A 115,343-nucleotide genomic window follows, 5' to 3' on the forward strand; every position below is an offset into this window, starting at 1 on the left:
CGGCAAAGACCACCAAGCTCAGCACGGTGAGACTTCGAAGGGCCCGGTCGACAAACACCCCGACCACACCGATGCCCACGAAGGCGAAAAGTCCGAACACGAACAAGACGATTCCCAACCGATCGCCGAAACCGATGCGATCCAGAAACGCCGCCAGATACGTGTACACGATGTTGTGCGCGAGGATCCACAAGAACGCGACAAACAGAATCGGTCGTACGCCAGGCAGGACCAAGACTTTCCGCACCGGCAGCTGCCGATCCGCTTGTTGCCCGGGAAAGTCCGGCATCACCGTGAGTATCCACGCGACCAGAAGTAGCGCAGCAACCGACATCACGGCGAAGACGACGCGCCAATCGGCCAGGGTCCCGAGCCACGCCCCCATCGGAACGCCGATTGCCAACGCGATCGGCTGTCCGACGGAGGCAACCGCAACGGCCCGCCCCTGCAGGTGAGGGGGCGACATCCTGCGTGCGTACCCGGCAAGCAACCCCCACACCACACCTGCCGCCATACCGGCCAGAAACCGAACACCCAAGGTGAGAACAAGATTCGACGAAAGCGCTGTCACCAGATTGAAGACACCGAACCCCAGAATCGCCGACACCAGGACAGCACGCCGTCGCAATCCTCGGGTCAATGCGATCAGTGGTACCGCCCCGACGACGGAACCCAATGCGTATGCGGTGACCAATTGCCCTGCGCCGGAGACCGATACGGACAACCCTGACCCGATCTGCACCAGTAGTCCGGCCGGCATGGTTTCGGTTGTGATCGCTATGAAGCCTGCCATTGCGAGTGCCGACAACCCGGCCAGCGGTAGTGTCCGGACGGAATCGGTCTCCGCCAGTGCCGAAGTCGCCGTCCCGTCCGAGTTCGAGCTCACCTCGTCGGTGTTTCGGGACTGCCTTCACCCGACTGGCCGGAACGGACCAGTTCTGCAATAGACGCCCAGTCCATCTCGCCCTGACCGTTCGCCAGAGCCTGAGCGAGCACGCCTCGAAGTACGCCACCGAACGGCAAATCCAGATCGACGCTGTCGGCGGCGTCGAGCGCAAGCCTCAAATCCTTGAGGCCCAGAGCTGTGGTGAATCCTGCAGGCTCGTACTGACGCGTCGCGACGAGGTTTCCGTAGCTGGAGTAGACCGGCCCCGGGAAGATCGTCGAGGTCAGCAGTTCTACGAGTTGGCTTCCGTCCACACCTGACCTCTCCCCCAATGTGATTGCCTCGCCCAAGGATTGAATCGCGGCGAGGATGAGGTAATTGCCGATGATCTTGACGATGTTGGCCTGCTCCGGACGCTCACCTTGTGGCCACGTGCGAGCACCGATGACGTCGAGGAAGGGTTGCACTCGCTCGAGGAGGGAACTGTCGCCGGCGGCGATGATGTTCAACTGGCCAGCCTGAGCAACAGAAACGCGTCCGAACACCGGCGCCGCGATGTACCCGATGCCGTACTCGGCGTGCAGTGCGGCGGCGCGCTTGGCAAGGTCGACGCTGACGGTGGCCATGTTGACGTGCACGGTTCCACTCGGAACGGATGCGAGGACGGCGGGATCCAGAATGGCCGAAAACACGGCCGAATCATCTGCCAACATCGACAGCACAACACCGGACTGGAATGCCTCGGCAACGGTTTTCGCGCCGATCGCCCCTTCCTCGACCAGTTCGGCTACCGCTTCAGGGCTGCGATTCCACACCGTCACGTCGAAGCCTGCGCCCAGTAGATTTCGAGCGATGGGACGACCCATCGCGCCCAAGCCGACCACGGAAACAGAAGTCATGGATTTCCCTCTCGAAAGTGCTGAACCATCTAAGATGGTTCAAGACTCTCACACGGGTACAGTTGCTGTCGAACCGGTTGAGATGGTTCGCCACGAAGGAGGATGAAAGTGAACGAAGCAGGAGCTGATCAATCCGCTCGGGACGTGTTTCGACTCGACAACGACACGCTCGCCTTCCGCTTCACCGCCACCCTCACCAATCGGAACGGCTCGAGGTTCGAACGACTCACGAGCCCGCAGCGACTCGAATTATGGTTACGCGCCAACGATCTGATGGACGCCCCCGCAACCGCGACAGAAGACGACCTCCGCGGCGCGCAGGATTTACGTGAGGCCATTCATCGCATCGGAACCGCCGTATGCGAGGACCGCCGCGTCTCACGCGCCGATGTCGGGATCGTCAACACCGCATCCGAGCTCGGTGATGCCCACCTCGTCCTCGAGAGTGGCCGGGCCCTCTGGAAATCAGCCGGAGACAATCCGATCCGCGACGCTTTGTCGATAGTGGCTGCCGACGCGATCGCGGTGCTCGGTGGACCCGACCACGACCGCGTCAAAGCCTGCCAGGGCGAAGGGTGCACCGGCCTCTACGTCGACACCAGTCGCGGCAACAACCGACGCTGGTGCTCGATGAACATCTGCGGAAACAAAGCCAAGAAATCCGCGATGACCGCTCGCGCCGACTAGCTCATGTCACCTTCACCACGACTCCATTTCGCCGCCACTCGGTTCCACAGCTTCTCGATCGGCGTCGACAGCAGGAGAAGAAGCAGCGGGAAGTACGACGTCACCGGAACGAGCACACTGACGAGCAGCGCCACCACCATGATCAGGAAAGTGACGATTTCAGCGGTGAAATGCGGCTTCGCATTCTCTTCGCTCAACGAAGGGTTGCGAACCAGACCCCACGCGACCACCGCCAGGCACGCAGCACTGGCTGCCATTGTCCCGATGTAGAGAGCCCTGGTTCCGAGATCCTGCGACGGCGCTGCAACGAGCGCAGTCGGAAATGGCAAGAACACGATGGTCATCACCCACAACCCCAGCCCGCGCACAACCACCTTGTCTCCGTCGACCACAAAACGAAGCAGCCGATGCTGCGACCACCAGAGACGGAAGATCACCAGAAAGCTCAGGGCGAACGAATAGAACTGCGCAGCGTGATCGCGCAGGAGTTCCGACGTGGTGCCGTGGTGGTCACTGGTGAGTTCGACCAGCGGCAGGACGAGCAGCGTGATCGCAATGGCGACAATCGCGTCGATGAAAGTGACGTAGCGCTCGAAGTAGCGGGTGCGTTCCGCAATCTCAGCCATTGCGGAAGCATAAGCCTCACAACAGGAAACAGACCGGCGACGCCACTTTCCGGAAGCAGGTATCCGGAAACATACAATTAACGAATCAAATTCGTTAGATCTCTTGACCGTGGCGGAGCTCATCCCCATACTTAACGAATCACATTCATTAAGTGACTCACATCACGACACCAGGGGTCGGTTCAGCCACCCCCTTCAGGACATGGGGTTGCCCTAGTGCCGATCAACGCTTCGACGAATACGCAGTCCGACCGGGTTCCACTCACCGCCAACCGCGGTATTGCCGTCTTCAGTATCGGCGTCATGGGGTTCATTACCGCGAACCTCATCCCCCTGATGATCGTGGCAATGGTCGAGGACCTCGGTGTCACCGAATCCGCTGCCGGTGCCGTTCTGACAGCATCGCTGCTGGTCTGCGCCGTCACCTGCCTCGCCACCACCCGAATCGCCTCGGGCCGGCATCGCCATCTCCTCGGCCGCGTCAGCCTGATCGCGATGGCAGCCGCATTCGGCGTTGCGGCCATCGCACCGTCCACGACGATCGCATGCGCCGCGATCATCGTCGGCGGTATCGGCGCTGGTGGATCCGCATCCGTTGGTGGAGCGGCACTGGCCGCGCTCACGAACCCGGACCGGGCGTCAAGCATCAGCGGCCTCGTGAACCGTGTCGTCGTCACAGCCGTCCTCGCTCTCATACCCATCCTCGGCACACACATGACCAACGCATTCGGCATCGTCGCAGTCCTGGCACTGGCTACCGCAGCAACGGTCACCTGGTTGCCGTCGTCCCCGGTGAAAGAGTCGCCGGAGACGGCGAAGTCCGCCAATACGACCACAGCTCTCCCCGCCGGAGTAAGCGCGAAACGACTCACTTTTGCCGGAACCGCATTTCTCGCGATGCTTGCAGTCTGGGCGATCAGCGAGGACTCGTTGTGGGCAGTACTCGGCATCATGGGTTCCGAGCACGCCGGGCTCTCGGATCAACAAATGAGTCTCGCACTGAGCGCATCAACGGCGGGTGGTGTGCTCGCGGCTGTTACCTTGACCGCGTTGGGTTCTCGGGTCAGTCGGACAGTATCGATCTCCGTGCTACTGATACTCGGGGCAATTCTGAAGCTGTCTGCCGGCCTCACCACCGATCCCACGATCTACCTGGTGCTGGTCATCGCTTGGAACACGGTCTACGCGGCCACGTTCATCGTCCTGGTTGCCATCTCGGCCGCGCTCGACGCGGCCGGCCGATGGTCGGCGCCACTACTGGGCACCTACCTCATCGGCTCCGCGTTCGCGCCGCTGTTCGGAACTTCGGTGACGGCCGGCCTCGGGTATCCGACCTTCGGAGTCATCATCTCGGGGATCAGCTTCGTTTTACTGGTCCCGTTCGCCTTGGTTTCCCGACTCTCCGCACGTACCGAAGGTGCGTATCGTCACCACAGCGCCGCCATCACTACTACCGTCATCGCGTAAGGATCACGTAGAAGTCATGAATGACAGCATCACTCACTACCGCAACGGAAAGATCTTCACGGCTGCCGACGACGGATGGGCCGAGTCGATAGTCGTCGAGGACCACAAGCTCAGATTCGTGGGCGAAACCGTCTATGCCGATATCCTGGCTCCAGACGCCGAGGTGATCGACCTCGAAGGTGCCGTCGTGCTGCCCGGTTTCGTCGACGCCCATACACATTTGGTGATGATGGGATTCGCGCTGCAGAAGTTGGATCTGCGTGATGCCACCGATCTCGCCGACATTCAGTCCAGCATCAAGCAATTCGCGGAATCGAACCCGGACGCACCACGACTGCTGGGTCGCAGTTGGTTGTTCTCCGCGCTGGATGGAGGGCACCCGACGCGAGAGATGATCGACGCCGTCGTACCCGATCGCCCGGTGTACCTCGACGCCAACGACGTACATTCGGTCTGGGTGAACACTGCAGCACTGCGAGAACTCGGCATCGACGCGGACACTCCCGATCCGATCGGCGGTCGTATCGGCCGGGATCCGGACACCGGAGAAGCCACCGGAATGCTGTACGAGACCGCCATGATGCTCTACGTCTGGCCGAAACTGGCGGAGCTCGCATCCGACGAAGACCGGGACGCCGCCCTCGCTCTCGCGTTCCGCCACTATCTCGAGGACGGCGTGACCGGTGCGGTCGACATGGCTCTCGGCGCGGACGAATTAGCCTCGCTGGAAAGAGCATTGGACGCAGGAGACGGAATACTGCCGCTGCGCGTCGCGGCTCACTGGCTGATGACCCGCGAGGACAATGAGGCCGACAACGTCCGACAAGTTCACGACGCGATCGAACTCCACGAGCGCGTCCAAGGTCCGTGGCTCCGTATCGCCGGAATCAAGATCATCATCGACGGCGTGATCGACAGCTGCACTGCCGCAATGAAAGAACCGTACTCGGACGGCACCAACGCCGAGCCCATCTGGGATCTCGAATCCTTGATCCCCGTCGTGACAGCCGCCGACGCCGCAGGCCTGCAGATCGCGATGCACGCGATCGGCGACGAGGCGTCGGAGATCGGTTTGACGGCACTCGAGTACGCGATCGCCGCCAACGGAGACATTCCCCGCAGGCACCGAATGGAACACTTGGAGTCCATCACCCGGGGCAACGTCGAAAGGCTTGCCCGCCTGGGAATCATCGCCTCGATGCAACCGGTTCACGCTGACCCTGCAATCCAGGAGAACTGGCAGGCGATGCTCGGCGACTACCGGGTCAATCGCGCGTACCCCTGGCCTGAATTCACCGAAGCCGGAGCGGTTCTGGCCTTGGGTTCGGACGCTCCGACCGCTCCCCACCCGCCGCTGCCGAACATGTTCACAGCCACCACCCGTCGATCCGCAATCGATCCGTCGCTGGCACCCAATCTGCCGAAGTACGCTCTACCTCTCGCGGATGCGCTGGCTCACGCAACTCGCGACGCTGCCTACTCGTGCCGGTGGGAAGATGTGACCGGCCAGCTGGTTCGGGGTAAAGCAGCCGATTTTGTCGTACTGAAACAAGATCCGTTCACCGAAGGGGTCGATTCTCTCCTGACCACAGAGATTGCGATGACCGTCGTTGCTGGATCCGTGCGATACGACGCGGCCGGGGCCAAGAGCACCGAAGCACGGAACACCGAGTCCGATAGCTGATCGTTACCGGTTGTTCGATAACGCACGCATGCGGCCGGGCGACAGAACGAAGGAGGGACTTGAACACGTGAACCCATACACTCTGGAGGACGCATGCGCAGGAAAGCTCCGATTTCGGCCGCCGTCGCAGCCGCTGCACTGGTGACGGCCACTGCCCTGACGGTCGCCGGTTGTGGGTCGACCGAAGGAACACCTGAAGCGGCGGCGAGTTCCACGGCAGCCAGTTCAACGGCGTCGGCGACATCGACGGCAAACGAAACCGAGACGACGGTAGCGAGCTCTCCCCCGCCACAATCGAACACCCGCACAAATGCATCCACGACGGCGACTACGACAGCAATCCCCGCTTCGGGTCCCTGTCTCGACGTCGGCTCCTCGCTCGTCACCGACGCCATCGGCACGCTGGGCACCGACATCAACGGGGGCAATTGGATACCGAGATCCGCGAGCGAAGAACAGATCGGGAATTGTCCTGACCTGCTCTGGGTTTCGGTGGACGGCGACGGCGTCGGCGATGCGACTTACCAGTCACACGTCCTGTTCTTCCACGACGGAACATACCTGGGCACGGCTACCAGTGAGCCGTACTCGTACACACACGTCATCGACAGCAACAAGGATTCGGTATCCGTCCAATACCGTTGGCTGCTGGACGACGATGCATTCTGCTGTCCCCAAGGCGGACCGAACATAGTGAACTTCACGTGGAACGGCAGCGCCGTGGTTGCCGACGGCCAGTTCCCGCCCTCCTGAACCTGTCTGGGTCCGAGAAGGCCCTGAATGCAACTGTGCCCCAGCGACGACGGTCACTGGGGCACAGTCTTGTTCGATCTACTCGCCGGCGCTCCTACTCACCGACACCGAGTTCGCGCAGGCGAGTCTTGTACAGCTCGATGTTGCCGAGCTTGATGTCTTCGTAACCGCGAACCACGTCCGGCAGTGCCGCGATCTCGACGGCGCGATCGTATCCGTCGGTTGCGAGCGTACGAGAGAGGTCAGCGATCATGGCCTCGTACTCGGCGAGCAGTTCACGCTCGACCTTGCGGACGTGCATGTAGCCGAAGGGGTCGAGCTTGGTACCGCGAAGCTTCTTACCCTTGGCCAGAACCTTCAGTGCAACATGCGACTTGGGTCCGAGACCGATCTTCTTCTTGCGGCCCATCACTCGAAGGATCGGCGGGTGGAGCTTGTAGGTCAGGTTCTCCCCGGCCGGCACCTGAGACTTGACGTCCTCGATGAATGCGGGGTCGACCAGCATACGGGCAACTTCGTACTCGTCCTTGTACGCGGTGAACTTGAACAGGCCGCGGGCAACAGCCTCGCTGAAATCGGTCCGCTCGGTTGCGGCACGTTCGGCGGTCCAGACTGCCTGAACCTGATCGATGTAACGCTGGGCGATCTTGACGGACTGGAACTCGATGAGCTGCGCTGCACGCAGTTCCACCAGTCGCAGGGTTTCACCGGTGAAGGTGGTTCCGGCGAACATGTGAGCCGGTGCGACAACGGGTTCGCGGACGGACTTGGCCGGCGTGGTGACGGCCGAGAACGCTGCGGTGTCGGCAATTGCTGCACGACCCCAACGGAATGCCGCGATGTTCGCGTCCACGGCAACGCCGTTGATGCCGATCGCTTCTTCGATGGCCTCTGCCGGCAGACGAAGTCCGCCGCTCTGGTAGGCCGCACCGATCAGCAGGAAGTTGGCTGCTGCGGTGTTACCGAACAACTCCTGCGCCGCGGCGAGTGCGTCGAACGAACGCAGGGTGCGCGACACCTTGTCGAGACGGGCGAGGAGTGACGTCTCCTCGGGGTAGCGAACAGCCTTGTCGTAGACCATGTCTCCGGTCGGCGTCTGCGACGTCGAGGCGATGGAGACCGTCTTCTCGGCGTTGCCGTAGTCGAGGTTCTTGTTGTCCGTCGCGGTCAGCAGGTCGAAGGCGACGATGCAATCCGCGCTGCCCGGAGTGAGGCGGTTGGACGGCTCGAGCGCGCTGGAGCTGAAACGCAGGTGCGAGACAACCGGTCCGGCCTTCTGGCTCAGTCCGATCTGGTCAAGGCTCTCCACCTCGAGGCCAGCGCGCAGTGCAGCCGTTGCGAGCACCTGGTTGACGGTCACGATGCCGGTGCCGCCGATGCCCGCGAGGAAAACGTTCTGCGTGCTGGTGAGCGGTCCGAAATCGGGGTCTGCGACGACGGGCGGGACGGGACGTGCGGCCTTGGGAGCCTTCTTGCCCGGTACCAATTCGACGGTCACGAACGACGGGCAATCGCCGTCCATGCAGGTGTAATCGGTGTTGCAGGACGTCTGGTCGATCTTCGTCTTGCGGCCGTACTCGGTGTCCACGGGCTGGACCGAGAGGCAGTTCGACTTCACACCGCAGTCACCGCAGCCTTCGCACACTGCCTCGTTGATGACGACGCGAGTGTTGCGAGTGGGCAGCGTGCCACGCTTGCGCTGGCGACGAGCGTCGGCCGCACAGTGCTGGTCGTAGATCAACACTGTGACGCCCTTGATCTCGCGAAGCTCCTTCTGGGCCTCGTCGAGGCGATCGCGGTGCCAGAGCTTGGTGCCCTTGGCCAGAGCGCGCTTGTTGTGACGCGAAGGCTCGTCGGCGCAGATGATGATCTGCTTGACGCCCTCGGTGGTCAGCTTGTGGCTGAGCTGAGCAACGGAGAGGGCACCTTCCGCGTCCTGTGCACCGGTCATCGCCACTACTTCGTTGTAGAGCAACTTGTAGGTGATGTTCACGCCTGCGGCGATGCATGCCTGGACAGCCAACTGACCGGAGTGGAAGAAGGTGCCGTCGCCGATGTTCTGGAACAGGTGAGGCACGTCGGTGAACGGTGCCTGCCCGATCCACTGGCTGCCCTCGCCGCCCATCTGCGTCAGGCCGGTGACAGCGCTGTCCTCACGGCCGGACATGGTGACGAGTGTGTGGCAACCGATTCCGCCGCCGCCGATGGAACCCTCGGGGATAGCGGTGGAACGGTTGTGGGGGCACCCGCTGCAGAAGTACGCGGTTCGCTTGGCGGAGAGCACGTTCAGCGACAGCGGGGCCGGGAGGGTGCGCTTGAGTTCGACGTGCGGCTTCAGTACGCGGCGCAACGGGGCGAGCAGCCGGCCTGCGGTCAGTTCACCACTGGCAGGCATGAGCAGACGGCCCTGGCCGTCACGCTTGCCGATGATGCGAGGGGCATCGTCGGTGCCGTACAGGACTTCCCGGATCTGAGCTTCGATGAACGCGGTCTTGTCCTCGACCACGACGATCTGCTCGAGGCCTTCGGCGAACTCCTTGATCTTCTCGCCCACGACGGGGTAGCACATTCCGATGCGAAGGAGACGGATCCCGGCGCGGTGCAGCGCGGCATCATCGACGCCGAGGTCTGCCAGAGCTTGTCGGACGGAGTCGAAAGTTGTACCGGTGGCGGCGATACCGATCTTCGCACCGGAGGGGTTGACCTCGATCACATCGAGGTTGTTGGCAGTTCCGTACGCGTGCACAAGATCCCATCGCGGGCCGTACAGATCGGCCTCGGCGATGACACTGTCCGGCGGCGCGGCCATCTGACGCTGCTTGTAGACGAAGGGCTTGCCCTCGAACTGCACTTCCGGAACCACGATGTCGAAGTCCGCGATGCTGCCGTCGATCGTCCAGGCACCGTCTGCGACGTCGGCGACGATCTTCAGCGCTACGACGCAACCGGAGACACGCGAGAGAGCAACGGCGTGCATACCCATCGTGATGATCTCTTCGGCATTGCGTGGGAAGAGAACCGGCACGCCCATCGCGGCAAGCGAGCGCTCGCTGACGGCCGGAACCGTGGAGGACTTCGACGCGGGGTCGTCGCCCACCAGGAGGACGACGCCGCCCTTGGGGTTCACGCCGTACATGTTGGCGTGGCGAATGGTGTCGGTAGCGCGGTCGACGCCGGGGCCCTTGCCGTACCAGACGCCGGTCACGCCGTCGTGGGTCGCGGTTCCGGCAGGGAGATCCGTCTGGCTTCCCCATACCGCCGTGGCGGCGAGCTCCTCGTTGAAGCCAGGGATGAAGGTGATGTCGTGCTCGGCGAGAACCTTGGGCATGCCGTGAAGCATCTTGTCGACGCCACCGAGGGGGCTGCCCTGGTAACCGGAGACGAAGGTGGCAATACGCTTACCTGCCCGAATGTCGCGAACGTGCTGCTCGACGAAGCCGCGTGCAATTGCCTGAACACCGGTCAGCAACACCGGTCCCGATCCCGACCGGTACCGATCATCGAGGTCATAGGGCTTGGCCTGGGCTACGCCCGACACCAGTTCAGTCATCGTGGACCACCGTTCCGTCTGCAGTGCATTTCAACTACCGTGCATTTTCAACAACCGCGTAACTCGATCTGTTCAGATGATCGTGGTCGAGGTATGTGAAAGCGTCAACAGAGGCTTGTTCAACTATTCAAATTGACAATTTGTGAGCCAAATCACGTGACCTAGGTCATCGAATCAATCAGTTGGAGACCCGTTCGTGGCGATACGGCGAAACGGACATAAAACGTTCCCGACAATGCACACCGAGAACTTTCTGGACATTGACGCAACGTCAACTTGCATGCTGAATGAGCACAACCGATCCGAGAGTAGGAACTCCACGTGAGCGAATGGTCCATCCAAGAACTCGCCAAATCCGCAGGTACCACCAGCAGAACGCTGCGTCACTACGGCGATTTGGGACTCCTGGAACCGAGTCGCATCGGCGCCAACGGCTACCGCTTCTACGACGAAGACGCCCTGGTGCGACTGCAACGCATCCTTCTACTTCGGGAACTCGGACTCGGATTGCCGGCCATCGCCGAAGTCCTCACCGGCGAACGCGATACGGCCGCCGCACTGCGTACGCACCTCGAACTCCTCGAGCAAGAGCGCACGCGGATCTCGAGACAGATCGAATCGGTCAACAGGACCTTGAACAAGACGAAGAATGGTGAATCACTCATGCCGGAAGATGTTTTCGACGGGTTCGACCACACCCGATACAAGGACGAGGTCATCGAGCGTTGGGGCAAGGACGCCTACACCAGCGGCGACAACTGGTGGCGGTCGATGTCGGAGCAGGACCGTAAAGCTCATCTGCAATTTCAAGCCGACATCGCAGCGGCATTCGGAAAAGCACTGACAGCGGGGCTGTCCGCGGAAAGCGACGACGTCCAGACGATTACCCGAAGACAGTTCGAGTGGATAAAGATCGGTTGGCAGGGAAGGACTCCCAGCGCCGACGCCTTCACCGGACTCGGCCAGATGTACGTCGACGATCCCCGCTTCACTGCAAACTACGACAAGTACGGAGAAGGCACCGCTTCGCTGGTCCGTGACGCGATGAAGGTCTACGCCGAGCGCAATCTGCACTGACGCCGATCAGTCCTGCCCACTGCCGAGGAGGTTGTGTCGGTGCGCTGCCGCGACAGCCTCTTCCCGGGAATGCGCACCGAGTTTGCGATACAAGGCTCGGAGGTGACTCTTCAGCGTGTTGTTGGATACGAACAACCGCCGCGCGATCTCACCGATCGGAATGCCGAGACCCAGTTCCACGAGAACGTCTATCTCCCGTTTCGTCAATTGGACCCGAACGATGGCCGCCGGATATATCTGCGCCGCTTCGGATTCGAGAAAGGTCGCGACGGCACTGCTCGAGCCCTCGGCCCCATCTTCGAGTTGCCTGATCAGATCACGCGGTATCGTCGCCAGGGCCGACAGGACACCGGAGGTTTCGAGCAGTCCGCGAGCTTCCTCCCATGTACTCGCGGCAGCGGGGATCCTGCCCAGTTCACACAGAGCAGCGCATTCGATCAGCAGGGATTCGAGCCGAAACCTCGTGAGATACTGCCCGCTCCAATCGATTTCGCGGCACAATTCCAATGCCTGGGACGGCGACCCGGTCAGGAGATGCGTCCGCGCCACGGAGACCGTGACAACTGCAAACGTATGTGGCGCAGCGACTGATTCTTCCAGCGCCTTGGTACCCTCCCCGGACGCCAACAGAAGATCGATACGTGCCGCGGTGAGAAGCGCGTCACCGAGCGATCGTTCACACGGATTCACGTGCCCGTGCGTTGCCACTGCGCGCTGGAGGGAAATCAGCCCCGAGAACGGGTCCGATTGCAGCAGTGCAAATCTGGTGTAAGTGTAGGCCGCGAACGCCCACAGGTCGCCCGGCGGTGTGACCTCGGCGAGTGCGTCCATCGCGGCAGCTCCGGCGTGCAGGTCCACGCTGTCGCACGCCACCAGTGCCCGCGCGATCGCTCCCCCCATGTGCGAGGGCGGTCCCAACCATCCCGAAACGTCCGGGTGTGTGCTTTCCAGGTGCAGCCAGTCCGTCGCGTGCGCGACGTCCCCGATCAGCGCGGAGTTGAGCGCGGCATTGCCTGCGGCGTGACGCAGGACGAACTCCGGACCATGTTGCACCGCACCTTGATAGGCGAGTCGCAATTCCACCGCGGCATCACCGAGGTCACCGGTCAATTGATGCGAGACCCCCCAGATCAGCCGCAGGGCGGGCAGTTGAGACCCCAACGCGCCCAACGACTCGTCGCCGAGTCCGTACACGACGTGCGCCAATTTGCGCGTGATCTCGGTAGAGCGTTGGTACTTACCGGATGTTCTCAGCACCACCGATTGGACAGTTCCGACGTTCAACAAGCTGTGCGCATGCGGACTACCACCTATCGCACGCAATTCCGCCGGTTCCGTCGGTAATGAATCGCCGTTGATCAACTGCGGCCGCAGACGTGATTCGAGCAGGTCACGACCCACCAGAATCGAAGGGTTCGAACTGAGTACGTCATCGGGTATGGATTGCAACGCAGTCCGGACCAATCCGGTGTGATCGACCAGAAGATCAGCCCAGTGGCGCTCGAGTATGTCGAGCACCCTGGTCCACTTGCGTCCGTCCAAGGCGTAGTGAACGGCACCGGCTATATCCGAAGTCCCGAGAGCGTGATCGACGAGTACCTGGAAGGGATCTTCGAATCCATCCCCTTGTTCGGCCCGTATCTGTATGAATGCCAGTCGAACTGACGGCGCGAAGTACCAGGACGGTTCTCCCTCGAAACCATTCCGGAAGATCAGACCGAAAGACTCGAGCAAGTCCAGTTTGCCCTCCACGTCAAGATCGTCGGACAAGACACGAGCGATCTCTGGTGTCACCGTGCGGGCAGCGGCGATCGTAGTCGCGAAGTCGAACAACTCGAGCGACTTGCCCGACCGAGGAGCGGTCCGACTGACGTACGCGTGGATCGCCTGGTCCACTCGCTGCTGAACGCGTTCGCGTCCACGGCTCGGTTCACTCAGCCCCGCAACCGCACTCAGAGCAACCTTCATCAGCACGGGAACGCCGGCGACGCGTTCACAGATCGAATGGACGATGCCCGAGGGAAGGTGAATCCCTGCCTCCGCGAACAGAACGGTGGACTCGTCGAGCGTGTATCTGAGGTCGTTCGCGCACAGGTACTCGTCCACGCGGACGTCTTCGAGCAAGTCCGTCGCAGACCGATCCTGCAGCGTGACGATTACTTTCAATCCGGGAAGCCGCACGATCAGATCCACGATTCGGCGTCCCACCTCGTCACCCTCAACCAGGTCGATGCGGTTGAACACCAACACGAATGGTGCGGGCGACGAGTCGAGGAGTGATTCGATCGCGCCCACTGGATCCTCGCGCATTCGTGGCGGGGCCTCGAGTGATTCCAGCGAATCCTGAATTACTGCGAGCGCGGTGTTCCAGTACTCGAGGGGGGTCATCCGATGCGATGGCGCCGGCACCCAGACTACCGGTCTGCTCGGCACCTGCCCGAGAGTCGTGAGCCACAACGCGGCGAGTTCCGTCTTGCCGAACCCAAGTGGCGAATCGATGACAGTCAATCCCGCCGAGCGTTCCATCAATCCGAGGAGGCGGGGACGAATCGCCGTGGCTCCACGCCCGGCAAGCCGCCTTTGCAGCGTGCCCCTTCCTCGAGGATTTCGCTTTGCTCGAGATAGCTGCGATCGATTCGAAGTGGACGTCATGATGGCCGACAAACGAGCAGTCGATCCCCGCCGAACTCGAGATTTCGTTCGAGCATCGAACTCCCAACCTGTCCACCCATAACGAACAACATAGACAGCTTCGCCGCGACACGCGAGCACTGGCCGTCTCACAAATACGCCCGATTTGTCTCATTATGTGGGCTCGGTCACTATTGACGTCTATTTGCGGGAGAGTGACTGCGACCTGCGGGATCTGACATATCATGCCCGCGTGTCGATGAATTCCGCCCGCATCCGCGTGTCGACCCGATCGGTCGATCCTGCGGACGCCGACGACTTCTGGCGCAGTGTCACACGTCCGTTCTTCGTCACCGACCGAATTGACCCTGACACATCTCTCGAAGGCTCGATCACAGCGCTTTCCATCGGAACCTCGTTGATCGGTCAAACTACCTTCAACGCACAGAAGTACACCCGAAACAATCGGCTGATCGCCGAGAGCGGACTCGACGATGAATACATGGTCCAGGTCGTCCTCGACGGGCAGTTGAGCGGCAACGCCGACGGAGTCGATTTCGTCGCACGTCCAGGCGATGTCACATTCTTCGACCTCGGGCGTACCTGGACCGCCGACGCGGAGGCGGAATCGACAGGGCGCACCATCACGCTCCTCGCACCGCGTTCCCTCGTCGAGGCCGAGTCGAAGGGTCGTTCTCTACACGGGACGGTACTGCGCGGAGTTCCTGCCGTCGTGCTCGCTCAGTGCATGCAATCGGTCGTACTCGCGCTACCGCATCTCGATCCCGATGCTGCGGCCGGCTACGAGGACGTCGTCGCTTCCCTCCTTCGTGTCAGTTTGGGTATCGCCGAACCTGATCTGTCGCCGCGGCCCGATCACTCTCTCCGCGATCGTGCGTACGCCCACATCGCCGAGCATCTCTCGGAGACCTGGCTCGGCCCGACGAGCATGTGCGCAGCATTGTCCGTCTCCCGGGCACAGCTCTATCGCGCATTCGCATCCGACGGCGGAATAGCTCTTGTCATTCGGCGGAAGCGTCTCGAACTCGTCTACCGCGAATTGACCAGAACCGAGATGCCGAACGAAACGATCGAAGCGTTGGCCCTGCGATGCGGCTTCACCTCGAAATCCCAGTTGGCGCGAGCGTTCAAGGACTTTTACGGGATGACCCCGAGCCAAGCCCGAACCGACGGCAGACGCACGATCGGGGACCCGTCGATCGCACGCCTGCGCCGCCGACTCGTGTTCTTCAGCCCATGAATCCGAGATACTCCACAGCCTCGCGAGCGTGCCTGTGTTCTAGTTGATCCATGAGCTGGGTCGACAAGGAACTGAGTCTGGCTGCGCTCACAGGTGCGCTCACAGGTGCGGTCACAGGTGTCGCCGTGATGATCCCGATAGTCGGCGATGGAGCCTGGTCCTGGATAGGACTGTTCATACCCGCCTTCATCGGAGCGCTGGCAGGGCTGATTGTCGGCTCGAGCGCTGTTGCAGGTGGGCGCTGCGCCCTGAGAACAAGCCACACATGGCCGGCGCGCACAGTCTGCTGCTGGAAGCATCGGTTCGCTGCGTGCTCTGCCTTGGCGGTGACATTGCTGGTAATCGGAGTGTTCATGTCGGCTGTCGTCGCTACTGGTGACCCGGTGCGAGATGCCGGAGGACTCCCGACCTCCTTGATCGTACTGGCGGTCATCGCCGCAGTTACGTACGTGTTCTCCTACCTGCTCGCCCCCGCCCAGGCCTCCCAGACCTCGTAAGAACCTCTGCTTCATCACGATTCGTCCTCCGAATCGCGGTGGAGATCAATAATTCCACGACGGGCAACGAGCTCAGATCACTTCAGCTGGAAATGAACCGGAGAACAAACTGCTCGATGCCTTCCGATATGACCTTGGTCAGCGCGGTGAAGTCGTTCGACCAGCGTTGAATATCCAAGCTGCTCATCACTTTCCTCCGTTCTTCGTCCCGCTGCCCGTGACCGCACAACGTATGCGGGACGTTGGGGCGCACTGGAACTATCTGCGAGAACGCGGTTTCCGTTACCAATTGACCGGTCGAACAGCACAGCTTTTCGCTACCGCATCAGACGGTCACTTCTTCGACCGGTTTCTCCTCGTGGCTCGCCGCGCCGAAGACGGCCACGGCGACGGCACCCGCGATTGCCCCGACGAAGCCGACGACGGCAAGCCATTCCAGGCCAGGTCTCGACGCGTCGCCGAGCACCACGACGCCGACGATTCCCGGAACCACCGTCTCGCCGACAACCAGAGCCGCTGTCGCTCCGTTGACGGATCCCAGTTGCAGCGCCACCGTGTGCAGATAGAAACCGCCCAGGCCCGAAACGAGGATCGCCCAGCCGGCCGGATCGCGGAGCATCGTACCGATTTCGAACGGATCGATTCCGTAGACCACGCGTACGGCAATGGCCAGACAGCCGAACAGCACACCCGAGATCAACCCGGCGACAACTGCTGCGCGTGAGCCCAACCATCGGATCAAACCGATGCCGATCAGCAAGATCAACGCCGAGCCCACGAGGACACCCCAATGGACGACGTCGTTGGAACTCCCACCGCCCGCGTGACCTGACGACAATCCGAGCAGCAGGAGCGATCCGATCACCGCAGCGATCGCGAACCAGTCGCGACGATGCAACTGGATGCCGAGGACCACGGTCCCCAGCACTGCCGTGATGACGAGATTGGCACTGACCACTGTCTGCGACAAGAACAGTGGAATGAGCCGCGCGGAGATGGCACTTCCGGCGAATCCGACCGCATCGAGCACGGTCCCCAGGATGAACGACGCCGTCAGCGCGGCCGCGAACGTCGAACGCAAGGTCGGGCCACCCGACGCCGTCACGTGTCCGGCCTCGCCACGCTGCTCGGCGGCAGCTGCCGACTTGCGCGCGCCGTAGGCTTGCAGCACGGATGCAACGCCGTACCCGACGCATGCCACGATCGCGGCAATCAGTCCGATCAGCATCGAAATTCCACACGAAGTTCCTGGGCAATGGTCATAGAGATAGACCCTGCCCTATTTCCCCAGGCCTGACATCACCCTCAGGTATTCGAACAAGTGCTACCCGAGAAGTACACCGACCGACCCTGACCGGTACCTGGGGACACCCCGACCCCTAGTGGAATTGCTTGAGAGCCCTGATCTTGTTCATGACGTCGAGCGCCGCCACCTTGTACGCCTCGGACAGTGTCGGATAGTTGAAGACGGCGTCGACAAGGTATTCGACGGTCCCGCCGCACCCCATCACCGCTTGGCCGATATGCACGAGATCCGTTGCACCCGAGCCGAAGATATGAACACCGAGCAGTTTCAGGTCATCCGTCGACACCAAGATCTTGAGCATCCCGTAGGTGTCGCCTGCGATCTGCCCGCGCGCGAGTTCGCGGTATCGGGAAACGCCAACCTCGTACGGCACCGATTCCTTGGTCAAATCGACCTCGGTGGCGCCCACATACGACACCTCGGGAATCGAGTAGATGCCGATCGGCTGCAGATCCATCAGCTTCGCGCCTGGTTCGTCGAAGGCATGATAGGCCGCGAGTCGACCTTGATCCATCGACGTCGCCGCCAACGCCGGGAATCCGATGACGTCACCGACGGCGTAGATGTGTTCGACCTTGGTGCGGAAATTGTCGTCGACGTAGATACGGCCACGTTCGTCGGCTTCGAGCCCGGCGTTCTCCAGCGCGAGTGGCGCCGTGAGGCCTTGCCGTCCAGCCGAGTACATCACGGTCTCGGCTGGAATCTGCTTGCCGCTGCGCAGCGTCGTGAGCGTTCCGTTCGCTCCGACGTCGACGGCCGTCACTTCTTCACCGAATCGGAAAGTGACCGCCAGATCGCGTAGATGGAATCGAAGCGATTCGATGACCTCGGGGTCGCAGAAGTCCAGCATCGACGTCCTCTTCTCGACGACGGTGACCTTGGTGCCGAGTGCCGCGAACATCGATGCGTACTCGATACCGATCACTCCCGCGCCCACGACGACCATGGTGGTCGGGATGGAGGTCAGATCGAGGATTCCGTCGGAGTCGAGCACCCGGTGACTGTCGAAGGACACCCCCGCCGGGCGAGCAGGCAACGTTCCGGTCGCGATCACGACGAACTTCGCCGTGATCGTCATCTTGTCTCCGCGCGAGGAGTCCTCGACGAGGATGGTGTGCTCGTCGACGAACGAGCCGACCCCTATCAACAATTCGACGCGGTTGCGCAGAAGCTGAGATCGAACGACTTCGATTTCTTTGGTGATGACATGCTGGGTTCGCGCCAGCAGGTCGGCCGGAGTGATGTTCTCCTTGACGCGGTAACTCGCGCCGTACAGTTCGCGTTGGTTCATCCCGGTGAGGTAGAGAACCGCCTCACGCAACGTCTTCGACGGAATGGTGCCGGTGTTGACGCACACTCCCCCGAGCATGTTGCCCTTCTCGACCATCGCTACCCGTTTACCCAGCTTGGCCGCCGCGATGGCAGCCTTCTGCCCACCCGGGCCGGAGCCGATCACAACCAGGTCGTATTCCATCGGATCAGTCATCGCTTAGAAATACCGTCTGCATACGACCGGCAGATGCCGAGCATGTCAATACTCGGTGAACAATCCGCGCGCCGAAACGACACGACGGCAGTACACGAACCCTGTTGCAATTAAAAGAGATACAGCCGAATCCATACGAAACTTGCTACACATAAACATATTCCGACGTTCGCATGCGCACATGTTTCGTCGCCGGCGGAATTCACAACGGTCTGTTGAAATTTGTTTCACCACAGAGTGATTGATCGATCAACTGACAGGTGACCAGGGCCGTAAACCGGATGTCCAGTATTCGAATTGTCCGAAAAAACGAGCGGAATGTTCCTCGTCACATCCCGCACCGAAGCAGTTGCGCGGAGCCTCGGGCCGCGTTCTACTTGCCTTGACTAATCATCTGTCACTCTCGGTTACAAACATCCGCCCCGTTCACGATCCCCACCTTTCGCCATCTCGAGAGATCAGGTTTCCCAATGGAATTCACGGAACTTGCCGACTATCCCCTACCTCCAGGGACCGTCACCGAGTGGACTCCCGCCGCGGTGAATCCGCCCGATCTGTGGCCTGTCGACCAGCGTCCCGCCAGCTACATACACGAGGCACACTTGAAACATGCCGAGCAGGCGAAACGGCAGGTGCACCATCAGACCGACGTGTGCACTCCGTCGTGGCTGGGTACCTCGTTTCGCATCCACGACCGACTCGACCGAAGGATCTGGGCGGCCGCTCTCGATCACTGGATCGATCGCCACGAAGTGCTCCGAACACACGTCGCCGTGGAGGGCGAAACGATAGTCCGACGCACCGCGGGGTCTGGAGACGTCCGGATTCTGGGCACCGAGGTCGGACACCTTGCGTCCTCGATGTCTGTCTTCACGCATCTGCAGCAACTGCTCGACCGATCGACCGATCCACTTGTCTGGCCTGCGTATCAGTTCGCGACGATCGAAGGCCCCAACCACTTCACCGTGGTTTTTGCCGCTGATCATGCTCTGCTGGACGGATATTCGGTGGCGTTGACCGCGCACGAACTGCAGACGATCTACCGATCGTTGAGCGAGGGAAGCCCTCCCTCGCCGCCGGAGACCGGAAGCTACATCGACTTCGGCACCAAGGAACGAGATCTCGTGGGACACGCGGACCGCTCTCACCCGGCAGTGCAGACGTGGCGCGAGTTCTACGCGCAAGGCGAGGCTCCGTACTTTCCAGCGCTACCCGAACCGGTCACCGGACGCCGAGTCCCTCAGCAGAGCCTGTCCGCCTGGCTTCTGAGCGCCCGGGGAGCCGAACGCCTGGCAGAAGCGAGCAAGCGCAGCAACCAAGGATTCCTGGCCGCGATACTCGCGTGCGCGGCCAAGGTGACCGGCGATCTCACCGGTGCAGACGAATTCCGCGTCGTCGTGCCGCAACACACCCGTTCGGAGCTTCGATGGGCCGCGTCGCTGGGATGGTTCATCGGTGTTGTGCCGGTGAGGATTCCGATAGCCCCCGCCGCAACCGTGAGCGATCTGGCCAAGGTTGCCGGCACGGAGATACGGCGCGTCCGCCCCGCCGCGGCACTGCCGTATTCGAAAGTGTGCGAGCTGATCGACTCCCCGCAGCACCTGCCGTTCGTGCTCTCGTACATGGACGTTCGTCACGTTCCTGGTGCCGAGCAATGGACGAGCTGGCAGACCAGGGGCCTTCGTAGTCGAGATCATTCGGGAACCGACGTCTACATCTGGCTCACGCGGACTCCCGAAGGGCTGAATCTGGCCATACGCCACCCGGGCAACGCGCGCACGAGCCGCCACATCCATCAGTTCGCGGGACTCCTACGCCGCGAAATGGAGGACTTTGCCTTCTCGACCGACACTTTCGCACCTCCGACCAACACCGCCGTACCGATCAATACCGCTGTACCGATCGAGGAGAACTCTCATGGAAATGACACCCATCGATCTCTGGGCACCGAAAGCCGGGACGCTCACCGAGTTCAGGCCTACTGAACAATCCCTGGCGGCGGCATCCGGGGCACCACGGAGCGACCAACCGCTCTCGTTCCTACAGGAAGGACACATTCGTACCGCCGATCACAAGCGCGCACAAGGCGTCGACTGGTCACCGTGGATCGGATTCACGTTCACTCTGCCCGGTGATCTCGATCGGGAGGCACTGCGTCGGGCGGTCCAGGCGTTTGTCCTGCGGCACAACACACTGCACAGTTGGTTCGAGGTGAGATCATCCGAAGATCCCGACGGTAGCGGGGTCATCGACCGTCACGTGGTGGATGCGTCGACGATCGAACTCACGCCGCACAGCGTCGGTTCTCTGAACACGACAGATGCGGTTCGCGAGCATGTGAGCCGAAGTTTCGCCGGCGATACCAGCCCATTGCAATGGCCCTCGTTCATCAGTGGCGTCGTCGAGCACGGCGCCGGCTTCACCGTCTACTACGGCGTCGATCACTCGCACACCGACGGCCTGTCGTTGATGCTGGGCGTCGAAGAACTTCGTGCGCTGTACATCGCCGAAAGCGCCGGCATCGAGGCTCAACTTCCCTCTCCCGGCAGCTACGTCGAGTACAGCGGCGAGGAACGGACATCCGCGGGGAACCTCGACCTGGCCGCAGCGCCTGTGCAGCAGTGGATTTCGATTCTCGCCGCCAACGCCGGCCAACTCCCGACGTTCCCCCTCGATCTCGGTGTCGCGCGGGGTGAACAGGCCCGGTCGACCCGCACACACATCGACGTTCTCGACAGCGACGAGTCAGCCGCGTTCGCAGCGCTGTGCAAGTCCAATGGCGTCGGCTTCTCCACGGGGATCTTCGCAGCCCTCGCCCTCACCGAGATCGAAGTTGCGGATCGAGCGAACTACTTCGCGCTCAACGCAGTCGGCACTCGCTCCGATCCGAGATACCTCTATTCCCAAGGCTGGTTCATCAATCTCGTCCCGGTCTCGTTCACGCTGAGCGGTGTCACGAACTTTACCGATGCACTCCCCCTTGCCCACGCTGCTCGCGCTGCGGTGAAGGGACTCGCGGACGTGTCCATTCACTCGGTGATCGCCCAGGTGTCGAAGTTGACCGGATCCGACATCGGTGGAACCTCGGTCCCGCCGATGGTGTCGTACATCGACATGCGCCTGATTCCAGGTGCCGAGCACCATGACGAACTCGAGGCGCGGGCACTGGGTGGGCCAGGAACGACGGGTGATCTGTCGATGTGGATCAACCGGAAGGAAGACCGTACGTACGTGATGGTCAGTTTTCCGGACACCGAGCAGGCGCACACATCGGTGAATCGGTACCTACGACACCTTCGCAACGTCCTGAGAACGGTCGCTGATACCGGCGACTACCGTGTCGTGCGTCAGGCGGATGCACGTCAGGAAGTGGAGACCGCCTGATGCACATCACGTTTCTCGACAGGTTCGAGGCACGGCCGGGCCGCATTCTGCAGTGGACGCCGAGCGAAATCTCCACCGGAACGACGTATCCGGTTCCCCCGACCTCCAATCAGCAGCTGCATCTTGCCGGCAGCCGCGGCGATACGACTTGGCTCGCTGCTACTTTCGACGTTCCCGGCCCCATCGACACGGACGCACTCAAGGCCAGCTTCGAGGAATGGACGTCCCGTCACGACGCCCTGTCGTGCTCGTTCTCCCAGGCCGAAGAATCGGGTGAATCCTCGGCACTGTTCGTCGACGTCGCCGACGTCGGGGATCTGCGCCTGCGTGAGGAAACAGTGGCTGACGCGAGAACACCGGAGCAGGTGCGAGAACTCTTGGGCGAGCGCTTGGATCGATGGTGCAATCCTTTCGCGTTTCCCGCGTACTTTCTCGGTGCCATCACCCGCGAGGACCAGTCGACAGTGGTCTGCGGGTTCGACCATGCCATCTGCGACGGCTGGTCCATGAGCATCGCAATTACCGAGATCAGCACTCTGTATCGCGAATACACGCGGGCGGACCGTGATCCGATCGCGTCTGATCTCCTTCCGGAGCCCGGGAGTTTCCTCAACTACTGCTTCCGGGAATCGGCAACCGCGGATCCAGAGCCCGGCGACCACCGGATTGCGGGTTGGCGGTCCTTCCTCCGAGCATGCGGGGGTGACACTCCCCATTTTCCCGTAGATCTGGGACTGCCCGCCGGGGCGATGTCGCCCCAGGGCACAGACACCCGAATGCTCCTCGACGCCGACGAAGCAGAGCTGTTCGACCAGAACTGCGCCGATCATCGGCACTCGTCGTTCGGTGCAATTCTTGCGTCGATCGGTTTGGCCACAACACAATTGACCGGCAAGAGAGACACGCACCTACTGTTCCCTGTTCACACGCGTCGGGAACCGCGACACAACCACACCTTCGGATGGCTGGTAGCCAATGCGCCCATCACCGTGACGAGCATGGACAATCTTCACAGCACTGCCCGGGCAGTCAATCTCGCTTTCCACGAGTCACTTTCACTGTCGTCCGTGTCGTCGAGGCAGGTGTTGCGGAGCTTGGGGCCCGAGGTTTCGCCCACTCGCAGAGACATCTTCTCGGTGTCCTACGCCGACTACCGAACCATGCCCGGTGGATCTCGCCCCCGTAAATCAAAGTCCAGCGAATCACAGCCTGCGCCGATCAATCCGCAGCAACTCAGTCGCGTCTCGAACGCCGACGACGTTCAGTTCTGGTTCTCACGAACTCACGACGGATTGGCAGTGCGGACCAGGTTTCCTGCGCCCGCTGCCCGGACAGTGCACACCTTCCTCTCGCATGTCTCCGAGATCCTGTCGACGCCGTAGACGAACGGCCGCCTATCCGTAGATCTATTTGACACTTCTTTGTTGTGCACAACTTAACTGTGCGCTACAGTTGTTCTCGTGACCAACCCACTCGCTCTCGAACGCCAGGTCTGCTTCGCCCTCTATTCGGCGTCGCGGGCCACGACGGCCGCGTACCGGGCGATGCTCGACGACCTGGGAATCACGTATCCCCAGTACCTCGTCCTGTTGACACTCTGGGAACGAGACGGCCGCGGGGTGCGTGAGATCTGTGAGGCACTCGATCTCGATACCGGAACTCTCTCGCCGCTGCTCAAGAGGCTCGAGGGTCTGGGATTCATCGAGCGCCGACGCCTCACCACGGACGAGCGTCGCGTCGAGATTCACCTGACCGAGGCGGGTTCCACCTTGCGTAGCAAGGCCGAGGACATCCCGGCCAAGCTCGCAGGCGCCACTGGTCTGAGTAACGACGAACTCACCGAACTTCGAGACGTTCTCACTCGTCTCGGCGAGTCGCTCCAAGCATCCAATGCCCACTCCGACGGAAAGAAGAAGTCATGAACATCGTCTACACCGCAGAAGCACTTGCCACCGGCGAAGGCCGCAACGGTCACGCTCGCACCTCGGACGGACGCCTCGATCTCGGCCTCGCCATTCCCAAGGAAATGGGTGGCAGCGGCGAAGGCACCAACCCCGAGCAGCTCTTTGCCGCCGGATACGCAGCATGCTTCCACTCCGCTCTGCAGATGGTCGCCCGTGCCGAGAAGGCCAACGTGGCTGATTCCGCAGTCGGCGCGCGGGTCGGCATCGGCCCCAACGGTGCAGGAGGCTTCGGACTCGCTGTGACGCTGGAGGTTTCACTCCCCCATCTACCCCATGATCAGGCCGTCGAGCTGACGGAGAAGGCACACCAGGTGTGCCCGTACTCCAATGCAACTCGCGGCAACATCGAGGTCACCCTCGAAGTAAGTAAGGACGACGAATGAGCACTACCACTGTCAGCCGGGAAATCCGTCTCGCTTCACGCCCGAACGGTTGGCCCACGTCGGAGAACTTCGCCACCGCCGAAGTAGAACTCCCCGAACTCGAAGACGGCCAGATCCTGGTCCGCAACATCGCCATCTCCGTCGACCCGTACATGCGCGGCCGAATGAACGACGTGAAGTCCTACCTTCCGCCGTTCCAGGTCGGTGCGCCGCTCGACGGTGGTGCCGTCGGCGAGGTCGTCGAATCCAAGTCGGCTGATCGCGCCGTGGGCGACGTTGTCGTCCACGGCCTCGGATGGCGTGAATACGCCATCCTCGACGGATCCGCAGTGACTCCGGCCGACACGTCCATCGCGCCGGCGACGGCCTACCTGGGTGCCCTCGGCATGACTGGCCTCACCGCGTATGCCGGCCTCACCGCGGTTGCGGAGTTCAAGGAAGGCGATACCGTATTCGTCTCCGGCGCAGCAGGTGCCGTCGGATCGCTCGTCGGTCAGATCGCCAAGTTGCTCGGAGCGAAGCGAGTAATCGGTAGCGCCGGTTCACCGGCGAAGGTTGCCCGACTTCTCGAACTCGGATTCGATGCGGCATTCGACTATCACGACGGCCCGATCACCGAACTACTCGCCGCTGCCGCCCCTGACGGCATCGACGTGTACTTCGACAACGTCGGTGGCGAGCATCTCGAAGCCGCAATCGATGCCATGAACCAGGGTGGCCGGATTGCCCTGTGCGGAGCCATCGCTCAGTACAACACCACCGAGAAGCCCACCGCTCCCCACAACCTGGCACTGGTGATCGGCAAGCAGCTCACACTGCGCGGATTCCTCGTGGGCGGCTACCGTCACCTCGGTGGCGAATTCCGCACCCACATGGCAGGGTGGCTCGCCGACAACAAGATTCAGTGGGACGAGACCATCGTCGAAGGCCTGGAGAATGCACCGCAAGCGTTCATCGACCTGATGCGCGGCGCGAACACCGGCAAGATGGTTGTCACGCTGTAACCCGAACAACATCTAGCTCGAACGGATATGAAAGTGGCCGCGAACTTCTCGAAGTTCGCGGCCACCTTCATATCTGAATCAAATCCCGAACGAGACTCCGGTCAACTTCTCCGACAGTGTCCACAAACCCGAGGCTGTCTTCGTATCGTGTGACTTCTTGTTCGACCCCACGACCTTCGGATACCCTCGCTGCTCGAACGGACCGTCCGGTCCGATGTAACTGCCGCCAAAGGCATCCGGCGCGGTTGCCGCCCACAGTTCGGGAAGGGCGCCCATCTCCGCGGACTGCGCGAAGATCGAATTGCCGATTCCCATCAGCTTGTCCTGGATCGACTCGGTGTGCCCCTGCAGGTTCGTCGACGCGTATCCCGGATGCGAAGCGAGCGCTTTGAGCGAAGATCCCGACGCCGCGAACCTGCGTTGAAGTTCGTACGTGAACAACAGATTGGCAAGCTTGGACTGCCCGTAGGCCAACCATCGGTTGTACTTCCGACGCTCGAAATTGAGATCGTCCAGATCGACAGTTCCGAGCTGATGCAGGGCACTGGACATCGTCACGACACGATCGGTGAGCTTGTCCTTCAGCAATCCGGTCAATGCGAAGTGTCCGAGATGGTTTGTGCCGATCTGCATTTCGAATCCGTCGACCGTCCGGCGGAACGGAACCGCCATCACGCCGGCGTTGTTCACCAGGACGTCGACCTTCTCCGTTGCGTCGGCGAAGGCTCGTACCGACGACAGATCCGAGAGGTCCAATTTGCGGACAACCGCGTTGGGCCCGATCTCGGCGGCTACGGCGTCGGCCTTCGTGGTGTCACGACAGGCGAGGACGACGTCGGCCCCGGCTTTGCCCAGCGCTCGTGCGACTACCTCACCCAGTCCGCTGTTCGCCCCCGTGACGACAAATGTGCGGCCGGTCTGATCGACTACGTCTTCTGCGGTCCATTTGGTCATGCTTTCCAGCGTACGTGCCTTACTCGCCGGTAGGGAGGGGTCGCCTTCCGTCATCGCCTGCGCTTGGCGCGGATGGGCTTGGCGCCCGGCAGCGGCGGTGCAGCCACTCTGGGCGACGGGGGCGCGGTCATTCCGGGAGTCGGCGACGATTCGGCTTCCTTCTGCTCCGCAGCGATGCGTCCGTACACAAAATGCTGTTGTCCCAGCGTCCAGCAGTTGTTACTCACGAAATACAGCAGGATCGCCACGGGCGCGAACGCACCGAAAGCGATCACCCCCACCGGAAACACCCACAATGCGAGCTTGTTCATGATCGCTGTTTGAGGGTTGACGGTTCCGGTGTCCACTTGGCGCGCGATGGATGCCCGCGATGTGAAATGTGTAGCGACGGCGGCGAATATCATCAGCGGTACCGCTACCAGAATGATGGAGATACGGCTTACGTCGCCGAATGCTTCCAGTTGTGCTGCCGGGCTCGAAATCATGGCGGACAACGGTGCGCCGAACAGTTTGGCGTCGAGAAAAGACTGCACGTCCGAGGCACTGAAGAAGTAGTTGGCCGTGTTCGCGTTGTCCGCCACCGACATCGGTTCGGTCGGGCTCAGAAACGGGACGTGCGATGCCGCTCCGGTCCGATTGAACGATCGCAGGACGTGATAGAGACCAATGAACACCGGTGCCTGAACCAGCATCGGCAGACAGCCGAGCAACGGACTGTAGTTATGTTCTTTCTGCAGCTTGGCCATCTCTACAGTGAGTTTCTGCCGGTCACCCGAATACTTCTTCTGCAACGCCTTGATCTGAGGTTGCAGCTTCTGCATCACCAGTTGAGTGCGGACCTGCTTGACGAAGGGTTTGAACAGCAGGGCTTTGAGCGTGAAGACGAGAAATACGACCGACAACGCCCACACGACGCCGTTGTCGGGTGATCCGGAGACCAGTGAGAAGACCTTGTGCCAGAACCAGAGGATTCCGGACACGGGGTAGTAGACAAAATCGAGCATGACGAATGAACCTCACCGAAAGGCACGCTCAGAGAGATGAGAGCGCGGGAATGGTCGTGGACGCAAGACGTCTGACCGACCTACGACGAGTTCACACCCGCCGACTGCCGATCTACAGACCGATTCCCGGAGCTCGAGGTTGCGGACGACCGGGCGCGTCCGGGCTGCTCTGCCTGCGGAAAGCACCACGCAGGCAGCGTTCGTCATCAGACGGGCCAGTGGTCGAAACCGCGCACAGTTGCAGAAGTTCGTACTTCGAGGAAGTTGCGAGCGCAGCGACCACGAAGACGGCAATCGCAGTTCCCAGCACCGCGGCGCTACCCGAGGAACCAAGCGGAGGCACTGCGAGAAGAGCGATGAACGGCAGCAGAAGCAGCAACAGTGACCGTGTCACCGTTCCTGTGCTCCGCTGTTGCATGACTGCGAGAGTACAGAACGTCCGCCGAATCCAGCCAGACGCTTGCCTCACGTACTTGTTCGCGCAGCCATTTGTGCGCAGGATCGTGGTCCATCCGACCGTGCCACTGTTGAGCGTTCGGCGCTCCCGCTGCGAATCGCCTGACCGGAGCCGGGGGACGCCGGCCGCCGTGCCCTCCTTGATTCGGATCACGAAAGTCCGTCGAAGTTCTCGCGATCGATCAACAGGCCTTGCACCCACAATGCCGCTCGAAACAGGTATGCACCCCGTCCAACTGACCGATGCGAACACGTCGAGGCGCAACCAGGCTGAGTGTCGCAAGCCGAAGCCCGATCACACCCAGCTGGACACCTGCTTCGGGACGCATCGACGCAAAGGCAACACGAGAAATGTCGCACCACCGATTCACCGACCCCCGCACGAGGAAGCATGCACTCGGAAGAGCGCTTGTCGTCGGCGTTCTTTCCCTGACAACCCTTGCCGTGAGTATCGACACCGCGAACGCTCAGGCCCCCGTGCTTCGGGACTGGAACATCGCCGCAGTTTCCGTCGACACGAATCCGGCGAAGGTGTCAGCTTTCGCTTCCTCGGATACAGGCCGCGTATTGGCAGCCGCAGAGTCCAAGATCGGCGCTCCGTACGTCTGGGGCGCGACCGGGCCGGACTCGTTCGACTGCTCCGGTCTCGTTCAATGGGCCTATGCACAAGCGGGCGTTTCGATTCCGCGAACCAGCTACGACCAGGCGGTTGGCGGCACTCCAGTTTCCCGGGACGATCTACAGCCGGGTGACGTGGTCCTGTACTACGGCGGGGAGCATGTGGGGATCTACACCGGAGGCGGTGAGATCGTTCACGCCCCGACGTCCGGGGAGTCGGTCGAACGCGCACCCGTGGACTCGATGCCGTACTACCTCGCCCGACGTTACTGACATGAATCCCGCAAGCTCGATGAAACAGCGTGTATCGCGGCGATATTCGAATCGCTCGTCGCGAGCCGAACGATTGACACTCCCCCATTGCGCGGAATGTGATGTCATCCTCTCGCCCGCGAGCGCGGTCTGCGCCAGGTGCCGTGGGGCGCGGTTGGACGTGACGCGGTGTTGCGGAGACGGCACTGTCGTGTCCTGGCGAACGGTTCACGGCGACCCCTCGACCGTTCTCGCCATCGTGGAATTGGACGAGGGGCCGTGGCTGTACACTTTCCTCACCGAATCCCCTCGCGCGGATGCGCCTGGACCGCTACGAGTGTCGTTTCAGGGGCGTGAAGAAGGTAAGCGCTACCCGGTGTTCTGCTTGTGCGGCGACGACCGTGGTGAACTGCTATCGGACGTCAACTCCGGCCTGCTGAGCCATTGACCTCACGCGAGTCACGCTCCTGCGCGGTCGAGACGTACCACGCTGCGATCTGCGCTCTGGAACTGAATCCCAGTTTTGTCAGTACGTGTTCCACGTGTCCCTGAGCGGTGCGCAGCGAGATTACCAAGTGCTCCGCAATCGCGCGATTGGTCAACCCTTGGGCAACCAGTTCCGCAACTTGCTGCTCACGAGGAGTGAGGTGAGGCCCTTCAGCCGACGACGCAGTCGTGACACTGGAGCGCTTGTCGAGCGCATATGCGACAGCTTCACCCTCGGACATCGCAAACCCGCTGCGAAACGACTTGTCGAAAGCATCGTCACCCATGGCTTTGCGAGCAGTCTCTGCAGCAGTGTCGTGATGAGCTGACAAACCCGGCAGGCCCGCCAGCCGTCCCCCGACCTTCTGCCAATACATGGCTGCCGCGCCGAGCAGAACCGCTGCATGCTTCCAATCACGTTGCGCTGCAGCAATCCACGCCAACGGCTCGATACACCACGCCGAGTTCATCGGGGCATCGAGAATTCTCAGACTTCGAGTCAAATAGTCACTTGCGGCATCCAATTCACCTCGGAGCCAGCTCACGAGCCCGAGAGTTCCCAGCGCAAATGCCTGGAACATCATCTCGTCGGCGGGCACGGTGATCGCGAGAATCTCTTCGTTGCACTCCACAGAGCGATCAAGAGCGCCGGACAGGAAGTACGCGACTCCCAAGGTGTCCAGGCCGATCACAACATGCAGCAGATTCTTGTCGAGTCGAAACAGCGTCAACGCGGATTCCAGCTTGGCTGTAGCGGTATCGAAGTTACCTCTGAAGGTATCGACGTATCCGTCTCCCCACGTCGCCAAGCCGCGCGAGCGCACATCCGCCAAGTCGTTTGCCAGGCGCCAACTCTCGTCGACCAACTCTTCTGCCCGTTCGAGTTCCCCCTGCATCGCGTGATTCACGGCGTCGATGGCCAAGACATCCACTCGGAACGGATCCAGCTCTCGATCCTCTGCATTCAAGGCTCGATCCGTCCAGTAACGCGCCTGCACAAGTAATCCACCTGCAAGCCAGAATCTGTACAACGCACCGACCATTCGCGTTGCAGATCGCGCCTCTCCGGCAGTGGAAATCGAGTACTCCAACGCATCGTTGACGTTGCGCTGTTCACGACCGAGCCTTGCGATCCAGGCAGCTTGCCGGCCACTGATCCACTCGGCTTCCGCATGAACGACCAGTGCCTCGAACCAATCACGATGGCTTCGACGCAGAGCGGAATACTCACCGGCGGACTCCAACTTTTCATGTCCGTACTCCCGGAGTAGGTCGAGGAGGTGGTACCGAACATCCCCGTCGGTTTCCTCACGAATCAGGATGGACTTCTCGACCAACGCGGTGACGAGATCGAGCACTTCGGTCGAATTCATGTCCTGCCCACACACGCCCTCAGCGGCATCGAGATCGAACCCACCCGAGAACACCGACAACCTCCCCCACAACTGCTGTTCGGTTGGCGAGCAGAGGTCGTAACTCCAATCGATCGACAATCGCAGCGTCTGTTGACGACTCGGAACGTCGCGTCCACCCGTTGTAAGAAGTCGGTATCGATCCGAGAGCCTGTTCATGATCTGCTCAGCAGACATACCACGCAGGCGAGCTGCCGCCAGTTCGATCGGAAGTGGGAGTCCATCCAAGTCGTGACAGATATGCGCAACGGCGCGCTTGTTCTCCTCGGTGAGGGTGAAACCAGGTACGACGGAAGCCGCACGCTCGGTGAACAACGACACCGATTCGTACTGGGCAATTCCCTCGAATTCGGGCGGCTGTTGCTGCGGTGTGGTGAGTGAGGGAACGCGCATCGTCACCTCACCGCCCAGGCCCAGCGATTCGCGGCTCGTCGCCAGGATCTTGACGCCGGCACATCGCCGTAGGATCGCGCCTACGAACACAGCGACGGTATCGACCAGATGTTCACAGTTGTCGAGCACCAACAGCAGACTCCGATCGGCGCAGTAGTCGATCAATGCCTGCAGCGGGTCCGCCGACGAGACCGACCGGACACCAAGGGTCACGGCAACATGATCTTCGAGGAGATCCGAATCTGTCTGCTCCCCCAGTTCCACCAACCAGGCACCGTCTCGAAACACCCTTTGCAACGCGCCCGCAAGTCGGATCGCGAGCCGTGTCTTGCCCACGCCACCGATCCCGGTGAGTGTCAACAAACGGGACGTCTCGAACAATCTCCTGGCGTCGGCCAACTCACGCCGACGACCGACGAAACTCGTCAGCTCCAAGGGCAGGTTGCCGACAACTCGCTGGTCGGCTTCTGAGCGCACAGCGGATGCCATCGACCGACTCGCTTTCTGCCATACCACTACACAACAACGCTACCCCCACGATCGGCCTCCCGAGCAGCACTCACGCGAGCATGTGATCGGAGCCCACTTGTTCTCCCCCGAGTGCGAGATGCACGACGGCCACACCGGTGTCACGCAGACGAAACAACGTATTCCTACTCTGGCAGACAGACGAAGGGAGAGCGACATGCCGCCGCGCCGTAGATCGGTACTGCCGACGCAACTGGTAATCGATGCTCCCGGAAGTCCCCAACAAACGATCCTCGACGAACTGCGGCGAGTGATTCTGTCGGGTTCGGCGCCTCCGGGTACCCCGATTCCTCTCGGCGACGTGGCTGATGTGTTCGGTGTCAGTCGAATACCTGTGCGGGAATCACTGAAAACACTGGTCGGAGAGTCCTTGGTCGACCATCGACATCAATTCGGCTACACCGTTGCTCAGCTGACGCCGGCAGAACTGCGAGAGATGTACATCGTCCGCGAAACTCTCGAATCAGCTGCATTGGCCGTCGCCGTCGAGCAGGCAACCGAAGAGGATCACGAACACGCCGTCGAGGTGAACTCCCGTTTGGAGATCGCGTTGCGCTACGACGACTCTCAGTCCTATCACTGTGAGAGCCGAAACTTTCATCTCGCACTGACCCGACCGTCGCAGATGCTTCGACTGCTGCACATGTTCGAAGCTGCCTGGAACATCACCGAACCTGTACAGCCGATGGTCCATGTTGCCGGCGTCGATCGCCAGGTTCTGCACTCCGATCACACCGCGATGCTGGACGCATTCCTGCGTCGGGACGCATCCGCACTTCTGAGCGCTTCCGAAATCCATCATCGCCGACTCGATACCGTGATCGCGACGCTACCGACAGACACCGGTCTATTGGCCGAAAAAGATATACCGATCGCGCAATAGTCGTGCAACACAGCATCGATACCTTTCTCTCAACACAGTTTTCATCACTGACGCTGAGAGCTCGTGGCACCGTCCGCTGATTTCCTGCACTGACGCACAGGAGCTGTCATGACCGACATTCTTCCGTCTCGAACGACCACTACCCCCACTCCCCCAAAGGAAAGCGGATCGGGTGACCTTGTCGAAGCCGCGGGTCACCCTGTCGGAAGCGGCCTGATCAAGCCGGGCTACGACCCTCGTTTGACCAACGAGGACTTGGCGCCGCTTCGCAAGCAGACCTGGTCGTCGTACAACATCTTCGCCTTCTGGATGTCCGACGTACACAGCGTCGGCGGATATGTCACTGCCGGTAGTCTTTTCGCACTGGGATTGGCCAGCTGGCAAGTACTCGTCGCCCTGCTGGTCGGTATCACGATCGTCTACTTCTTCTGCAATCTCGTCGCCAAGCCCAGCCAAGTTACCGGCGTGCCGTATCCGGTGATCTGCCGCAGCGTGTTCGGCGTCCTCGGCGCGAACATCCCGGCAATCATTCGTGGCCTGATTGCCGTGGCTTGGTATGGAATTCAAACCTTCCTCGCCTCAGCAGCCCTCGATGTCGTACTGATCAAACTCTTTCCGTCACTCGCGCCCTATGCCGTCGTCGAAGACTACGGATTCGCCGGACTCTCCGCACTGGGCTGGGGAAGTTTCATGCTCCTGTGGGTACTTCAGGCCTGTGTCTTCTGGCGAGGCATGGAATCGATCCGCCGCTTCATCGACTTCTGCGGGCCGGCTGTGTATGTCGTGATGTTCATGCTGTGCGGCTACCTGATCTACAAGGCAGGCTGGAGCGCCATCGATCTCACGCTCGGCGACGTCAAGTACTCGGGTTTCGACGCCGTGCCGGTCATGCTCGGTGCGATCGCTCTGGTTGTCTCGTACTTCTCCGGACCGATGCTCAATTTCGGCGACTTCTCCCGCTACGGAAAGTCGTTCGCTGCCGTCAAGAAGGGCAACTTCCTCGGTTTGCCGTTGAACTTCCTCGTATTCTCGGTGTTGGTCGTCGTCACTGCATCGTTGACGCTGCCGGTGTACGGCGAACTGATCACCGATCCCGTTGCGACCGTTGCACGAATCGACAGCACCTTCGCCATCGTTCTCGGCGCACTCACCTTCACCATCGCCACGATCGGCATCAACATCGTGGCCAACTTCATTTCCCCGGCCTTCGACTTCTCCAACGTGAGTCCGCAGAAGATCAGCTGGCGCGCCGGCGGAATGATCGCAGCGATCGGCTCGATCCTCATCACGCCGTGGAACTTGTACAACAATCCGGACGTCATTCACTACACACTCGAAACCCTCGGAGCCTTCATCGGTCCGCTGTTCGGAATTCTGATTGCCGACTACTACCTCGTGCGCAAGCAGAAGGTCATCGTCGACGAACTGTTCAGCATGTCGCCGACCGGAACCTACTGGTACAGCAAGGGATACAACCCTGCTGCAGTGATCGCCACCGTGGTGGGAGCCGTCGTCGCGATGGTCCCGGTCCTGGGCAAGGACCTCACCGGGATGTACACCGCAGCGCAGTACAGCTGGTTCATCGGTTGTGGGCTCGGATTCACCGTCTATTACCTACTCGCCGCGCGCTCTTCCTCAGCTGTCCGGAATGCTTCCTCTCCCGACACTGTGACGGTCGACTGATCGTCATGAGAATCAAGGTGATCAACCCCAACACCACGTGGGCGATGACCGCCAAGATCGAGGAATGTGCCCGGACCGTCGCAGGCTCGGGCACATTCGTCGAGGCTGTCAGCCCTGCCATGGGTCCCGCGTCGATCGAAAGCCACTACGACGAAGCTCTCAGCGTCCCCGGAATCCTGACCGAGATCGCCGCCGGAGAAAAGAACGAAGTCGACGGCTACGTCATCGCTTGCTTCGGTGACCCAGGTCTTGATGCAGCCCGAGAGTTGGCCAAGGGCCCCGTCGTAGCTGTTGCCGAAGCGGCCATGAACTACGCAAGTTTCCTGGGTCGCGGATTCAGCATCGTGACCACTCTCGGTCGAACCCGCGGCCGCGCAGCCGATCTGGTGGACCGGTACGGCATGCAGGCTCGGTGCCGGGGTATCCACTCCTGCGAGATTCCGGTTCTGGAACTCGATCGTGATCCCGACGCGCGAAAGGTGATCTTGGAAGCCTGTTTCGACGCATTGGAGCAAGACGACTCGGACGTCCTCGTGCTGGGTTGCGCCGGCATGGCGGACCTGTGCCAGGACTTGTCCGACGAACTGGGTGTCCCGGTAGTCGACGGCGTTGCCGCTGGGGTCACGATGGTTCAGTCGTTGGTCACCCTCGGGCTGTCGACCAGTTCGCGCGGCGAGTTCGCACGCCCACTTCCCAAGAACTACACCGGTACACTGACACCGTTCTCGCTGTGAGCGTGCCTGAGCGAGAGTCGAACACCTGTCACCAGCAGCGCCAGGATCGCGAACAATACTCCAGCCCAGACTAATTGGCGGGTTTCGAAATGCGCGAGAAACAGTCCACCGACCGCAGTGCCGAGCGTGATCCCCAGGTTGGAGAACGAGATGAAAAGGCTGTTGCCGAATTCAGGCGCGTCGACTGCGTCTCGCCCCATCCAGCTCTGCGAAACCACCAGTCCACCGGAATGCACTACACCCCAAACCAACACGGCTACAACCATCGCGCCGAAGTACGGGCCCGCCAGATAGAGCATCACGTAGACGACGATGTACAGCAAGGGAAAAGCCACAACCGTGCGCACCACCCCCTTGGCGAGCAGAGCCCCGAAGACGAAGTTGCCGAAGATCATCACGACACCGAAAGCCAATAGCATCGCGCTGATCCACGATCCGCTCATGCCGGTCACCTCGCCGAGGTATTCGGCAAAGTATCCGTACACCGAGAACATGGCTGCGAAGACGAAGGTGACGGAAAGAATGGTCAACCACACGCGCGGCCGGCGAAGTATCCCGACTTGTGCACCGTACGACAGGCGTTGTGTCACAGGAGCCGAGGGCAGAAGTACGACAATCCCGAAAAACGCGAGAACGTTGACCACGGCGCCGAACACGAATGCTGTCGACACCGAAAAGTTCTCGGCCAAATAGGACGTCAAGGGCACGCCGAACGCGAATCCGACTGTGACGCCTGCAAATACCTTGGTCACCGCGGCGGTCGCCTGTTCCGGCGATACCAGACGAACCGCACTTGCAAGCGCGACAGCGAAGAAGACCGGATGAACCACGGCGGGGATGATCCGAAATGCAAACATCACCTCGAAACTCGATGTGGTCGCATACACCACATTGGAGACCGCAAAGACTGCAATCGCTACCAACAGAACGGTTCTCCTGTTGATTCCCGAGGTGATCAGCGTTGTGAACGGACCGGTCACCGCCACGACGAGTGCAAACACACCGACCAACCATCCGGCAGTCGACGCGGTGATACCGAACTTTTCGCTGATCTGAGGCAGAACCCCGATAATGCCCATCTCCGTAGTGATGATTCCGAATACACCCAACGCCAGAACCGGTATCAACAATTTCGACTTCACGACACACTCCTCACTACTACGTCACACAAGACAGTTACATATCTAGATATGTAGATATATTTGGTTGAACAAACCGGCCGACGAGGGCAATTCGGCCGCTACAGCTTTTCGCGAACGAATTCCCTGAACTCGCCGATCACGGATTCGTTTCGTCGGTAATACGTCCACTTCCCGATGCGCTCGGACTCGAGCAGACCCACATCTTTCATGCCCTGCAGGTACCCCGAGATCACCGACTGGGCAAGTCCCGATCGCCCCTGGATGTCACCCACACAGACTCCGATGTGAAACCCGAGATCCTGCTGCGTATACGAGTCCTCGTCGAAATACTTCGCCGGGTGCGCGAGCCACTCCATGATCTGCAGGCGAGTCGGGTTGGACAGCGCCTTGAAGATCGCCAAAGCATCCATGGACCACACCCCTCTGCACGACAACCGGAACGCATCTACTTTTATGGATATGTTTGGCGAAGTCAAGCCCGATCCGGACCGAAAGCCGTCTGCATCACATCGAAGCATTCGAAGTGAGCTGCGACACTTACGTTTCGACGACCTGCGGAAATCTCAGCGCCGACTTTCTATCTGTGACGACTTGTTTATAGTTATCGCCAACAACGAATTGCCGGAAGTTTTCGGTTCACCTCAGAACGTCCGTGGGTGAACACAATTCGCTCAACACCAGCCGTACCCGGCTTGTCATTCGGGAGTCGAACCATGAACACACCGCATCAGTTCAGGGTCGTCACCTCATGGTGATGTCGAAGCTCGCCAAATGGCAGCTGGTCGCCCTCGTCGTGGTTGCACTCCTGGGCTTGATCTATGTCGGAGCGAAATACGTACGGCTGGACAATCTTCTGGGATTCGGCCAATACACGGTCAAAACCGAACTGGCGACGTCCGGTGGCATCTTCACCAACGCCGAAGTGACCTATCGCGGTGTACCCGTCGGACGCGTCGGTGACATGTCGCTCACGTCCGACGGAATCGAAGTCGACCTGTTGATCGACAGCAGTGCTCCTCAGATTCCCGCATCCACGCGGGCCGTGGTGGCCAATCGCTCAGCCATCGGCGAGCAGTACGTCGACCTTCAGCCCGATACCGACCAGGGCCCGTTCCTCGAAGACGGCTCGGTGATCGCCGTGGGCGACACAACCACGCCGATCCCGATCGAGAATGTCTTGACCAGCGCCAACGGTCTGGTGCACTCCGTTCCGGTCGACGCACTCCACACCGTCGCGAAAGAACTCGGCGCGGCATTCAACGGCAAGGGCGAAGATCTGCAGGTACTTGCCGACTCGCTGTCGGGGATCTCCCAGTCGGGCCTCGACACCCTTCCCCAGACCCTCGGACTGATCCGCGACAGCCAGACGGTGCTCACGACCCAGTCCGATCAATCGTCGGCGATCAAGCAGTTCAGCACCGACCTCGACGCACTGACGGCGCAATTGCGCACCAGCGACCCCGACATCCGACGCGTGATCGACAACGGCATACCGGCCAGCGAACAAGTCGGCTCTCTCGTCACCGAAGCCGGCCCCGCGCTCACGACCAACCTCTCCAACCTCTCCGCCGTTGCAGCGGCAGCCGCACCGACACTGCCCTCGCTGCAGCCCTTCCTGCTCTTCCTGCCTGCGCTCGCCGGGGCGGCGCCCACCGTTGCACCGGGAGACGGCACAGTACATCTGGGCTTGGTACTCGAGACCAACAACCCGCTCTCGTGCACCGTCGGTTACGAAGGGACCATGGCGATCCTCGACGAGATGAAGCGCAAGGACCCGAACTTCGACGACACGACGCAGAACTTCCCGTTGAACACTGCCGCCAACTGCCAGGCACCTCAGGGCAGCGAAACGGGAGTTCGTAGCGCCAACCGCATCGCGTTCGCCGACCCGAACACCTCGCAACCGTGGGACGGCAAGCCCAAGGTGGACCCGGACAAGCTCAACCTGAACCCGATTGCCACTCAACTCGCACCGATGCTCGGCGCCACCCCGAAGTAGCCGTAAACAACTGGCACCGTCGACCCTCCGCGACGATGATGATGTGATGTCGGAAGGAACGCCTGAAGGCGAGTCACAGAGCATGTCACGAGGTTTCGACGAACTTGTCGCCGAAGCGGAATCCGCCTCCGTCGACGGGTGGGATTTCTCGTGGCTCGACGGACGCGCCACGGAGCAGCGTCCGTCGTGGGGGTACCAGAGGCTGATGGGTGAACGTCTCGGCCGCGCCGGCGCCGCATTGGACATCCAGACCGGCGGCGGCGAAGTCCTCGCCGCTGCACCGTCACTCCCGCCGGTGATGGCAGCAACCGAATCCTGGCCACCGAACATCGCCAAGGCCACCGCCCTTCTGCGTCCCCGAGGTGTGGTGGTGGTCGCCGATCCGGACGAGCCGCCGCTACCGTTCGCCGATTCGGCTTTCGACCTGGTGACCAGCCGACACCCAGCGACGGTGTGGTGGACCGAAATCGCGCGGGTACTCGAACCGGGAGGAACGTACTTCGCTCAACATGTGGGTCACGCCAGCGTGTTCGAACTGGTCGAGTACTTTCTCGGTCCTCAGCCGCAGGCTCGTCGCGGACGGCACCACGAGGACGAAACTGCCGACGCGATTGAGGCCGGGCTCACCGTCGTCGACCTTCGTTTCGAGCGTCTGCGCATGGAATTCTTCGACATCGGCGCCGTTGTCTACTTCTTACGCAAGGTGATCTGGATGGTTCCGGGATTCACCGTCGCGCAGTATCGGGACCGGCTCCGCGAACTCGATCAGCAGATCCGTCGCGACGGATCTTTTGTCGCGCACTCGAGTCGATTCCTGATCGAGGCACGCAAGAGCTGAGCGCACCGCGACGGGCCGCACATCCCGAACGTGATCGATGCTGCTAGTCGGACTCGTCGGCGTCGCTCCGCGAGCCGATCGCAGCGGCAAGATAGTCGCCGAGTTCACGCTGAAGGTTCGCGTCGAGTGCCCGGGCCAGTGCCGAATGTACCGACGCCACACCGAGTTCACGCATCGTCTGGAGCATCTCGGCTGTTCCGGCAACCTCGTCGCCCTCCGGGAGCCAACCGACCCCGTGCTGATCGACGATGCGATCCTTCGCCGCCTGAATCAGGTCTTTGGCGATCCCGTCCACAGCGTTGTGAAGCTTTTCGTGCACATCGACCAGTTGATCGAGAGTGAAACCGTAGTCGAGGAGACTCGAAAATCCGCTGAGCAAAGCAGGATCGGTGAAAACGCAGTTCTCTCCTTCGATCTGTACCAGTCCGAGATCTACGAGACGATCCAGTTGACCATCTGCATCTCCCCCGAGAAACTCGCGTACGACGGCCATCTCGATACTCACGGTGTCGCTGCGGGACCATGGTTCGGTGACCGCGTGCTGCAGACCCAGCACCTCTGTCAGGTCTTTCCCGCTTTCCCACCCGGTGATGAAGTCGTCGATATGCGCAGTGGTGAAACCTCGTTGAAGAAGCGTGTCGATCAGCTTGAGGCGTTCGAGGTGCGCGTCGCCGTAGATGCCTACCCGCCCACGTTTCTCCGGCGGAGGAAGCAATCCACGTTCCTGATATGCCCGTACATTCCGCGAGGTGGTGCCCGCAGCGCGCGCTAGATCGTCGATGCGGTACTCGGTCACCGCCTCGTCTCCTCTGCCGCGTCGGTCGTCACGATTCCAACTTAGTGGCAACACCAGGCCGATCAGAACCCGGGATCAGGTCTGCGCGGTGTCTTTCTCGCGCACCGTGCTCGTGTAGTCCCGAAGATCCACCGATTTCAATTGGTTCACGTACTGGGTCGCGAAACCGGGAAACATAGTGGCATTGAATCCTTCGTCGGTGAGATACCAACTCGAACATCCCGAGTTCCACGTGGTCTTCGACAGCCGACGCTGCAACTCGACGTTGTACGCATCTTCGACATCTTGACGAACATCGAGTGCCTTGAGGTCGCGCTCGAGAACGATCTTGATCGCTTGGGCGAGATAGTCGAGTTGCGCTTCCATGTACACAAGGGCGGAGCTGTGCCCCGGACCCGAGTTGGGTCCGAAGGTGAAATACAGGTTGGGATAACCGGATACCGCAATGCTCTTGTACGCACGCGCCCCGGATTTCCACTCCTGAGCGAGCACACGTCCGTCCCGGCCGATGATGGGGACCGGTGTTCCGGTCTTGCAAACGTCGAAGCCGGTGGCGAAGACGATGCAGTCGAATTGATGCTCGATCCCTTCGACCGTGCGAATGCCATGTGGCGCCAATCTCGCGATCGGCCAGGTCACGAGTGTGCAATTGTCTTGCTGGAGAGCCGGGTAATACTCGCTGGTCATCAGCAACCGCTTGCACCCTGCCCGAAAGTCGGGAGTGAGTTGTCGCCGCAACCACGGGTCCTTCACCTGCATGCGCAGATGAAGACGCCCGACTGTTTCCACCACCCTCGTCAACGGGGATTCCCACACCACCCCGAGAGCTACCGATTCGTGTCCCCAGTACCAAGCCCGACGCGCCAGAGTCTGGACGACCGGATGACGACGGTACAGATCCTTCGTGCGAGATCGGGTGCGTAGGTTTGCTCTCGGCAATGCCCATCCCGGTGTTCGTTGGAAAACCTTCACTGATCGTGCAGTTTTCACGAGTTCCGGGACGATCTGGACGCCACTGGCTCCGGTTCCGATCACTGCGACCCGCTTGTCGGTGAAGTCGTAGTCATGGTCCCAGCGAGCACTGTGAATCTTGTGTCCTTCGTAGCTCTCCAAACCCGGAACAGCGGGAAAGCTGACGTTCGCCAGCGGACCGGACGCCATGACGACGGTCCGGGCAATGACCGCTTCACGGCCCTCGAGCGCGATCGCCCAGACACCTGTCTGCTCGTCCCATTCGACGCCCGTGACGTTGCACCGAAACCGAATCTTCGGCTCGAGGCCGAACTCTTTCACCATCGTTCGGATGTAGCCGAGGATCTCCGCGCTGGCCGAGTAGGTGTGCGACCAGTCCGGGTTCGGGGCGAAACTGTACGAGTACAGACGGGACGGAATGTCGCACGCAGCTCCCGGATACGTGTTGTCGCGCCACGTCCCGCCGACCTCCGTGCCGCGTTCGAGAACGACGAAGTCCTCGATACCGTTCTGCTTCAACCGAATCGCCGCTCCGATTCCTGCGAAACCTCCACCGATGATCGCCACTGACAGCGGCTCGGCAGTACTCATGCGAGTGGCTCGTACGTAAGTTCCTTGGCCCAGGTCGGCTCGGAATTGAGCCTGCTGCCGGAAAGTCGGCCAGTGACCTTGACCATCCGATCGGCAAGCAGATGGTAGGGATGGTTGCGATTGATGACTATGTTGCCGTGCCACTTCACCACCCGATACATCGGGACGCGGAGCGCGGCCGGACTCCGTTCGCCTACGTTCCTGAATCGCTTCATCGCGGTGTAGAGCCGTTCCTCGTTCACCCCCATGTCGACGATGTTGTCGCGCATCTTGTTCAGCAGCGGGATGTAGCGAAGTGTCCCGATGATCAACGCCGGATTCATCCAGGCGCCGACGGTTTCGACAACGAGCTTGCGCGTCGTCGAGTGCCCGAGCATCTCGATCACCGCAAAATCGACCGCCAGATGCCTGGACTCGTCTGCATTGATCTTCTTGAACACAGCCTGACAGACCGGATCCTCGATCTCGTCCATGATGAACTTGACCAGGGCTCCGTCGAGCGCCACCTCGAGCATCGGTATGACGGTCCCGAGAATCGAGAGCGACAAACCGTCGGAATGCTTGTCCAGCCAGTCGATGACGAGCTTGACGTTGATGTTGGGCTCGGGCATCTCGTCGCCGTCCAGCATTCCCCAACGACGCATCAGCGCGAGTTCGGCGTTGGCGTGCTTCTGTTCCTCGGCGTGGAAATGCCGATAGATGTCTCGGAGAGTTTCAGTCGGCGCCTTGAGAGCCATCGCAGCGAAGCCACGGGCACCGACGTTCTCGATCCACATCAGGTCCGACATGAACGGTTTCAGCTTCGCATGAAGCTCTGGACTGATCGTCTCGGCGCCCGGAGCATCCCAGTCGATGTCCACCAGAGCCCATTGGCGGTCCTTGATCTTGTGCAGCATGCCGTCGAAATCGAAGGACATGTCACGCTCCTTTCGTGCTCGGCGAGTTCGTCTCCGGCGCCGCCGAAGTTCCAGATGAACCCGACTTCTGTTTCGGTGCAAAGCGATTGAGAACTCCACAGCCCCAGGTGTATGCAACGGGTAGATACCGTTTGAGTCGCCAGATCACCTTCGCATCGAACTGCGGCACCACGTAGAGTCGACCCTTGTCGTAGGCGTCGAGAGTGGTGACGGCGATGCGCTCCGGCGAAAAGCCGGTTCGCCGCATCAACGCTTGCGCCAATTGTGTTGCTTCCGCGGTGATTCGGCCGTCGAGAGCAACATTTGTCTTGACGAAGGTCGGACACAGCACCGTCACCCGCACTCCCGTACCGGCAAGTTCAGCGGACAAGGTCTCCGAGAGCGACATCACGGCGGCTTTACCGACGTTGTAGGGCGCCATCAGTGGCGCAGCCGCAAACCCAGCAGCCGAGGCCACGTTGATGAGTCCCCCGGCCCCGCTCGCACGCAGTTGTGGAGCGAATATCTCACAGCCGTGCACGACACCCCACAGATTGATCCCGAGTGCCCACTCCCAATCGTCGAAACCGATCTGGCCCACAGGTTTTCCACCGATACCGACCCCGGCGTTGTTGATCACCAGCGAAAGCGGACCCGCAAGTTCGAGTTCCGCGAACAACGCCAGGTCCTGAACCTGCTCACGAATTGTCACATCGCATTTGACGGCGTGCGCGGTACCACCGATCTCATCGATGAGTGCCACTGTTTCCTTGGCCCGTTCCAGCGAGATATCCGCGCAGATCACCTCACCGCCTCTGCGCGCCAACTCCAACGAAAAGGCACGGCCGATTCCGCTGCCGGCGCCGGTCACCACTGCGCGGGCATTGTGGGACACCTTCGATCCGCGGTTCTTGGTCGGTTTCTTGGTCGGCACCGGTCGGCTCACCTTGAAGACGCTTCGACTGCTGTGTGTTTCTCCATCTCCAAAGAGTCATCCACAACCGTGCCAGTTGTCAATGGCCTAGAATTCGATGGCGGAATACGCGGCAGTCGAACCAGTACCCGGACTGCTCGAATGAAGTCTTTTGTCGACCGACCGTGATCTAAACGGGGTGCGCGGTCTTCCAGTGCTCGGCGATGTCGATGCGCCGCGCGATCCAGACCTTCTCGTGTGACTGCACGTGGTCCAGAAATCGCTCGAGAGCGGCCGCACGGGCAGGGCGGCCGACTATGCGGCAGTGCAACCCGATCGAGAGCATCTTGGGCGATCCGGCCGTCCCCTCCGCATACAGCACGTCGAAGGCATCGCGTAGGTGCGCAAAGAACTGATCACCGCTGGGAAATCCTGCGGGAGAGGCGAAACGCATGTCGTTGGTGTCAAGGGTGTACGGAACGACCAGGTGCTTCACCGATTCTGCGCCACGCGGAACGTCGACCCAGTACGGCAGATCGTCGGCGTACGAATCGGAGTCGTAGACGAAGCCGCCGTGCTCGACCACCAATTCGCGGGTGTTCGGTGAATCGCGCCCGGTGTACCAACCGAGGGGCGCCGAACCCGTCAGATCTCGCAGAATCTGCACGGCCTCGGCCATGTCTGCGCGTTCGCGCTCGATGTCCACGGATTGGTAAGACTTCCAACGTAATCCGTGGCACGCGATCTCGTGGCCCAACTCCTGAAAAGCACTGACTGCTTCGGGGTTCCGCTGCATCGCCCGCGCCACCGCAAAGACTGTGAGAGGCAGGTTTCGCCGCTCGAAGGTTCGCAGTACACGCCACAACCCGGCCCGGGAGCCGTACTCGTACAGCGATTCCATGCTCATGTGTCGATTCGGAAATGCCTCTGCCGGAGTCATTTCCGACAGAAATGTTTCCGAAGCCGCGTCCCCGTCCAGGACGTTGTTCTCGGCTCCCTCTTCGTAGTTGAGCACGAACTGAACCGCTATCCGCGCGTCGCCGGGCCAGTGCGGATGCGGCGGATGAGGGCCGTACCCCACCATGTCCCGGGGATAGTCGTCGCTCGGATAGTCGCTCATGCCAACAACTTTACCGTCAGCGCCCGGAGATCACAGCGCGAGCAGCGTCGGTGAGTACGCCGAAGACTCTCAGCCGCGCCAGGCCACCGTCCGGGAAGATGTCCAGACGAACATCGGTGACCTGGACTTCGGAATCGATCGGAAAGCGATGGCGCGTATCCGGACGCAGCGTCGTGCGCGGCAACAGTTCGATCCACTCCCCCTCCGACGTCCGCCCGGTCAGAGCGCCCTCACCTGGACTGTTTCCGAGGAAGTACGAGGTGTCGATCTCGACGAAACTCAGCACGCCTTCACCCGCGAGTTGTACTTGCACCCAGTCGTTTCCGTTGTCGCGGCGCCTGGCGGTCTCCCACCCGTCACCCATCGAAGCAGCGCGTCCGGGAAACAGGATGTTCTGCGGTGAGCTGTAGAACATGTTGGAGCAATCGGTCACGCGGCCACCGTTTTCGAGTGCTGCGAGGTCCAACGGCCCGGCATCGAGGAAACGCGGGTCCGGCCGCGCTTCGCCGTGAACACGGAATCTCGCCACGCCGCCGTCCGGGTAAATGGTCAGCTTGACGTGCGTCCACCGCTCCTCCGACGCCACCGAGAACGGATTCTCCGAGTCACCGTGCACGGTCGAGCGCTCGACGATGGTTGTCCACTCACCGGATACGGCCAGGTCGGCGGGATCCGGATACCCCTCGACCGAGATTGCTTCCACCGAGATCTCGGGCGGGTAATTGCCCTTGAACCACGCGGTGTCGACCACGACGCCTCGCACCACTCCGGGAACACCGAGTCGGACGATCGCCTCGTCATGGCCTGCCACCCGGCGGCGACGCGTCTCCCAACCGTCGTACACCTGCCCCTTGTGACCGAACGTCGCCGGCTGGTACCCGGCCTTGCCTGGGCGGATCAGGGCCTCACGCTCGGCAAACGCCTCGTCGTTCGCCCAGATGACGGCTCCGCCGAGGGTGCGCAGTGCCAGATCGGGCAGCAAGGTGAATTCGGTGGTGCTCATCGGTCAGTGTTCTCCTGTGATCGGTGTGGTGCGTCCTACGAGGTGACGGAGTGCGTTGGTGTCGGCGCTCGGGGCGAGTCGGAGAACTTCGGATTCCGGATAAGCCCCCGCGTCGAGCCCGCGCAGTACCACCGCTGCGAGCGCCTGGGCAGTTGCAGGTTCGTCCATCACGTCGCCACCTTGGCGCCCCAGGTACGACTGGATGCGCGGGGCAGCGGCGCCGAGCGCGTTGCGATAGAAGCCGAACGTGGCGAGCCAGCGGGTGACCAGATGCCCGGGGTGCATGTCCCACCCCTGGTAGTAACCGCGTTCCAGGGACCGCGTGACGAGGCGATGGTGCCGAGTGATCGCGTCGCGGATCGCCGTGGCGCTCCCGACGGGCGCGACCTGAGTCGACCCGTCGCACACCCAGACGCCGGTCTGCGCGGCAGCAGCCAACATGACAGCCTTTGCGTGGTCTGCCACCGGATGTTCGAGCGACTGATGACGCGATGCAATTCCGCAAGCTGCACTGTAATCGTAAGTACCGTAATGCAAACCGGTCAGACGACCGGCACCACGATGGATGGCCTGAGCAACTGCCACCGTTCCGTCGGCCGCGATGACCGCCTGCGGGCTCTCGATCTGCAACTCGAACCGAAGCGAACCGAGCTCGAGTCCGTGCGCCTTCTCCAGCTCTTCGCAGAGCAACACCGTCGCCGTGACCTGCTCCACCGCGCGCAGTTTGGGAACGGTGAAGACAAATCCGTCCGGCACTCCGCCGGCCGCGTCGAGCACAAGCTCGAGCGTCCTGATCGAGCGCCGACGCTCACCGGCCGGCAACCCCTTGAACCTGATTCCACTCCAGTTCGGCCCGGCAGGATCAGCGCTGAGCGCGGCAAGCGTCTGTCCGGCCGACGTCGCTGCATCGTCTTCTTCTTCGTCGCTGCGGCGTCCGTACCCGTCCTCGAAATCGATCCGAAAGTCTTGGACCGGCTTGCGGCCGAGTTGAACTCGCACATCAGCGAGCGCATTCTCCGTGTCGAGATCGGCGAACACATGAGCATGGGAATCGAGAAGCGCGATCGCCTGCTCACCCCAGAGTCGAGGGGTGTCGACGGTTGCATCCGCGGCACTGACGTAAATCGTGTGCACGGGTTGGATCTCGTCACGGTTTCCCGGGTACTGCGCCGCGAGCCGCTCGTCCACCGGATCCAGAAGTCCGTCCAGACGATCGTGGACGGCGGCGGAGAGTCGGGATTCTGTCATCGGACGATCTTCTCAGAACGTCCGCGAGCCCGCAGGTTCTCACGCCGCCGATCCAATCCGAGTCAGCGGCCCCCGACGAACGGAACGTTGACGAAGCTCGGCCGGTCTGCAGCCAACTCGATGTGCTGCGGTTTGAGTTGGCTGTCGGCGAGCATCGGGCCGAGCGCCAGGTATCGCGGCACGCTGGCAGCGTAGACGTCGACGCGGAGCCGGTGCCCCGGTTGCAGCACTGCGTCCGTCGGGAGCATGTTGATGTCGACGGTGGTGACCTCACCGGGAACCACCGGCTGACGCGTGTCGATCGTCAGATAGTGGTGCGGTTCACTGTAGTCACCGTTGGCCGAGCGAGTGCTCTTCGAATCGTCGACTGCCCGCAGCGACGCAGTCAGAGCGCCGTTCGTGATCGGTGTCGATGTTCCGTCCGGTGCTACGTCGTTGACCGTCGCTGCCCAGAATCCGTCCGTCGCGTCCAGGACGGTCTCGAGGTGGACGTTGATCGGGCCCGAGAGTGAGGTCGGCTCCGTCACTGCCTCACCGGTGAACGTCAGGCCCTCCGCTTCCTGGAATCGGGAATCCTTGGAACACGTCGCACCGAGCACCACGGAGATCCCGGCAGTTCCCTGAGTTCCGTCACCGGAGCAGAAGCCTCGCAGTCCTGGTGCGACTGTCAATCGCGCTGCGGCACTGGGCGGGTCATTCGTCAGCGAACCGTCATACGATGCGTGGGCGGCAGTACCGCTGGGCGCAGAGTTCAGATACATACGTTCGTAGCTCGCACCGGCTCGCGGGAACTGATCGTCCGTGATCCATCCGCCGCCTTGCTGGAACATCGTCACCGGACCGTAACGATCGATTCCGTTGTCGATGCCCTTGAGCCACTTGTCGAACCACGCACGTTCGAGCACGTCGAGGCGCGGCGGCGCACCGTCCTTGCCGAATCCTCCACCGGGAGTGACGTGATAGCCGTTCCCCATGATCAACTGCTTCTGCCCGGGCGGCAGATCGATTCCGTTGTAGATCCGCGGCTCACTGTTGGCGAAGATGTCGTGCCAACCGCCGTAGACCATCGTCGGAACGGCGATGTTGCCGACGTCAGCGGCTCGGTCCTGATAGAACTGCCCGTCTTGCGCGACTTGCAGAGTCGACGGCGACACGTCCTCGATTCTCTGAGCCGTCATCGCTTGCACCAGTTCGGGAATCAGCGTTCCCGGATCCTCGAGGCGGCTCGCCAACCACAGGGGATCGAAGTTTCCTTGCAGGATGTCCTGAACGTTCGGGATGAGTTTGAGCCCGTTGACCGCGGTCAACCACAACGGCATGAACCCGACTCCGAGGCCGCCACCGGTTCCGACGATGTCGCGCAGCAGATCGTTGCCAGGTTCGACCGGGAAGATCGCCTTCAGTGCAGGTGGATTGTTGCTCGCCGCCTGCACCGAGTTGATCGCGGAGTACGAGATGCCCGCCATCCCTACTTTCCCGTCGGACCACCCCTGCTTGCTCATCCAGTCGATGACCTCGACCGAATCCTGTTGCTCGCGCTTACCGAGCACGTCCCAATTACCTTGGGAGAAGCCGGTTCCACGTGCGTCGACCACTACCTGCGTGTATCCGTTCTGGACCAGATCACGGTTGACGCCGAGAACCCTGGCGCCTCCGCCGGCGATGACGCCCGTCAACTCCGACACGCCGTCGAACGGCGCCGCGAGGTCGAGCGAGTTCGCAACGTCCATCAGCGTCTCACCGACCTGCGGGATCGACAGAGCTGAATCCACCAGTGTGTCCAGCAGTTTCGTGTACGGCGTGATGTTGAGGACCGATGGCGTCTTCGATTCCACGGCCCGCCCGGATGCATCCGCCGGTCGGTACACATTCGCTTGCAGAACTGTGCCGTCACTCATCGTGATGGGCACGTCCCACTCGATCGAGACCCCCGGATACTGCGGCGTCGCCTCCGTTTCCGCGAGCCAGGCCTGTCCGTCCGACCCTCCCGTCGGATCCGCAGAAGCGACGGCGCTCGGCACCGCCAATCCCACGACGCACAGCCCCACCGCAATCGTTGTCGACCTTCGACGTAGAAGTCGTGTCCTCACGAAAACTCCAATTTTCTGTTGTGATGACCCAGCCCTGCCCCCACGACAGTGACCGGTGTCACGAACTTACCGGATAGTAACTTCCGTCCCATATGTCGTCAATAGGTCTGAATGCCGACCGGACGGCTAGCTTTGAAGATGTGTCACGATCACCGCTTCCCGTCCGCGACGGCCTGAACCCGAGTCGCATCCGTCAGCCAGACGACGGCATGTGGACGACGACGCTCGACTACCTGCTCGAACGGTTCCCCCAGGACGCCGTCCGATTGCGCGAGAAGGTCGCAGCCGGGGAGGTCGTCGACGAGAAGGGTGTCGGAATCACCGAGACGAGCGCTTTTGCTCCCCGGCGGTTCGTCTACCTGTACCGCGACGCTCCGGTCGAAGCGCGGGTGCCGTTCGAGATCGACATCCTCTACCGGGACGAAAACATCCTGGTCGTGGACAAGCCGCACTTTCTCGCGAGCACGCCCCGCGGGCGATACATCGCCGAATCGGCCTTGGTGCGGTTGCGTCGGGATCTCGATCTGCCGGAGTTGAGTCCAGCGCATCGCCTCGACCGCGTCACGGCAGGACTGCTGCTGTTCACCGTGCATCAGGCGGCCCGGCGCGGCTATCAGACCATGTTCGCCGACCGCCGCGTCACCAAGGAATACGAGGCCATCGCGCGTCACGACGCGCAGGTGAGCACTCCCGTGGTCGTGCGCAGTCGCATCGTGAAAGAACGCGGCGTGCTCAAGGCCGCGGAGATCGAGGGCGAACCCAACAGCGAGTCGCGGATCGAACTGATCGAAACGCGAGACGGCTTCGCGCGGTACCGGTTGACTCCCCATACCGGCAAGACCCATCAACTTCGGCTGCACATGACCTCGCTCGGGCTCCCGATCCACGGCGACAACTTCTATCCCGACTTCTACGACGTTGCCGCAGAAGATTATTCGAACCCGCTGCGCCTGCTGTCGAAGGTTCTCGAGTTCGAGGATCCGAAGACCGGCCGGCTGCAACGGTTCGAAAGTCGGCGGACCCTGTCCTGGCCGGACGAATCAGGCCGTGGCGACTCGCCGTAGGGACCCCGGACCCTTCCACTGCGCCTCCGATACCGGGAGGATGGAAGCGCAGACCGCACCGCAAGAGGAGACCAGATGAGCAAGACCGCCGTCGTACCCGAAGCCGTACGGGAGATCGAGCGCAAGTACGAGGCGCCGGCCGAGCAGGAAGTTCCCGCCTTGGGCGGACTTCCCGGTGTTGTCGGCGAACCGGTCCACGACTCGATACAGCTCTCTGCCACCTACTTCGACACCGCGGACTACCGGTTGCTGGCCGAGAAGATCACGCTGCGCAAGCGTGAGGGTGGCGACGACGCGGGGTGGCACATGAAACTTCCCGCAGGCCAGGACACTCGAACCGAAATCCAACTTCCCCCGGACGAGAGCACCGATGTGCCCTCGCCGCTGTCGAGTCTGATCCGGGCGATCATTCGCGGTCACGATCTGGTGCCGGTCGCCCTGATCATCACCGATCGGGAGCGCACCAGGCTCAACGGCGAAAACGGTGTGCTGCTTGCCGAAGTGGTCTCCGACACCGTCATCGCCTGCAAGGCAGACGGTTCCGGAGAGTCCACGTGGCAGGAAGTCGAGGTCGAACAAGGCGCAGGCGGGCAAGAGCTGGCCGATGCAATCGAGTCGGTTCTACTGGACGCCGGGCTGGAGCGCTCTGCGAGTCCGTCCAAACTCAAACGAGCACTGGGCACGTCGGTCACACCGTACGCCGGTCACGAGGTCACCTCGGGCAAGGCGTCGAATCCGCGGATCTTGTTGCGTAATTACCTCATCGAACAATTGCGCGCACTGGTCGCCGCGGATCTCGGCACGCGTCGGGCCGACGACGAAGCCGTTCACGACTTCCGGGTTGCGGCACGTCGCATCCGCAGCGCTCTGCAGTCGTACGCCGGCCACTCCCCCAAGACCGACGATCTCATCACGGATCTGCGGTGGATCGGTGGAAAGTTCGGTGACGCCCGCGACGTCGAGGTCCAGTGGGAGCGTCTTGTGGAACGCCTCGGCGAAATCGACGAGATGCCCGAGCGAGAAGCTGTGCGAGCTCGAATCGACGAGTTCTTCTCTGCACGTGGTGAAACCGCCCAGGAAACAGCCCTCGAGGCGCTCGATTCCGAGCGATACACCACGCTGCTCGATCGCCTCGACGAGTACGTCGGCGACCTCGAATTCGACACCGCCACCCACCGCGTCGGAAAGAAGGCATCGGCACGAGAGTTGGCCCATACCCTGCGGCACCTGGCACACAAGGTCGGTAAGCGGGTCGATCACGTCTTCGATGCCGATAGCCGCACCGAGCGTGACGAGCGAATGCACCGCGCCCGCAAGGGAGCCAAGCGGATGAAGTACGCGATCGAGGTCATGGAACCCGTGTCGAAGAGCCGAGCGAAGCGTGCACTGAAGCATTTCAGCCACTTCCAGGATGTTCTCGGCGAGCACCAGGATTCCGTTGTCGCCCAACATCATCTACTTGCAATGGCAGCCGAGCAGGAGCATACCTCGCTCACCAGTTTCGGATTGGGCATGGCCTACCGACGAGAACTGGAAATAGCCGACGGGCAATCGACCCTGCTACGCAAGACGTGGAAGGAAGCCGTGAAGTCAGCATCGTCACTCTGGTGACGTCGCTGTAACCAGTCGACCGATCTCGATCATTTCAGAGGGAGTAGACATGAACACACTTGCAGGACACCAGGATGTCGTCGCCGGTATCGACGGATCCGAGGCCTCGACGGCGGCGGCCCGGTGGGCGGCCTCCGTCGCGAACGCGGTGAACTCACGACTGATTCTGGCGCACGCCCTGCCGCAAGAGGGCCCGATCTACAGTCCCGCTGCAGTGATGTTGCAGTCACAGTTCCTCAGCCAGATCCGCGAAGACGGCGAAGCGATCGTCGATGCCGCCGCCGCGGTGATTTCGGCCGAATTCCCCGAACTGACCATCGAATCCGAGATCGCGCCAGGGCCGGCGTCGACGCATATCCTCGAATCCTCGGGTACCGCACGCCTGATCGTGATGGGGTCGACCGGATCGGGTGCACTGCGCTCACGGCTGCTCGGATCGACCGCACTGAAGGTGGCCAATCATGCAACCTGTCCGGTCACCGTGTGGCGTGGTTCGGCGGAGAATCCCGGTCCGGATCAGCGTCCCGTCATCGTCGGAGTCGACGGAAGCGCGTTGAGCAAGAAGGCCGTCGAGTACGCGTTTCGTTATGCCGATCAGTTCGACGCGCCGCTCATCGCGGTCCACACCTGGCAGGGCTCGTCCACCTTCCGCGAAGGCGGAGCGGGAATCCTGATCGACTGGGAGGCTGTCGAGCAGGAGGAATCGGCGCTACTGGCGGAAAATCTAGCCGGTATGGCCGACCAGTACCCGGACGTGCCGGTCACCCGCATCAGTGAACCCGGTGCCGCTGCTCCCGTCATGCTCAAATACGCCGACGACGCACAGTTGATAGTTGTCGGAAGTCACGGCCGCAGTGCGATGGCGGGCGCCGTGATGGGCTCCACCAGCCAGAATCTGCTGCACCATGCGCCAGGGCCGGTCATGATCTGTCGCGCCTGAATTGCTGTGCGCCTTTATTAACCCCCCGCGGTTAATAAAGGCGCACAGCAGGGGTCAGGCGAGACCCGTGCCCACCAACTGACCTACTCCGTACGTCACGGCCATCGCCAGCGCGCCGCCGATCACCACGCGTAGCACCGCTCTGGTCTTGCGAGCTCCGCCGAGCGTCGCGCTGATCGTCCCGGTCAGCGCAAGTGCGATCAGCACCGCGAAAAATGCGATAGGGACGCGGATGCCTGTCGGCGGCACCAGAATTGCGACCAACGGGATCGCCGCGCCGATCGTGAACGAGATTGCCGACGAAATCGCTGCATGCCACGGATTGGTGAGATCGTCTGGATCGATACCCAATTCGACTTCTACGTGCGCCGCGAAGGCGTCGTGCTCGGTCAATTCTTCGGCGACGCGGCGGGCCGTCTCCGGACTCAATCCCTTGTTCTCGTAGATCTCGGTCAGTTCCTGAAGTTCAGCCTCCGGGGTCTCGAGGAGTTCCTTCTTCTCCTTCTGCAGGAGTGCGCGTTCGGTATCCCGCTGAGCGCTGACCGAGACGTACTCGCCCAACGCCATGGACACAGCGCCGGCAACCAGTCCAGCAAAACCGGCTGTGAAGATTGCTGAGCGCTCGGTTGTGGCTGCCGCAACACCGACCACGAGGCCTGCGGTCGAGACGATTCCGTCGTTTGCACCCAGAACACCTGCACGCAGCCAGTTCAGGCGATTGTTCAAACTCGGTGCGTGAGGTTCCGATTCCCCACCGGGCGCCCCGTCGGTCAACTGCACACTGTCTCCGGACATGGCAACAGATTAGGACGATCAGTCCGGTTGCGATAGCAATCTGAGCCTGTCCTTCGCGCACTGATATATTCCGATTGGCACCCCAACCAAGCATTTGTTAGGTTTGGAATCGGCAGACATCTGGAGGCATTGTGAGCGCAGTACGCACCGCTTTTGTCAGCGGCGGAACCGGTGGAATCGGGTCGGCGATCGCCCTGACCCTTGCCGAACGCGGACACGACGTCGCCTTCACCTACCGAAACAACAAGGGCGCTGCCGAGCAACTGAGCGAGCAGATTCGAGCGCATGGCGTGCGCGCCCACTCGTACTCTCTCGACTTGACCGACGAGTTGTCGATCAGCGCCGCCGTCAACGATGCGGTCGATGATCTGGGCACATTGACGACGCTGGTCCACGCTGCGGGACCGCACGTCCCGATGACGCACCTCTCACGTGTGACGCCGGCGTTCTTCACCGAACAACTGAACCAGGAGGCCGCGGCGTTCTTCACCCTCGTCCACACCGCCCTGCCTGCGCTGCGTGCATCCTCGGGTTCGGTGGTGGCGGTGACAACCGCGGCAACGGATCGCTTTCCCGTGCGCGACGGACTCTCCGCTGGCACCAAAGGGGCTGTCGAACAACTTGTTCGCGGATTCGCCGCAGAGGAGGGACGCTACGGCGTCCGGTTCAACGCTGTAGGACCAGGCATGTTGACGGACGGAATGGCGGAGCGCCTGATCAGCTCCGCCGAACTCGACCAAGGCGCGCTCGACGTGACGATCAGCCGAATCCCGTTGAAGCGCTTCGGATCAGCTGCCGACATCGCCGAAGCAGTATGTTTCCTCGCAAGCGACGCGGCCGGATTCATCAGCGGTCAGAAGCTCAACGTCGACGGTGGCTACACCGTCTGAGCGCTATCCGCCCAACTTGCGAAAGACCAGTCGCACGGCAAGTTCCAGGTGCGCCATCACCTCGTCCGTCGTCATCCGGCCCGCAACCCACGAGACGAGACTCGACATCCAGACGTCGTCGATCACCTTCACCGCGTCCAACTGCTGCTGCGAGACTTCCTCGACACCGATCGCCTTCGCGAACATCTCGGTCACGACCCCACCGAGCGCGTTGAGTTCCGGGGTCGCCGACGCGTCCGCGAACATGTACGCCCGAACCAACGCTTCGTAACGGAGGTGATCGGTCTCGAGGACCTCCGTATTCTTGCGCAGCACAAACAGAATCCGGTCCGACGGAGTCTCGCCCGGGATTACAAAGTCTTGGAATCTGTCACGCAAACCCTCGAACATCCACAACAATGCGACGACAAGCATGTGGTTCTTGGACGGGAAATACCGGTAAACAGTGCCGATCGCGACGCCGGCGCGATCGGCCACCGATCGCATCTGCACCGCGTCGTAGCCGCCTTCGGAGGCGGATTCCATTGCGGCGTCGACAATCCGGCGAAAACGCGCTCGCTGCGACGGCGTCGTACGACGTCCGGTCACCGAGCTACGTTCGACCACCGACTGGTCTGCCTTGTCGCCACCTGCCATGTCCACAACCCTTTTTAGACGTCGTTTTGCCGACTCCCAATGTAGCCGCCCAACGCAATTGTCGGGTGCATGACTGCCCGCTTCCGAACTGCCCGCCAGTGGAACTGGCCCAGATCAGGAAGCGCGCCGCGGCCGATCGGATCGGCCGCGTCTACGTGGATCTTCCGACCAGTCGCGAGAGGGTGCGCGTCGGCCCGGAGCTGGAGCCCGGCGTCTGTCGGGTTGTGGTGCCCGTCGTTCCGGTCGGCGTTGCCCAGTTGGAGCAGGCTGGGCGCGGCGAGCTGGCGGCCTCCGTCGATCGGTCTGTGGCTTCTTGGCAATGCCGAACCGAGGCTTGCCGAAGACCAGCGGTATCCAACCGCGACCGCTGCTCTCGGCCGAGGCGACAGCCTCGGGCTCACGGAAGGCTGCGTGCGCGATGAGCCCGAACATCAGCAGGGTGGTGATCATCGACGTTCCGCCCGCCGAGATGAGCGGTAGTTGCAGACCGGTCACCGGAATCAGGCCGACGACGTAGGCGATGTTGATGAACGCCTGCACGACGATCAACGTCGTTGCTGTCGCCGTCATGACCTTGAGGAACGGATCGGTCGACCGCTTCGCGATTCGCAGTCCGACGATCAGAACCGCGGCGAAGAGAGCAACGACGATCAGCGCACCGACCAGACCCAACTCTTCACCGATCACGGCAAAAATGAAGTCGTTGTGCGCCTGCGGGAGGTAACTCCATTTGGCGTCGGACTGCCCCAGACCGCGACCGAAGATGCCGCCGTTCGCCAATGCGTACTTGGCCTGAGTGCTCTGGAAGTTCAAACCCTGCGGGTCGAGATCAGGATTGAGGAAAGCCTTGATGCGATCCGAGCGGTAACCAGCAGTAAGCCCGAGCACGAGAAATGCGACTGCGGAACCGAGCGTGAGGCTGATGAATGTCTTCATCCGGAACAGCCCGAACCACAGCACCGACATGAAGATGATGCCGATGGTGATGGTGGTTCCGAGGTCCTTCTCCAACACCACCAGAACCAGAACCAGCAGCGTCGTACCGCCGATCACCGGCAGCGCACGGTTGACATCCATCCGCGCGTTGATGAACGACGCAACCGTCGCCGCGGACCAGATCGCCAGAGCAAGTTTGGCCAGCTCCGACGGCTGGAAGGAAATGCCCGCGATCACGAACCAGCTGCGAGCACCCATCTGTTCCGAGCCGATACCTGGAATCAGCACCAGGACAAGCAGAACAAGACACAGGATCAGCAGCCATGGTGAGGCTCTACGCATCGTTTCGGTCGGCAACCGCACGACCGCCACGAACATCACCAAACCGATCGCTGCGAACATGCACTGCGGCCAGAAGCGGGCGTAGGACGTCCCGGACAGAACATAGGATTCGACGCCCGAAGACGACAGCACCATCAGCAGTCCGAACGCGACGATCAGCACGACCAGACCGACGATCATATGGAAATCGAACAGTGGCCGATTCGTCCACATCGCCGTTCGAGCGCGGAAGGGTGTCGATGTGCGGTCACGTTTGTCCGACGCTCCACGGGGTGAGTTAACTGGCTCTCCACTCCCGCGACCGTTGGGCTTGTCTTCACTGCGACCGGTCACCACACAAGTATCGTCCCACGACTCCTAACCCATGGGTAACACAAGTCCCATGAGTCACACGGGCTCGGCCTCCCGAGGTCCATGTAGACCCACGAAATACCAGGTCACGTCCTTCGCCGGCGTCGGTCTGCCACCGCCCCCGCCAACGAGAGCGTCAACATGACCACGCAGACGGCAAGCGCGATCCCGAACGCACGTCCATATCCGTCGGGCGAGCATCCGAGCACACCGAGATACAACCCCGATACCGCGGCCAGCGAGATGGTCGCGGACAGGCGCTGCGACAGCTGAAGGAAACCCGCCGCAACTCCGTTCGCACCCGCCGGTGCATATTCGAGAGTCAGCACCCGATTGGGCGCGTCGACCAAGCCGCTGGCAACTCCCGACAACACCGCCAGGACTACCAGCACCGGGATCAGATGTTCCCGCGGAATCAGATTGACCGCTGCGATGTACCCGAGGATGACAAGGATCTCGCCGACTATGGCAAAAACCACTGCACTTCGGCCGAACCTGGCAACCAGCCGCCATCCGAAAGCCGAAGTCAGGGCCATCGCGAGTGAGCTACCGGTCATGATCAACGCCGCACTCAGCGGGACGAAGCCCAAACCTTCGATCAGATAGAGGCTGAGCACCGCGTTGACGGCGAGGATGGATCCGAACCAGAAGAGTGCAACCGTTGTACCGAGCCGAAATCCCCGAGAGGCGATCAATGACGGAAGCAGTACCGGCGTCCCACCGCGTGCGGCGTACCGACGTTCCCAGAACCAGAAGGCAACGGCAGCGCCGAACGCACCGATCAGGAAAGCCGCGGCGACAGTAACACTGGTCCGGGTCACGATGGGCCACAACAGGAGCCCGGTCGTAGTCGCCAGCAGACACAGCCCAACCGGATCGATCGACGCGCCCGATCGGGTGGTTCGATCACGGCGCAGAAAGCGAAACGCCAGAATCAGTGTGATCAGAGCAAACGGCACGTTGAGAACGAGAAGCAACCGCCATCCGAAGTCGGCGTCGGAATACTTCAGCAGTACGCCACCGAGGATCGGTCCGGAAACGCCGGCCAGACCACCCGCGGTGCTGTACGCGCCCAACGCCTTCGCCCGAGCCTTTCCGGACACCCGGTCGGTGATGATGCCGAGCACCTGCGAACTGATTGTGCCTGCGCCGATCCCTTGCCCCAGCCGGGCCAACACGATCATCGACGGATCCGACGCACACGCTCCGAGGATTCCCATCACCGCGAAAATGCTCAGGCCCGCCAAGAACAAGCGTCGACGCCCGACGACGTCACCGAGTCGGCCCGCCGGCACCAGGGCCAAGCCGAAAGTCAGCGAATAGCTCGCAAGGATCCACTGCACCTCCGAGGTCGACGCGCCCAGCGACGCCCGGATCGACGGAACCCCGATTCCGAGCACCGCCGAATCGAGAAGAGTGGTGAAGCCCGCGGCTACGCAGACGATGATCTCCCAGCGGACGGCCGAATCGAGCTTGGTGGATTCGGCCGCCGCTGTGACCGTGTGGGACAGGACCCGTTACCCCGCAGCTTCAGACGTGGCCCGACGCGTGAGCGGCGGTCGCAACCCCAAGTGCTCTCGCAGCGTCGACGTGGAGTACTCGGTGCGGTACGCCCCACGCTCCTGCAGTTCCGGGATCAACCAGTCGACGATCTCGTCGAGCCCGGTCGGCACCAGGTACGGCGAGATGTTGAAGCCGTCCGAAGCTCCGTTGCGCACCCAATGGACCAACTGATCTGCGACCTGCCCCGGAGTGCCCGCAAAACCCGAACGCTGCGAGGTCTCGATAGCGACCTGACGTAGGGACAGATTCTTTGCCTCGGCAAGAGCACGCCATTCACGTGCGATCGCAATGGGGTCGTTGCCGTCCCGCGCGGAACCGCGCGTCTCCGAAACCGGGCGGGCAACCGGATCTTCCTCGGGGAGTGGACCGTCGGGGTCTCGATCGGAAAGGTCCTTACCCCACACCAGTCCGACGAGAGAGAGGGCAGTCTGACCGGTGAACTGGCCTTCGAGGACCCACCGTGCCTTCTCCTCGACTTCGGACTCGTTCTCCGCCAACACGATCTGCGTGCTGGGCAAGATCTTGACGTCGTCCTCCGGTCGCCCGGCTTTACGCAACCGAGCCCGAATGTCGTCGGCGAAGTCGAGCGCGCCGTCGAAATGAGTCCCGTGTCGCGAGAAGATGACGTCGGCATGCGTCGCCGCGAAATCGCGTCCACTCGGGGAATCACCCGCTTGGAAGATGACCGGATGCCCCTGGCGGCTTCGGGGAAGCGTCGGCGTCACGGAGATGTCGAACTGTGAAGTCTGCCTGCGCACGTCGCCGACGGCACCCGGAGTAGACCAGTTCTCGGACGTGCGAGAATCCGAGATCGCGTCGTCGGCCCACGAATCCCACAGTGCCCGCGCGGTTTCGATGAACTGCCCGGCACGCTCGTAGCGCAGGGAGTGGTCGAGGAAACCACCGCGACGGAAGTTCTCTCCCGTCCACGCGTTGTCGGTGGTCACCGCATTCCAGCCGGCCCGTCCGTCGGAAAGTAGGTCGAGGCCGGAGAGTCGACGCGCAAGGTCGGCCGGTTCGTTGTACGTGGTGTTCTGTGTCGCGACCAACCCGATCTTGTCGGTGATACCGGCGAGGGCGGCCAACTGCGCAATGGCGTCGGGGCGGCCGGCGATATCCAGATCGAGAATCTTGCCGTTCTGTTCCCGAAGGCGAAGGCCTTCACCGAGGAAGAAGGCGTCGAACAGACCTCGCTCGGCGGTGAGTACCAAGCGCCGAAACGTCTCGAAGTCGATCTGGGATCCGCTCGCGGAATCGGACCAGATGGTGGTGTGGTTGACCCCTTGGAAGAAGACGCCGAAGTGAACGTGAGCGTCGGGTCGAGGTACGGCGGAGCGTGATGCAGTCATGGCCGAAATATCCTTAGCGCGAAGTCAAGTCAGGAGGAGTGGGCGAATCGATTTGAGGGCCGCTGCAGACCGAGGTTGCCCCTCAGGGTCGATCCCGGAACCGGGCGTCGCGTCAACCCGGCCTTGGACAGCGTCGGAAGCACGAATTTGGCCAGCACCGGAAGGTCCTCGTCGATCACGAGAGCATGGAAATGAACACCGTCGAGGTGTCCGGCCAATTCCTTCAGAACCACGGCCGCTTCCCCCGGATCTGCAGCCAGGAGCAGTCGGCCGGTGACGACGGCATTCCCGTACGAGTTCAGCTCGGTCCTCCGCTGCGCCGCAGACAGATTCGGCGTATCGAATGCCACATCGACCTCGGCGACCACCAATGACGCGCCCTCATCGCGCGCCTTGGCAGCCGACTGTGCAATGGTCTCCACCGAATCACCCGAAACGAGAACAACATCCGGCTGGCGTGGATCGATTTCGCCGTAGCGGCCGAACACCACCAACTGGCCTTGAGGCGGCCGCGGAACGATTGCCGGCCCCTTCACCGAGAACGTGTCGCCCTCGAAATTGACGTAATGCAGACGATCACGTTCGAGGAAACGCCCACTGAGATAGTCACGAACGACGGCGTCGTCCTCCCACGAGTCCCAGAGATCGGTCACAACGGTGACCGAATCCCGCTGCTCTTGCTGACGCGCCGACTCCGTTGTTACCAGAGCCCTCCCCCACGCCCTCGCCGCGGCATCGTCTTCGACCGGAACAGCAAGCCAGCCGCCACGCCCACGCGAGGAGTAGTCCAACGTCGCCAATTGCGAGGACGTATGAAACGGTTCGGCGTACGTGGTCCCGACGACGGGGACCAGCCCGATCGTGCTGGTTGTCGCCGCCACGTACGACGCCCTCGAGACGGCATCGATGCGGCCGACCACGTCACCACTCGGGGGGAGGATGGAATCGTCGAACGTCGCGAACGTGAAGCCGGCATTCTCGGCAGCCGCGACGCGATCGCGCACGGCTTTGCCCGTGAGCAGCTGGTCCGGGCGGTGTGAGCTTCGGCGCCAGGCAGCGGGGTGAGTGCCCTCGCCGTCCAGTTCGATACCCACGGCAAATACAGTCATGTGTCCTCCATCGGTCCTGGCGGTAGCACCCACACTGCGGTTAGGTAGCGGGTTGCTGCGGCATCATCGAGCCAGGTCTCTCAGCCACTCTGGATGGTGGATGCAATCTATGCGGGCCACGCTGGGCAAGTCAAATCACGCTTGTCGAATCATATTGACCTACAACATATTTCAATACAATCATCCTGATCGAAAGGGTTGCGCAACGCTAGCCGACGTAGACACGAAAGAGCCCCGCCCGACTCGCGTCGGACGGAGCTCTCGGTGTGCGCTGGAACGCTACTTCGCGCCCATCCATGCCTGATCGAACAGCATGATGCCGGTTGCAGTCGGAACCACACCGTGCACGTTCTTCTGCCAAGCCCAGAACGACGTGAGCCCGCCGATCGGCGCCGACGGAACCGTCTCGTTCCACAGCGTCTGAATTTTGCCGATGATCGCAAGAGTCGACGAATTGTCCTTGGCCTGTTGTAGATCTGCGATCAGCTGATCCATCGCCGGGTTCGCATATCCAGCAGTATTCGCCATCGAGGTGCTGTTGGTCGTGGAGAACAATCCGAGATCGAGAATCGACTCGTACATTCCGATGCCCGCGTGCGCGAGGTCGAAATCGTGCTTGACGTAGACTTTCTGCACGATGTCGCCGGCGTTGTTGGCCAAGATCAAGTTCACCTCGAACCCGACGGCCTGCAACAGTGACTGCACGGCGAGGCCGATCGCGTGGTCCTTCGGCTCACTGAGAACGACGTAGTCGAGGCTGCCGTCGTACCCGTCTGCCTTCGCCTGATTCAGAAGTTCCTTCGACTTTTCGGGGTCGTAGGCAATACCCGGTGTGTCTACATGCCATTGAGACGTCGGACCGAACAACTCCGAGCCCGGCAGTCCCTCACCGTTTTCCACTCGCTGATCGATCAACGTGGTGTCTAGCGCGTAGCCGATAGCCTGACGGACGCGAACATCCGAGCCCGGTCGGCCCTCACGGTTGTTGATAATCTCGGCACTACCGGCATTGAGCACGTCGATGTAGCCGGGGTAGCCAGCGGACTTGGCGGAATTGATCGCCGACGTGAGGCCGCGAATGTAGGCGACATCGAGCTGACCGCTGTTCAATGATTCGAGATTCGCCTGCGGACCGTTGAGCGCAACCATCCGCAACTTGTCCAGCTTGGGGGCGCCGCCGTAGTAGGACGGGTTGGCCTTGAAGATACGCTCGACGCTCGGTGTGAAGACATCTTCGGTGAAGGGTCCGGCTCCGACGGCGGTGAACTTGTCGCCCTGCTGCGAACTCGGGGCGACGATCATCCCGTGCCCGAGAGCGAGCATCGACGGAAAACGCATCCACGGCGTCTTCAGCTTGAATTCCACTGTCGTCGGACCGCTTGCCTGCGCCGATTCCACCGAAGCCAGCCACAGTTCGGCGCCATTGCCCTTGCCCGCGTTGTACCGATCGATGCTCGCGATCACGGCGTTGGCGTCGAGGGTGGTGCCGTCACTGAACTTCACACCGTCGCGAAGTTTCAGCGTCCAGGTGGCTCCGTCGTCAGCTGTCTCGAGCGATTGAGCCAACTTGGGCTCGAACTCGCCGCTCGCAGTGTTGTAACTCATCAGGACGTCGTACACAGCAGCGAAGGCCTCACCGCCGGAACCGCCGCGCGCGGCCGTCTTCGTCGGGTCGAGTGAGGGAACGAGCACCTGTACGCCGTACGTCATGGTCCCGCCGGCCACCGCAGTTCCCGGATCGGGCTGCTCGTTGACCATGCCGGTCACGACGTCCGCCGACGCGGTCGTCGTATCGGTCCCGCTGTCGTCACCGTTGCTCGCGCAGCCCACCAACAGAACCCCGGTGCCGAACAATGCGACGGCGACGCGGCTGACTTTCCCGATGCGCCAAGATCTCGAGTGCGACACGGAGATTCCACCTCACTTTCAGTAGACGCAGCCACGGATCGGCCGCAATCGGCTAATAGTGATGTCCTCTGTGGAGTGACGCCCAGCACGTTCCCGGTGACCGGAAACATTCACGGAGACAAAGGATGCGCATAACTGAGATGATCGGGCCGAGTGGTTGACTGCGACTGACATCCGAACACGAAAAAGCTCCAACCTTATGTTCGAAGAACATGAGATTGGAGCTTGTCGATAAGAATTATGGTGGCCAGGGCCGGGATCGAACCGGCGACCTTCCGCTTTTCAGGCGGACGCTCGTACCAACTGAGCTACCTGGCCGGACGGCACCCGAACCGAATGCCTATCGCATTGCTTTGTTCTCAACCGATTGATTGAGAACAAAGCTTTGCGACCCTGACGGGACTCGAACCCGCGACCTCCGCCGTGACAGGGCGGCGCGCTAACCAACTGCGCCACAGGGCCTTGCTTTTTCCTTGCTGTGAAACCGTACTACATCTTCGAGCCGCTCCCAAACCACTGTCCTGGCCTGGCATTTGTGCATCTCAAAGCGTGTCGTGCGGGTCAAACCATACTGCATCGTTTCGCTTTCGCAAAACGTACCCCCTACGGGATTCGAACCCGCGCTACCGCCTTGAAAGGGCGGCGTCCTAGGCCGCTAGACGAAGGGGGCCCGCCGGATCTCTCCGAACTAGTACCCCAACGGCGTTCCGTTGGGAGCTTGGATAGCTTATGGCACGGCATTCGGAAATCACAAATCGCCTGTTCACGGGCAGAAAAGTGCACTATTCAGTGTCAGGGAACTCGACTTGGGGCCACCCGTCACGATGGAACGTCTCCAACCACTGCGGCGTAGCCATGGCTTCGAGGACTACTTCGAGAGACTCCTCGAACCACTCGCCCAGATCTCCACTGGAGGCAATCAGGTCTGCCATGTACCGCTGACCGGCAAGGCTCGCTGCCAGTACACGCGTGAATTTGTCCGGGTCGGCGTCCTCTCGGAGCAAACCGTCGTCCTTGGCACGCAATGCCAACTCATAGGCGGTCTTTCCCCAGACCTGCCCACCACCGGACTGCACATCCTTGTAGAACTCGGGCTCGATGATCAGCCGGAATTCCGCCTGCACGATTACCTCGGCACGGAAGACCTCGGCAATGTCGAGCACGAGACCGTGCAAAGCGACGAATGGATCGAGGTCTGTTCTCTTGGCCCAACGATCAGTAATTCCAGTGAAGGTTTCGATAGCCGAGGTCAGAACCGCTCGCGCCAACTCTTCCTTGGACTGGAAATGGAAATACATGGCGCCTTTGGTGGCGCGGGAGCCCTCGAGGATCGTGTTCACCGACGCAGCTGCATAGCCGCGCTTGGCGAATTCGACTGCAGCCGCTTCGACCAGGGCGGCGCGGGTACGCCGCGCACGCTCTTGTTGACGTGCCATTTACGGTGTTGTGCCTCTCGCAGAGTTGGTACGCAGAGCCGCCGTGATCGGCGCCTGTCATCCCCCGAAACTTCACAATATCCCCTCCAACACACCCTACGTAAGGACTAGAGCCATACCCGCCAAAAGTACTAGACGCAATCGGCTGTTCAGGGGACAAGAACCGACTTTATGCCCAAAAGACACCAAGTGGTATGGTTTTGGCCGCTCGGGTGCGCCGCAGGGGGTGCGCATCCGAGCTTTTTCGTGCCCGAGATTCTGATAATTCGACCTCGCAGACGGAACTGCTTCGCCGACCGATGGACAGCAGTCCCAAGGTTTTAAACAACTAGTGCAATTGTTTATTCCCCCTTTTCCGTCGAAACCGTACTGGCAGCATCGAAACAACACAGTTAGACTGTCTAAATGAATGTTGGAGAGGGTCGCAGCAAGGCTCGAGACGAGATCGACGTACTTTGGGACGATCTGGGTGCCTTCGTCCGACGTCTACGCACCAAACGCAACGACCACAAGCTCACGCCGAGCCAGATCCAGGCCCTCGGCCACCTCGACCGACAAGGTCCGTCGACCGCCAAAGAATTGGCAAAATTCGAGCGCGTCACGCCGCAATCAATCGCAAAGACCGTGGCCGCGCTCGAAGAGCAGGGCATGGTGACGCGAAGGGCGGATCCATCGGACGGCCGCGCGGTCTTGGTCACGATGACCGAACTCGGCACATCGACCCTTCACGAAGACCGAACGAAACGAACAGAGTGGCTGGCCGAGGTCATCGACGCCGAGTGCACCGAAGCCGAGCGTGACTTGCTTCTGATCGCCGGCCGAATCCTGCGAAGACTCGGCCAGGGCGAGTCCCCAGCATCGACATCGATATGAGAGGAGTCACTGATGAACTCGTGACCACCGTCGTCGAAACGCCGACCCCCCAAACTCCCGTTCCACTGAAACTGAGTCTTGCTCTCGGCTCCGGAACCGTTCTTCAAGCGCTGAACTCGTCGATGATTGCGGTGGCAATCGTCCCGATCGCCACATACTTCGGTTCCAGTTCAGGCACAGCGTGGGTCATCTCGGCCCTCTACATCGCGACTGCGGTCACGGCGCCGGCGGCTGGTCGACTCGGATCGATCCTCGGCGCCAAACGCGTCTACCTCGCCGGATTGGGCCTGATCGCTGCCGGATCGATCCTCGGCTCGCTCGCCCCGTCGCTGGGCTGGCTGATCGCCGCACGAATCCTGCTCGGAATCGGCACGGCGACACAGTATCCGAACGCGATGACCGTCATCCGCGAATACGCTGACCGCCACCGGACTCAAACCCGTTCAGCTATAGCAACACTCACCATTTGCGCTCAATCGGTCGTCGCGCTGGGGCCCACTCTCGGCGGGTTGTTGGTCGGCACACTCGGTTGGCAATCGATCATGTGGGTGAACCTCCCGCTTGTCGTCGTCACTGCCGTATGGGTCTTCTTCGCCGCCCCGAGCGACTCCGCCCTGCCCGACCGGGCCGGCGCCGCTGCGTTGTTCAAATCTCTCGACCCACTCGGCATCACCCTGTTTCTCGCTCTGACGACATCGACGATGCTCTTTCTCCTCTCTCTCGCCGAGCACGCGAAGTGGTACCTCGTCCCGTCGACGGCCCTCTTCGCGTTCCTGTTCGTCTGGTGGGAACGTCGAACGGCCTCGGCGTTCATCGACGTCCGCGCCGTCGTCCGAAACCGCGCACTGAGCATGACTCTCGGCCGGACCCTGCTGACTTACACAGCGTTCTACTGCATCTTCTTCGGACTCCCCCAGTGGCTACAGGTAGCCCGCGGAATGTCACCGATCAGCGCCGGGCTCTTCATGCTGCCCGTCGCTGCGGTCGGGATCTTCGCGACCATGTCCGCATCCAGGGTGTACGGGAAATTCGGCGCACGGATCACCCTGCTGATCGGCACCGCGGCCTTGGCCGTCGGCGGCGTTCTGATCGCCTTTGTCGAATCGAGCTCGACTCCCCTAGTGGCACTCCTGCTGATTGCGGCGATCCTGGGCATTCCCAACGGCTTCAACAACATGGGAAACCAGAACCTGATCAACTCGGTGACCACCTCCGCCGACGTCGGGACCGCGATCGGCCTTTACCGAACAATCCAGTACATCGGCGCCAACCTTGCGGCCGTCGTCATCGAGCTGACCATGCGCGGAACCATCGACGACGCGGGTCTGCATCGCACTGGCGGGACCATCGCCGTCATCGGAATCGCCCTTCTGGTGGGGGTGGTGTTTTCACGGACTCTGCGGTCCCGTTAGACTCTGCGCCGCGCCCCTATAGCTCAGTTGGTAGAGCTACGGACTTTTAATCCGCAGGTCGTAGGTTCGAGTCCTACTGGGGGCACAAACACAGACCCGGCGCCTCATTCAGAGGCGCCGGGTCTTGTGCATTCGTGCCACATCGATTCGTGCCACATGAATGCAACAGCAGGTCATCGAAGCAGGAACTCGAGGGTCACGCGCTCGAATGCCTCCTTGGCTTCGATCATCACCCAGTGCCCGCAGTTCGGAAATACATGCAGTTCAGCGTTCGGAATCAGTCGCATCGGAATCATCGGCATGTCCGGTGGACACTGCCGATCATCGAGCCCCCATGTCAGCAAGGTCGGGCATTGCACCTTGTGCATCATCGACCAGTACGGCGGCACATCCGAGTTGGACATCATCTGCTGCTGAGCGGCAAAGGCTTTGGATCCGTACATCGCGGTCAATGCCTGGTGCGAGGCCGGATCGTTGGCCGTTTGCCATCGTTCCTCGATCCGCTCCTCGGTGATCACGGATCTGTCGTAAACCATGCACTCGAGCCAGCGAACCAACTTCTCACGGCTGGGAGCGTCGGCGAATTCCTGGAGGAGACGCGTACCTTCGCTCGGGTTCTGACTGAAGATGTTCGGGCCCACGCCTCCGATGGTGACCAATCTGCGGACGCGGTCAGGGAACCTCATCGCGACGTTGACCCCGACAACTCCGCCCATCGAATTGCCGATCATCGCAGCGGATTCGATTCCCAGCGCATCCATGAATCGAACCACCGCCGAGGTTGCCGTGAGAACTGGATGACCGTCGACGGCATCGCTCACGCCGAACCCCGGGAACTCCAGGAGGTAGCAGTGGAAGTGCTTTGCGAACACCTCGAGGTTCCCCCGATAGTTCCGCCAACCACTCACACCGATCCCTGAGCCGTGCAACAGGATCAACGGCGGACCATCGCCCGCCTCGTGATAGCGCAAAGTCCCCTTGTCAGTAGCGACTTCGCGTTTGGTCCCCTCATAGGTCACGTCCATCACGCAAGATTAGAACGTGTTACAGATCCAGGACGGCTGATTGCGGAACTTCGCAACCACCGTCAGAAGCATCCCCCGCTGCCTCGACGCCCACTGCGATTCGTGGACTTCTGCTCGCTCGGTTTCGACTTCCCCGTCCCGGCCTTCACACACCGGTTGGGGCGCCGCACCTGCTCGAAGTGCCCGGCGCTCACCACATGACCGGCCACGCTGACCTTGACCGGCGCGTCCGCGCGGGCGGTTCCGACTTGCGCCGATCCCAACGTCAGGGCGCAAGCAGCCACAACGACCAGCGCTACCTTCTTCGAGATCTTCATATGCACGGCCACTTCGACACGGGTCCACTCCAGATGCTGAACGGGTGCGCGCACCGAAGGAACACGCTCGGCGTCGACGATATTCAGTCAGGGTGGCCGGCCGCGATCCTTTTGCTCACCAGCATCTGAACAGTCGACGACAAAAGTTTTGGCGGCACGTCAACATCCCGAGGGCGTCAACGAGCCGACGCCCAACGTACGCACCGTTACTGAGAAATCCGTAAATCCGGGCAACCACACAGCGACGGGCGTGGACGTTCGCGTTTGGACTCGCTAAGCCACAATCAAACGCCGAACCGCCTCGACTGCCGCCTCCCGACGTCGAGGGATGGAACGAGACGACTTGAGCGCGAGCATCCGGGCGATATCCGTGATCAGCAGGATCAACTCCGTGGGATTCCACGCGGGGTCGATGTGCCCCTCGAGCTGCCCCTTGCGGATTTCCGCAACTTTAGGCCGGAAGGTCTTGCTTCGTATGTCGTCCTCGCTCATGACGTCCGGCGCTTCGAGATCCGCCCATTGCTGCAATCGGGCGTTCTCGGGATGGGCAACGTAGTTGTCGAAGAGGCGACCTGCATAGCCCGGCAAGTCGTCACCTCGAAGTGCTGTCTCCGCTGTTGTTTCGGACGTCCACTGTTCGGTCACGGCAGCGAACAACTCTTCCTTGCTTGCGAAGTACGCATAGAGACGGTCTTTGCTGGCACGCGCTTGCGCGGCGATCCGATTGATCCGCGCGCCGGCCAGCCCGTACGTGGCAAATTCGTCCTTTGCGGCCGCCAGAATGCGGTCCCTCGTAGCTTCCCCTGCTGAGCGCATGTTCACAGCCTAGAACGAATCGACCGTTGCCGAACCATCCGGTTCGGCGTAGCGTGCAGAGTTGACGAACAATTTGGTTCGCGAACAAGTCGTGCCACTTACCGTCAACTCGAGGAGAGACATGAATCTCGACGAAGCCCGAACTGCTTTCGCCCGGCTCCGTGCTGCGGAAAGTGGTGTATCACCAGCAGAACTCGACGAAGTGTGGGCCGCGCTGGAAACCGTCGCCGCCGAAGAAATCCTCGGCGAGTGGAAGGGTGACGACTTCGCCACCGGTCACCGTCTTCACGAAAAGCTGTTCGCGAGCCGTTGGTACGGCAAGACCTTCAACTCGGTCGAGGACGCCAAGCCGTTGATCTGCCGAGACGAAGACGGCAACCTCTACTCCGACGTCAAGAGCGGCAATGGCGAGGCAAGTCTGTGGAACATCGAGTTTCGTGGCGAAGTCACGGCGACGATGGTCTACGACGGCGCGCCGATCTTCGACCACTTCAAGAAGGTCGACGATTCGACGCTCATGGGCATCATGAACGGAAAATCGGCGTTGGTTCTCGACGGCGGACAGCACTACTACTTCCTGCTCGAGCGAGCGTGATTCGCGCCGAACAGAATTCGACGTCCGCCATGCAGATGACAGCGGCGCTCTCACACGGCCCGCACTCCCCCTTCACACTCGACACCGTCGAGATCGACGAACCCCGCGCAGACGAGATCCTGGTTCGCATCGTCGCGACCGGCCTGTGCCACACAGATCTGTTCACGAAGTCGGTGCTACCGGAACGACTCGGCCCCTGCGTGTTCGGGCACGAAGGGGCGGGGGTGGTCGAGGCCGTCGGCTCGGCGATCGACAAGGTCGTGCCCGGCGATCACGTGTTGTTGAGCTACCGCAGTTGCGGTGTGTGCAGGCAGTGTCTCAGCGGCCATCGGGCGTACTGCGAAAGCTCACACGGGCTCAACAGCTCTGGCGCACGCACCGACGGCTCGACGCCGGTCCGGCGAAGCGGAACTCCGATACGGTCCGCCTTCTTCGGCCAGTCCAGCTTCGCGGAATACGTCATCGCCACTGCCGACAACACCGTCGTCGTCGATCCTGCAGTGGACCTGACCGTCGCGGCTCCCCTCGGCTGCGGATTTCAAACCGGCGCGGGTGCCGTGCTGAATCTACTTCGCCCCGAGCCCGACTCGACGTTTGTCGTCTTCGGAGCCGGCAGCGTCGGACTCGCAGCGCTACTGGCAGCGAGGGCTGCCGGCGTTTCCACCCTGGTCGCCGTGGACCCCGTTGCGCAGCGGCGCGCACTCGCCGAGGAATTCGGCGCCGTCACTGTCGATCCGACCACCGAGGACGCGGTCGAAGCAGTACGCGCCGCCACCGACGGAGGTTCGACACATTCCCTCGACACCACCGGAATCGGCTCCGTGATCAATCAAGCCGTCACATCACTTCGAGCACGGGGAACACTGGCGGTAGTCGGACTCGGAGCGTCCACGGTCGAGATGAACATGGCCGACATCATGCTGAGCGGAAAGACAATTCGAGGATGCATCGAAGGAGAGTCGGAAGTCTCGACGTTCATCCCCGAACTCGTCGAACTCTTCACTGGTGGCCGGTTTCCGATCGACCGCTTGGTGACGCGCTACGCCTTCTCCGACATCAACAAAGCCGTCGAAGATCAAGCGTCGGGGCGCGTCATCAAACCCGTTCTCGTGTGGTGAGGGGCGAAATGTCTCATTCGTCGACCCGACGGAATTCGCCCTAGACTGCGCTCCTGCACTAGACGTCGGAGCAAGGTGGGGACGATGACAGAACACACCAGTACAGGCGCGGGCCACGGCCGGGCCGTAATGCCGATCATCCGGATGCGCGCACGCAGCCGCGACGAGAACCATCGAGCATCGACACCACTCGAACTGTTCTTCGACCTGTGTTTCGTGGTTGCAGCCGCACAGGCCGGAGTTCAACTGGTGCATGCTGTCGCCGAGGGCCACTACGCCGACGGCATCGCCGGCTATATGTTCGTCTTCTTCGCGCTGTGGTGGGCGTGGGTGAACTTCACCTGGTTCGCGTCTGCCTACGACACGGACGACGTCCCCTACCGGGTCGCGACCTTCGTACAGATTTGTGGCGTGCTCGTCTTCGCCGCCGGAATCCCCGACGCATTCGACGGAACCGACCGTACGACGGCCATCGTCGGCTACCTCATCATGCGAATTGCGCTCACCTGCCAATGGCTTCGAGCCGCCAGCGGTGAATCCGGTGCAGCGCGAACCACTGCTCTGCAATATGCCGCCGGGCTCGTGATCGTCCAGGCCGGCTGGATCGTGCTGCTTCTGATGCCGGCGTCGGCGTGGATTCCGGGCTTCTTCGTTCTCATGATCGCCGAACTCGCGGTGCCGGCGATCGCCGAACGCAACCACCAGACGCCGTGGCACCCGCATCACATCGCCGAACGCTACGGCCTCTTCACCATCATCATGCTCGGCGAAACCATCGCTGCCGCGACCATCGCGGTCCAATCCGGCATCCGGGATTTCGACGCCGCCGATCTACTGATTCCGATTGCCGTCGGCGGAGTTCTGACCGTGTTCTCCGCGTTGTGGATCTACTTCGCCGTCCCGATCCACGAGTACCTCGCAGACCAAGGCAATCGCGCCGTCCTGTTGTGGGGATACGGGCACTACTTCGTATTCGGATCCGCTGCGGCCATCGGCGCCGGCATCGAAGTAGCCGTCGAGGAAGCAGTTGGCGAAGCGCACATTTCGACGTTCGCAGCATCTGCCGCGGTCACGATTCCGGCCGCGATGTTCCTGATCTTCGTGTGGCTCATGCATTCACGCCACTTCAAGCGCGACAGGATCGAGCAGGCCGTTCTACCGGTGAGTGCAATCCTGGTTCTCGCCTGCACATTTGCCGGACACTGGGCTGTCCCGCTCGCCGGACTGGTGGCGGCGGGAACCGTCGGAGTCGGTGTCGGCCTGAGTACTCGGTCGAAGAGCTGACTCAGATTTCCGGAGCCGGAGCCTCGCCCTTACTCTGCGGCTCGTGTTGCTTGAGCTCACCGCGCATCTTGTCGAGATCCTTTCCACGCTTTTTGTACATGTAGCCGAGCGCGACAAGTCCAAGGAACAACGCAACGCCCAGGACGGCACCGACAACGGATGCTCCGCGGAATCCGGGGCCGTCGACGTCGAGGATCCGCTCGCCCGCATGCGCAGCGTTGTTGTTGCCGAGAACAACTGTCAGAGAGAGCAGATTCGGCAGCGCGAAGATCACACCCAACGCGAGAGCCGTGATCTGCATGATTCGAGCATGCTTGCGCTTGCGCACCTGCCAGACCGCCCGGAAGAAGATGAGCGGGACCAGGGTGCACACGAGACCGAACAGCAGCCCCCACGCGATTCCGGCGCTGAAACTGCCGTTCGCCAACGACGCAATGCGCTGCGCCCACCAACGCGGTAGGAAGGCGGCAAGGATGAAGTAAGCGATGACCAGGACCACCGCCATCACTGCGATCCCGATGGCCTTCTTCGCCCACGGCGGCATGCCCGGTTTTGCGGTGGCCGGTGAAGTTTCCGGTGTCGTCATGACAATTCCTCGTCTAGTCGGCGTCTGTACTGACGAATCTATCCGTTACGGGCGTTCCTCATCCGCATCGAGAACGATCCGGGCAAGCCGCTTCGGCGCAACGAGGGTGAACGAGGTGTAGATCCACTCCTCCAGTTGCGACCATTTCTCCTCGGAAACGTCGGTGCCGATGTCGAGTGCAACCCACCCGTGTCGACCGAGTCCATAGCCCGCAGCACTTGCGCCTGGTTCGGTGGCCACCACCGCTTCGGCTTCCTCCTTGCTCAGCTTGACGGTCAAGGAGGTGGCTTCGAGGTTGCAGAACACGAAGTTCTTGCCGCGGACCCGGAACGTCGGGTGGCCGTCCCACGCTTCGATGTCGACGCGCTCCGCTTCCGGCAGCGACAGCGAGATCTCTTCGAGTCGACGCATGTTGTCGGGCATGGAGACGATTCTGCACGCTCGATACCGAGCTTGACACCCGCGACACAGCTAGGCTCGGCGACGACCGCGTCACCGAACTCCGAACACAGGGAGACTGGCATGCGCACGTTAGTTCATCTCGTTCTGCTCATTTGTGGAATCGCCGTTGCCGTCGGCTCGTTCATGTACGTACTGGCCGGGGTCAAACCCGACAACGTTCGCCTCGAGGACCTGCGGGACGGCTTTCCGGCAGGGTGGGCAATCGAGCAACTCGGCGATCAGTCCGTGACCTTCTACCGGTCGATGGCGATACTTCTGCTCGCCGCCGCCGTATTGATTCTGATCGCCGCATTGTTCGGTTCTCGCATCGCAGCATGGATCGGAATTATCGTGGGATTGGGGACTCTTGGCACGTTCTACTACCGCGTGAACGATCAGTTCGACAATGTCATCAGGGAAAACTACTCCACGATCCTGACAAATCAGACAGGATTCATTCTGACGGCCGGCGGACTGATTCTCGCTCTCCTAGCGTGCCTGGTCCCCCGCGAGAAGACCCGAGCCTGACCGCTCGGCAACCGGAGGGTTACCGTCGACGCCGACATTCACTAGTGTCTGCAACAGCCGGGTACTGACGAGTAGTACCCCAGAAGAGGTAGGGCATCAATGGCATCGCTTGACGACCTTCTATCCCAGATCCCCATCGACCAGATCGCGCAGCAACTCGGCGTGGACCAGGCAACTGCCGAATCGGCGGTCAAGACTGCACTTCCGACCCTCGTCGGTGGCCTCGGCGCCAACGCTCAGGATCCCGCCGGCGCAGCCTCACTCGAAAGTGCGCTGCAGTCGCACGCCGACACCAGCCTTCTCGACGACGGCGTCGACATCAGCAAAGTCGACACCGCTGACGGTCAGAAGATCGTCTCGAACATCTTCGGCGGCAACACCGATCAGGTCGCCAGCGCACTGGGCGGTGTCGGTGGCGGCGGTGGAAACGATCTGGTGAAGCAGTTGCTGCCGATCCTCGCTCCCATCGTCCTGGCTTACCTCGCCAAGCAGTTCACCGGTGGCGGAGCCGGCGCGCAGACCCAGGCCTCCGGTGGCGGCGGACTCGGGGACCTCCTCGGCGGAATTCTCGGCGGCGGCGGCAATTCCGGCGGCGGCATCGGCGGAGCACTCGGCGGTATCTTGGGCGGATCCGGGGGCGGCGGCCTCGGAGACCTGCTCGGCGGCCTCCTCGGCGGCGGCAAGAAGTAATACGCTCGACAGATTCGCACTGCGGCGATCCCGTTCGGGATCGCCGCAGTGCTCGGTTCAGTCAACCGTCGAAGATCGAAACATCCTCAGTGACAAGGCAAACGCAACCAACAGCAGCGCGCCCACAAAAGCACTGACCCCGACCCAACCGCCACCCGCGTATGCAAGACCCGCGAGGGCGCCCGCCACGGACGAACCCGCGTAGTAGGCAAACAGATACAACGCCGACGCCTCGGCCCGGTGATCGGTAGCGATCAGCCCCACCCAACCGCTGGCCACCGAATGTGCGGCGAAGAATCCTCCGGTGAAGAGCAGCATCCCCACGAGCGTCAACGCCAGATTGTCCGGAACGGTCAGTGCCAGGCCGATACCGATGACGACAACCGACCCGAGCAGCACGCTGCGCCTACCCAGTCGGTCAGAGGCCCCGCCGGCTACCGCCGAGGTGAAAGTTCCGGCAAGGTAGAAAAGGAACACCAGGCCCACAAGCGCTTCAGGAAGGCCGAAAGGTGCTGCCGTGAGCCGAAACCCGAGGAAGTTGTAAATCGACACGAAGCCGCCCATCAGGATGAATCCCAAAGCGAAGAGTGTTCGCAGCGACGGGTTCGCAAGGTGGCGTCGTAGATTCGACGCGATCGTGCGCACCGATATCGGTTGCGGGCGAAAGAACTTCGACGCGGGAAGCCGCCGGATCATGTTGAGCGCGAACAATGCCGACAACGCGGACGCAGTCAACAGCGCCCAACGCCACGTACTGAAATCGACGACGGCCGACGGCACGAGCCGTCCGATCAGCCCACCGATCGTCGTGCCGGCGACGTACCTTCCCATCGCTGCACCGAGGTCCTTCCGATCGACCTCCTCGGCCAGATAGGCCATCGCCACCGCCGGGACACCGGCCAGAGCCAATCCTTGTGCTGCGCGTCCGACCAGCAGAACCTCGATCGTCGGACTCAGCGGCAGAAGTAAACCGATCACACAGGACGCCAACGCCGACGCGATCATCACCCGCGTGCGACCGAACCGCTCGGAGAGCGCACTGGCCGGAATGATTGCCAACGCCAACATGCCCGTCGTCGTCGAGACGGACAGCGCAGACACCGCAGGCGAGACGTGGAAGTCTTCGGCGAACGCAGGCAGCAACGCCTGTGCCGCGTACATCGAGATGAACGTCGACAGCCCGGCCGCGAACAACGCAACGGTCACGGTTCGATATCCCGATGTTCCGCGGCGAAGCGGCATCACTTCGGATTCGATCACATTCTCGACAGTCACCACGTACCTCCAGGCATCACTTACCTCCGGCAAGAATCCTCCCGCCCAGACTCGGCAAAAGAAAATGCATAAACTTGGTGTTCTATATGCCCTGGAGGTATATAGATTGGGTTCGTGATGCTGACCGAAGACCTCGAATGGTTTGTCGTGCTCGCCGAAACCCAACAGGTGACCGCTACCGCGGATCTGACTCACCTGTCGCAACCGACCCTTTCGCGCAAACTCGCACGCCTCGAACGACAGATCGGCGTGACACTCTTCGACCGTCAGGGACGCCGACTCGAACTGAACCGGTACGGCGAGATCCTCTATCGACATGCTCGCATCGCACTGCGTGCCCTCGACGCCGCGCAGACCGAAATCCAGTCGCTGGCGAGCCCAGAGAGCGGCACGGTCCGGCTCGACTTCCTCCACTCGTTCGGCACCTGGTTGGTGCCGCACATGCTGCGCGGATACCGCGTCGAGCATCCCGGAGTGCGATTCGAACTGCATCAGGACAGCGCGCAGTTCCTGGTCGACAGAATCGCCGCCGGCACGTCCGACCTGGCCGTCGTCTCGCCTCAGCCGCGCGATCCGCAGGTGGCGTGGATGCAGATCGCCCAGCAGTCACTGGCATTGGCTGTTCCGGCTGATCATCGCTTTGCGAAGTTGCATTCGGTCGAGCTTGCGGACGCGGCCGACGAACCGTTCATCGGTATGCATCCGAACTTCGGGATGCGAAGAATTCTCGATGAACTGTGCGCGGCCGCAGGATTCACTCCGAATTTCGTCTTCGAGAGCAGCGAGCTGGCAACGGTCGGCGGACTGGTCTCCGCGTCCTTCGGTGTCTCGGTCATGCCGGTTCAGGATCCACCGATCTGGGCCGAAGGAGTCGTCTACGTACCGATCGAAGGAGCACAGCGAAAAATAGGGCTGATCTGGTCGAAGAGCCGCGAGCTGTCCGATCCCGCCCGGACTTTCCGCGACTACGTCGAAAGAACGACTTGGTAGTGAAAGTGCCCCCGGATAACTACGGATCGGTAACATCCCTCGAGGGGAGCAATTTTCATGCCATTCTTTTCAAACCTACGGTGCCGTAGGCTGGGGCGAAGTCGCGCATTCACTCAACATGGAGGCAAGAAATGACGAGGATTCTGACGCAGCTGGAGCTGCTACAAGAGCTGCAGCCGGTTGCCGAGGAGAACGTCAACCGCCACATCTCCATGGCCAAGGAATGGCATCCACATGACTACGTTCCGTGGGACGAGGGTCGTAACTTCGCAGCCATGGGCGGCGAAGACTGGAGTCTCGAACAGTCACAACTCGGCGAGGTAGCTCGCGCCGCGATGATCACCAACCTGCTCACCGAGGACAACCTGCCGTCCTACCACCGTGAGATCGCCGAGAACTTTTCGCAGGACGGTGCCTGGGGAACGTGGGTCGGCCGGTGGACCGCCGAGGAGAACCGCCACGGCATCGTGATGCGTGACTACCTCGTCGTCACGCGCGCAGTCGACCCCGTCGAGCTCGAGCGCTTCCGCATGGAACACATGACAAACGGTTACAGCGCACCCATCGACGAGGGCGACGCCGGCCTGCTGCACTCGGTCGCCTACGTGACCTTCCAGGAACTCGCGACGCGCGTCAGCCACCGCAACACCGGCAAGGCCTGCGACGAGCCGATTGCCGACAAGATGCTTCAGCGCATCGCCGCCGACGAGAACCTGCACATGATTTTCTACCGCAACATCTGCGCCGCCGCGCTCGATCTTGCTCCCGATCAGGCGCTCAAGGCTGTGGCGAACATCGTCCAGAACTTCCAGATGCCCGGTGCCGGCATGCCGAACTTCCGCCGCAACGGCGCCCTCATGGCCAAGCACGGCATCTACGACCTTCGCCAGCACCTCGACGAGGTCGTCTGGCCTGTCCTGCGTAAGTGGAACATCTTCGAGCGCAACGATTTCAGCGCCGAAGGCGAGAACACGCGCGAAGAGTTGGCGGCCTTCCTCGAGACACTCGCCGCCAACGCGACGAAGTTCGAGGAACAGCGCGATCGCATGCTCGCACGCGAAGCCGCCAAGCGCGAACAGCAGGCTTCTTAGTTTCACCAGCTATTCTGTGCCCGGTACCGGATTCGGTACCGGGCACTTCCAATTGTCACAAGTATTTGTTCAGAGGTAGACATGTCATCCCTTCGTATCGGTTCACTCGAGCTGCACAGCCCCGTGGTCCTCGCACCCATGGCGGGCGTCACCAACGTCGCCTTCCGCACGCTGTGCCGTGAACTCGAACTCGAACGTGCAGGCAGCACGTCCGGGCTCTACGTCTGCGAGATGGTCACCGCCCGCGCGCTCGTCGAACGCCAACCCGCCACGATGCACATGACCACGTTCGGTCCGACCGAAACGCCCAGGTCGCTGCAGCTGTACACCGTCGACCCGGATACGACTTACGCCGCGGCCAAGATGATCGTCGACGAGAACATGGCCGATCACATCGACATGAACTTCGGCTGCCCGGTACCCAAGGTGACCCGCAAGGGCGGCGGATCGGCGCTACCGTACAAGCGTCGACTGTTCGGTCAGATCGTCGCGGCAGCCGTGCGCGCCACCGAAGGCACCGACATTCCGGTCACCGTCAAGATGCGCGTCGGCATCGACCCCGAACATCACACGCACCTCGACGCCGGCCGGATCGCGGCAGCTGAAGGCGCCGCTGCCGTCGCACTTCACGCACGTACCGCGTCGCAGCGCTACTCCGGCACTGCTGACTGGAACGAGATCACGCGCCTCAAGGAACACGTCACCGACGTGCCGATCCTCGGCAACGGCGACATCTTCGACGCCTCGGATGCTGCCCGCATGATGAACGAGACCGGCTGCGACGGCGTCGTCGTCGGACGCGGCTGCCTCGGACGGCCATGGCTGTTCGCGGAACTCAGCGCAGCTCTCAACGGACAACAGATCGCCACGCCGCCGACGCTCGGCGAAGTCACCAAGATCATCGCCCGTCACGCCCAACTGCTCGCCGCACATCACGGTGAAATGAAGGGTCTGCGCGAACTTCGCAAGCACGTCTCCTGGTACATGCGTGGGTTCCCGGTCGGATCGGATCTGCGGGTCTCGATGGCTCTGGTCAGCACGTTGTCCGAACTGGACGATCTGCTCGGACAGCTCGACCACGACGTCCCGTTCCCCAAGGACGCCGAAGGCCCGCGCGGACGCCAAGGCTCACCCGGTCAGGTAGCACTCCCGGAAGGTTGGCTCGACGATCCCGAAGACGACCTTGTGCCGGTGGGAGCTGACATGATGCACTCTGGTGGCTAGCGAAAACACGCCGTCGGATTACTCACATCACTTTCTGAGTGAAGCACTCAGGATTCACCAGTAATATGGCTCCAGCTTCGTCGACAACCGGTTGACGCCGGCATCTGAATGACGAGTTACTGACAGTCGACGACGGGACAGGTTGCATCGGTGGGTGATGATCACGATTCGGGCCCACCTCCGCCCGAGAGCCGCGCCCCCTGGGAACGTCCGCTCGCAGACAAGCGCTTCCGCAACGCCCAACCGGACCAACCGGCAACGCCCCAGCGCCCTGCCACACCCCAGCGACCAACACCGCAACCACCCAGTCCCCCGGAGCGTCGCAGCAGTGGACGTACCGGGCGACGGGACTCGCCTCCGACCGACGACTCTGTTTCGGTCGCCGAGTTGGTCCGTCGGGTAGGCGACAAGAAGCCGCCACCAGCCCCGGCTACGCCGCCCAAGCCGGCGCCGAACAAATCCGTAACACCCAAGACTCAATCTTCAGCAGCGTCGTCGCCGCCCCCCGCCCGGCCGATTCCCGCCCGTCCGACCGTTCCGCCCGCCGCTGCGGACTGGATCACCGAAGAACATCCCGTCACCTCCGCAGTGCCGCGGGTAGTCGGTGACACCGGCGCCACTCGTCTGGCGCAAAGCAAGATTCGCCGCCGCCATCGCGCAAAAGTGATCGGCCGATCGGCAGTAGCGTTCCTGGCCGTCATGTCTCTCGCATTGACCGGCGTCGTGTGGGGCTATCTGCGCTCGGTCGAAGGCGGATTCGATCAGATTGCGGCACTCGACACCGAGTCCGACGACATCATCGACGCCGGTGGTCAACTCGGCGACGAGACGTACCTGATCATCGGCACCGATACCCGCGCCGGTGCGAGCGGTGAGATCGGCGCCGGAACCGTCGAAGACGCCGAAGGCGCCCGAGCCGACACGGTCATGCTGGTGAACATTCCCGCCGACCGAAGCCGCGTCGTCGCCGTCTCCTTCCCGCGTGACCTCGACGTCGAACGTCCGATCTGTCAGGGATGGGACAACGACGCCGGCAAGTACACCAGCGAAACCTTCCCGGCAGCGAGCGGGGACAAACTCAATGCGACGTACGCACTCGGTGGCCCCAAATGCCTGGTCAAGGTCATCCAGAAGATGTCCGGCCTGAAAATCGGGCACTTCGTCGGAATGGACTTCGCCGGTTTCGAGCGCATGGTCGACACCGTCGGCGGTGTGAACGTCTGCTCCCCCGGACCGATCGAAGACGGCATCCTCGGAACCGTCCTCGCCTCCGGCGGCACGCAGATGCTCGACGGCCGTACCGCCCTCAACTACGTGCGTGCTCGCCACGTCGAAGCCGAGGGCAACGGCGACTACGGGCGCATCACCCGTCAGCAGAAGTTCCTGTCGGCGCTGCTCCGCTCGGCCCTGTCCAACCAGGTCCTCCTGAATCCGAGCAAGCTCAACGGATTCATCAACGCCTTCACCAGCGACACGTTCGTCGAAAACATCGACACCAAGTCACTGGTCACCCTCGGTCGCTCGCTCCAGAACGTCGACGCAGGCGCGGTCACGTTCTTGACGGTCCCCACGGACGGCACCAACGACTGGGGCAACGAGATTCCTCGCACGGACGAGATCAAGTCCCTCTTCCAGGCGATCATCGACGACGATCCGCTTCCGGGCGAAGAGCGCGAGGACACCACACCGTCGTCGACCAGTTCCACGACAACCGCTCCTACGTCCAGCACGCCGCCGGCCGCCACTTCCGTCGAGGCAATGAGCGCCTACAACATCTCGGTCGACGTCTCCAACGCCTCGGGAATCGCCGGGCAGGCCGCGACGATCGCCGACAGCCTCGCGGCTTACGGTTTCCAGATCTCCACGGTCGGTAACTTCAGCGCAGCCACCGGCCTGGCGAATGCTCAAGCGTCGACCACCGTCGTGCGCTACGCCGCAGGTTACGAGGCTGAAGCGGTGACGGTCGCGTCGTCGATTCCCGGCGCGGTTCTGGTTCTCGCTCCGAGCATGGGAGACATGATCGAGGTCGTCGTCGGAAGCAATTTCGCCGGCACCGTCGTCGCCCCCGCGGACCCGGGAACCATCCTGGCGGCAAATCCGACGTCGGTCGACACCAGCACCTCGACGGCTCTGCCCGCCGACATCGCCAGCGTCAACGCCGGCGACACCACCTGCGACTGACACGCGTTCATTCACCTTGCGTTCACCTGGTGCTTGTGACTTGGTCTTTCACGGCACGTAGGCTCTGACCTCATGCGCGTGGCTTACAACGAACAGATGACCGAGCTTGCAGACACGCTCGGCGAGATGGCAGGACTGGCAGGTGCCGCTATGGAGCGCGCCACCCAGTCCCTGCTCCAGGCAGACCTGTCCCTGGCAGAACAAGTAATCGGCGAACACGACAAGATCACCGAACTCAGCACCATCTGCGAGGAGCGCGCGTTTGCGTTGCTCGCCCTGCAGGCTCCCGTTGCCGGAGATCTGCGCTCGGTGGTCAGCGGAATCCAGATCGTCGCCGACATCGACCGCATGGGCGCACTCGCCCTGCACGTCGCCAAGATCGCGCGCCGCCGACATCCCAACCACGTGCTTCCCGAAGAGGTCAACGGCTACTTCGCCGAGATGGGACGCATCGCTGTCTCCATCGGTGCGGCCGCCAAGGTCGTCCTCGAGACCCGCGACCCCGAGCGCGCTGCCCGTCTGCGCGAAGAAGACGAAGCGATGGACGACCTCCACCGCCACCTCTTCACCGTCCTCATGGACCGTGAGTGGAAGCACGGCGTTGCCGCCGCAGTCGACGTCACGCTGCTCGGCCGCTTCTACGAGCGATTCGCCGACCACGCCGTCGAGGTCGGCCGACGTGTCATCTTCCTGGTGACCGGCAAGCTGCCCGAAGAGCCCGAAACCACCGAGAAGGTCGACAACCTCACCTCGTACCCGGATCTCTGAACCCAACCGTCCACGTGAGTAAAAGGCGGCCGCGCACTTGCGCGGCCGCCTTTCCTATTCAGTTCTCGCGCAACCAGGTTTCCAACGTGGGTCCTGCAGTTGTCGATCCCGGCGCGGGCAGCAACGCCCCACCCTTCATCGCCTTACCCGCTCCCGGCATCGAGATCGGGATCAGCCACTTACGTCGGCCACGGTATTTCAAGATCTCGCGCGTCATGGCCGGGATCTCGAGGACCTCGGGCCCGGCCAGGTCCGGAGCCCTCCCGGTCGGACCGTTCTGAGCGCAGGTCACGAGCGCCTCGGCGACGGTCTTCGCTGCCACCGGTTGTGACCGCATCCGGGGAACCATCGCGACCGGCCCCAGCCCGAAGAGCGCGATCGTCTTCTCGCCGAACTCGAACCACTGAGTGGATCGCAGGATCGTGAAGGGAATACTCGACGCTTCCACCGCGCGTTCCTGCGCAGCCTTCCCCTGGTAGTAACCGAAGGACTTCAATCGCGGATCGTCGCAGTTCACGATCGAGAGCAACACGTGGTGCTTCACGCCGGCCCTGGCTTCGGCCGCGGCGATGTTCTTCGCTGCCGTCTCGAAGAACTCGATCGCCTTCCTCGCACTGTTGGTGACATGATCACTCACGTCGACGACCACGTCGGCGCCGGAAAATGCTTCGTCCAACGCGGCACCCGTAGAGATGTCGACTCCCGTCGATCGAGCGGCAGCGACCACGTCATGGCCCCCTGCCTTTGCCTGCTCGACGACCAGCTTTCCCATCTGGCCGGTTCCGCCCAGAACAACAATTCGCATGATGCCTCCGTCAAACCTGTGCGCCCGGCTCTCTTCGGCCTGGTCACATACTGGACGACGCAGCCTCCCGAAGTGTGACGGTCGGGCGAATCAGTCGGTGTACTTCTGCGAAACTCGCCCACGCCACTGCGACCAGATCGGATCCAACGCTGCGCTCGCCTCGTGTGCGTGATCGGCCACGGCCCGTGCCAGCATCCCTGCTCCCGCCAGCGGCGTCACGTGCCCTTCGACGTCGTCGGTAGTCTTCATCCCCAACAGCATGGTCGTACCGAGCACACGATGACGACCGAGAATTCCCGGCAGCGAACGGCCCGGCACGCTACGCAGGTCGAGAGTTTCCACGAGCAGTGCGTCGCCGTCGACGGTAATGCGCTGATCCGAGCGAAGCGCACCGCCCGTTTCGCCGGTCCGGCCGAACACGATCATCTCGTCGAGCAGCGCAACCGCATCGGATTCCAGTGAAATATCCACGCGCCTGGTCACATCCGCGCCGCCGGCGACGACAAACGGTGCCGCGCGCCAGATCAGCGCCGCACCGGCGCCGACGCTCGCCGAAGCCGACCACGACGCCCGGCCGCCACGCGCGTTGTACGCGACGGTCCCCGACGGCTCGATCACCTCGAGGCACGTACCGGGTGCGACTACGAATTCGATACGCAGGTCGTCGCCGGCCAGCAGCGTTGCACTGTGCCCTACCAGGGCAATTCGCACGGTGAGCCCGCGAGCGTCGACGAACCGCGGGGCCAGGAAGTCGCCCGAGATCAGCTCTCGCGCAACAGCGGTGTCACCCACTCTCTCGACGACGACCCGCGTAGCTCCGGTGCGCATCAGTGAGCGTGAGAGTGGCTGTGCCCGTGACCGTGTCCGTGGTCTTCTTCATCGGCATGGAAGTGCGGCGCCATCGGCCCCGGATCCTGCGGGGTGTGACTACCCGCATGGTGAGCTGCGATGACCTGGCGAAGCCACGCACTGAGTTGGTCGATCGTCGCGTGATCCTTCTGGCTGAGCGCGAGAACGGGAAGTCCGTCTCGCGCGGCCGTGGCATCGGCCACCATCTGGACCGCGTCGACGTCGACGTACGGGGCCAGGTCGATCTTGTTGACCACCAACAGATCTGCCCGCTCGATGCCGGGACCACCCTTACGTGCGACGTCTCCGCCGCCCGCGACGTCGATGCAGAAGATCTGGGCGTCGACCAGTGCCGGGCTGAACGTGGCGGTCAGGTTGTCACCGCCGCTTTCCACGATCACCATGTCGAGGGGATGGAACTGACGCTCGAGGTCTTCGACCGCAATGAGGTTCGGCGTGACGTCGTCACGAATAGCCGTGTGCGGGCACGCACCGGTCTCGACTGCGACGATGCGCTCGATCGGCAGAACGTTGGCCGCGCGCAACAGTCGCGCGTCCTCGTCGGTGTAGATGTCGTTGGTGACCACCGCGATCTCGTACTCCGCCGCGAGTTCGCGGCAGATGGTGGCGATGAGGGTGCTTTTGCCGGTGCCGACGGGGCCGGCAACGCCGAGCCTCAAACCTCTTGCAGCAGTGGTGGTGTTGTTCAGGTTGTCAAGCACGGAAAATCCTCCTGGATCGAGCGTGGTGTTCGAGTGACCATTGTTCGACCAACGGCCCTGTTGTTGCGGGTATATCTGCGACGCCCTCGACGGCTACGGCAGCCGCGGCGACGGTTTCGATGGTCGGGGCTGCTCGGAGCAACCATTCGACCGGTTCTGCCGGATCCACCGGCAGTAGCTTCAATGCCGCCGACGCCACCGTTTGGGCGTCGTCGTACAAACAAGATCTGGCTGCCTGTAGGTCGTCCATCCCGGAGACCGCCGTGAAGACGCCCAACGCCAGCGGACGCATCGGATGCCCAGGCAGCGCCATGAGCATCTGCACCGCGGGGTGCTGCGGCCACAATCGCGACGCCAGTCTCGCCAGCCCACGGCCGAGCTGAATCGACGCCTCACGCAGCGGTGCGCTGGGAGTCCGAGCGAGCAGTTCCCTCGAGATGTCCTCGAGTTCGCCTGCACTACCCTCACTTACGGCCCAGCGGCGCGTGACCACCGTTGAAGCGGCCTCGACAAGTCCGACTGTTTCGAGTCGACCGCGAATGAAGTCAGGGACCTGACTCTGCAGGAGTCCGCCCGCCAGTGCCGGTTCCAACCCCGACGAGTGCGCGTGACCGCCGGTAGGCAGACGCCCGTCTGCCAAGAGCATCGATGCTATCTCGGCAGACGCCGTCTCGATCGACATGGTTTCAGAACAGCATGTAGCGCTGAGCCATCGGCACTACGTCAACGGGGTTGGGCGCGATCAGGTCGCCGTTGACCTTGATGGCAAACGTCTCCGGATCGACGTCGATGGACGGCAGCGCCGTGTTGTTCGGCATGTCCGCCTTGGTGAGGTGTCTCGTCGGACGAACACCGGTAAGGGTGCGGGTGAGACCGAGACGATCGGCCAGACCGTCCTCGATGGCCATCGGAGAGACGAACGTCGTGGACAGGTGCGGGGCCGATCCCGGAGTCGCCGCGATGGCCGGGCGAACGAACACCGGCTGCGGGGTCGGGATAGCAGCATTCGGATCACCAAGCGGCGCAGCAACTATCGCCCCGCCCTTGATCACGGCAGAAGGACGGACTCCGAAGAACGCGGGATCCCACAGCACCAGGTCCGCCATCTTCCCGGCCTCGACCGAGCCGATCTCGTGATCGATACCGTGCGCCACCGCGGGGCAGATCGTGTACTTGGCGACGTAACGCCGCGCACGCTCGTTGTCGGCCGGCATGCTGGTGCCCAGCTTGCCGTACTGGGCCTTCATGACGTGAGCCACCTGCCATGTCCGCAGGGTCACCTCACCGATACGGCCCATCGCTTGGGCGTCGGACGAGGTGATCGAGATGGCTCCGATGTCGTGCAGAAAGTCTTCTGCTGCAATCGTTGTCGGCCGGATCCGGGACTCGGCAAAGGCAAGATCCTCCGGAACCCGGGGATTGAGCGCATGACACACGATGAGCATGTCGAGGTGCTCGGCAACCGTGTTGACGGTATGCGGCAACGTCGGATTGGTCGATGCTGGAAGAACGTTCGGCTCACCGGCGGTCACGATGATGTCCGGCGCGTGCCCGCCGCCGGCGCCTTCCGCATGGAATACGTGGATTCCGCGTCCGGCGATCGCGTCCAAAGTGTGCTGTACGTAACCGGTTTCGTTGAGACTGTCCGCGTGCAGCGCTACCTGGAGGCCGAACTCGTCGGCTGCTCGAAGAGCGGCGTCGATCGCGGCCGGAGTGGAACCCCAGTCCTCGTGAACCTTGAATCCGCCTGCGCCCGCGAGAGCTTCCTGGCGCATGGCCTCATGGCTGACGGTGCTGCCCTTGCCGAGAAGAAGGACGTTGAGCGGGATGTGGTCGAGGGCGCGGTGCATCATCGTCAAGGACCAGGCGCCGGGTGTGACGGTGGTTGCCTTGCTTCCCTCGGTGGGACCCGTTCCGCCGCCCGCCACCGTCGTCGTACCGGTCGCGAGCGCCTCCATCATCTCGATTTCACTGAGGAAGTGCACGTGAGTGTCGATCGCACCCGCGGTGAGGATCTTTCCCTCACCGGCGATCACGTCGGTGCTCGGCCCGATGAGCAACTTGGGGTGCACGCCATCCATGATGTCGGGGTTACCGGACTTGCCGATCGCAACGATGCGTCCGTCGCGAATTCCAACGTCTGCCCGGACGATTCCCCAGTGATCGAGAATCACCGTGTTGGTGATGACGACGTCGAGAGCACCCTGGTCGCGAGTGGTCAGGCCCTGGCCCATCGACTCTCGGATGCTCTTACCGCCGCCGAAGACCATCTCGTCGCCGGTCGCGGTGTAGTCGTGCTCGATCTCGATCCACAGATCGGTGTCGGCCAAACGGATCTGGTCACCTGCGGTCGGGCCGTACAGGGAGGCGTAGCCGCGTCGATCGATCCTGCTCATTCGGCTGTCCTCTCAACTGTCGTCGCGGCGTCGTCCGGTGAATCCGCCTCGACTGGAACATCACTCACACGCACGTTCACCGAGGACGCTCGCAAAGGTTCTTCGACCTCGACGCCGGGCGTGCCGAACGGCATGACGGTCTTGGGCTCGCGCGCATGTGTCGGTAGGTCTTCGTCCGGCACGATCTGCAGGCCCGGAACCCTTTTGAGTCCGCCGAGCGCGATCAGTGTCACCGTTCTGCTGACCCCGGGTTCGAACCGAACCGACGTTCCCGAGGGGATGTCGAGCCGGAAGCCGTCTGCCGCTTCGCGATCGAAGGTCAACGCCGGGTTGGCCGCGGGAAGGTGGAGATGTGAACCGATCTGAATGGGGCGATCGCCGTCGTTGACGACGACCATCGTGATCTTCTCCGCGTCCGTGCCGAACTCGAGCGGTTCGGTGGACACACGTACTTCGCCGGGAATCATCGAATGGGCTCCGTCACGGTGACCAGTTTGCGACCGTCCGGGAAAGTGGCCTCCACCTGGACGTTTGCAATCATCTCGGGTACCCCTTCCATCACGTCGTCGCGGGTGAGCACTTGCCGACCGGCGTTCATCAGTTCCGCAACCGTCATTCCGTCACGCGCGCGCTCGAGAATCCAGCACGAGATCAGTGCCATCGCTTCGGGGTAGTTCAGCAGTACCCCGCGCTCGCGGCGGTCACGGGCGACCATGCCCGCGACGCTCAGGAGCAGCTTTTCGGTATCTGAAGGGGTGAGGTGCACTGACAAGCCCTTCCGGTTGTGAAACGACATCGATCGACAGCGTGCTGTCGGGCCGAGATTAGCATTGTCCGAAGCGTCGTCAGTATCCACGAGATTCACGTCGTCGGCTACTTCAGCGCCCACTCGGCGCACTTGCGCTGCTCATCGAATTATTCGGGCGCCCAACGACGCTCAGCTCTGCGCACCGGAGTGGGAACTATCACCACAACCAAAAAGTTTCACCCCCGTCTCCTGTTGGAAACGGGGGTGAAACATGATCGTGCAGGGTTGATCCCGGGACCTATCCGAAGCGGCCGGAGATGTAGTCCTCGGTGGCCTTCTGCGTCGGGTTCGAGAAGATCTTCTCGGTGTCGTCGATCTCGACGAGCTGACCGGGCTTGCCGGTTGCCTCGAGGTTGAAGAATGCCGTCTGGTCACTCACACGCGCAGCCTGCTGCATGTTGTGCGTGACGATGACGATCGTGAAATCCTTCTTCAGCTCGGTGATCAGGTCTTCGATCGCGAGAGTCGAGATCGGGTCGAGCGCGGAGCACGGCTCGTCCATGAGCAGGACGTCGGGCGAGACCGCGATGGCACGCGCGATGCACAGACGCTGCTGCTGACCGCCTGAGAGGCCGCCACCGGGCTTGTCGAGGCGATCCTTGACCTCGTTCCACAGGTTGGCACCGCGCAGCGAACGCTCGGCCACCTCGTCGAGCTTCTTCTTGCTGCGCTCGCCCTGCAACTTCAAGCCCGCGACGACGTTGTCCTTGATGGACATGGTCGGGAAGGGGTTGGGTCGCTGGAACACCATGCCGATGGTCTTGCGAACACCGACCGGATCGACGTTCGAGCCGTAGATGTCCTCGCCGTCGAGCAGCACCGAACCCTCGACGCGCGCACCGGGAATCACTTCGTGCATGCGATTGAGTGAACGGAGAACGGTGGACTTGCCGCAACCGGACGGGCCGATGAAGGCGGTGACGCTCCGGGGCGGGACGGACAGGCCCACATCGGCGACGGCGTGGAACTTGCCGTAGTAGATGTTGACGTCCTTGAGATCCAGACGCTTGGCCATTACCGGCTCCCTACTGAGTTGTTGACGCTGTTGAGTACGAACATGTTCCGAGGCCGCATCACTTACTTCTGACCTGTGAGAAGTGACCGATCAGCTTCGCGACGATGTTGAGGATCGCGATCAGCAGGATCAGGGTCAGTGCTGCGCCCCAGATGCGGTTGGTGCCGGCGTCGGTGGGGTTGTTCATCTCGGCGACCATGACGGAAGGCAGTGTGCCCATTTCGCCGTTGAACAGGTCGAAGTTGATGAACGGTGCGTAGCCGACGAGGATCAGCAGCGGTGCGGTCTCACCGAGCACGCGGGCCAGGGCCAGCATGACGCCGGTGATGATGCCGGGAAGTGCCGTCGGCAGAACGATTTTCGAGATGGTCTTCCACTTCGGCACACCGAGCGCGTACGACGCCTCTCGCAGATCCATCGGGACGATGCGCAGCATTTCCTCGGTGGAGCGGATGACGACCGGGACCATCAGAAGGACCAGAGCCAGTGACACCGCAAACGCGGACTTGGGGAAGCCGAAGGTCGCGATCCACAGGGCGTAGATGAACAGCGCAGCCACGATCGACGGAACACCGCTGAGGATGTCGACCATGAACGTGGTCAGCTTGCCCAGCTTCGACTTCCGGTCGGCGTACTCCACCAGGTAGATCGCGACGAAGATACCGAGCGGGATGGAGAAGACCGCGCACACGATGCCTTGCAGCAGGGTGCCGATCAAGGCGTGATAGATACCGCCGCCGTCGGCCGACGCCGTCAATCCGCTCAGCGAGTTGGTGAACCAGGTAGGCGACGTCAGAGCGGGCAGGCCCTTGGCGATGACCGTGAAGAGCACCCAGACCAACGGGATGAGCGCGATGACGACTGCCAGGCTCACCAGGATGGTCGCGATGACGTCCTTGGCACGACGACGAGCGCCGACGCCTTGGAAAGTGGGGGCCTTGACCGGCCGGTCCAGAGTGGAGGTCATGGGTCAGTCCTTCTTTCCGGCGATCACTGCGCGGGCAGCCGCGTTGACGACGAAGGTCAGTACGAACAGCACCAGTCCGGCCGCGATGTACGCGCCTGCCTGGATGTCGTTGTTGAACTCCGCGTAGCCGAGGGCGATCTTGGAGGCGATGGTCGAGCCGCCGTCGAACAGCGACCAGCCGAAGGCCTGAGAGGTGGTGCGCAGGATCAGGTAGAGCGCCATCGTCTCACCGAGTGCGCGTCCGAGACCGAGCATCGAGCCGCTGATGTAGCCGGACTTACCGAACGGGATGACCGTGGTGCGCACAACTTCCCAGCGCGTGGCGCCGAGGGCGAGTGCGGCTTCGATCTGTGATCGCGGGGTCTGGATGAACACCTCGCGGGTCACTGCGGTGATGACCGGAAGGATCATCACGGCGAGGACGATGCCTGCGGTGAAGATGGTGCCGCCGCCGGTGATCGATCCGCTGCCGTCGGCGAAGAGCGGGAACCAGCCGAGAGTGTCGTTGAGCCACACCGCGACCGGGGTGATCGCCGGAGCGAAGACGAGAAGTCCCCACAGGCCGTAGACGATGGACGGCACAGCTGCCAGAAGGTCGATCGTGTACGACAGTGGCCGCGTGAGCCACTTGGGTGAGTACGAAGTCAGGAAGATCGCAATGCCCAGTGCGATCGGCATCGCGAGCACCAGTGCGAACAGCGAGACCAACACCGTGACCTGGAAAAGATCGAGGACACCGAACGCCATCGCGTTGATGTTCTGCGTGACCCATTCACGGCTGGTCAGGAAGTTGACCTGGTTCCGGCTCAAAGCAGGAACAGCACGCCAGATCAGGAACGCGCCGATCGCCGCGATGACAACCGTGATGAAGATTGCCGAACCGGAGGCGAGCGAGCTGAAGATGCGGTCACCCGGACGGGTCACCGTCTTGCTGTTGCCGCTACCCGGACCGTCACCCTTCGGAGGATGCTCGGTTTCTGGAGCCTTGGTGGAAGTAATCGTGTCCTCCGTGGTGCCGTTCGGACCGCCCACCCCGGCCCCGCTGGTTGCGGGGCCGGGAGAACGAGATGTCGAGGTGATGGGCGCGTCACTCATGCGCGCTCACTTCCTTCACGTCTGAATGTAGATCCATGAGCTTGTCCGCACGAGTCTCTAGGTCAGCTGATTGCCGTGATGGACGCGTTGAGGCGATCCTGGACGTTGGACGGCAGCGGGACGTAACCCTGCTCGGCCAGGTTGGCCTGACCCTCGTTGGCCGCGCTCGTCAGGAACGACTTCACTGCTGCGGAGGTGTCCGCGTCGTAGCCCTTGGAGCAGACGATCGAGTACGTGGCGAGAACCAGCGGGTAGGCGCCGGCTTCGTTGGTCTTGAAGATCGACGCGAGGTCGAGCGTCAGGTCGCCGGTTGCGTCGGACTTGAACTTCGCGCCTGCGATCGACTTCGCGGCCGTGTCGTTGGTCAGTGCGACTGCCTCGGAGCCGGTGTTGATTTCGGCAACCGAGAGCTTGTTCTGATCGGCGAACGACTTCTCGACGTAGGTGATCGAACCCGGTGCCGTGGCAACTGCCTGTGCAACGCCCGCCGAACCCTTGGCGCCCTCACCGACGCCACCGGTGAAGTCGGACCCTGCGCCCGACGTCCAAGCACCGTTCGATGCCGCGTCGAGGTACTTCTGGAAGTTGTCGGTGGTACCCGAGGAATCGGAGCGGATCACGGTGGTGATCTTCTCGTCGGGAAGCGATGCACCGGAGTTGAGCGCGGCGATTGCCGGATCGTTCCACTTGGTGATGCCGCCGTTGAAGATCTTCGCGAGAACCTCTGCGTTGAGAACGAGCTTGTCGACGCCGTCGAGGTTGTATGCAACTGCGATCGGGCCGAAGACGAGGGGAAGGTTCCAGGCTTCGCCGCCGACGCAACGCTCCTTGGCCTTGTCGGCCTGCTCGTCCTTGATGGCCGAGTCGGAGCCGGCGAAGTCGATCTGGCCGGCGATGAACTGTGTACGACCGTCGCCCGAACCGCTGGGGTTGTACGCGACGTTGACCGTCTTGCCCTTTTCCTGGCACACGGAGATGTAAGTGGCGACGAACTGGTCCATGGCGTTCTTCTGTGCCGAGGAACCAGCGGCAGAGAGGTTGCTCTTGCCTTCGCACGTTGCGTTCGATGCGGACGCGTCCACACCCGTCGACGACGAGTTGTTGTCGCTGCCACATGCGGCCAAGGTCATGGCGCCCACGGCCACTACACCAAGCAGGGCACCACTGCGCTTGAGATTCACCAAGATCCTCCGGAAATCGCTACCGCCACGCCCACGATCGGGCGGCGACATGAGACGCAGAATGATTGAAATCTGCATCAGGCAACACGGCGCTGCCCACAGAGAAAAGTAGGCGGGCGCGGTGTCCGGCTGGACCACACATGGTTAACGCAGAATGAACAGACTGGACATTTCTGCGTGTCCGACTGTGACGTCAGAGCGCGCGGGCGTAAGCCATGTCCACGTGGAACCGATCGAAGCCGAGTCGTTCGTACGTGTGGAGGGCGGCCGTGTTGTCGCCTTCGACGTACAGAAGGACGGTTCCGAGGCCGCGATCACGCAGGTAATGCATGCCCGCGAGAGTCAGCACTCGGCCGAGACCTCGTCCCTGCGCCGCGGGATCGATCCCCACGACGTACACCTCCCCCAGCTCCGGATCGTCACCTTCGGGTGCGTGCACCTTGGTCCAGTGAAAGCCGAGAAGAGTATCGGGATCGGTGTCCGCGAACGCCATGAACAGACCAGCAGGGTCGAACCAACCTTCGGCCGTTCTCTCGTCGATCTCCGCCTGGGTCCAGCCACCCTGCTCGGGATGCCAGGAGAAGGCCGCATTGTTGACGCGAAGGATCTCGGAATCGTCTTCGGGTCCACGATACGTCCGAATCGTCACACCTTCGGGCACAACGATTTCCGGAAGCTGCGGAGCATCGAGTGGTCGACGCAGCTGCAGGAGTTCACGAACGCTGACCAGATCGAGGCTCTTGGCGAATTCGACTGCGGCGTCGACGTTTCCGTGCGCCCAGACACGCGTGCCCGGCCGGCCCTCGTCGAATACCGCTGCGGCAAGCCTGGTTCCGATGCCGCGGCGCCGCGCCTGCGGGTCGACCACCAACTCCGCCATGTCGGGATGCTCGTCCGAACCGGCTTGCAGCTGCGCATAACCGACGACTGCATCGCCGTCGAGTTCGAGGAAGTGTCGCGCGCCGCCGCGCCCGGCAACGGCATGGCGCCCCTGTTCCGACACGGGCGCCTTGCCGTCGAACTCGGTTGCGCGATCGAGAAGCGCGGAAACCTGCTCGGCGAATCCAGCCGGCAGTGAATCTGTCCAACCCACGTCAGACCACCGATCCGTCGGCCGCGTCGTAGTCGACGTCCTCGTCGTCCTCGAACTGAACGGGAGCAGCTGCGCCACCCTTGGCCCTGGTCGGACGCACTGCCTTATATCCGACATTTCGGACTGTACCGATCAAGGACTCGTATTCGGTGCCGAGTTTCGCCCGCAGACGACGCACGTGGACGTCGACCGTCCTGGTGCCGCCGAAGAAGTCGTAGCCCCACACTTCCTGCAGCAGCTGCGCCCGGGTGAATACCCGTCCGGCGTGCTGCGCGAGGTACTTGAGCAGCTCGAATTCCTTGTAAGTCAAATCAAGGGGCCGTCCACGCAGTCGTGCCGTGTACGTCCCCTCGTCGATAACCAGTTCGCCCAGCGTGATCTTTCCCGACGCTTCCGGACTGGCCACACCGCCGCTGCGGGCGACCAACAACCGCAATCGGGCGTCCACCTCAGCCGGACCGGTACCGGGAAGCAGGATGTCGTCCAACCCCCAGTCGGCGTTGACGGCAACGAGTCCGCCTTCGGTGAGGACGGCGACCACAGGTACTGCGGATCCTGTGCTTCCGAGCAATCGACACAACCCGCGTGCGGCAGCCAGATCGGTGCGCGCATCCACCAATGCCACGTCCGCGGAACTTGCCTCGAGTAGCGAGGAAACCTCTGTGGGGGCAGGCCGAACCGAGTGCGCCAGCAACGCCAACGCCGGTAGTACAGCTTCCGGGTTGGGGTCGGAGGTGAGGAGGAGCAGTTCCACACGGCCTCCTATCTAGTAGCCCGCGCAACCCGTGAGGGCAACGCTCGAGTAGTTCGACGCTTTTGGTCGGTCCCTACATTAGCGTGCCTGGTACCGGGGCCGTCGCATCGAACCCCGACCGGAGTCCGTCACAATGGTGCGGTGCGCAAACTGATCATCGGCATCGTCTTTCTCCTCGGCCTCGGACTGGTGGCCGATTTCGGCGCGGCCGCGTACGCCGAGTACCGGGTTTCCCGCGAGCTCCGAACCGGCGCATCACTCGAGTCGGATCCGGAGGTCACCTTCAACGGGTTCCCCTTCCTCACCCAGGCACTCGGCGGGAAATACAAGGACGTCTACGTCAGAGCTACCGGCGTCCAGAGCGACGTGGTGGGCGAAGTGACCGTCGAGGCCGATCTGCGCGGGGTCACCGTTCCCTTCTCCGACATCGTGAACGGCAATGTCACCCAACTCCCCGTCGACAAACTCGACGGCCGGATGGGAATCAACGCCACCGACCTCGGAAAGCTGCTCAATATCCCTGACCTGCAGGTATCTTCGCCGCCGGCCAACAAGTCGGATGGCACCGGGGGCAGCGGCGGAACCGGAGCGAGCACCGCGGGCGCCGTCGTGCTGACGGGAACGGTTGCCGTCGGCCCGGTCGAGACTGCAGTGAGCGTGCAGGCCAACCTGGTTTTGGAAGGTGGGCAGGTCAAGATCGTCGCCAGCAATCTGTACTTCGGTCCGGAGGGCAAAGCCGATTTCTCGATCCCCGCAGCACTCGAACCCGTCGTCCTCGGACTGTTCAGCTACACGATCGATCCGCAGGCACTCCCCTACGGAATTCAGCCGAGCCTGGTCTACGCGGAAGGCGGAAGAATCGTGATCGAAGGCAGCGCCGAAAACACGACGATCGATCTCGCAGAGCTGCAGAACCGATGACCGGGATCACAATTCTGCTGGTCGCGCTGGTCGCCGTCGTCGCGGTCGGGCTCTTTCTCAAGTCGCGCAACGGAAAGGTCCGAGTCACCACGCCGGCCGCGACCGGCGCGGCGGACAGTCGCCTCGAACTGCTCCGCGCCGCTGGAGTCTCTTCGCCGAACGGCGGACCCGTCGTACTGCATTTCTCTGCCGACTGGTGCGGACCGTGCGCGGCAGTACGCCGCGTCGTCGGTCAGGTCGTGATCTCGATGGCCGACGCTCCCCGTCCGCCGGTGGAGATCGAGCTCGACATCGACAAGGAACCGGCTCTGGCACGCGAGATGAGTGTCCTCTCGCTGCCCACCACCTTCATCCTCGACGGTGGCCTGGAGGAACAGTTCCGGGTGTCCGGAGTGCCATCCGCAGCCGATCTGAAAGCTGCACTCGTACCACTATCCGGACCCCACGAGCCAAAATCCGAGAATTCGGGGTAAACTCGCCGACGTGCAAACCCGCCACGAGCTGATGCTCACCCGACGCCGCGCAGTAGACCTGTGCCGCCTCGGGGGCTGTTGCTGTACCTGTTGCTGATCACCACATCCGTCAGATCTCTCTGACCTTCGAGCTTTCGCTCACGTGATCAATCCACCGAGTGGGACTTTGACGTCCCGTTTTCTCGGCCCAGGCACAGCATCATGCAATCCAGCGCAGGAGCACTCCCGATGTCCACAACCACACCCCAGCTCGAGCAGGTCGACGTCCGCGGACCTCGATTCGCCGCGTGGGTCACCACCGGCGTTCTCGTACTCACGCTCATCCTCTCGACCTTCTCACTGCCCGCCGCCACCGTCGTTCTCGCACTGCAGGCCATAGTCTTCGCGGTCGGAGCGGTACTCGGCCCCAAGCGCAGCCCGTACGGCCAGATCTTCGGCAAGCTCGTCGCCCCGCGACTCTCGCCGGTCAGCGAACGCGAACCCGTGGCGCCGCTGCGCTTCGCGCAGTTCGTCGGCTTCGTCTTCGCACTCGCCGGCACGGTCGGTTTCCTGGCCGGGTCGACGATCGTCGGCACCGTTGCCACCGGCTTCGCCTTGTTCGCGGCCCTGCTCAACGCCGCGTTCGGTATCTGCCTCGGCTGCCAGATCTATCCACTCGTCGCAAGGCTGCGAAATACCGGCCGAGCTACCACCGCGTGAAAACGCTTGCCCCACAACCCTGCTGAACCCCTGCTAGATAACGACCGATGCAAGACCACATCGAAAGGAACACCATGGCTCGCTCCGACGTCCTAGTCTCCGCTGACTGGGCTGAGCAGAACCTCAACACCCCCAAGACCGTTTTTGTCGAGGTGGACGAGGACACCAGCGCATACGACGGCGGCCACATCGAGGGTGCAGTCAAGCTCGACTGGCGCAAGGACCTCCAGGACGGCGTCCGACGCGACTTCCTGAACCAGGAGCAGTTCTCGGATCTGCTCTCCGCCAAAGGCATTGCGAACGACGACACCGTCGTTCTCTACGGTGGCAACAACAACTGGTTCGCCGCTTACGCGTACTGGTACTTCAAGCTGTACGGCCACCAGGACATCAAGCTGATCGACGGCGGCCGCAAGAAGTGGGAACTCGACGGACGCCCGCTCTCCAAGGACGCAGTCAACCGCGAAGCCACGCAGTACAAGGCCGAGACCCCCGACTTCTCGATCCGCGCTTTCCGCGACGAGGTCATCGACGCCATCGGCAGCAAGAACCTCGTCGACGTTCGTAGCCCTGACGAGTTCTCGGGCAAGATCCTCGCTCCCGCCCACCTTCCGCAGGAGCAGGCGCAGCAGCGTGGCCACGTCCCCGGAGCCATCAACATCCCGTGGAGCACCACCGCCAACGAGGACGGCACCTTCAAGTCGGACGACGACCTCGCCAAGCTGTACGCGGAAAAGGGCTTCGACGACACCAAAGAAACGATCGCCTACTGCCGCATCGGCGAGCGTTCGAGCCACACCTGGTTCGTCCTGCAGGAGATCCTCGGCAAGAACAACGTCAAGAACTACGACGGCAGCTGGGTCGAATACGGCTCACTCGTCGGCGCACCGATCGAATTGGGAGCCTGATCATGTGTGGAGCACCTACCCAGGGCCAGACCCTGCCTGCCGGCGTCGACGTCGAGAAGGAAACGGTCATCACCGGCCGCGTTCTCGCAGCTGACGGCCAGCCCATCGGCGGCGCATTCGTGCGTCTGCTCGACGGCTCCGGAGAGTTCACGGCCGAGGTCGTGGCATCGGGAACCGGCGATTTCCGCTTCTTCGCCGCTCCGGGCGAGTGGACCGTGCGTGCACTGTCCAGCTCGGGCAACGGCACCTCCACCGTCGCTCCCGAGGGCTCGGGCGTGCACAACGTGGACGTGACCGTCAGCAAGTAATTCCTGCTTTGTCAGGCGGCCCCGCACCCCTCCGGTGCGGGGCCTTCTGCATTCCGGCTCCCGATTTTTCCGGTCGGTCGCCGCGGTCTAAGATGTACCCGTGGTCATTTTCTTCGAGGTACTCCTCGCACTCGCATCCGTCATGATCGCTTGGTTCTCCGTGTACGTCGTGTACCGCTTGGTCACCGACGAGTCGTGAGTCAGGCTCCGGATTCAGGGTCCGACGCGACCGCTGACGATTCCGCCGCTGCAGGTGCCGTGAGGCGCGGCAGCGGGGACGAAGCTGTCGCCATCGCCGTCGAGCGCTCCAAGTCGACGGCGTCGCTCAACATTCCGACCCTGCCGGACCTTCCGTTGCCGGAGGACACCGCAAACCTGCGCCTCGGCCCGGACATCAATCCCGAACTCCTCGCGCTTCTCCCCCTCGTCGGTGTCTGGCGCGGCGAAGGTGAAGGACACGACGAGAACGGCGACTACGCCTTCGGTCAGCAGATCGTCATCTCGCACGACGGCGGCCCCTACCTCAATTGGGAGTCCAGATCTTGGCGCCTCGACGCCGAGGGCAAGTACGTGAGCCCCGATCTGCGCGAGAGCGGTTACTGGCGCATGGGCGGCGACGGCATCCCGGGCAGCGTCAACCAGGAAGTGGTCGAACTCCTGCTCAGCCACAGCTCCGGTGTCGTCGAAATGTACTACGGGCGCGCACTCACCCAGGCGTCGTGGGAACTTGCCACCGACGTGGTGATCCGCAGCCAGTCGGGTGCACTGTACGGCGGCGCGAAGCGTCTGTACGGCATCGTCGAAGGCGGCGACCTCGCGTACGTCGAGGAGCGGATCATGTCTGACGGTGGCCTGGAACCGCGTCTCTCGGCCCGCCTGACGCGCTACATCGGCTAGCTCTGCTGTGCGCCTTTATTAACCCCCGGCGGTTAATAAAGGCGCACAGCAGATTTATCCACAGGCACCGACAAATTCCACAGGCGGGCTTCGGAGCGGCATCTTCGACCGATTCTTGTCGGTCCGCGATCTGACGGTATTCGCATGAGCTGCGACTACATCGATCCTGATCTCCGAAGACTCTTCGACTTCCAACACGGACTCGCGACCAATAAACAACTACGCCCTTTCGGCTATTCACCGCGGCGCATCCAACATCTGGTCGAATCGGGTCAATGGACTTCCGTCCTCCACGGCGTTCAATCCAGCACCAACGGCCCGCTCAACCGAGCAATGATTCTCGAGGCCGCCCTTCTGTTCGGCGGCGGAGAGACCTACCTGAGTCACCGGACGGCAGCTGAAGAGTGGGGACTCACGCACATCGAGTCCGAACTGCCGGTCCACATCACGGTCCGATACGGCAGATCCTCGCGCTGTCAGAGTCCGACGGTCAGACCCGAACGCTCCCCGGCGCGCCCCGTTCCGTTGGGGTGGTCCACTGCCCATCCCGGAGTGATCGTTCATCGTTCACGCGCTCAGGCCCACATCGGCGTTGCCACTCAGCCTGCTCGTACTTCGCTGGCCGACACCGCAATTGACCTGGCGGTTGCAGAGCCGTCGGCTCGCGACGCCGCTCGTTCTCTGGTTCGCTCGGCCACGGCGTGCAAAGTGTCACGGATGGAATTGCGCACCCGAATGGAATGCCGACGGCCGAGGCGATATGTCAAAGCGCTGTCCTCGACATTGGACCTGTTGGATCGCGGTGTCCAGTCGGTACTCGAGCATCGCTACGCAATCGAGGTCGAGCGAGCACACGGTTTGCCGGAAGCACGACGGCAATCGCCGGTCCTCGTCGATGGGAGAACTTTCTACGAGGACGTCGACTACCGCAATTGCGGTGTCGCACTGATCGTTCGACTCGACGGATTTGCCTTCCACTCTTCTCGGGCGACTGCGCTGCGGGATCGTCGGCGAGGAAACGCATCCGAACTGTCAGGCAACGCCACACTGGTCTTCGGTTGGGAGGAGGTGGAGGGGGCCTCGTGCCGAACTGCAGCCGAGGTCAGAGCGATCCTCGAGCGCGGTGGATGGTGGGGGCCTAATCCTTGTCCACGCTGTGCGCCTTTATTAACCGCCGGGGGTTGATAAAGGCGCACGGCACGAAGCGACCCCCGAGCCACACCCACGCTTTCGCGCGGATCCCGGTCGGACTGATCGGGGGCTCGGGGGTCGGGTGGCTGCCTGGGATTCGCCGGCCGCTCACGCGGTAAGTGAATTCCATCAGCGATTGCGGCTAGCTGGCAGCCACCTCACGCGTCCGTCTGTACTTCAATTTCAGACCACCTCCTTCCTTGTGTACAGGAGAAAGTACGCGCACTTCACGATGACGGCAACGTATTTTCCACAGAAACTTTTCCGACGCATATCACCTGGTCAGCTGCTGTGCCGTCCGGAAGTTGGTGGGTGACGACAACTACGGTTCGCGAAGAATCGACCAGCATTCCGTCGCGATCGAGCAACTCGCGCAGCAACTGAGCGCCGGCCTCCGCGTCCATGTGCTCGGTCGGCTCGTCGAGCAGCAGTACCTCCGCGGGCGAGACGATCGCGCGTGCCAACAGCAACCGACGACGCTCACCGCCCGAAACCGCTCGCATACCGCCGACCAGGTAGGTGTCGAGCCCGTCCGGCAGTTCCGCCAGCCACTCGCCGAGACCAACTGCGGCAAGTGCCTTCTCCGCGTCCTCGGCGGTGAGGTCACCCCGCGCGACGCGCAGGTTCTCGAGTACCGACGTCTCGAAGAGGTGTGCGTCTTCGGCGAAGTACCCGACGTGCCGACGCAGCTCGGCCGGATCGATATCCGAAACGTCCACCGAGTCAACACGAACTGTTCCCGCGACGGGCGGCAGCAGTCCCGCCATCGTCATCAGCGCAGTGGTCTTTCCCGATCCACTCTCGCCGACGACGGCAACACGAGCACCGCGAGGAAGATCCACCGACAGCGGTTCGGTCACCTTTCCCCCGGGCCAACCCGCCCGCAACGCGTGCACACTCAGGACCCCGTCCTCCGGCCACGCACGATTTCCTTCAACGTGTTCGGCGTCGGCTCGATCGAGTACCGCCATGATGCGTGCCGACGCCAGCCGCGCCTTGGTCAATGCCACCGCCGCGCTGGGCAGTATCGCGGTTCCCTCGAAAGCCGACAGCGGAAGCAGTACAAGGATTCCCATGGACATCGGTGACATGTCGGTGGTTCCGTACAGCGAGATTCCGATCAGCAGGGCACCGAGGACGCTCACTCCGATTGCCAGGGGCGTGGCAGCGGCGGCAAAGGCACTCGGGACCGCCGCGCGATCGGTTGCGTCGACCACATCGTTCTCGGCAGAGACCGCCTCGCTCACCGCCTGATCCAAGCGACCCGATACCCGGAGCTCGGCGGAATGGTCGAGGGCGGTCACCGCGGACTCACTGAATCGCGCTGCGGCAGCAGAACTGTCGGCCTCGGCGAGACGAGCAGCACGAGCCGACAGCCAGGGTGCCGCGATCCCGGACACCGCCAGCGCAACAGCCAGGATGAGCGCGGCCGGAACCGAGATGAACAACAGGATTCCCACCGCAGCAAACGCGAGGACAATCGAAACCGCAATCGGGATCAGTGCTTTGACGACGACGTCGCCCAGTGCATCCACGTCGGCGCCCGTACGTGAGAGCAGGTCACCGCGTCGTAGTCCGGCTGCTGCCGCGGGATCTCCTGCGGCCAACTGCTGGTAGATCCTCGATCGCGCCGCGGTGGTTCCGCGCAACGCGACGTCGTGCGTCGTCAATCGTTCGAGATAGCGGAAGACACCACGCGAGATCCCCAATGCGCGTACGGCAACCACAGCGACGCTGAGATCGAGAACGGGCGGCATCTCCCAGGCCCGCGTGATCAACCACGCAGACAGCGCGGCCAAGGCGAGGGCGCTGCCGAGTGTTGCGACGCCCGCCGCGACCGCCGTCAGAACGCGTCGTGGCCGAAGTTCCAGTAGCCGCAGAGCACGCAGAAGCGGATCGTGAGCGTCACTTCTCATGAGCGCGCACCTCGACGATCCGGTCAGCTGCGGCAAGCACACTCGGACGGTGGCCGATCACGACAACGGTGTCGCCACGCTCCGCCCGTGCTCTCAGAGAAGCCAACACTGTCCCTTCCGAATCCGAGTCGAGGTGAGCGGTGGGTTCGTCCAGGACAAGAACTGCGCGGTCCGAGGCAAGCACGCGTGTCAGTGCCAGCCGTTGCCGCTGCCCCAAAGACAGACCTGTACCGCCGACGCCGATCACGGTCTCGACGCCCGCAGGCAGCTCGGCCAGTACCGCGTCGAATCCCGTCGCAGCAGCGGCGCGAGCCAATGCTTGCGCATCGACGACCCCGGTGAGATCGAGATTTTCACGAACGGTGCCGGGCAGGAGGACCGGATGTTGCGGTAGCCAGGCCAACTGACTCCACCACGCGTGCTCGTCCAGGTCTCGGACATCGACGCCGGCGACCGTCACGCGCCCACTGCTCGGTTCGATCAACCCGAGCAGCGCGTGCACTGCCGTCGACTTGCCGCAGCCGTTGGGACCGGTGAGCACGGTGATCGCCCCTGGCGATGCCACGGCGGAAAGTCGAGACGGTGCGACTCCCCCACGAGAGGTCACGCCGAGTCCGTCGAAGACGATGTCGGCACCGCGAGCGACCACCGTCGTGCTACCACCCTCCGGTGCGGCAGAATCCGCCTCGATAACCTCGATAACCTCGATAACCTCGATAACCTCGAATGCCTTGTCGGCTGCCGCCATTCCGTCCTCGGCGGCGTGGAACTGGGTTCCCACCATCCGAAGTGGCAGGTACACCTCGGGGGCGAGGATCAACGCGACTATCCCCGGCTCGAGTGACATGTCGCCGTACACCAGTCGCAAGCCGATACTCACAGCCACCAATGCGACGCAGAGCGTTGCGAGCAGTTCCAGCACCATCGAGGACAGGAACGCAACGCGGAGGGCGGACATCGTCGTTCGCCGATGAGCGTCACCGAGTTCACGGACGCGCTCGGCAGGACCCTGCTGACGACCGAGCGCCCTCAGCGTCGGCAAACCGGCAAGGAGATCGAGCAGTTGCGAAGACAACGTGGTCATCGCTGCCAGCGTCTTCTCCGACTTACCCTTTGTCAGCAGGCCGATCAGAATCATGAAGATGGGGATCAGCGGCAGCGTCACGAAGATGATGACCGCAGACGTCATGTCCTGCACCGCAATGACTATCAGGGTGATGGGTGTCAGCGTCACCGACAAGACCAGGGCCGGAAGGTATCCCGTCAGGTACGGACCAAGGCCGTCGACACCTCGGGTGACCACGGTCGCGATCTCGTCGCGCCGCGGATCCAGATCGCGAGGGCTCATCGCCGTCGCCGACGTCAGCACGCCGTTCTTGATCTCGGCAACGACGCGAGTCGACGCCCGGTGCGCATACCTGGTCTGCAGCCAGGTCCCCAGAACTCGGACCGCCACAGCTGCGGCGAGAACAACCAATTCGGTTGTCCACGAGGAAACATCCACAGTTCGAGTGGTGATCACTCCGGCCAGCACCCGGCCGATCATGAGCGCCGCGACGATGACCATCACGACGTTCACCATCGACAGAGCAACAGTCAGGATCAGATAGCCGCGCGCAGAAGCGGAATGTCGCCACAGCCGCGGGTCGATCGGCCCCCGGCGACGCTCCCGAGTGGTGGGAGCGTCGCCTACTTCGATAGTCACGTGAATTCGACCGTCAGTTCTTTCGTGATTCGAATCTTGTGTGATTGCGGTTTTGCCACTACCACGTCTTCTCCTTGAATCGCAGGCCGATCGACGCCGGAATCTGCTTGGAGGAGATGCGTTGACGGAACACCCAGTACGTCCAGCCCTGGTAGATGATCACCACCGGCGTCATGAATGCCGCGGCCCACGTCATCACCTTGAGCGTGTACGGACTCGACGACGCGTTCTCGATGGTCAGGCTGTACGCCGGATCCAGCGTCGACGGCATGACGTTCGGGAACAGCGAGGCGAACAGCAGCACGACGGTGGCGATGACGGCCACACAGGTGAGAACGAAAGCCCAGCCTTCGCGCTCGGCCCGTGTCAGGAAGACGACGCCGATCAGTGCGGCAGCAGCGGCGGCTACCAGAATCCACGTCCATCCCTTGCCGTAGGCGAGTTGCGTCCACAGGACGAATCCGCCGGCGACCGGAATAGCCGGAATTGCCAGTCGTGCAGCAATCTTCACGGCATCTTCACGAACCTCGTCGGCACTCTTGAGTGCCAGGAACACTGCGCCGTGGAGAGCGAACACTAGCGCGGTGGTCAGACCGCCGAGCAGCGCGTACGGATTGAGCAGATCGAAGAATCCCGACTCGACCTGCTTGTCGGCGTTGATCGCCACGCCCCGAACGATGTTCGCGAAAGCCACGCCCCAGAGAACTGCCGGGACCCAGGAGCCGAAGATGATGCCCCAGTCGCAACGCTGACGCCACTTGTCGTCGTCGATCTTGCTCCGCCATTCGATGGCGCAGATCCGAACGATCAAGGCCACCAGGATGATCAGCAGCGGTAGATAGAACCCGGAGAACAACGTCGCGTACCACTCCGGAAATGCCGCGAACATCGCGCCACCGGCCGTGATCAGCCACACTTCGTTGCCGTCCCAAACCGGGCCGATCGTGTTGAGCGCTACCCGTCGACGCGTATCGGCCGGGAGGTCACTGCCTCTGCCGACGATCGGCATGAGCATCCCGACACCGAAGTCGAACCCTTCGAGGACGAAGTACCCGATGAACAGTACTGCGACGAGCACGAACCATACTTCTTGAAGTCCCATGATCGCCTCCTAGTACGCGAACGACAGTTGTTTGGGCTTGTCCGGATCTTCCGGCTCATCATGATCTGTATCGCCCGGCGGATGCATGTCGTGCTCCAACGGGCCTTCCTTCGCGTACCGCACGATCAGCTTGAACCAGACGACTCCCAGCGCTCCGTACAGCAGGGTGAAGGTGATCAGCGAAGCCCAGACGGTAGCCGACGCGTGGTCCGAAACACCTTGGTCGACAGTGAGTCTGATCATGTCGACGCCGGTCGGGTTGGGATGCACCACCCAGGGCTGACGGCCCATCTCGGTGAAGATCCAGCCGGCGCTGTTCGCCATGAACGGAGTGGGGATCGCGACCAGGCTGAGGATTCCGAACCACTTCTGGTCCGGGACCCGCCCCTTACGAGTGACCCACAGTCCCGCGAGAGCCAGTGCTGCCGAACCGGCGGCGAGGCCGATCATGGCGCGGAAAGACCAGTACGTGACAAAGAGATTCGGTCGGTAGTTACCCGGTCCGAAGTCCTGCTCCGCCTGCTCCTGCAGTTGGTTCACGCCTTGCAGTTCGACGCCGGTGAACTTGCCCTCGGCCAACCATGGAAGAACGAACGGCACCTTCAGAACGTGCGTCACGCTGTCACAGTTGTTGTGTGTACCGATGGTGAGGATCGAGAAGTCCGGATCCATCTCGGTGTCGCACAGCGATTCCGCCGACGCCATCTTCATGGGCTGCTGCTGGAACATGAGCTTGCCTTGGACGTCACCGGTATAGATGATGCCGATTCCGGCCACGATCATGACGAGCAACGCGAATCGTGTTGCCGGACGGTACATCGTGCGCGCGTCGGACTCGAGGCGTTCGGCTTCGGCGGCCTCAGCCTGCTTGGCGCGGCGCATGTTCCGCACCATCCACCAACCACTGATGCCGGCAACAAACGTCGCCGCCGTCAGGAAGGCACCGGCAACCGCGTGCGGGAAGGCAGCAAGAGCGGTGTTGTTGGTCAACAGCTCCCAGATACTGGTGAGCTCGGCACGACCCGTTTCAGGGTTGTACGTCGCACCGACCGGATGCTGCATGAACGAGTTGGCCGCGATGATGAAGAACGCCGACGCGTTGACGCCGATCGCCACGAGCCAAATGCACGCCAGGTGTACAAGTTTGGGCAGCCTGCCCCAACCGAAGATCCAGAGTCCGATGAAGACGGACTCCATGAAGAAGGCAACAAGGCCTTCCAACGCGAGCGGAGCTCCGAAGACGTCACCGACGAATCGCGAGTACTCGCTCCAGTTCATGCCGAACTGGAACTCCTGCACGATGCCGGTGGCTACACCGAGTGCGAAGTTGATGAGGAAAAGCTTGCCGAAGAACTTGGTGAGCCGATACCAGTGGTCCTTTTTGGTGACCACCCACATCGTCTGCATGATCGCGATCATCGGCGCAAGTCCGATGGTCAGCGGAACAAGGATGAAGTGGTAGACGGTAGTGATACCGAACTGCCACCTGGAGACGTCCAAAGTATCCATTGGCTACTCCGAGAGTAGGGCCCTGGGACAGGCTTCGGGGTTCGAGACGCGGGCAGTCGCTCGGCCCCTGCGGACACGGTACTGCTGTCCGGTTTGGACCGCAGGACTTTGCTACTACCAAATGTAGTAGAGACCTGTCGCGATTCCTATTCGCCTATCGCCCTGCCGAATCCGAATCAATTGCACGTTCAACCAATTCCGCGAATTCCCCGGAGACCTTCGGCTCTGGCAATGTGAGCCCGTCGAGTGTATGGACGCGTGCGGCCAGCGTGACGCTCGAAACCATCCACACTCCGTCGGCCGCGATCAAATCCGCAGGTCGGAGGGTTTCGTATCGGCAATCGAAGCGAGCACTGCCGGCAACGTCGAACAGGGCGCGCTGCGTAGTGCCCATCAAAATGCCCTGTGCGGGAGGCGGTGTGATCAAAGTCCTGTCCCGAACGATCACCACCGTCGAGCGTGGCCCCTCCAACACATTGCCCTCGGAACTGACGAAGATCACATCGTCAGCACCCAAATTCGCCGCATATCGAAGCGCTGCCATGTTGGTTGCGTACGACAACGTCTTCGCGCCCAGTAGCTGCCAGGGTGCCCGGGCAGAGAGATCGACAGAGAAACCTCGCTCGAGAGTCATCACCGACAACCCCGATTCGCGGACCTGTCTGACCCGATCGGCCACCGGACCGACCATCACGAAGGCTGTCGGCTTGTCACCGCTCTCACGGCCGCGGGTCAGAACAAGACGAAGAGCGCCTTCCTTCTCGGTCCCCCACTCCTCGGCAGCCATCTCGATCGCCAGACGCCAATCATCGAGAACGGGAGCGGGCAGACCGAGTGCCCGCGCGCTCAGAACCAGTCGACTCAGGTGTCCCTCGACCACCCGGGCGCGGCCGTCGCGTACCAACAGCGTCTCGAAGACTCCGTCGCCGCGCACCACCGCCAGGTCGTCGGCGTGCAGAAACGGTGCGTCAGCATCGAGCACCTCATGGTCGAGAGTCACCAATACGCGATCAGGCATGCCATCAACCCTAACGATCCGCCAAGCCGCCGGGGCCGCCCTGTAACCGCGATCCCGCCCACACTCCTAGACTGGTCTCGTGGTCGACAACGCTCTTGTGCCCAACAGCCCACTTCTGACTTCCCCCGGCGCGGTCACCGCACCGGACGGTTCGGCCGACATCGGTGTCGCGTGGCACTACGGCGATCCCCTCGGCGAACAGCGAACCGCGCAGCGCGCAGCAGTGGTGGTCGACCGCAGTCACAGATTCGTGATCGCCATTCCCGGCGACGAACGCCTCACGTGGCTGCACACGATTTCGAGCCAGCACATCGCCGCGCTCCCCGACGGCAAGAGTGCCGAGAACTTGAGCCTGGACGTCAACGGACGCGTCGAGCACCACTTCGTGCAGACGGACCTGGCAGGTGTCACCTGGATCGACACCGAGGCGAACCGCGGACCCGACCTTCTCTCCTTCTTGAAGAAGATGGTGTTCTGGTCCAAGGCCGAACCTCGAGACGGCAACGAACTCGCGGTCCTGAGCCTGATCGGACCCGAAGCGTCAACTGTCCTCGCCGCACTCGAGGTTCAGACACCCACCGAGGCCTACGACGCTCACGCCTTGGCCGACGGCGGATTTGTCCGCCGCATGCCGTGGCCTACCGAGAACTCTTTCGATCTTCTCGTCCCACGTGAGCAACTGGCAGCGTGGTGGACCAGGCTGACCGATGCCGGCGCCAAGCCCGCCGGCAGTTGGGCCTTCGAGGCACTGCGCGTCGAAGCGACGAGGCCTCGCCTCGGACTGGACACCGACGAACGGACCATCCCGCACGAGGTCCACTGGATCGGTGGGCCGGCCGAGCACGGCGCCGTCCACCTCGACAAGGGGTGCTACCGCGGTCAGGAAACCGTCGCCCGAGTTCACAATCTCGGCAAGCCCCCGCGCCATCTCGTCATGTTGCACCTCGACGGCAGCGCCGAAGCCGTCCCGGAACCGGGTGACCCGATCACGGCGGGCGGACGGGCCGTCGGACGCGTCGGGACCGTCGTCAATCATCACGAGCTCGGCCCCATCGCACTCGCTCTGATCAAGCGGAACATCCCGGTCGACACCGAACTGATGGCCGGCCCCAGCGCTGCGTCCATCGATCCGGATTCGATCGTCGCGGACGACGCACCCCAGGCCGGACGTGAGGCTGTCAACCGATTGCGCGGAAAGTGACGGGCACGGTCGACGCGGTCTGCGTCGTCCACACCGAACGTGACAGTGGCGTCAGGCGAGTCCCCCGTACCGCGATCGACAAGCGTCCCGTCGACGGCCGCGTCGCGGTAGGACGACTCGGTCTGGGTGGCGACTACGTCTGCGACACCGAGTTCCACGGCGGTGCCTTCCAAGCTGTCTACGCGTATCAGCGCGACGAAGCGCAGCGTTGGTCGGACGAATTGGGCCGACCTCTCGGCCCCGGATGGTTCGGCGAGAATCTTCACATCAGCGGGATGCTCGTCACGGACGCCGTGATCGGCGAGCGTTGGCACATCACCGGAGCCGAGGCGTCGGACGTTCTCGAACTCGAGGTGACCGCGCCCCGCGTCCCGTGCGGCACCTTCGGCATCTGGGCCGCGGAAAAGGGCTGGGTCAAAAGATTCACCGAGCGGACCGACGTCGGCGCCTACCTTCGCGTCAACCGGACCGGCACGATCGCCGCGGGCGATTCGGTCACCCGAGTCCACGTACCGGATCACGGAGTGACTGTTCGAGAGGTCTTCGCCGGAACGGATCCTGAGCGGCTTCGACGGCTCCTCGCAGAACACACCGACCTTGCACCGAACGTCACCGCGCGCGTCCAGAGGTTCATCGAACAAGCAGAAGCGCAGGTGCACTCGTGAGTATCGAATTGGTGGAAGTGGTCCGCTCCGGATTCCGCGAATGCGTGCATCGCGGATCGGCCGTCATTCTCGGCGCCGACGGCGAGGTCGTTGTCGGACTCGGGGAAATTCACACACCCATCTACCCGCGCTCGGCGAACAAGCCGCTGCAAGCCGTCGCTGCGCTTCGTAACGGCTTTGCACCCACCAGCCCGGAAGAGCTGGCCGTCGCGTCGTCCTCACATGCGGGCGAGGCCGATCACATCGAACTGGTCGCAGCGCTTCTCGCTCGCTACCAACTCGGTGTCGACCAGTTGCAGTGCCCCTCCGATCTGCCGGGCAACGAACTGGCCCGAGCCGAACTGATCGCAGCGGGCGAGCTTCCCAGCCCGATCTACATGACCTGCTCGGGCAAGCACTCCGCGATGCTCGCCACGTGCGTCGTGAACGACTGGCCGCTCGAGACGTACATGGAGCCGACTCATCCCCTCCAACTCGCGATCCAGGAGACGATCTTCGATCTCAGCGGCGAGGAAGAGCAGGAACTCGGCATCGACGGTTGTGGTCTCCCGATCGTGCCGCTCTCGCTCACGAACCTGGCTCGGGCATTCGGACGCCTGCCCTCGGCTGAGCCCGACTCACCCGAACGAGCTGTGGCCGACGCGGTCCGCGAGAACCCCTTCCTCGTCTCGGGCACCGGCCGCAACGATCAGCGCCTGATGTCCGCCGTGCCGGGTCTGTTCTCCAAGACCGGATACGACGGCATCTACGCCGGAGCGCTTCCCGACGGTTCCGCTTTCGCCCTCAAGATCGACGACGGTCACGAGCGGGCGCTCCTGCCCTTGGCGGCAGCTCTGCTCAAGCGGATGAACACCGAGTGGACCGAGGAGTTGGCGGCTCTCGCATCCGCTCCGGTCTTCGGCGGCGACGCCCGAGTGGGGACGATTCGCGCAATTCCCGGAAACTTCTGAGCAGTTCTCACAAAGTTCTGACGAGTTCTTTCAGCATCCTGGCAGCTCGCGGCCATAGTGAGAGCAATCAGACACGGCGGTGAGGCCTTCGTGGAAGCGGAAGCGACTTTTCCACGCTAGAGTGTGTGTCAGGAAACTTACACACTCAAACGGGGCCGCCAAATTCCCCAGGCCGCCCCGCGAAAGCGCGAGGGGGTCAGCCATGGGCCGCGGCCGGGCTAAGGCAAAGCAGACCAAGGTTGCACGCGAATTGAAATACAGCGTACCGACCACGGATTTCGACAGCCTGCAAAGAGAGCTCGCAGGTGGATCGACCAACTCGCATCGGAGCAGTGTCCGATCGGACCAGACTTCCGATAGGGAAGGGCATGCGCGAGAGGACGACTACGACGACTGGCGGCGTTGACCGCGCACTGCCACCGCGCAGACTGTGAAATGAGGAAGAGCTGATCGCTCTTCCTCATTTTTGCGTTCCATTTTCCGCCTCGCGTCTGCTTGCACGGACACACAAAACTGCCCCACCGGATCTCTCCGATGGGGCAGCTGACGTTGCGGTCTAGAAGCGCGGGTGGTCTCCGGCCAGGAACGCACGCTCTGCAGCGGCGTCCGACGCCTTCTTGACGCTACCGAGCGTCCAGCAGTCGATGTGGCGTGCGGTGAGGACGGCAAGTGCGCGGTCGACGTCCTCGGGTGCGACGACGGCGACCATGCCGACGCCCATGTTGAACGTCTGCTCCATCTCGGCGCGCTCGACGCGTCCGCGCTGCGCGATCATGGCGAAGACCGGAGCGGGGCTCCAGGTTCCGCGATCGAGTTCGGCGACCAAGCCCTTGGGCATGACGCGCGCGAGGTTGTTGGCGAGGCCGCCACCGGTGACGTGGCAGAACGTGCGCACGTCGGTCTCGGCAGCGAGTGCCAGGCAGTCCTTGGCGTAGATCTTGGTGGGCTCGAGCAGCTCCTCACCGAGCGTGCGGCCGAACTCGTCGACGTGTGCGCTCAGGTTCATGCGGTCGATCTCGAGCAGGACCTTGCGGGCCAGTGAGTAACCGTTGGAGTGCAGTCCCGAAGAACCCATCGCGATGACGACGTCGCCGGGGCGAACGCGATCCGGTCCGAGCAGCTTCTCTGCCTCCACGACGCCGACACCGGTGGCGGAAAGGTCGTAGTCACCGTCGGCCATGATGCCGGGGTGCTCGGCGGTCTCGCCGCCGAGGAGAGCGCAGCCGGCCTGGATGCAGCCCTCGGCGATTCCGCTGACCAATTCCGCGACGCGCTCGGGGATGACCCGGCCGACGGCGATGTAGTCCTGGAGGAACAGCGGCTCGGCGCCACAGACGACGAGGTCGTCGACAACCATGGCGACGAGGTCGAGTCCGACCGTGTCGTGCTTGTCCATCGCCTGCGCGACAGCGAGCTTGGTTCCGACGCCGTCGGTCGATGCGGCGAGCAACGGCTCCTTGTAGTCACCCTTGAGGGAGAACAAGCCGGCGAAACCACCGAGGCCACCCATGACCTCGGGGCGGCTGGCCTTCTTGGCCAGAGGGGCGAAGAGTTCCACCGCCCGGTCGCCTGCGGCGATATCGACTCCTGCTGCCGCGTAGGAGGCGCCTGCGGTGCGGTGACTGTCCTCGGTCATCGGGTTACTACTCCAGCCTTGTATTTCTCGCGAGCACGTATTGCTCGTGCACAGGTAAGTGGTCTTGCAATGTGAAGTGTTTGCAATCCTCGTGACGCGAGATGGATCGTTCGACTCGAGACCCAGAGCGCGCACACAAATACCGACGATTACGCCCATACGCTACCGGACCGGCCCCCTCGGTGAGACCTCGCGTACCCCGAGACGTCAGTTCTGCAGCCGCGCACCGATCGAGGCGTGCAGTGCGCGCAGACTGTTCTGCCCGAGTGCGACCGTCTCGGATTCGATGTGTTTGAGGAGGTGTCCGTCGTGGACGACCTTCTCGCTCGACTGGATCAGTACCGTCCCGGCTCCGGTGAAATCGAACTGGCGTTCTTCACCGGTGTTCGCGCCGAACATGCTTCCGCGAACCGCGCCCAGGAAGCTCTGCATCCAGTCGGCATCGAAGTGGTGGGACGGCGACGGGCAGTCGGCCCAACCCACCAACGCCTGCGGGTCGATGCGCAGCGGCGGCTCCGCGAACATGACCGGGCCATTGGACGACGCCAGGAACTTGCCTGTCCCCAGTAGCGTCAAAAAGCCTGGGACGATGGACTGTTTGAGGTCCAGGCTGGTCTCGAAGGCGAGGAGATTGGCCGCGCGAATCGTGAGGTTGCCGTCGTCGAGGTCGTAGGAATTGATGTTGAATCCGCGGTCCCCGAGGATCAACTTGCCCTGTCCCTGAGCGAGCACCCAGTCGTCCGCGTAGAGCGGTGAAGAAAACCTGGCCGCGACGATCGCTGTCATGCTCGTGCGCCCGAGCGGCTCGAAGTTGATGTTTCCGTAGTACGCGATCATCGCGCCCTTGGACGTGAACCACGGTTGTCCGGCCATCTCGACGCAGAAGGCGTAGTCGTTGCCCGGGACGTTGTCGTTGGCGGGCAGAGTTGCCGGATTGTGAATTTCGATACCCATGCTCTGTGCCCTCTCAGAACTTCTGCTCGGACGCCTGGACCCAAACGGTGCCGGCGCCGGTCATCTTCAGCTGGATGGACTCCCCCGAGCCCTTGCCGACGGCCTCGCGCCAGCCGACGTTCGCGGAGATGTCGACGTTGATCTGACCGATGTGGCACACGTATGCCTGCGGGTCGACGACGACCTGAGGATTGTTCGGACCGACCTGCAACGGAATCGCGCCCCCGTGCGAGAGAACCGCGACGCTTCCCTGGCCGTGCAACTGCGTCGTGAACAGTCCTTGACCGGTCATGGCGCCGCGTACTGCTCCGCGCACACCGCCCTGCGACGTGAGAGCGACTATCGAACTCTGGAGGTAGCCGTCGTGTGCGAGGAGTCGGTCGGCTTCGACGGTGAGCATTGACGACCCGTCGAGGTGGATGACCTCGACGTACAAGCCGGCGTGCCCGTAGAAGACCTCACCGTTTCCCTCGGCCGCCATCATGCGTGCGTGTTCGCCGGACATCATGCGGCCGGCCATCCCGGCGATCCCGCCCATGTTCGGCATGGCGCCGGGCCCACCGCCCATGCTGTGCGGGATGAAGCGGACGTCGCCGGTGTAGTAGAGCATCGACCCGGTGCGGGCGAGCACGTTCTGTCCCGGTGCGAGGGTCGACTTGACGACCTTGCTGTTCACCAATTCCAACGGCATGGGTCAGCGCTCCTCAGGCTGGATGTAGACGACACCGGATCCGTCGAATCGCAGCGAGAACGCTTCACCGCTGCCACCGCCGATCGCGGAGCGCCAGGTGACGTCGGTGACGAAGCTCTGGTTCAGCTGACCGCGGTGAGCGACGAAGGCGTCGGGATCGGCAACCAGCGGATACTGCGGGCTGACTTCGAGCGCGATGATCGGTCCGCCCTTCGACAGCACGGCCACCAGACCGGTGCCGCTGACGACAGTCGTGAACAATCCCTGTCCGGAACCTGCGCCGCGGAGGCCGGCAAATTTCACGTCGGTTCGCAGTTGTCCGACCAATGCGAGCAACTGTGACGCTTCCACGTGCAGAGCGTCGTTGTTGAGCTCGATGATCGTGATGTCCTGGGCATCGACCGCGAAATAGACGGTGCCTTGACCACTGACTTCCATCAGGGACAGTGATTCACCTGCCGCCTTCTGTTTCAGCGCGGCACGCAGCCCGCCACCACCGCCCATTCCGGCGTTCTTGAAGGTGATCGCACCCTCGTACGCCACCATCGAGCCGTTGATCGCTTTGATGGTGTCCCCCACCAGGTCTGCGACCAGTACCCGGTGCCCATCCATTCTCAGTTGCGCCACGGAGGGCACTATGCCAGATGCTCACGACGTATGCCGTGTCGTGGAACAGAAAGTCGTGAACAGAAAATCTGCCGCCCACATGCTGTGGACGGCAGATTCTCGGCTGTCGAATTTCAACGATTCTGATGTTCAGGGGCGGCTGAGCGCGCTCGCATTGTCGTTGTCGCGAGTGGCCGTCGAACCTGCGGTGCTCTCGAGCATCCCCTCGAGGACGTTCTTGCCGATCGACGTTTCCTTGGGAAGCGCGATCGGGTAGGTCCCGTCGAAGCACGCGGCGCACAGACGGCTGGCCGGCTGCTCGGTGGCGGCGATCATGCCCTCGGTGGAGATGTATCCGAGGGTGTCCGCTCCGATGGAACGACGCACACCGTCGAGCATCTCCTCGAACGTCGCATCCTGTCCGCCCGCGCCGTTGGCAATCAATTCGGCCGGTGAGGCGAAGTCGATGCCGTAGAAGCAGGGCCACTTGACCGGCGGCGAGGCGATACGGACGTGAATTTCAAGGGCGCCGGCTTCGCGGAGCATCCGGATGAGCGCACGCTGGGTGTTACCGCGGACGATCGAATCGTCCACCACCACAAGGCGCTTGCCGCGGATGACTTCCTTGAGCGGGTTGAGCTTGAGCCTGATACCGAGCTGACGGATGGTCTGCGACGGCTGGATGAAGGTACGGCCCACGTAGGCGTTCTTCATCAAACCCTGGCCGTAAGGAATGCCTGAGCCCTGTGCGTATCCGACGGCTGCGGGGGTGCCGGACTCGGGAACGGGGATGACCAAGTCACCTTCGGCGGGATGCTCGCTGGCGAGCAGACGGCCGATCTCGACGCGGGTCGAGTGGACCGAACGGCCACCGATGACGCTGTCGGGACGGGCAAGGTAGACGTACTCGAAGACACAGCCCTTGGGCGTCGGATTCGCGAAACGCGAGGAGCGGACGCCGTCGGCGTCGATCGCGAGTAGCTCACCGGGTTCGATGTCGCGAACGAACGACGCACCGACGATGTCGAGGGCTGCCGTCTCGCTGGCGACTACCCAACCGCGGTCGAGTCGACCGAGGCAGAGCGGGCGGATGCCGTGCGGATCGCGCGCTGCGTACAGCGTGTGCTCGTCCATGAAGGTGAGGCAGAACGCGCCCTCCAACGTGGGAAGCAATTCCATCGCGGCCTGTTCGATGGTGCTGTCGCCGGCAGCGTGTGCCAGGAGACCACCGATGAGGTCGGAGTCGGAAGTCGCGGCATTGGGGCGCTTGTCGTTGACCAGGCCGGCTGCACGGGTGCGGCTCGCGAGTTCAGCGGTGTTGACCAGGTTGCCGTTGTGGCCGAGCGCGATGCCGGTTCCGGCAGTGGTCGTACGGAAGATGGGCTGCGCGTTCTCCCACGTCGTGGAACCGGTGGTGGAGTAACGGCAATGTCCGACGGCGACGTGACCTGGCATCGCTGCGAGGGTCTGCTCGTCGAATACCTGACTGACCAGGCCGAGATCCTTGAACACCAGCACCTGGGAGCCGTCGGCTACCGCAATGCCGGCAGCTTCTTGACCACGGTGCTGAAGTGCGTACAGGCCGTAATAGGTGAGCTTCGCCACATCCTCTCCCGGCGCCCAGACGCCGAATACACCGCATTCTTCGCGGGGCTCGTTCTCGTCCTCGTCGGACGGGTTCGAAGCGAGGAGATTTGGACTGTTGACCGACAGATCGGCACGAGTCACCGGGCGCTCCCTTTGTGGGCAGGGGTTGGGGGGCACCCACAGTCTACGGCCATTTTGGGACTCACTTCCCCTGAGGGCTGCCTTGGCTCTCAGATCACGCCGAAGCGAACCGGATGGTCTCTCACTGTTACTGCGTCAACCACTCTGTTGCTGCGCCAACCCCTCTGTTGCTAGGTCAACCGCAGCAGTGGGAGCCAGTGCGCAATTTCGGGAGCGCGGCTACCTGAGGCGTCGACTCTTCCGTCACCTGAGGCCTCGGAGAACTCGAGCAATCCGGTGACCATCTGCAACCACGTCCGAGCGTCCGTCTCGACGACGTTGGGCGGGGTTCCGCGCGTGTGACGCGGACCTTCGATGCATTGCACCGCAACAAACGGTGGGACCCGCACCTCGACGCTCGATCCGGGGGCGATCTGTTCGAGAGTGCGCGCACTCATCTTCACTGCCGCACCGAGTTCACTGCGAGAAGGCTTCGGCAGTTCCGGATCTCGAAGCCACGGGCCGACGGCCAGGACGGCGGCACGAAATTCGGCGGGGTCGACGGCGCGGCAGGGCGGCATCAGTTCACTCCATGTCTGCGAGTAGCGATACGAACGGCAAGTGCGCCACCGGCATTCGTGGCCAGGTGCAGCAGGGCGGGGGCAAGTACGCTGCCGCCCCGGCGGTGCAGCCACTCGAACAGCAATGCCGAAGCGCCGGTGAACGCCACGGCTGCGGGAACGTTGTCGCCGGCACCGCGGGCGGGGGCGACGTGCCACAGCCCGAAGGTCAGTGCGTGAACAGCCTGCGCGGTCGGCCTGTTCAGTTCGCGGCTCCAGACGGCCGACATCGCGCTACGGAACAACAGTTCCTCGGAGAGCACCGTCCCGAACGGGATGTGCAGGATGATCCATTCGAGGAAGTCTTCGCGGCCGTCTGCTCGCTCGTCGGCAGCGAGAGTCGCGCGCAAGGACGGAACGGCCAAAGCGACGCTGTAGCCGGTGAGGACCGCCCCCGCCGCGGCTCCGCCGAACTGAGCACCACCACGAATGCCGGTGTGCGCCAAGCCGAGTTCCTCGCGGGTGTAACCACGTGCGAGTAGGACTCCGATCGCCGACAGACCGGCCGCGGTGTTGACCACGGCGCGGGCACGAGGCGAAAGACCGAATGCCGGAAGCACGACGTTGCTCCAGGTGATCGCGGTAGCGGAGAGCGCGATCGAGGCGACTCCCCTCACTTCTCGGGGCCCTCTGATTTCACGGCGACAACCAAAGCCGATCGCACCCGCTCGGTTTCTGCGGCCGTCCATCCCTCGGGCTGGGCAACGCTGATCCAGGCGTCCAGAACGGAGGTTCCGTAATTGTGACCATGGCCGTCCGGAACTCCCGCGGCGTTGCCGAGGTCGGCCGACACCTGCCAGAACGTCACGACCGGGAACCACTTCATCGACGGTGAGCGGTCGAATCCCGGTACTTCCTTGAGCCACTCGGGACGATTGAACATGAGGTCGGGCGACCACCACACCACCGGATCGGAAGGGTGCTGGACAAACAGAACTCGCGGCTCCGGCCACGTCATCCCGTCGGTCGGAATGTCTTCGGAGCGATCCGCGAACCGCACGCCGGCCAGGCCGTCCGCGTATACGGGCGCTACTTCGGGGGTGCCTGGATCGCGCCTCTTCTCGATCGAACGCCACAACTGCGTCGCGTTCGGTGGGCCAACCCACAGAATTCCGTCGGCGGTATCGCGCGCCGCCTGCAGTGTGTCGAAGGCTCCGGCGCCGGCCATGACGCCGAGGCTCTCGCCGTAGACCATGAACTTCGGCCTGGTGGCTTCCGGTTCCTGGAGCCATCTTTCGTGTACCCGCTCGATCAACAGGCGTCCGGCAGCTTGCGCCTTCT

Annotated in this window: 109 protein-coding genes, 4 tRNA genes and 1 riboswitch (2 of these 114 only partly in view); of the genes, 49 read left to right on the plus strand and 64 right to left on the minus strand. The window is 62.3% G+C overall.

Annotation, left to right across the window (positions count from 1 at the left end; all coding sequences use genetic code 11):
• Positions 1-886, minus strand: partial view of an MFS transporter gene (locus tag GN300_RS04040; RefSeq protein WP_063315872.1) — the 5' portion only. Its footprint begins 314 nt before the window's first position; the window shows 886 of its 1,200 coding nt (coding positions 1-886); it begins with the start codon at positions 884-886; its stop codon lies beyond the left edge, outside the window.
• Positions 883-1,785 (minus strand): NAD(P)-dependent oxidoreductase, encoded by a 903-nt coding sequence (locus tag GN300_RS04045; RefSeq protein WP_050654757.1) that lies wholly within the window; start codon positions 1,783-1,785, stop codon positions 883-885. Before GN300_RS04045 ends, GN300_RS04040 begins: the two co-directional genes overlap by 4 nt.
• A 102-nt stretch (positions 1,786-1,887) precedes the next feature.
• Between GN300_RS04045 and GN300_RS04050 the strand changes: the two genes are divergently transcribed.
• Positions 1,888-2,472, plus strand: a complete 585-nt coding sequence (locus tag GN300_RS04050) for an ABATE domain-containing protein (RefSeq protein ID WP_197487719.1) — start codon at positions 1,888-1,890, stop codon at positions 2,470-2,472.
• Here GN300_RS04050 and GN300_RS04055 read toward each other — a convergent pair.
• Complete coding sequence (locus GN300_RS04055) at positions 2,469-3,098, minus strand: TMEM175 family protein (protein ID WP_054188911.1); 630 nt, start codon at positions 3,096-3,098, stop codon at positions 2,469-2,471. The two genes, GN300_RS04050 and GN300_RS04055, sit on opposite strands and share 4 nt — an antisense overlap.
• Before the next feature lie 216 nt (positions 3,099-3,314).
• On the opposite strand from GN300_RS04055, the gene GN300_RS04060 reads away from it, so the two are divergent.
• The 3 genes from GN300_RS04060 to GN300_RS04070 all read left to right on the plus strand — a co-directional run bounded on the left by GN300_RS04060 (position 3,315) and on the right by GN300_RS04070 (position 7,002).
• Positions 3,315-4,565 (plus strand): MFS transporter, encoded by a 1,251-nt coding sequence (locus GN300_RS04060; protein ID WP_003940508.1) that lies wholly within the window; start codon positions 3,315-3,317, stop codon positions 4,563-4,565.
• 16 nt (positions 4,566-4,581) lie between these two features.
• Positions 4,582-6,249, plus strand: a complete 1,668-nt coding sequence (locus GN300_RS04065) for an amidohydrolase (protein WP_063315871.1) — start codon at positions 4,582-4,584, stop codon at positions 6,247-6,249.
• Positions 6,250-6,342: 93 nt separating this feature from the next.
• Positions 6,343-7,002 (plus strand): LppP/LprE family lipoprotein, encoded by a 660-nt coding sequence (locus tag GN300_RS04070; RefSeq protein WP_003940243.1) that lies wholly within the window; start codon positions 6,343-6,345, stop codon positions 7,000-7,002.
• Between the two features lie 94 nt (positions 7,003-7,096).
• Here the strand turns inward: GN300_RS04070 and GN300_RS04075 are convergent, their stop codons facing one another.
• A complete protein-coding gene (locus GN300_RS04075; RefSeq protein ID WP_042921773.1) occupies positions 7,097-10,552 on the minus strand; it encodes an indolepyruvate ferredoxin oxidoreductase family protein in 3,456 nt (1,151 codons plus the stop codon).
• Positions 10,553-10,873: 321 nt separating this feature from the next.
• On the opposite strand from GN300_RS04075, the gene GN300_RS04080 reads away from it, so the two are divergent.
• Positions 10,874-11,629, plus strand: a complete 756-nt coding sequence (locus tag GN300_RS04080) for a MerR family transcriptional regulator (protein ID WP_063315870.1) — start codon at positions 10,874-10,876, stop codon at positions 11,627-11,629.
• 6 nt (positions 11,630-11,635) lie between these two features.
• Here GN300_RS04080 and GN300_RS04085 read toward each other — a convergent pair whose 3' ends face one another.
• Positions 11,636-14,155: a LuxR C-terminal-related transcriptional regulator gene (locus GN300_RS04085; RefSeq protein ID WP_063315869.1), complete on the minus strand. Its 2,520-nt coding sequence runs from the start codon at positions 14,153-14,155 to the stop codon at positions 11,636-11,638.
• A 364-nt stretch (positions 14,156-14,519) separates the two neighbouring features.
• Between GN300_RS04085 and GN300_RS04090 the strand changes: the two genes are divergently transcribed.
• Positions 14,520-15,521 carry a helix-turn-helix domain-containing protein gene (locus GN300_RS04090; protein ID WP_233405633.1) on the plus strand — a complete coding sequence of 334 codons (1,002 nt, stop codon included), beginning with the start codon at positions 14,520-14,522 and terminating at the stop codon, positions 15,519-15,521.
• 50 nt (positions 15,522-15,571) lie between these two features.
• Entirely contained in the window at positions 15,572-16,018 is a 447-nt protein-coding gene (locus GN300_RS04095) for a hypothetical protein (RefSeq protein ID WP_063315867.1), read from the plus strand.
• 325 nt (positions 16,019-16,343) lie between these two features.
• Here GN300_RS04095 and GN300_RS04100 read toward each other — a convergent pair whose 3' ends face one another.
• Together GN300_RS04100 and sthA are read right to left on the minus strand one after the other, a co-directional pair.
• On the minus strand, positions 16,344-17,246 hold the full coding sequence (locus GN300_RS04100) for a hypothetical protein (protein WP_003940348.1): 903 nt from the start codon (positions 17,244-17,246) through the stop codon (positions 16,344-16,346).
• A gap of 151 nt (positions 17,247-17,397) precedes the next feature.
• Positions 17,398-18,810 (minus strand): Si-specific NAD(P)(+) transhydrogenase, encoded by a 1,413-nt coding sequence (gene sthA, locus GN300_RS04105; protein ID WP_054188916.1) that lies wholly within the window; start codon positions 18,808-18,810, stop codon positions 17,398-17,400.
• 470 nt (positions 18,811-19,280) lie between these two features.
• Here sthA and GN300_RS04110 point away from each other — a divergent pair, with 470 nt between their 5' ends.
• The 6 genes from GN300_RS04110 to GN300_RS04135 all read left to right on the plus strand — a co-directional run bounded on the left by GN300_RS04110 (position 19,281) and on the right by GN300_RS04135 (position 25,545).
• Entirely contained in the window at positions 19,281-20,795 is a 1,515-nt protein-coding gene (locus tag GN300_RS04110; protein ID WP_063315866.1) for a condensation domain-containing protein, read from the plus strand.
• Complete coding sequence (locus GN300_RS04115) at positions 20,728-22,194, plus strand: condensation domain-containing protein (RefSeq protein WP_058037779.1); 1,467 nt, start codon at positions 20,728-20,730, stop codon at positions 22,192-22,194. The genes GN300_RS04110 and GN300_RS04115 overlap by 68 nt, the downstream gene beginning before the upstream one ends.
• Positions 22,194-23,576 carry a condensation domain-containing protein gene (locus GN300_RS04120; protein ID WP_003940563.1) on the plus strand — a complete coding sequence of 461 codons (1,383 nt, stop codon included), beginning with the start codon at positions 22,194-22,196 and terminating at the stop codon, positions 23,574-23,576. Before GN300_RS04115 ends, GN300_RS04120 begins: the two co-directional genes overlap by 1 nt.
• A gap of 78 nt (positions 23,577-23,654) precedes the next feature.
• Entirely contained in the window at positions 23,655-24,116 is a 462-nt protein-coding gene (locus GN300_RS04125; protein WP_003940568.1) for a MarR family winged helix-turn-helix transcriptional regulator, read from the plus strand.
• Positions 24,113-24,541: an organic hydroperoxide resistance protein gene (locus tag GN300_RS04130; RefSeq protein ID WP_003939720.1), complete on the plus strand. Its 429-nt coding sequence runs from the start codon at positions 24,113-24,115 to the stop codon at positions 24,539-24,541. The genes GN300_RS04125 and GN300_RS04130 overlap by 4 nt, the downstream gene beginning before the upstream one ends.
• Positions 24,538-25,545, plus strand: a complete 1,008-nt coding sequence (locus GN300_RS04135; RefSeq protein ID WP_019745038.1) for an NADP-dependent oxidoreductase — start codon at positions 24,538-24,540, stop codon at positions 25,543-25,545. Before GN300_RS04130 ends, GN300_RS04135 begins: the two co-directional genes overlap by 4 nt.
• A 78-nt stretch (positions 25,546-25,623) precedes the next feature.
• On the opposite strand, the gene GN300_RS04140 is transcribed toward GN300_RS04135, so the two are convergent.
• The 3 genes from GN300_RS04140 to GN300_RS04150 form a co-directional block, all read right to left on the minus strand.
• Positions 25,624-26,499: an oxidoreductase gene (locus GN300_RS04140; RefSeq protein WP_030535283.1), complete on the minus strand. Its 876-nt coding sequence runs from the start codon at positions 26,497-26,499 to the stop codon at positions 25,624-25,626.
• Between the two features lie 50 nt (positions 26,500-26,549).
• A complete protein-coding gene (yidC, locus tag GN300_RS04145; protein WP_003939695.1) occupies positions 26,550-27,503 on the minus strand; it encodes a membrane protein insertase YidC in 954 nt (317 codons plus the stop codon).
• A gap of 112 nt (positions 27,504-27,615) precedes the next feature.
• The gene (locus GN300_RS04150) at positions 27,616-27,921 is read right to left on the minus strand and encodes a DUF6412 domain-containing protein (RefSeq protein ID WP_065455270.1); all 306 of its coding nucleotides are present in this window, start codon (positions 27,919-27,921) and stop codon (positions 27,616-27,618) included.
• Positions 27,922-28,310: 389 nt separating this feature from the next.
• Between GN300_RS04150 and GN300_RS04155 the strand changes: the two genes are divergently transcribed.
• Both GN300_RS04155 and GN300_RS04160 read left to right on the plus strand, forming a co-directional pair.
• Positions 28,311-28,850 (plus strand): C40 family peptidase, encoded by a 540-nt coding sequence (locus tag GN300_RS04155; protein WP_030535282.1) that lies wholly within the window; start codon positions 28,311-28,313, stop codon positions 28,848-28,850.
• Between the two features lie 190 nt (positions 28,851-29,040).
• Entirely contained in the window at positions 29,041-29,277 is a 237-nt protein-coding gene (locus tag GN300_RS04160) for a hypothetical protein (RefSeq protein ID WP_007733940.1), read from the plus strand.
• Here GN300_RS04160 and GN300_RS04165 read toward each other — a convergent pair.
• Positions 29,252-31,609, minus strand: coding sequence for a LuxR C-terminal-related transcriptional regulator (locus GN300_RS04165; protein ID WP_063315865.1), 2,358 nt, complete (start codon positions 31,607-31,609; stop codon positions 29,252-29,254). The two genes, GN300_RS04160 and GN300_RS04165, sit on opposite strands and share 26 nt — an antisense overlap.
• A gap of 196 nt (positions 31,610-31,805) precedes the next feature.
• On the opposite strand from GN300_RS04165, the gene GN300_RS04170 reads away from it, so the two are divergent.
• The 3 genes from GN300_RS04170 to GN300_RS04180 all read left to right on the plus strand — a co-directional run bounded on the left by GN300_RS04170 (position 31,806) and on the right by GN300_RS04180 (position 34,948).
• A complete protein-coding gene (locus tag GN300_RS04170; RefSeq protein ID WP_063316048.1) occupies positions 31,806-32,531 on the plus strand; it encodes a GntR family transcriptional regulator in 726 nt (241 codons plus the stop codon).
• Positions 32,532-32,639: 108 nt separating this feature from the next.
• Positions 32,640-34,214, plus strand: coding sequence for an NCS1 family nucleobase:cation symporter-1 (locus tag GN300_RS04175; protein ID WP_007733936.1), 1,575 nt, complete (start codon positions 32,640-32,642; stop codon positions 34,212-34,214).
• A 5-nt stretch (positions 34,215-34,219) separates the two neighbouring features.
• The gene (locus GN300_RS04180; protein ID WP_007733934.1) at positions 34,220-34,948 is read left to right on the plus strand and encodes an aspartate/glutamate racemase family protein; all 729 of its coding nucleotides are present in this window, start codon (positions 34,220-34,222) and stop codon (positions 34,946-34,948) included.
• On the opposite strand, the gene GN300_RS04185 is transcribed toward GN300_RS04180, so the two are convergent.
• Together GN300_RS04185 and GN300_RS04190 are read right to left on the minus strand one after the other, a co-directional pair.
• Positions 34,915-36,090 (minus strand): MFS transporter, encoded by a 1,176-nt coding sequence (locus GN300_RS04185; RefSeq protein WP_042451348.1) that lies wholly within the window; start codon positions 36,088-36,090, stop codon positions 34,915-34,917. The two genes, GN300_RS04180 and GN300_RS04185, sit on opposite strands and share 34 nt — an antisense overlap.
• A 98-nt stretch (positions 36,091-36,188) precedes the next feature.
• On the minus strand, positions 36,189-36,500 hold the full coding sequence (locus GN300_RS04190) for a helix-turn-helix transcriptional regulator (RefSeq protein ID WP_007733929.1): 312 nt from the start codon (positions 36,498-36,500) through the stop codon (positions 36,189-36,191).
• A gap of 338 nt (positions 36,501-36,838) precedes the next feature.
• Between GN300_RS04190 and GN300_RS04195 the strand changes: the two genes are divergently transcribed.
• Together GN300_RS04195 and GN300_RS04200 are read left to right on the plus strand one after the other, a co-directional pair.
• A complete protein-coding gene (locus tag GN300_RS04195; RefSeq protein WP_267932988.1) occupies positions 36,839-38,089 on the plus strand; it encodes an MlaD family protein in 1,251 nt (416 codons plus the stop codon).
• Positions 38,090-38,171: 82 nt separating this feature from the next.
• Entirely contained in the window at positions 38,172-38,927 is a 756-nt protein-coding gene (locus GN300_RS04200) for a class I SAM-dependent methyltransferase (RefSeq protein ID WP_030535277.1), read from the plus strand.
• 43 nt (positions 38,928-38,970) lie between these two features.
• Here GN300_RS04200 and GN300_RS04205 read toward each other — a convergent pair whose 3' ends face one another.
• From GN300_RS04205 to GN300_RS04240, 8 genes are all read right to left on the minus strand, one after another.
• On the minus strand, positions 38,971-39,723 hold the full coding sequence (locus GN300_RS04205) for a MerR family transcriptional regulator (protein ID WP_030535276.1): 753 nt from the start codon (positions 39,721-39,723) through the stop codon (positions 38,971-38,973).
• 75 nt (positions 39,724-39,798) lie between these two features.
• The gene (locus GN300_RS04210) at positions 39,799-41,286 is read right to left on the minus strand and encodes an NAD(P)/FAD-dependent oxidoreductase (protein ID WP_007733920.1); all 1,488 of its coding nucleotides are present in this window, start codon (positions 41,284-41,286) and stop codon (positions 39,799-39,801) included.
• Positions 41,283-42,203: a hypothetical protein gene (locus tag GN300_RS04215; RefSeq protein WP_063315864.1), complete on the minus strand. Its 921-nt coding sequence runs from the start codon at positions 42,201-42,203 to the stop codon at positions 41,283-41,285. The genes GN300_RS04210 and GN300_RS04215 overlap by 4 nt, the downstream gene beginning before the upstream one ends.
• A gap of 1 nt (position 42,204) precedes the next feature.
• On the minus strand, positions 42,205-43,116 hold the full coding sequence (locus tag GN300_RS04220) for an SDR family NAD(P)-dependent oxidoreductase (RefSeq protein ID WP_063315863.1): 912 nt from the start codon (positions 43,114-43,116) through the stop codon (positions 42,205-42,207).
• A 169-nt stretch (positions 43,117-43,285) separates the two neighbouring features.
• Positions 43,286-44,215 (minus strand): allantoinase PuuE, encoded by a 930-nt coding sequence (gene puuE, locus GN300_RS04225; RefSeq protein WP_042451351.1) that lies wholly within the window; start codon positions 44,213-44,215, stop codon positions 43,286-43,288.
• Positions 44,216-44,231: 16 nt separating this feature from the next.
• A complete protein-coding gene (alc, locus tag GN300_RS04230) occupies positions 44,232-45,218 on the minus strand; it encodes an allantoicase (protein WP_007733917.1) in 987 nt (328 codons plus the stop codon).
• 3 nt (positions 45,219-45,221) lie between these two features.
• Positions 45,222-46,466 carry an aldolase/citrate lyase family protein gene (locus tag GN300_RS04235; protein WP_007733914.1) on the minus strand — a complete coding sequence of 415 codons (1,245 nt, stop codon included), beginning with the start codon at positions 46,464-46,466 and terminating at the stop codon, positions 45,222-45,224.
• A 62-nt stretch (positions 46,467-46,528) separates the two neighbouring features.
• A complete protein-coding gene (locus tag GN300_RS04240) occupies positions 46,529-48,556 on the minus strand; it encodes a CocE/NonD family hydrolase (protein WP_063315862.1) in 2,028 nt (675 codons plus the stop codon).
• A gap of 140 nt (positions 48,557-48,696) precedes the next feature.
• On the opposite strand from GN300_RS04240, the gene GN300_RS04245 reads away from it, so the two are divergent.
• From GN300_RS04245 to GN300_RS04255, 3 genes are all read left to right on the plus strand, one after another.
• The gene (locus tag GN300_RS04245; protein WP_082845735.1) at positions 48,697-49,620 is read left to right on the plus strand and encodes a pseudouridine synthase; all 924 of its coding nucleotides are present in this window, start codon (positions 48,697-48,699) and stop codon (positions 49,618-49,620) included.
• Positions 49,621-49,695: 75 nt separating this feature from the next.
• The gene (locus tag GN300_RS04250) at positions 49,696-51,231 is read left to right on the plus strand and encodes a CYTH and CHAD domain-containing protein (RefSeq protein WP_007733905.1); all 1,536 of its coding nucleotides are present in this window, start codon (positions 49,696-49,698) and stop codon (positions 51,229-51,231) included.
• A 49-nt stretch (positions 51,232-51,280) separates the two neighbouring features.
• The gene (locus GN300_RS04255; protein WP_063315860.1) at positions 51,281-52,171 is read left to right on the plus strand and encodes a universal stress protein; all 891 of its coding nucleotides are present in this window, start codon (positions 51,281-51,283) and stop codon (positions 52,169-52,171) included.
• Between the two features lie 54 nt (positions 52,172-52,225).
• Here the strand turns inward: GN300_RS04255 and GN300_RS04260 are convergent, their stop codons facing one another.
• Positions 52,226-52,966, minus strand: coding sequence for a VIT family protein (locus GN300_RS04260; RefSeq protein WP_007733901.1), 741 nt, complete (start codon positions 52,964-52,966; stop codon positions 52,226-52,228).
• 131 nt (positions 52,967-53,097) lie between these two features.
• Here GN300_RS04260 and GN300_RS04265 point away from each other — a divergent pair, with 131 nt between their 5' ends.
• Positions 53,098-53,856 (plus strand): SDR family NAD(P)-dependent oxidoreductase, encoded by a 759-nt coding sequence (locus GN300_RS04265; protein WP_063315859.1) that lies wholly within the window; start codon positions 53,098-53,100, stop codon positions 53,854-53,856.
• Between the two features lie 3 nt (positions 53,857-53,859).
• Here the strand turns inward: GN300_RS04265 and GN300_RS04270 are convergent, their stop codons facing one another.
• From GN300_RS04270 to GN300_RS04315, 10 genes are all read right to left on the minus strand, one after another.
• Positions 53,860-54,492 carry a TetR family transcriptional regulator gene (locus GN300_RS04270; protein ID WP_007733896.1) on the minus strand — a complete coding sequence of 211 codons (633 nt, stop codon included), beginning with the start codon at positions 54,490-54,492 and terminating at the stop codon, positions 53,860-53,862.
• Between the two features lie 114 nt (positions 54,493-54,606).
• A complete protein-coding gene (gene ftsW, locus GN300_RS04275; RefSeq protein WP_233405569.1) occupies positions 54,607-55,950 on the minus strand; it encodes a putative lipid II flippase FtsW in 1,344 nt (447 codons plus the stop codon).
• A 257-nt stretch (positions 55,951-56,207) separates the two neighbouring features.
• A complete protein-coding gene (locus GN300_RS04280; RefSeq protein WP_190287598.1) occupies positions 56,208-57,569 on the minus strand; it encodes an MFS transporter in 1,362 nt (453 codons plus the stop codon).
• 69 nt (positions 57,570-57,638) lie between these two features.
• Positions 57,639-59,033: an NtaA/DmoA family FMN-dependent monooxygenase gene (locus tag GN300_RS04285; protein ID WP_003939710.1), complete on the minus strand. Its 1,395-nt coding sequence runs from the start codon at positions 59,031-59,033 to the stop codon at positions 57,639-57,641.
• 29 nt (positions 59,034-59,062) lie between these two features.
• Complete coding sequence (locus GN300_RS04290; protein ID WP_063315856.1) at positions 59,063-60,142, minus strand: LLM class flavin-dependent oxidoreductase; 1,080 nt, start codon at positions 60,140-60,142, stop codon at positions 59,063-59,065.
• Between the two features lie 4 nt (positions 60,143-60,146).
• Positions 60,147-60,242: riboswitch (SAM riboswitch) on the minus strand.
• Between the two features lie 179 nt (positions 60,243-60,421).
• A complete protein-coding gene (locus GN300_RS04295) occupies positions 60,422-62,050 on the minus strand; it encodes an ABC transporter substrate-binding protein (protein WP_063315855.1) in 1,629 nt (542 codons plus the stop codon).
• Between the two features lie 241 nt (positions 62,051-62,291).
• Positions 62,292-62,368, minus strand: a tRNA-Phe gene (locus tag GN300_RS04300).
• Between the two features lie 70 nt (positions 62,369-62,438).
• Positions 62,439-62,512 (minus strand) — tRNA-Asp (locus GN300_RS04305).
• 135 nt (positions 62,513-62,647) lie between these two features.
• Positions 62,648-62,720, minus strand: a tRNA-Glu gene (locus GN300_RS04310).
• Positions 62,721-62,832: 112 nt separating this feature from the next.
• On the minus strand, positions 62,833-63,486 hold the full coding sequence (locus GN300_RS04315) for a TetR/AcrR family transcriptional regulator (protein ID WP_003940323.1): 654 nt from the start codon (positions 63,484-63,486) through the stop codon (positions 62,833-62,835).
• A gap of 405 nt (positions 63,487-63,891) precedes the next feature.
• Between GN300_RS04315 and GN300_RS04320 the strand changes: the two genes are divergently transcribed.
• The 3 genes from GN300_RS04320 to GN300_RS04330 all read left to right on the plus strand — a co-directional run bounded on the left by GN300_RS04320 (position 63,892) and on the right by GN300_RS04330 (position 65,856).
• A complete protein-coding gene (locus GN300_RS04320) occupies positions 63,892-64,359 on the plus strand; it encodes a MarR family winged helix-turn-helix transcriptional regulator (protein ID WP_063315854.1) in 468 nt (155 codons plus the stop codon).
• Positions 64,360-64,379: 20 nt separating this feature from the next.
• Positions 64,380-65,771, plus strand: coding sequence for an MFS transporter (locus GN300_RS04325; protein WP_063316046.1), 1,392 nt, complete (start codon positions 64,380-64,382; stop codon positions 65,769-65,771).
• 12 nt (positions 65,772-65,783) lie between these two features.
• Positions 65,784-65,856: transfer RNA gene (locus GN300_RS04330), tRNA-Lys, on the plus strand.
• 88 nt (positions 65,857-65,944) lie between these two features.
• Here GN300_RS04330 and GN300_RS04335 read toward each other — a convergent pair.
• From GN300_RS04335 to GN300_RS04345, 3 genes are all read right to left on the minus strand, one after another.
• On the minus strand, positions 65,945-66,796 hold the full coding sequence (locus tag GN300_RS04335) for an alpha/beta fold hydrolase (RefSeq protein WP_063315853.1): 852 nt from the start codon (positions 66,794-66,796) through the stop codon (positions 65,945-65,947).
• Between the two features lie 62 nt (positions 66,797-66,858).
• Positions 66,859-67,167, minus strand: coding sequence for a hypothetical protein (locus GN300_RS04340; RefSeq protein ID WP_136470805.1), 309 nt, complete (start codon positions 67,165-67,167; stop codon positions 66,859-66,861).
• Positions 67,168-67,386: 219 nt separating this feature from the next.
• A complete protein-coding gene (locus GN300_RS04345; RefSeq protein WP_030535258.1) occupies positions 67,387-67,929 on the minus strand; it encodes a TetR/AcrR family transcriptional regulator in 543 nt (180 codons plus the stop codon).
• Positions 67,930-68,050: 121 nt separating this feature from the next.
• Between GN300_RS04345 and GN300_RS04350 the strand changes: the two genes are divergently transcribed.
• From GN300_RS04350 to GN300_RS04360, 3 genes are all read left to right on the plus strand, one after another.
• Positions 68,051-68,524, plus strand: coding sequence for a DUF4334 domain-containing protein (locus tag GN300_RS04350; RefSeq protein WP_007733878.1), 474 nt, complete (start codon positions 68,051-68,053; stop codon positions 68,522-68,524).
• Positions 68,525-68,553: 29 nt separating this feature from the next.
• Positions 68,554-69,642: an NAD(P)-dependent alcohol dehydrogenase gene (locus tag GN300_RS04355; RefSeq protein ID WP_063316045.1), complete on the plus strand. Its 1,089-nt coding sequence runs from the start codon at positions 68,554-68,556 to the stop codon at positions 69,640-69,642.
• Between the two features lie 84 nt (positions 69,643-69,726).
• Entirely contained in the window at positions 69,727-70,926 is a 1,200-nt protein-coding gene (locus GN300_RS04360; protein WP_082845733.1) for a low temperature requirement protein A, read from the plus strand.
• 1 nt (position 70,927) lies between these two features.
• Here the strand turns inward: GN300_RS04360 and GN300_RS04365 are convergent, their stop codons facing one another.
• The gene (locus tag GN300_RS04365; RefSeq protein WP_003940111.1) at positions 70,928-71,512 is read right to left on the minus strand and encodes a hypothetical protein; all 585 of its coding nucleotides are present in this window, start codon (positions 71,510-71,512) and stop codon (positions 70,928-70,930) included.
• Positions 71,513-71,557: 45 nt separating this feature from the next.
• Positions 71,558-71,935 carry an MmcQ/YjbR family DNA-binding protein gene (locus GN300_RS04370; protein WP_020908916.1) on the minus strand — a complete coding sequence of 126 codons (378 nt, stop codon included), beginning with the start codon at positions 71,933-71,935 and terminating at the stop codon, positions 71,558-71,560.
• A gap of 99 nt (positions 71,936-72,034) precedes the next feature.
• Here GN300_RS04370 and GN300_RS04375 point away from each other — a divergent pair, with 99 nt between their 5' ends.
• Positions 72,035-72,481, plus strand: a complete 447-nt coding sequence (locus tag GN300_RS04375) for a hypothetical protein (RefSeq protein ID WP_003939955.1) — start codon at positions 72,035-72,037, stop codon at positions 72,479-72,481.
• Positions 72,482-72,580: 99 nt separating this feature from the next.
• A complete protein-coding gene (locus GN300_RS04380) occupies positions 72,581-73,171 on the plus strand; it encodes a DUF937 domain-containing protein (RefSeq protein ID WP_003940105.1) in 591 nt (196 codons plus the stop codon).
• A gap of 57 nt (positions 73,172-73,228) precedes the next feature.
• On the opposite strand, the gene GN300_RS04385 is transcribed toward GN300_RS04380, so the two are convergent.
• Complete coding sequence (locus GN300_RS04385) at positions 73,229-74,413, minus strand: MFS transporter (protein ID WP_191908683.1); 1,185 nt, start codon at positions 74,411-74,413, stop codon at positions 73,229-73,231.
• Between the two features lie 147 nt (positions 74,414-74,560).
• Between GN300_RS04385 and GN300_RS04390 the strand changes: the two genes are divergently transcribed.
• From GN300_RS04390 to phoU, 5 genes are all read left to right on the plus strand, one after another.
• The gene (locus GN300_RS04390; RefSeq protein ID WP_081377546.1) at positions 74,561-75,436 is read left to right on the plus strand and encodes a LysR family transcriptional regulator; all 876 of its coding nucleotides are present in this window, start codon (positions 74,561-74,563) and stop codon (positions 75,434-75,436) included.
• A 131-nt stretch (positions 75,437-75,567) separates the two neighbouring features.
• Positions 75,568-76,527: an acyl-ACP desaturase gene (locus GN300_RS04395; RefSeq protein WP_003940492.1), complete on the plus strand. Its 960-nt coding sequence runs from the start codon at positions 75,568-75,570 to the stop codon at positions 76,525-76,527.
• 81 nt (positions 76,528-76,608) lie between these two features.
• Positions 76,609-77,751, plus strand: a complete 1,143-nt coding sequence (gene dusB / locus GN300_RS04400) for a tRNA dihydrouridine synthase DusB (RefSeq protein ID WP_003939756.1) — start codon at positions 76,609-76,611, stop codon at positions 77,749-77,751.
• A 150-nt stretch (positions 77,752-77,901) separates the two neighbouring features.
• The gene (locus GN300_RS04405) at positions 77,902-79,932 is read left to right on the plus strand and encodes an LCP family protein (RefSeq protein WP_063315850.1); all 2,031 of its coding nucleotides are present in this window, start codon (positions 77,902-77,904) and stop codon (positions 79,930-79,932) included.
• Positions 79,933-80,004: 72 nt separating this feature from the next.
• Positions 80,005-80,700, plus strand: coding sequence for a phosphate signaling complex protein PhoU (gene phoU, locus GN300_RS04410; RefSeq protein WP_003940130.1), 696 nt, complete (start codon positions 80,005-80,007; stop codon positions 80,698-80,700).
• A 58-nt stretch (positions 80,701-80,758) separates the two neighbouring features.
• Here phoU and GN300_RS04415 read toward each other — a convergent pair whose 3' ends face one another.
• The 13 genes from GN300_RS04415 to GN300_RS04475 all read right to left on the minus strand — a co-directional run bounded on the left by GN300_RS04415 (position 80,759) and on the right by GN300_RS04475 (position 92,385).
• Entirely contained in the window at positions 80,759-81,505 is a 747-nt protein-coding gene (locus GN300_RS04415) for an SDR family oxidoreductase (RefSeq protein WP_063315849.1), read from the minus strand.
• 90 nt (positions 81,506-81,595) lie between these two features.
• Positions 81,596-82,333, minus strand: coding sequence for an urease accessory protein UreD (locus GN300_RS04420; protein WP_232508885.1), 738 nt, complete (start codon positions 82,331-82,333; stop codon positions 81,596-81,598).
• Positions 82,333-83,076, minus strand: coding sequence for an urease accessory protein UreG (ureG, locus tag GN300_RS04425; protein WP_063315848.1), 744 nt, complete (start codon positions 83,074-83,076; stop codon positions 82,333-82,335). Before ureG ends, GN300_RS04420 begins: the two co-directional genes overlap by 1 nt.
• A complete protein-coding gene (locus tag GN300_RS04430; RefSeq protein WP_007733855.1) occupies positions 83,069-83,758 on the minus strand; it encodes an urease accessory protein UreF in 690 nt (229 codons plus the stop codon). Before GN300_RS04430 ends, ureG begins: the two co-directional genes overlap by 8 nt.
• Positions 83,759-83,762: 4 nt before the next feature.
• The gene (locus GN300_RS04435; protein WP_030535249.1) at positions 83,763-85,472 is read right to left on the minus strand and encodes an urease subunit alpha; all 1,710 of its coding nucleotides are present in this window, start codon (positions 85,470-85,472) and stop codon (positions 83,763-83,765) included.
• Positions 85,469-85,939 carry an urease subunit beta gene (gene ureB / locus GN300_RS29880; RefSeq protein ID WP_007733849.1) on the minus strand — a complete coding sequence of 157 codons (471 nt, stop codon included), beginning with the start codon at positions 85,937-85,939 and terminating at the stop codon, positions 85,469-85,471. The genes GN300_RS04435 and ureB overlap by 4 nt, the downstream gene beginning before the upstream one ends.
• Complete coding sequence (gene ureA, locus GN300_RS04445; protein ID WP_003939800.1) at positions 85,936-86,238, minus strand: urease subunit gamma; 303 nt, start codon at positions 86,236-86,238, stop codon at positions 85,936-85,938. The genes ureB and ureA overlap by 4 nt, the downstream gene beginning before the upstream one ends.
• 280 nt (positions 86,239-86,518) lie before the next feature.
• A complete protein-coding gene (gene pstB, locus GN300_RS04450) occupies positions 86,519-87,295 on the minus strand; it encodes a phosphate ABC transporter ATP-binding protein PstB (protein WP_003939968.1) in 777 nt (258 codons plus the stop codon).
• 58 nt (positions 87,296-87,353) lie between these two features.
• Positions 87,354-88,262: a phosphate ABC transporter permease PstA gene (gene pstA, locus GN300_RS04455; protein WP_003940100.1), complete on the minus strand. Its 909-nt coding sequence runs from the start codon at positions 88,260-88,262 to the stop codon at positions 87,354-87,356.
• 3 nt (positions 88,263-88,265) lie between these two features.
• Positions 88,266-89,357, minus strand: coding sequence for a phosphate ABC transporter permease subunit PstC (gene pstC, locus GN300_RS04460; RefSeq protein ID WP_007733846.1), 1,092 nt, complete (start codon positions 89,355-89,357; stop codon positions 88,266-88,268).
• Positions 89,358-89,419: 62 nt separating this feature from the next.
• Positions 89,420-90,538: a phosphate ABC transporter substrate-binding protein PstS gene (gene pstS / locus GN300_RS04465; protein WP_003940482.1), complete on the minus strand. Its 1,119-nt coding sequence runs from the start codon at positions 90,536-90,538 to the stop codon at positions 89,420-89,422.
• Between the two features lie 193 nt (positions 90,539-90,731).
• The gene (mshD, locus tag GN300_RS04470) at positions 90,732-91,631 is read right to left on the minus strand and encodes a mycothiol synthase (protein WP_063315847.1); all 900 of its coding nucleotides are present in this window, start codon (positions 91,629-91,631) and stop codon (positions 90,732-90,734) included.
• A gap of 1 nt (position 91,632) precedes the next feature.
• Positions 91,633-92,385, minus strand: coding sequence for a response regulator transcription factor (locus GN300_RS04475; protein ID WP_003939728.1), 753 nt, complete (start codon positions 92,383-92,385; stop codon positions 91,633-91,635).
• A 141-nt stretch (positions 92,386-92,526) separates the two neighbouring features.
• On the opposite strand from GN300_RS04475, the gene GN300_RS04480 reads away from it, so the two are divergent.
• From GN300_RS04480 to GN300_RS04510, 8 genes are all read left to right on the plus strand, one after another.
• Positions 92,527-93,306, plus strand: a complete 780-nt coding sequence (locus GN300_RS04480) for an LmeA family phospholipid-binding protein (RefSeq protein ID WP_003939847.1) — start codon at positions 92,527-92,529, stop codon at positions 93,304-93,306.
• Positions 93,303-93,779 (plus strand): co-chaperone YbbN, encoded by a 477-nt coding sequence (locus tag GN300_RS04485; RefSeq protein WP_003939684.1) that lies wholly within the window; start codon positions 93,303-93,305, stop codon positions 93,777-93,779. The genes GN300_RS04480 and GN300_RS04485 overlap by 4 nt, the downstream gene beginning before the upstream one ends.
• Before the next feature lie 10 nt (positions 93,780-93,789).
• Complete coding sequence (locus tag GN300_RS29970; RefSeq protein WP_350318872.1) at positions 93,790-93,876, plus strand: putative leader peptide; 87 nt, start codon at positions 93,790-93,792, stop codon at positions 93,874-93,876.
• 131 nt (positions 93,877-94,007) lie between these two features.
• The gene (locus GN300_RS04490) at positions 94,008-94,478 is read left to right on the plus strand and encodes a DUF4395 domain-containing protein (protein WP_003940408.1); all 471 of its coding nucleotides are present in this window, start codon (positions 94,008-94,010) and stop codon (positions 94,476-94,478) included.
• Positions 94,479-94,552: 74 nt separating this feature from the next.
• The gene (locus GN300_RS04495) at positions 94,553-95,386 is read left to right on the plus strand and encodes a sulfurtransferase (protein ID WP_003939859.1); all 834 of its coding nucleotides are present in this window, start codon (positions 94,553-94,555) and stop codon (positions 95,384-95,386) included.
• Between the two features lie 2 nt (positions 95,387-95,388).
• Positions 95,389-95,694 carry a DUF1416 domain-containing protein gene (locus GN300_RS04500; protein WP_003939797.1) on the plus strand — a complete coding sequence of 102 codons (306 nt, stop codon included), beginning with the start codon at positions 95,389-95,391 and terminating at the stop codon, positions 95,692-95,694.
• Positions 95,695-95,952: 258 nt separating this feature from the next.
• Entirely contained in the window at positions 95,953-96,591 is a 639-nt protein-coding gene (locus GN300_RS04505) for an FABP family protein (RefSeq protein ID WP_039973378.1), read from the plus strand.
• Positions 96,592-96,735: 144 nt separating this feature from the next.
• Positions 96,736-97,776, plus strand: a complete 1,041-nt coding sequence (locus GN300_RS04510; protein ID WP_063315846.1) for a type IV toxin-antitoxin system AbiEi family antitoxin domain-containing protein — start codon at positions 96,736-96,738, stop codon at positions 97,774-97,776.
• Between the two features lie 233 nt (positions 97,777-98,009).
• Here GN300_RS04510 and cydC read toward each other — a convergent pair whose 3' ends face one another.
• The 5 genes from cydC to GN300_RS04535 all read right to left on the minus strand — a co-directional run bounded on the left by cydC (position 98,010) and on the right by GN300_RS04535 (position 105,032).
• On the minus strand, positions 98,010-99,698 hold the full coding sequence (gene cydC, locus GN300_RS04515; RefSeq protein ID WP_063315845.1) for a thiol reductant ABC exporter subunit CydC: 1,689 nt from the start codon (positions 99,696-99,698) through the stop codon (positions 98,010-98,012).
• Entirely contained in the window at positions 99,688-101,403 is a 1,716-nt protein-coding gene (gene cydD / locus GN300_RS04520) for a thiol reductant ABC exporter subunit CydD (RefSeq protein WP_063315844.1), read from the minus strand. Before cydD ends, cydC begins: the two co-directional genes overlap by 11 nt.
• A 58-nt stretch (positions 101,404-101,461) precedes the next feature.
• Complete coding sequence (gene cydB, locus GN300_RS04525; RefSeq protein ID WP_003939727.1) at positions 101,462-102,505, minus strand: cytochrome d ubiquinol oxidase subunit II; 1,044 nt, start codon at positions 102,503-102,505, stop codon at positions 101,462-101,464.
• Positions 102,506-102,514: 9 nt separating this feature from the next.
• Positions 102,515-104,014 (minus strand): cytochrome ubiquinol oxidase subunit I, encoded by a 1,500-nt coding sequence (locus GN300_RS04530; RefSeq protein WP_042451401.1) that lies wholly within the window; start codon positions 104,012-104,014, stop codon positions 102,515-102,517.
• Positions 104,015-104,168: 154 nt separating this feature from the next.
• Positions 104,169-105,032: an aminodeoxychorismate lyase gene (locus GN300_RS04535; RefSeq protein WP_007733829.1), complete on the minus strand. Its 864-nt coding sequence runs from the start codon at positions 105,030-105,032 to the stop codon at positions 104,169-104,171.
• A gap of 79 nt (positions 105,033-105,111) precedes the next feature.
• On the opposite strand from GN300_RS04535, the gene GN300_RS04540 reads away from it, so the two are divergent.
• From GN300_RS04540 to GN300_RS04555, 4 genes are all read left to right on the plus strand, one after another.
• Positions 105,112-106,233, plus strand: coding sequence for a folate-binding protein YgfZ (locus GN300_RS04540; protein ID WP_007733828.1), 1,122 nt, complete (start codon positions 105,112-105,114; stop codon positions 106,231-106,233).
• On the plus strand, positions 106,230-106,898 hold the full coding sequence (locus tag GN300_RS04545; RefSeq protein ID WP_030535239.1) for an MOSC domain-containing protein: 669 nt from the start codon (positions 106,230-106,232) through the stop codon (positions 106,896-106,898). Before GN300_RS04540 ends, GN300_RS04545 begins: the two co-directional genes overlap by 4 nt.
• Entirely contained in the window at positions 106,895-107,848 is a 954-nt protein-coding gene (locus GN300_RS04550; protein ID WP_003940365.1) for an asparaginase, read from the plus strand. The genes GN300_RS04545 and GN300_RS04550 overlap by 4 nt, the downstream gene beginning before the upstream one ends.
• Positions 107,849-108,050: 202 nt before the next feature.
• Positions 108,051-108,254 (plus strand): DUF3073 domain-containing protein, encoded by a 204-nt coding sequence (locus tag GN300_RS04555; protein ID WP_003940337.1) that lies wholly within the window; start codon positions 108,051-108,053, stop codon positions 108,252-108,254.
• Between the two features lie 150 nt (positions 108,255-108,404).
• On the opposite strand, the gene purM is transcribed toward GN300_RS04555, so the two are convergent.
• From purM to GN300_RS04595, 8 genes are all read right to left on the minus strand, one after another.
• Positions 108,405-109,484, minus strand: coding sequence for a phosphoribosylformylglycinamidine cyclo-ligase (purM, locus tag GN300_RS04560; RefSeq protein WP_003940225.1), 1,080 nt, complete (start codon positions 109,482-109,484; stop codon positions 108,405-108,407).
• A 207-nt stretch (positions 109,485-109,691) separates the two neighbouring features.
• Positions 109,692-110,438: an AIM24 family protein gene (locus GN300_RS04565; RefSeq protein ID WP_003939813.1), complete on the minus strand. Its 747-nt coding sequence runs from the start codon at positions 110,436-110,438 to the stop codon at positions 109,692-109,694.
• A gap of 13 nt (positions 110,439-110,451) precedes the next feature.
• Positions 110,452-111,129, minus strand: a complete 678-nt coding sequence (locus GN300_RS04570) for an AIM24 family protein (protein WP_003939918.1) — start codon at positions 111,127-111,129, stop codon at positions 110,452-110,454.
• A gap of 3 nt (positions 111,130-111,132) precedes the next feature.
• Complete coding sequence (locus tag GN300_RS04575) at positions 111,133-111,741, minus strand: AIM24 family protein (protein WP_003940441.1); 609 nt, start codon at positions 111,739-111,741, stop codon at positions 111,133-111,135.
• 144 nt (positions 111,742-111,885) lie between these two features.
• Complete coding sequence (gene purF, locus GN300_RS04580; protein ID WP_003940541.1) at positions 111,886-113,463, minus strand: amidophosphoribosyltransferase; 1,578 nt, start codon at positions 113,461-113,463, stop codon at positions 111,886-111,888.
• 170 nt (positions 113,464-113,633) lie between these two features.
• On the minus strand, positions 113,634-114,023 hold the full coding sequence (locus GN300_RS04585; RefSeq protein WP_063315843.1) for a sterol carrier family protein: 390 nt from the start codon (positions 114,021-114,023) through the stop codon (positions 113,634-113,636).
• Positions 114,023-114,679, minus strand: a complete 657-nt coding sequence (locus GN300_RS04590) for a CPBP family intramembrane glutamic endopeptidase (protein WP_042451413.1) — start codon at positions 114,677-114,679, stop codon at positions 114,023-114,025. The genes GN300_RS04585 and GN300_RS04590 overlap by 1 nt, the downstream gene beginning before the upstream one ends.
• Positions 114,676-115,343: the end of an alpha/beta-hydrolase family protein gene (locus GN300_RS04595; protein WP_003940273.1), read on the minus strand. It continues 1,117 nt past the right edge of the window; the window shows 668 of its 1,785 coding nt (coding positions 1,118-1,785); its start codon lies beyond the right edge, outside the window — the gene reads right to left on this strand; the stop codon is at positions 114,676-114,678. Before GN300_RS04595 ends, GN300_RS04590 begins: the two co-directional genes overlap by 4 nt.

This window comes from Rhodococcus sp. Ni2, from assembly GCF_021352185.1.
GTDB classification, from domain to species: Bacteria; Actinomycetota; Actinomycetes; order Mycobacteriales; family Mycobacteriaceae; genus Rhodococcus_F; species Rhodococcus_F qingshengii.

Bases quoted from the DNA above. Each gene is read 5' to 3' on its own strand.
- GN300_RS04045 (WP_050654757.1), bottom strand. From the start codon at position 1,785: ATGACTTCTGTTTCCGTGGTCGGCTTGGGCGCGATGGGTCGTCCCATC.
- GN300_RS04050 (WP_197487719.1), top strand. From the start codon at position 1,888: ATGAAAGTGAACGAAGCAGGAGCTGATCAATCCGCTCGGGACGTGTTT.
- GN300_RS04055 (WP_054188911.1), bottom strand. From the start codon at position 3,098: ATGGCTGAGATTGCGGAACGCACCCGCTACTTCGAGCGCTACGTCACT.
- GN300_RS04065 (WP_063315871.1), top strand. From the start codon at position 4,582: ATGAATGACAGCATCACTCACTACCGCAACGGAAAGATCTTCACGGCT.
- GN300_RS04070 (WP_003940243.1), top strand. From the start codon at position 6,343: ATGCGCAGGAAAGCTCCGATTTCGGCCGCCGTCGCAGCCGCTGCACTG.
- GN300_RS04075 (WP_042921773.1), bottom strand. From the start codon at position 10,552: ATGACTGAACTGGTGTCGGGCGTAGCCCAGGCCAAGCCCTATGACCTC.
- GN300_RS04085 (WP_063315869.1), bottom strand. From the start codon at position 14,155: ATGGAACGCTCGGCGGGATTGACTGTCATCGATTCGCCACTTGGGTTC.
- GN300_RS04090 (WP_233405633.1), top strand. From the start codon at position 14,520: ATGAATTCCGCCCGCATCCGCGTGTCGACCCGATCGGTCGATCCTGCG.
- GN300_RS04095 (WP_063315867.1), top strand. From the start codon at position 15,572: ATGAGCTGGGTCGACAAGGAACTGAGTCTGGCTGCGCTCACAGGTGCG.
- GN300_RS04100 (WP_003940348.1), bottom strand. From the start codon at position 17,246: ATGCTGATCGGACTGATTGCCGCGATCGTGGCATGCGTCGGGTACGGC.
- sthA (WP_054188916.1), bottom strand. From the start codon at position 18,810: ATGACTGATCCGATGGAATACGACCTGGTTGTGATCGGCTCCGGCCCG.
- GN300_RS04110 (WP_063315866.1), top strand. From the start codon at position 19,281: ATGGAATTCACGGAACTTGCCGACTATCCCCTACCTCCAGGGACCGTC.
- GN300_RS04115 (WP_058037779.1), top strand. From the start codon at position 20,728: ATGGAAATGACACCCATCGATCTCTGGGCACCGAAAGCCGGGACGCTC.
- GN300_RS04120 (WP_003940563.1), top strand. From the start codon at position 22,194: ATGCACATCACGTTTCTCGACAGGTTCGAGGCACGGCCGGGCCGCATT.
- GN300_RS04130 (WP_003939720.1), top strand. From the start codon at position 24,113: ATGAACATCGTCTACACCGCAGAAGCACTTGCCACCGGCGAAGGCCGC.
- GN300_RS04135 (WP_019745038.1), top strand. From the start codon at position 24,538: ATGAGCACTACCACTGTCAGCCGGGAAATCCGTCTCGCTTCACGCCCG.
- GN300_RS04140 (WP_030535283.1), bottom strand. From the start codon at position 26,499: ATGACCAAATGGACCGCAGAAGACGTAGTCGATCAGACCGGCCGCACA.
- yidC (WP_003939695.1), bottom strand. From the start codon at position 27,503: ATGCTCGATTTTGTCTACTACCCCGTGTCCGGAATCCTCTGGTTCTGG.
- GN300_RS04150 (WP_065455270.1), bottom strand. From the start codon at position 27,921: ATGCAACAGCGGAGCACAGGAACGGTGACACGGTCACTGTTGCTGCTT.
- GN300_RS04155 (WP_030535282.1), top strand. From the start codon at position 28,311: ATGTCGCACCACCGATTCACCGACCCCCGCACGAGGAAGCATGCACTC.
- GN300_RS04165 (WP_063315865.1), bottom strand. From the start codon at position 31,609: ATGGCATCCGCTGTGCGCTCAGAAGCCGACCAGCGAGTTGTCGGCAAC.
- GN300_RS04170 (WP_063316048.1), top strand. From the start codon at position 31,806: ATGCCGCCGCGCCGTAGATCGGTACTGCCGACGCAACTGGTAATCGAT.
- GN300_RS04175 (WP_007733936.1), top strand. From the start codon at position 32,640: ATGACCGACATTCTTCCGTCTCGAACGACCACTACCCCCACTCCCCCA.
- GN300_RS04180 (WP_007733934.1), top strand. From the start codon at position 34,220: ATGAGAATCAAGGTGATCAACCCCAACACCACGTGGGCGATGACCGCC.
- GN300_RS04190 (WP_007733929.1), bottom strand. From the start codon at position 36,500: ATGGATGCTTTGGCGATCTTCAAGGCGCTGTCCAACCCGACTCGCCTG.
- GN300_RS04195 (WP_267932988.1), top strand. From the start codon at position 36,839: ATGGTGATGTCGAAGCTCGCCAAATGGCAGCTGGTCGCCCTCGTCGTG.
- GN300_RS04200 (WP_030535277.1), top strand. From the start codon at position 38,172: ATGTCACGAGGTTTCGACGAACTTGTCGCCGAAGCGGAATCCGCCTCC.
- GN300_RS04210 (WP_007733920.1), bottom strand. From the start codon at position 41,286: ATGAGTACTGCCGAGCCGCTGTCAGTGGCGATCATCGGTGGAGGTTTC.
- GN300_RS04215 (WP_063315864.1), bottom strand. From the start codon at position 42,203: ATGTCCTTCGATTTCGACGGCATGCTGCACAAGATCAAGGACCGCCAA.
- puuE (WP_042451351.1), bottom strand. From the start codon at position 44,215: ATGAGCGACTATCCGAGCGACGACTATCCCCGGGACATGGTGGGGTAC.
- alc (WP_007733917.1), bottom strand. From the start codon at position 45,218: ATGAGCACCACCGAATTCACCTTGCTGCCCGATCTGGCACTGCGCACC.
- GN300_RS04235 (WP_007733914.1), bottom strand. From the start codon at position 46,466: ATGACAGAATCCCGACTCTCCGCCGCCGTCCACGATCGTCTGGACGGA.
- GN300_RS04250 (WP_007733905.1), top strand. From the start codon at position 49,696: ATGAGCAAGACCGCCGTCGTACCCGAAGCCGTACGGGAGATCGAGCGC.
- GN300_RS04255 (WP_063315860.1), top strand. From the start codon at position 51,281: ATGAACACACTTGCAGGACACCAGGATGTCGTCGCCGGTATCGACGGA.
- GN300_RS04260 (WP_007733901.1), bottom strand. From the start codon at position 52,966: ATGTCCGGAGACAGTGTGCAGTTGACCGACGGGGCGCCCGGTGGGGAA.
- GN300_RS04270 (WP_007733896.1), bottom strand. From the start codon at position 54,492: ATGGCAGGTGGCGACAAGGCAGACCAGTCGGTGGTCGAACGTAGCTCG.
- ftsW (WP_233405569.1), bottom strand. From the start codon at position 55,950: ATGATCGTCGGTCTGGTCGTGCTGATCGTCGCGTTCGGACTGCTGATG.
- GN300_RS04285 (WP_003939710.1), bottom strand. From the start codon at position 59,033: ATGACTGCATCACGCTCCGCCGTACCTCGACCCGACGCTCACGTTCAC.
- GN300_RS04290 (WP_063315856.1), bottom strand. From the start codon at position 60,142: ATGACTGTATTTGCCGTGGGTATCGAACTGGACGGCGAGGGCACTCAC.
- GN300_RS04315 (WP_003940323.1), bottom strand. From the start codon at position 63,486: ATGGCACGTCAACAAGAGCGTGCGCGGCGTACCCGCGCCGCCCTGGTC.
- GN300_RS04320 (WP_063315854.1), top strand. From the start codon at position 63,892: ATGAATGTTGGAGAGGGTCGCAGCAAGGCTCGAGACGAGATCGACGTA.
- GN300_RS04335 (WP_063315853.1), bottom strand. From the start codon at position 66,796: ATGGACGTGACCTATGAGGGGACCAAACGCGAAGTCGCTACTGACAAG.
- GN300_RS04345 (WP_030535258.1), bottom strand. From the start codon at position 67,929: ATGCGCTCAGCAGGGGAAGCTACGAGGGACCGCATTCTGGCGGCCGCA.
- GN300_RS04350 (WP_007733878.1), top strand. From the start codon at position 68,051: ATGAATCTCGACGAAGCCCGAACTGCTTTCGCCCGGCTCCGTGCTGCG.
- GN300_RS04355 (WP_063316045.1), top strand. From the start codon at position 68,554: ATGCAGATGACAGCGGCGCTCTCACACGGCCCGCACTCCCCCTTCACA.
- GN300_RS04360 (WP_082845733.1), top strand. From the start codon at position 69,727: ATGACAGAACACACCAGTACAGGCGCGGGCCACGGCCGGGCCGTAATG.
- GN300_RS04365 (WP_003940111.1), bottom strand. From the start codon at position 71,512: ATGACGACACCGGAAACTTCACCGGCCACCGCAAAACCGGGCATGCCG.
- GN300_RS04370 (WP_020908916.1), bottom strand. From the start codon at position 71,935: ATGCCCGACAACATGCGTCGACTCGAAGAGATCTCGCTGTCGCTGCCG.
- GN300_RS04375 (WP_003939955.1), top strand. From the start codon at position 72,035: ATGCGCACGTTAGTTCATCTCGTTCTGCTCATTTGTGGAATCGCCGTT.
- GN300_RS04380 (WP_003940105.1), top strand. From the start codon at position 72,581: ATGGCATCGCTTGACGACCTTCTATCCCAGATCCCCATCGACCAGATC.
- GN300_RS04385 (WP_191908683.1), bottom strand. From the start codon at position 74,413: ATGCCGCTTCGCCGCGGAACATCGGGATATCGAACCGTGACCGTTGCG.
- GN300_RS04395 (WP_003940492.1), top strand. From the start codon at position 75,568: ATGACGAGGATTCTGACGCAGCTGGAGCTGCTACAAGAGCTGCAGCCG.
- dusB (WP_003939756.1), top strand. From the start codon at position 76,609: ATGTCATCCCTTCGTATCGGTTCACTCGAGCTGCACAGCCCCGTGGTC.
- phoU (WP_003940130.1), top strand. From the start codon at position 80,005: ATGCGCGTGGCTTACAACGAACAGATGACCGAGCTTGCAGACACGCTC.
- GN300_RS04415 (WP_063315849.1), bottom strand. From the start codon at position 81,505: ATGCGAATTGTTGTTCTGGGCGGAACCGGCCAGATGGGAAAGCTGGTC.
- GN300_RS04420 (WP_232508885.1), bottom strand. From the start codon at position 82,333: ATGCGCACCGGAGCTACGCGGGTCGTCGTCGAGAGAGTGGGTGACACC.
- GN300_RS04430 (WP_007733855.1), bottom strand. From the start codon at position 83,758: ATGTCGATCGAGACGGCGTCTGCCGAGATAGCATCGATGCTCTTGGCA.
- GN300_RS04435 (WP_030535249.1), bottom strand. From the start codon at position 85,472: ATGAGCAGGATCGATCGACGCGGCTACGCCTCCCTGTACGGCCCGACC.
- ureB (WP_007733849.1), bottom strand. From the start codon at position 85,939: ATGATTCCCGGCGAAGTACGTGTGTCCACCGAACCGCTCGAGTTCGGC.
- pstB (WP_003939968.1), bottom strand. From the start codon at position 87,295: ATGGCCAAGCGTCTGGATCTCAAGGACGTCAACATCTACTACGGCAAG.
- pstA (WP_003940100.1), bottom strand. From the start codon at position 88,262: ATGACCTCCACTCTGGACCGGCCGGTCAAGGCCCCCACTTTCCAAGGC.
- pstC (WP_007733846.1), bottom strand. From the start codon at position 89,357: ATGAGTGACGCGCCCATCACCTCGACATCTCGTTCTCCCGGCCCCGCA.
- GN300_RS04485 (WP_003939684.1), top strand. From the start codon at position 93,303: ATGACCGGGATCACAATTCTGCTGGTCGCGCTGGTCGCCGTCGTCGCG.
- GN300_RS04490 (WP_003940408.1), top strand. From the start codon at position 94,008: ATGTCCACAACCACACCCCAGCTCGAGCAGGTCGACGTCCGCGGACCT.
- GN300_RS04495 (WP_003939859.1), top strand. From the start codon at position 94,553: ATGGCTCGCTCCGACGTCCTAGTCTCCGCTGACTGGGCTGAGCAGAAC.
- GN300_RS04500 (WP_003939797.1), top strand. From the start codon at position 95,389: ATGTGTGGAGCACCTACCCAGGGCCAGACCCTGCCTGCCGGCGTCGAC.
- GN300_RS04510 (WP_063315846.1), top strand. From the start codon at position 96,736: ATGAGCTGCGACTACATCGATCCTGATCTCCGAAGACTCTTCGACTTC.
- cydC (WP_063315845.1), bottom strand. From the start codon at position 99,698: ATGAGAAGTGACGCTCACGATCCGCTTCTGCGTGCTCTGCGGCTACTG.
- cydB (WP_003939727.1), bottom strand. From the start codon at position 102,505: ATGGGACTTCAAGAAGTATGGTTCGTGCTCGTCGCAGTACTGTTCATC.
- GN300_RS04530 (WP_042451401.1), bottom strand. From the start codon at position 104,014: ATGGATACTTTGGACGTCTCCAGGTGGCAGTTCGGTATCACTACCGTC.
- GN300_RS04535 (WP_007733829.1), bottom strand. From the start codon at position 105,032: ATGCCTGATCGCGTATTGGTGACTCTCGACCATGAGGTGCTCGATGCT.
- GN300_RS04555 (WP_003940337.1), top strand. From the start codon at position 108,051: ATGGGCCGCGGCCGGGCTAAGGCAAAGCAGACCAAGGTTGCACGCGAA.
- purM (WP_003940225.1), bottom strand. From the start codon at position 109,484: ATGACCGAGGACAGTCACCGCACCGCAGGCGCCTCCTACGCGGCAGCA.
- GN300_RS04565 (WP_003939813.1), bottom strand. From the start codon at position 110,438: ATGGGTATCGAAATTCACAATCCGGCAACTCTGCCCGCCAACGACAAC.
- GN300_RS04570 (WP_003939918.1), bottom strand. From the start codon at position 111,129: ATGCCGTTGGAATTGGTGAACAGCAAGGTCGTCAAGTCGACCCTCGCA.
- GN300_RS04575 (WP_003940441.1), bottom strand. From the start codon at position 111,741: ATGGATGGGCACCGGGTACTGGTCGCAGACCTGGTGGGGGACACCATC.
- GN300_RS04585 (WP_063315843.1), bottom strand. From the start codon at position 114,023: ATGCCGCCCTGCCGCGCCGTCGACCCCGCCGAATTTCGTGCCGCCGTC.